Origin of the sequence: Streptomyces sp. DSM 41931, from assembly GCF_050271085.1 — a bacterium.
GTDB classification, from domain to species: Bacteria; Actinomycetota; Actinomycetes; order Streptomycetales; family Streptomycetaceae; genus Streptomyces; species Streptomyces albogriseolus.
Map to the genome: position 1 here is coordinate 386,908 of NZ_CP189902.1, position 110,780 is coordinate 497,687.

The window sequence follows — 110,780 nt, forward strand, 5'->3', positions numbered from 1 at the left end:
CGTTCGGGGCGCAGGAGGTCGCCCTCTACACCGTGCGCGACGGGCGGATGTACCTGCTGTGGGAGGACGGGTATCCGCAGCACTTCCTCGACCCGTTCGAGGGGGTGCCGCTGGAGGCGGACCTGCCCGGGGTGCACGCGCTGACCACGCGCCTGCCGCTGTTCTTCGAGTCGCCGGAGGAACTGGCCGGCGCGTACCCGAGGCTGGCGCTGGACCCCATGACGTCCTGGGCGTTCCTGCCGCTGATCGCCTCCGGCCACCCGGTCGGCTCCTGCATCCTCGGCTGGAACACCCCGCACCGCTTCACCGCGGAGGAGCGCAGCGCGCTGACCGCGCTGGCCGGGCTGACGGCGCAGGCGATGGAGCGGGCGCGGCTCTACGACGCCGAGTCGGCCGTGGCGCGCGGGCTGCAGGAAGGGCTGCTGCCGCACCGGCTGCCCACCGTCGACCGGTTGCGCGTCACCGCCCGCTATCTGCCCGGCACCAAGGGCATGGACATCGGCGGCGACTGGTACGACGTCATCCGGACGGGGCGCGGGGTGGCGCTGGTCATCGGGGACGTGGAGGGGCACAGCGTGGGCGCCGCGGCCGTCATGGGACAGCTGCGCAGCGCGGTGCACTCCTTCGCCGCGAGCGGGCGGCCGCCGCAGGAGGTCGTCACGCACACCAACCAGCTGCTCGCCGAGCTGGAGACGGACATCTTCGCCACCTGCTGCTACATCGAGCTGGACCCGGCGACCGGACACGCCCGGGCCGTGCGCGCGGGCCACCCGCCGCCGCTGCTGCGGCACCCCGACGGGAGCGCGGAGATCCTGGAGCTGCCGGGCGGCGTGCTGCTGGGGGTGCAGCCGGACGCCGACTACCCGGTCGCCGAGTTCACCCTGGAGCCCGGCAGCGTCCTGGCGCTCTACACGGACGGGCTGGTCGAGGTGCCCGGCAGCGACATCGCGACCGGCATCGAGACGGTCCTCTCGTGTCTGGCCGTCAGCCGGACCGACTCCATGGAGGAGCTGGCCGACCGGATTCTCGGCGCGGCCCGCCGCGCGGAGGACCGGCCGGACGACGTGGCGCTGCTGCTCACGGCGTACGACCCGGCCGGGGCCGGCTGACGCCCGCGAGGCGGGCGGGCGCGCTCAGGCGCAGTACCGGACCAGCCATTCGTCGGGGTTGTAGGCGAAGCGGGCCGGGTCCGGTGCGGCGGCCGGCTTCTCCTCGACCAGGTCTTCCACCCGGACGGGCTCCGGCAGGCTCCCGAAACGGGCGTGGCGGGCCTGGGCGGCCACGTCGTCGTCCTCATGTGCGCGTACGGCGTCCCGGCTCACGGCGCTTCCCCTCTCCGGCGGCCGGCGCTCTCCCCTCGGACGGCGCCGCGGCCTCGTGCGATCAAGTGTCACACACGGACGGCGTGACGGACCGGGTCGTGCACGGACCGGGGTCCGGCGGGCGAAGGCGTCCGCCCCGGCACGCGCGAGGGCGGCAGGGCCCCGGAGGGTCCTGCCGCCCGTTGTGCGTGGGGTGGCCGTCAGGCGTTGCGCCGCACGCTCCGCAGCACGAAGAAGCCGAAGATCACCAGCACTCCGCCGATGAGGGCCGGCCACAGCTGGGCGCCGGTCTCGGCGAGGCTGCCGCTGCCGCCCTGGGCCTGGGTGCTGTCCTCGAGCTCGGGGAGGCTGCCGGGCACCTGGGCGGCCTGCGCCGCCTGGCCGCCGTCGTCGTTGCCGCCGTCGCCCGCGTCCGCGCCGCCCTTGGCGTCGTCCTGACCGCCGGCGTCGGCCGGCTCGGAGACCTTCACGTCCGGCTGGGCCGTGGCCTTGTCGTCCGCGGGCTTCTCGGTCGCCGCGGGCGGCTCCTGGCCACCGTCCTGGCCTCCCTGGTCACCGCCCTGGTCACCGCCCTGGTCGCCGTCGTCCTGGCCGCCGTCGTTGCCCTGGCCCGGGTCGTCGGGCGTGGCGGTGGGCTGCTCGGCGCCGTTGTCGCCGCCGTTGCCGTTGTCGCCGCCGTTGTCGCCGCCGGCGTTGCCGTCGTCACCGCCGCCGTCGCCGTTGTCGCCACCGCCGTTGTCACCGCCGCCGGCGCCGGCGCCGCAGGTGCGGCCCTCGTTGATGCACGCGACCATCTCGTTCATCAGGTCTTCCTCGAAGACGTTGATGAAGTCGCCGTGGTCGGTGATCGGCTTGTGCAGCTGCTCGGGGAAGGAGTCCACCGCGAACAGCGGGACCGTCTTGCCGCCGTCCTCCAGGCTCGGCGCGTCGACGTCGTACACGATGCGCTGGACGAGCTGCGGGATCGGCTGGAAGCCTGCCGGGCAGTTGCCCTCGGCGTCCGTGAACGCCATGTGCGTACGGTGGTTGGCGCTGTCGATGTTGCGGCCGTCCCAGCAGCTCTGGAAGGCGAACGAGCGGACCACGTCACTGCCCTCGGGGCACAGCGGGTACTTGTCCTTCAGCTGCCGGTCCTCGAACCCGGTGCAGCTCCAGGAGGCGTTGGCGTTGGCCGGGCCGTTGACGAAGGACTTGGCGTCGCCTGTGATGATGCGCAGCAGCCGGGGCATGGCCGTGACCTTGCCCTTCGGGTTGCCGACGAAGGTCAGCGTGACGTCCTTCGGGGTGACGATCTCACCGGCGTTGCCCTCGATGCCGCCGCCCGGGGACTGGGCGTCGCGCTCCTCGGTGCCGTTCTGCAGGCGCAGCACCGGCCAGTAGTAGGAGGACTTGTCGCGCTGGTCCTCGCAGCTGGTCTCCGCCCGCGTCAGCTCGTCGTCGCTGACGAACGCGTTGGTGGCCTGGTTGCCGATGTAGTCGTGGAAGTGGTGGGCGCCGTTGCTCACGCCGGGCGCGGCGATGACGTTGTCCGAGTTGAACACGCCGTTCGCGTTGACGCCGCACTCGCTGGTGAAGGTGCCGGTGGAGGCGTTCCCGGACGGCTCGGGGGTGTTGACGTTGGGCTGGACGCTCTCGATGGAGACGTAGTCGCCCGCGACCGGTCCGTTGCCGGCCTGGCCGCCGTTGCCGCCGCCCTGGTCCTGGCCGCCCTGGTCCTGGCCGCTCTGCTGATCGCCGCCCTGCTGATCGCCACCCTGCTGGTCGCCGCCCTGCTGGTCGCCGTTCTGCTGATCGCCGCCCGGCTGGTCGCCGTTCTGCTGGTCCTGGCCGTCGCCCGCCTGCTCGCCGCCCTCCTCGGGGGCGGGGGCGTTGCCGGAGTCGCGTACCGCGCAGGCGGCGAGGTCGTCGAGGCCCTGCGGCCGTTCGGCGCCGGCCTTCTCCACGGCGGCACCGATACGGGCCAGCACGGCGGCACGCTTGTCCTTCAGGGGACCGGCGATGGCGTTCTCGGCGAAGCCGGGGTCCTGGCGGATCGCGTCGGCCGACTCGCCGAGCCGCTTGTAGGCCTCGGCGATCTGGGCGTCCAGATTGGCGAGTTCCCTGTCCACCTCCGCGCGGGCCTGGTCGGGCACTTCGGTCAGCTGGGTGGCCACGTCGGGGCAGTCGATGGTGGCGGCGCCCGACAGCACCTGCGCGTCCGTCGTCCCGCCGTCCGTGGCAGAAGCGTAGACATTGGCCGCCATCATGCCGCCGCCGCCCAGGATCAAGGCGAAAGCGGCGAGCGTCGCGCGCTGTTTGGGGCGTCTGCGTGTGTTGCGTGCCAAGGCAGTACTCCTACGCTTCTGTCGCGGGGGACGGGCATTCGATTCCCACGCCCCATACGCAGGCGGACCGCCTCGTGTTCATCCGGCTCGCATTTTTCTCGGGAAATCTCAGCGACCGCAGGCCACTTGAGACGCACGGCCCCCGCCGGACGGGGTGCGTCCGGCGGGGGCCGGAAGGGTCAGGGCGCGATCGGCTCCCTGGTCAGGTGACGTTCACGTCGCTGCACAGGAAGTACGTCTGGTCCGAGTGCGAGGCCTGCCAGATCGTGTAGACGACGTGATGGCCGCTGAGGCCGGACGTGCGCACCGGGATCGCGTAGTTGCTGCCCGGGGCGTAGGAGCCGGTGCGGGTCAGCAACTGGAGGTCGTCCCAGCGCAGCCGCTGGGTCTTGGGGTCGAAGCCCTGCTTGGTGACGTAGACGAGGAAGTAGTCCGCGCCATGGCGGGCCTGGTCGTACAGGTTGACGGTGAAGCTGCTCCCGACGTTCGTGGTCTTCCAGGCGCCGGGCGTGTCCATGGAACGGTAGCGGCCGTTCTCGGTGTTGCCGCCGCTGCAGAGCGTGCCGTCGGGGACGACCGCCCGGAAGTTGCCGCCCGAGCCGTCACGGTAGAGGCCGTTCCAGTTCCACATGGCGTTGGTGTTGTCCTGCCAGGCCTGCCAGCACATCGGGTCCTGCTGGGCCATCGCCGGGTTCTGGAAGTCGCTCCCCCACCGCTGCCAGCAGCCGTAGTTGCGGGACGCGGGGTCCACCACCGAGCCGTGGGCGTGGGCCGTGCCGCTCCAGGGGACCAGACAGAGCAGCGCGGCGACGACCGTGCTCAGGACGAGCGCGAGCCGGGACCGGCTCCGCATCGGATCACGCGACAATAGAGCATGCGCATGCCAACTCATGGTTTCCTCTTCCGCCGTGGGGGTCGTGGAGTGCGGGCGCGGGCAACTCACGCCCGCACCCGATGGGAGCGCTCCCAGGGCAATGTGCGCGCGGACGACGGAAGGGGCAACCCTTCGTTCTCGCCACTTCCGTCACCCGGTGGCGTGTTCGACACTTTCGACGACGGCACACGCGGGGCTCCCGTCAGAGCCGGTCGAGGTCCCCCGTCGTACGGCCGAGGCAGACGACCGAGTCGTCCATCGGCACGCCCGCGATCTCCTCGAAGCCCATCCGGTCGTAGAAGGCGCGGGCGGGCTTGTTGGCGACCGTCATCACCAGGTGCACGGCCGGGACCCCGCGTTCCGCCAGGGCCGCGAGCAGGGTGCGCATCAGCCGGCGCCCGTGGCCCCGCCCCTGCCACTCGGGCAGCAGGTCGATGTGGAGATGGGCGGGCCAGGCGGCCAGTTCCGGGACGACCATCCGCTCGGGGTGGTGCAGCAGCCAGGCGATCGTCTCGTCCGGGGTGGCCGGCGGACCGGACGGCGCGGGATGGCGCCCGGCGACCAGCGGGAGCCACTCGGCGCGGAAGCGCTCGGCGAACCGGGCGGTGTCGGCGGCGCCCACGACATAGCCGACCGCGCTCCCCCGCCCGTCGTCCAGCACGAAGGCCAGCTCCGGCTCCAGATGGGCATAGGGGGCGGCGAAGGCGGCGGTGAAGACGGAGGGGTCGGCGTAGTGGGGGCGGCTGTCCTGGCCGTTGTGCGCGGTGCGGACGCAGATCTCGTCGAGGGCCTCGCGGTCCTCGGGGCGGTACGGACGGACGGCTGGAGACTCGGTCATGACCGGCATCCTGCACCGTATGGGAGCGCTCCCACAAGGGGGGTGCGACCGGCTTCGCGCCCGGCCGCGTCACCCGCGCACCCGTGCGTGACGTGGCGGACCGGGGGCACCCGGTGGCCATGAAGCTGCACATCCCGGGCCGGGACGACCGGTCGGCACATCAGAAAGCACCGGACGAGTCCGCATCCTCGCGGCGGGCCGGGCAGCCGGCTGAGGAGCCGGGCCCGAGCGACGCGGTGGAACATGCGGCGCCGGACAGTCCGGCCAAGCTGCCCAAGGGCGCGTGGAAGGCGGCACTGAAGGGCAGTGTGCGCGAGTTCAAGGACGACGAGCTCACCGACCGCGCCGCCGCCCTGACGTACTACGGGATGCTGGCGCTGTTCCCGGCGCTGCTGGCCCTGGTGTCGATCCTCGGCCTCACCGGCAGGTCGACCACGGACAAGGTGCTGGAGAACGTCCAGGAGCTCACCGCCCCCGGCGCGGCGCGGGACATCATCACGCAGGCGGTCCAGCAGCTGCAAGGCAACGCGGGCGTCGGGTCGCTGGTGGCGATCGTCGGTCTGCTGCTCGCCATCTGGTCGGCCTCCGGCTACGTGGCGGCGTTCATGCGCTCGGCGAACGCGGTGTACGACATGCCCGAGGGACGCCCGGTGTGGAAGGTGCTGCCGGTGCGGGTGGGCGTGACGGTGGCGCTGCTGCTGATGGCCGGGATCAGCGCGCTGATCGTGGTCTTCACCGGCGGGCTGGCCCGTCGGGCCGGTGATCTGCTGGGGCTGGGCGACACGGCCCTGACGGTCTGGTCGATCGCCAAGTGGCCGGTCTTGGTGCTGCTGGTGACGATCATGATCGCGCTGCTGTACTGGGCCGCCCCGAACGCCAAGGTGAAGGGGTTCCGCTGGATCACCCCGGGCAGCTTCCTGGCGCTGCTGATCTGGCTGGCCGCCTCCGCCGGATTCGCCCTCTACGTCGCCAACTTCGGCTCCTACAACAAGACGTACGGCACGATGGCCGGTGTCATCATCTTCCTGATCTGGCTGTGGATCACCAATCTGGCGATCTTGCTGGGGCTGGAGTTCGACGCGGAGATCGCCCGGCAGCGGGCCATCGCCGGCGGTCATCCGCCGGAGGAGGAGCCGTACACGCAGCCGCGTGACACCCGCGCCTGGGACGAGCAGGACCGGCAGAAGATGGACGGCGCCTGACCCCGTGGGGTCCGGCGGGGCCCGGCGGGCGTCAGCCCGCCAGCCCCGCCGCGATCGTGGCGCCCAGCTCCCAGCAGCGCTCCAGGGCGGCCTTGTCGGGCTCGCCCGTGACGGTCACCGCCTCGGCGGCGCGGCGCCAGCCGAGTCCGGTGGTGACCGACTCGATCCCGCGCACGGCGCCGGTGACGTCGTTGCCGCCGTGCACGTAGTAGCCGAAGGGGCGGCCCCTCGTCGTGTCCAGGCAGGGGTAGTAGACCTGGTCGAAGAAGTGCTTGAGGGCGCCCGACATGTAGCCGAGGTTGGCGGGGGTGCCGAGCAGAAAGCCGTCGGCGCCCAGGACGTCGGCGGCGGTCGCGGACAGCGCGGCGCGGCGCACCACCCGGACGCCCTCGATCTCGGGGGCGGTGGCGCCGGAGACGACGGCTTCGAACATCGCCTGGCAGTTGGGCGAGGGCGTGTGGTGGACGATCAGCAGGGTCGGCACATCCACGACCCTGCCGTGCCGGGCGCCGCGTCCGCAAGCCGGGCCCCGGCGAGGTGCCGTTGTGGCGGCGGGGCCCGAGTGGCACGATGCCCGGCATCGGCAACGGGAAGCGGGGTGCGGCGTGGGCGGCGAGGAACACGGGTCACCGGCGGCGGTGGTGTTCGACGCGCTGGGCAGCGACTACGAGAAGGCGTTCGCGTCCTCCGCGGCCCACCGGGCGTCGCTGGCCTGGCTGCTCGAACGGCTCTCCCCCGGCAGCACCGTGCTGGACGTGGGCAGCGGCACCGGACGGCCCACCGCCGCCACGCTGGCCGCCGCCGGCCACACGGTGCTGGGCGTCGACGTGTCCCCCGTGATGGTGGAGATCGCCTCCCGGCAGGTGCCCGAGGCGGAGTTCCGCTGCGTCGACATCTGGCAGCTCCCGCTCCCTGCGGGCTCGTACGACGCGGTCTGCGTGTACTTCTCGCTGCTGCAGATGACCCGGGCCGAGCAGAAGGAGCTGGTGCGCCGGCTGACGGCCGCGCTCAGGCCGGGCGGTCTGCTGGTGCTGGCCACGGTGCCGCTGGACGTGGAGGAGTTCGACGGGACGTTCATGGGGCAGCCGGTGCGGGTCACCAGCTTCGCGGCGCAGGACGTCATCGCCCTGGTGCGGGAGGCGGGGCTGACGGTGGAGTGGGAGGAGAGCACGATGTTCACCCCGAGCCACCCGGAGGCCCGCCCGGAGCCGCATCTGTTCCTGCACTGCCGGCGCGGGAGCGCCTGACGCCCGGACGCCCGGGCCGTCATGACACGGGCCGGGTCTCCCCCTGGGTGGCCTGGAGGTCGGCGAGGAGTTCGGCCTGGCCGGTGAGGACGCCGGACAGGATGGTGCGCGCGACCCGCAGCAGCTCCGCCACATGGGGGTCGGTCAGCGAGTAGTAGACGGTCGAGCCCTCCTTGCGGCCGACGACCAGATTCGCCCGGCGCAGCACCGCCAGCTGCTGGGAGAGGTGCGCGGGCTCGATGCCCACGTGCGGGAGCATCTCCCCCACCGAGTGCTCGCGTTCGCTGAGCAGCTCCAGCACCCGGATCCGGGCGGGATGGCCCAGCGTCTTGAAGAACTCGGCCTTCAGCTGGTACAGCGGCGTGGTCATCGTGCCGTCCCCTTTCCGGCGCGGCAGCAGTACGGCCCGTTCACCCGGTCCTCGGTTCCTCGCCTCGTCCGTGCGTAGCCATCGGCCTCGACGGTTTCCGACATTAGCAACTCGTCAGGTGCCCTCCCCGCCCCGGCCGTCATGGGCCGGTCCGCAGCGGGAGCGTGACCCAGACGCTCTTCCCCGGGCCGTCGGCGTCGCCGCGGACGACCGCGGTGCCGCCCAGGGCGTGGGTGAGCTCCAGGACCGTGGCCAGTCCGCCGGGGCCGGCCGCGTGCGGTCCGGTGAGGGCGGGGCGGTGGGGGTGGCGGTCGTGCACGGCGAGCACCAGGCAGTCGGGGCCGGCCGCGTAGAGCACCGTGGTCTGCGGCGACAGGGCGGCCGCGTGCCGGACGCTGTTGGCGACCAGTTCGCCGAGGATCAGCAGGGCCGGTCCGACCGCCGGGTGGTGCGCGTCGATCCCCCACTCCGCCAGGGCGCGCTCGGCGGTCTCGCGGGCGACGCGCACGGCGCCGGGCCCGGTGGGCACGGTGAGCACATGGCGGTGCGGCAGCGCGGCCGGCGCACTCGCGGGCCTCATGGCGCGTCACCGCTGGGGACGGGCGCCGCGGCCGGGGACCCGCCCGTGCGCAGCACCCCGTCGCGCTCCAGGTGGGCGCGGGCCGCCTCGATCGCTTCGGGGGTGGTTGCGTACTCCCGGCCCTCGTGGCGCAGCAGGTCGAGAACGCCGACGGAGTCGAGGGCGCGGCGGTGGCCGGGGCGGACGCCGGAGACCATGACGACGATGCCGCGCCGCCGCAGCTTGGTCACCGCGTCCTTGAGGACCAGCGCCCCGGTGGCGTCGACGACGCTGACGTGGGACATCCGCAGGATGACCACGCGGACCTCGGCCAGCTCGGTGAGTTCCAGCAGGAAGCGGTGGGCGGCGGCGAAGAACAGCGGGCCGTCGATGCGGTAGGCGACGATGTGCTGTGCGAGCAGCTCGTGCTCCTCGTCGGTGTGGTCGCCGCGGTCGAGCGGCAGCGGGGCGAGCCGGGCCTGCCGGGCGACCGCGCCCAGGGCGAGCACGCCGGCGACGACCAGGCCGATGATCACCGCCTGGACGAGGTCGAGGACGAGCGTGGCGACGGCGGTGAGGACGAGGATCACCGCGTCGGACCGGGTGGCACGGGTCATCGCCCGCAGCGAGCCGACCTCGACCATGCGCACCGCGGTCGCCAGCAGCACCCCGGCGAGGGCCGCCAGCGGGATCCGCGACACGAGCGGGGCGGCGGCGAAGACGATCACGGCGAGCACGGCGGCGTGGGTGAGGGCGGCCAGCCGCGAGGTGGCGCCGGTACGGACGTTGACGGCGGTGCGGGCGATCGCGCCGGTGGCGGGGACGCCGCCGAACAGCGGGGCGGCGATGTTGGCGAGGCCCTGCCCGAACAGCTCCCGGTCGGGGTCGTGCCGCTGTCCGACCGTCATGCCGTCGGCGACGGAGGCGGACAGCAGCGACTCCAGCGCGGCGAGCGCCGCGACCGCGAGGGCGGGGGCGAGCAGACCGCCCAGCGCGCCGGCGTCCAGGAACGACAGGGAGGGCGCGGGCAGCCCGGCCGGCAGGTCGCCGATGGGCCGTACGCCGTCGAGTCCCGCCGTCTCGACGACGACCGTGGCCGCGATCACCGCGAGGACGGAGAAGGGGACGGTCGGCTTCCAGCGCGCGCCGGCCAGCATCACGGCCGCGACGCCGGCGGCCAGCGCGGGGGCGGCCCAGTGCGGGTCGCGGGCGAAGTCCCGCGCCGCGTGCCACACGACCTCCAGGACGCGCTCGCCGTCCGGCTGGGCCACGCCGAGGGCGCCGGGTATCTGCTGGAGCCCGATCACGCAGGCGATGCCGAGGGTGAAGCCCTCCACGACGGGCGCGGGCACGTAGCGCATGCTGCCGCCGGCCCGCAGCAGGGCCAGGGCGACGAGGATGACCCCCGCCATCAGTCCGACGGTGAGGACGCCGCCGGGTCCGTGGTCGGCGACGATCGGCACCAGGACCACGGTCATCGCTCCGGTGGGACCGGAGACCTGGAGGTTGGAGCCGCCGAACACGGCCGCGAGGGCGCCGGCGATCACGGCGGTGGCCAGTCCGGCTTCCGCGCCGAGTCCGGAGGAGACGCCGAAGCCGAGGGCGAGCGGCAGCGCGACGACCGCGACGGTCAGTCCGGCCAGCAGGTCCCGGCGGGGATGGCGGCGGGCGGACGCGAGGTCGGCGCGGGTGGGGAGCAGCGAGGTGATCCGGGACCGGAACCCGGCGGGTGAAAGCGGTACGGACACGGCCCCTCTGCTTCGTTCACGACGACATGATGAGACCAGCATGTAGTGACTTGCGAAAATTTGCAATTCAGCAGATCACAAAGTCGGCGTCGGGGACGGGTGCGGTGAGCGTGGGGATCAGCCGGTCATCCGCCTGCGCCACGACGGCTCGACCTGGCGCCACTCGGCCTCCCAGAGGTCCAGGCGGCGCAGCCGCAGCCGGGCCCGGGCGATCCATCCGCAGAGCAGCACCATGCCCCCCGTGACGAAGAACACCGTGATGCCGGACATGACGATCTGGAAGTGCGCCTCGGCGCCCTCGGGCGGCGCGGACACGAGGCGGCCGTCCCCGTCGGTGTGGACGGTGACCTGGTCGCCCTTCTCGCTGTCCGCGGGGACCTCGGCGCGTCCGGTGTGGCGGCTGCCGTCGGAAGCGGTCCAGCGCACCTCGGCCCAGACGCCGCCGTCGCCGTTCTCGGACACGGGCGCGGGGGCCGCGTCGCGCGCGTTCTCGACCAGCACGGCCGGGACCGTGCTGGTGCGTGCGCGGCGGTCGTCGAGCGACGCGCCGACCGCGCCGGCCGCCGCCAGCCCCGCGAACCCCGAGAGGACCAGGGCGAGGACGGCCGTGGCGATCAGCAGCCAGGCCTCGGCGACGTCGCTGCGGCGGCACAGCGGATTGTCCCGCCATCGCCACCAGGGCACCGTGTGCCTCGCACCATGCGTCGTCGCCATGGGAGGTCACCTCCTCGCGCGGGTGCCGACCGCGCCACCACCTCCAGGGTGACCCGTTCTCCCCCGGCCCGCACGGGCGGAACGGCCCTTTTCGCGGACCGGTCCGGCCATTGCTTCCCGGGCCGGTGCGGCAGGGCGGGACGGCCGGGTCCCGCCGCCCCGCCCCGCGGTCAGACCGTCGGATGCACCGGGACGACCTCGTGCTGCGGGACGCCGAGGACGACCTTGAGCGCGCCCGTCTCGGCGGCGTTCGCGAACACGTCGTACGCCTCCTGCATCTGGTCCAGGGCGAAGGTGTGGGAGACCAGTCGGCGGGTGGGCAGCCGGCCGGCCGCGGCCATCCGCAGCAGGGTGGGCGTGGAGTGCGTGTCGACGAGGCCGGTGGTGATGGTGACGTTCTTGATCCACAGGTCCTCGAGGTGCAGCGTGGCGGGCGCGCCGTGCACGCCGACGTTGGCGACGTGCCCGCCGGGGCGCACCACCCGGGTGCACAGTTCGAAGGTCTCCGGCACGCCGACCGCCTCGATCACCACGTCCGCGCCGAGTTCCCCGGTGAGGTCCCCGACCAGCTGCTCGGGACTCTCGCTCGCGTCGGCCACCGCGTCGGCGCCGAACTCCTTCGCCGCCTGGAGCCGGGACGCCGCCAGGTCCACCGCGACCACGCGCTCGGGACCGAACAGCTTGGCCGTGGCGATCGCGGCCAGCCCGACCGGTCCGGCGCCGACCACGACGACGGTGTCCCCGGGCCGCACCCGTCCGTTGAGCACGCCCACCTCGTAGGCGGTCGGGAAGATGTCCGCCAGCAGCACCGCGTCCTCGTCGGCGAGGCCGCCGGGCAGCGGGTACACCGACAGGTCGGCGAAGGGCACCCGTACGTACTCGGCCTGGGTGCCGTCGATCAGGTGGCCGAGGATCCAGCCTCCGCCGCCCCGGCACTGCCCGTACATGCCCTCGCGGCAGAAACGGCAGCGCCCGCACGCGGTGATGCAGGAGACCAGGACCCGGTCGCCGGGCCGTACGGTGCGGACGTCGGCGCCCGTCTCGACCACCTCGCCGACCGCCTCGTGCCCGAGGACGGTCCCGGGGCGCACCTCGGGCACGTCGCCCTTGAGGATGTGCAGGTCCGTCCCGCAGATGGTGACGGCGTCGACGCGGACGATGACGTCGCCGGGCTCCCGGATCTCCGGGTCGGGGACCTCCTCCCAGGCGGACTCCCCGGGACCGTGGAAGACGTAACCCTTCATGCCGATCCTTACCCTTCTCGCTGAGCGGCGGGCCCCGGCGCCGGGCGCACGCACCCCGCCTGCGTCGGCGGAGCCGGGGTGTCCGGAACCGCCCTGCACTTCCAGTGTGTGCACGGTTCGCCCGTTCTGCCGACACGGGCGTCCTTCTGCCGAGGGCGGGGGTGGACACCGGCCTGGCCCACAGGGCTGCGGTCCTGGTGGCCGCGCCTCGCGGGGACCTCCGGCTCAGGCGACCGGGCGGGCGATGCCCGTGTGGAGCAGGTGGCGGGTGTGGCGGGCGGAGTCGGCCAGGCGCAGGGTGAGGCGGGTGGCGAGGTCGTACAGGCGGTGTACGGCGGCGAGGCGTTCCAGGCGGGGGGCGAGCGCGGACAGGGTGATGGCGAGGGCGACGCCCGCCCAGGCGACCGGGCCCAGCGGGACGCAGCCGAAGAAGTGGCTGACGCCGGGCGTCTGCACCAGCGCGGCCAGCACCGCGGCGGAGCCCAGCGCGGTCACCCACACCAGGGTGCTGTGGCGGCGTCCGGAAAGGGTCTGCACCAGTTGCGCGCCGACCACCCCGCACAGCGCCATGGTGGTGGAGCGGCGCTCGGTGCCGGGGGTGAACCGGCCGATCAGATACGCCGTGACCGCGCCCAGACAGGTGGTGACGCCGCGCCGCCGGATGGAGCGCAGCAGCGGCGTGCCGAGCACGTCGAGGCCCATCGGGCCGGTCGCGGCGTGCGCCGCCGTGGACGGGTCGGAGCTCGGCGTCACCGCCACGGCCATGGCCGGGAACATGTCGGTGAGCAGGTTGACCAGCAGCAGCTGGCGGGTGGACAGCGGCGAGGAGCCGGCGAGCAGGGTGCCGAGCACGCTGAAGCCGACCTCGCCCGCGTTGCCGCCGATGAGGATGCTCACCGCGTCGGCCACGCTGCGCCACAGCGCCCGGCCCTCGGCGAAGGCGTCCACCAGGACGGAGAGATCGCCGCCGGTGAGGACGATGTCGGCGGCGTTGCGGGCGGCGGCGGAGCCGCGGGCCTCGATGCCGACCCCCACGTCGGCGGCGCGGATGGCGGCGGCGTCGTTGGCCCCGTCGCCGGCCATCGCGACCACCCGGCCGGCCTGCTGCAAGGCCTCCACGACGTGCAGCTTCTGCTCGGGCGCCACGCGGGCGACGACCCCGGCGCCGTGCAGGGCGCGGACCCGTTCGGCGCGGCCCATGGCGACCAGGTCGTCCCCGGTGACCACCTGGGTCTCCTCGGGCCAGCCCAGTTGCAGGGCGATGGCGCGGGCGGTCTCCGGATGGTCGCCGGTGAGCATCACGGGCAGGATGCCGGACTTCCGCAAGGAGGTGAGGAGTTCCTGCGAGGTGTCGCGGGGCACGTCCGCCAGGGCGACGAACCCGACGAGTTCCAGTCCGGTGAGGCCGGCCTGCACCTCCGCCTCCGGGTCGGAGCCCTCGTACCGGCGGCGGGCGACGGCGAGGACGCGCAGTCCCTGCCCGGCAAGGGTGTGGGCGGTGCCGGACGCCTCCTCGGGCAGGTCCGCGCAGGCGGGCAGCACCGTCTCGGGGGCGCCCTTGACGACGAGATACGCGCCGTCCTCGCCGTCCCGGCCGACGGCCGCCGCGTAGCCGCGGCTGGCCTCGAAGGCCAGCTCGCCGTCCGGGGTCCACGCCTCGTCCGGCGGGGCCGCGTCCAGCACCGCCTCGTCGGTGGCGTGCGCGACCTTGCGGCCCTCGGCGGTCTCCTCCTGGGGGCAGGCGCGCGCGGCCATCCGTACGACCGGCACGGCCCGTGCGTCGTCAGGGGACAGGACGGCGCCGTCGGCGGTGGCGGCCCGCACCAGGCGGAGGCGGTTCTCGGTGAGGGTGCCGGTCTTGTCGAAGCACATGGTGTCGACCCGGCCGAGCGCCTCCAGGGTGCGCGGGGTGCGCACCAGCACGCCCCGGCGGGACAGACGGCGGGCGGCGGCCATCTGGGCGACGGTCGCGACCAGCGGCAGCCCCTCGGGCACGGCGGCGACGGCCACGGCGACCCCGCCGCTGACGGCGCGCCGCAGCGGGCTGCCCCGCAGCAGGGACAGGCCGGTCACCAGCGCGCCGCCGGTGAGCGTGACGGGCAGCGCCTTGCGGGTCAGCTCCTGCAGCCGGGCCTGCACACCGGCGGGCGGCGGGGTGCGGGAGGCGAGGGCGACGGCGCGGCCCGCCTCGGTGTGGTCGCCGGTGTCCACCACCAGCGCCTCGGCCCGACCGGCCACCACGGTGGTGCCCTCGAACACCATGCAGGTCCGCCGCGCCACCGGCGCGCCCGGCGTCGGACCGATGTCCTTGGCCACCGGCAGCGACTCGCCGGTGAGCGACGACTCGTCGACCTCCAGCCCCTCGGCGCTCAGCAGGCGGGCGTCCGCCGGTACGACGTCGCCGGCGATGAGGTCGATATGGTCGCCCGGCCGCAGCCGTGTCGCGTCGACGGTGACGGTGCGGCGGTGGGTGACGTGGCGTCGCGCGCGGGGCTGCTGCCGGGCGGCCAGCCGGGCGAGGGCCCGTTCGGCGCGCAGCCGCTGGAGGCCGCCCGCGACCGCGTTGAGGTCCATCGCGCCGACCACGAGCAGGGCGTCCACCAGTGAGCCGAGCAGCGCCGAGGCGACCGCGCCGGTGGCCAGGACCGGGGTGAGCGGGTCGTCCAGCTCGCGGCGGACCGCGCCGGCCGCCTCCCAGGTCCAGCGGGCGGGCGCGGCGGCGCCGGTCCCGGCCAGGCGCGCGGCCCGCTGCCGCACGCGGGCGCCGAGCAGGGCGAGCCCGACCGGTTCGGCCTCGGTGCCGGCGTGCCGCAGGAGGGTGCGCGCCTCGTGCGGTTCGAGGGCGTGCCAGGGCACGTGCAGCCGGGGTTCGGGCGGGGCGGCGCGGGCCACGCGGACGGCCTCGGTCCAGCCGGTGAGCAGGGCCCCGGCCGCGGCGACGTTCACCGGGGCGTGGCGGGTGAGCCGCTGCCACACACGGCCGCCGGGGGTGCCGCCGCGGGCCACCAGCAGCCCGGAGAGGGCGGCGCCCGCGCGGGCCAGGGTCTGCGAACGGCGGCCGACGCGCTGGGCCGCCGGGATGGCGGTGAGCAGCCGCCAGACGTCCGCGAGTCCGCCCGGGGCGAGGGCGTCGGCGCCCCACGGGACCGCCGAGCGGCCGTCGGTGAGGGCGATCGCCACGTCCCCCGCGGGCAGCCCGTCCGCGACGTCCCGGTCCCCGCCGGCGGGTACCCGGGCCACGCTGACGACGATGTGCCCGTCCTGCTGGAGGGCGCGGACGGCGTCGCCGAACGGCAGGTCGGCGGGGGCGACCTCGTCGGCGAGGCGGGTGATGTCCTTCAGCTCGGAGCCGCCGGTGACGACGACGTGCAGCCCGGCCCGGCGGGCCGCGTCGAGCACCGCCTCCGCCCACGGGTGCACGGGGTCGTGGTACGGCGCGGGCTCCTCGTCCTCGGCCGGGGGCAGGGCGCGCAGAGCGCCGGCGTGCAGCACCAGCGAGTCGGCGATCTCCAGCTGGCGCAGCCGGTCCCCGCCGCGCACCAGCACGCCGGTCCTGGCGAGTTCGGTGCCCAGCACGGAGTTGAAGGCGGCGGGACCGTAGCGCGCGGCTTTCGGCGAGCCCGCGAGGACGGCCTCGGCGGCCTCGCCGGTGTCGTGGGTGACGAGGAAGGTGGCGGCGGCCCCGGCCACGCTGCCGGTGCCGGCGTTGGCCGCGTACGCCTGCGCCGGGGTCACGCGCAGGGGCGGGCGGATGCCCGGTACGGGCGGGACGCTGGTGCGCCGCTCGTGGCACACGTCGTCGTGGATCGCCTCGAAGGCGGCGGCACGGGCCGTCGCCTCGGTGAGCTGCCCGGCGCGCAGCAGCCCGTCGAGCAGCAGCGACGCCGGGGACTGGGCGGCGCCGTGCGCGGCGGCGTTGGCGGCGGCGAGCAGCAGCTCCATGCGGCTGCCGCCGAACCGCTCGCGCAGCCGGGCGCGGAAGCGGGGGTTCTCCCGGAGCAGGGTGACGAGGGCGGTGACCGCCTTGGGGCTGCGCGGCAGGCGCAGCGACCGGCCCGCGAGGGCGCCGGCCGCACCGGCGGCGTCCAGCAGCAGCGCGGCGGCGGCGACCCGCACCTCGCGCGGGTCGCCGGGGTGCGTGGTGCCGGCCTCGGGCACGGGGCCGGCGTCCTCGGTGAGCCCGAGGCGCTCGGCGGCCTCGACGGCCCGCTCGGCGACGCGGTCGCCGGCCGCGTCGGTCACGGCCGTCACCACGAGCCGGGCCAGCCCCTCGTCCCAGTACGCGGCCACGACGTCGGGGTGCTCCAGCAGCTCGGCGGCGGCCCTGCGGGCGAGGGGGCCGACGGAGGCGTCGGGGTGGCGCAGTGCGAGGTGCACGCGGTGGCCGGCCCGCCAGTGGCGGTCGGTGCCGAGGGCGTTGCGGGCGACGTGCGTCAGCCGGCGCGTGGTGACGTGGACGGACGCCACGCCGCGGACGGTCCCGCGGGCCGCCCCTGCGGCGGCCCCCGCCACGGCCCCGGCGAGCGGGGCGACGTCGAGCAGTGCGAGCATGCCTGATCCCGTGCCCGGCTCAGCCGGAGCGCCGGGCGTGACCCGGCCGCCCGGAGGAGTCGTCGTGCCCGGCCGCCGCGGCGACCTTCCGCAACGCGGACGCGGTGCCTTCGTCGCCGACCTTGGCGGGCTGTACGCGCGGTGCGGGGTGGTGACGGCTGGGGGTGAGACGGTCGCCCGGGCCGGTGTCACGGGTCTCGTGGGCGCCGCCGGCGGAGTCGCCGCCCGCCGGGACCACGCCCTCGCGGGTCGCCGCGGCCCACGCCTCGTCCTCGGCGGCGGGGGCGGGGGCGGCCGGCGCGCCGTCGGCGGTCTCCCGTTCGTCCCGCGGTTTGGTCAGCCACGCGACCGCCGCGCCCGTGAGGGCGACGGGCCACTCCACGAGGCCGGTGACGCCGAGGACGCCCGCACCGGTGTAGACGGCGATGCGGCGGCCGCGCGGGGACACCGCGCCGAGGGTGTCGAGGGCGGCGCCCGCCGCCCGGCCGACCTGTTCGGCGCCCGGCAGCCGCCGCAGGTGCGAGACGGCGGCCCGCAGGGGCTGCGGAAGCTCCGACGCACGCGAGGTGTCCTGCTCCATGTCGACCTCCACCACCGGACACACGTGTCCGCTTCAAGGACCTTTCACCCCATCGTCGGCCGGGAGCGGCCCGCGCGCCGCCCGGGTACGCCCGAAGCGGTCGTCCGGCCGCGCGGTTCCCCGCGTCCCCGGGGGACTGCCGGACGCGGCGGCGTGTGCTGGGCGGGGGTCCATGGGCGGCCGCGGGGCGTCGGGGGCCGGCCGCGCAGTTCCCCGCGCCCCTGGAGGCCCGCCGGACGCTGCGGCGTGTGCCGGGCGGGCGTCCATCGGCGGCCGCAGGGCGTCGGGGGCCGGCCGCGCAGTTCCCCGCGCCCCCAACCGGGGGACTGCCGGACGCGGCGGCGTATGCCGGGCGGGGAGCCATCGGCGGCCGCAGCGCGTCGAGGGCTGGCCGCGCAGTTCCCCGCGCCCCCGAAAGCCCGCCGGACGCGGCGGCGTATGCCGGGCGGGGGGGGGGCCATCGGCGGCCGCGGGACGTCGGGGGCCGGCCGGGTGGGCCGGTGTGTGTTGTTGCTCCGGCGCCGGTCCCGGCCCGTGTCGGAACGGGCGCGCCGGGTACCAGGAACACGCACACCAGGTCTCGTGGAAGGAGTGGTCATGACGGAGGACGGCGAGGACACCGCGCGGACGCGGCGCCCGGGGACACCGGATCTCCGTCTGGCCTCCGATGTTCCCGGTGAGGCGCCGCCGCTCGACGTGCGGGCCGAGCCGCCGCTCGGTCCCGACGGCGAGGCGGACCTGCCCCGCGACCGCAACCAGGCCATCCTGGAGGCGGCCAAGCAGGTGGGCGCCGTGCTGAAGCGGGGCGGGCATCTCTTCGCGCTGGCGGGCAGCGTCGCCGTGCACGCCCACGGCGGCAGCGGCAATCTCCAGCACGACGTGGACTTCTGCGTCCGCCCGGAGGACGCGGGCCCGGTCGCCGCCACGCTGCGGGACGCCGGGCTGATCGTCTACAGCCCGCCCGAGGACTGGCTGATCAAGGCGACCTGCTTCGGGCAGGACGTCGACGTCATCTTCGAGCTGGCGCACCGGCCGGTCTCCGAGGAGATGCTGCGCCGCGCGCAGGAACTCCCCGTGGAGTCGGTCCGTATGCCGGTCCTCGCGCCGACCGACCTGCTCACCGGTCTGATCGCCGCGTTCTCCGAGCACCACTGCGACTTCGGCGCCGTCCTGCCCATCGCCCGCGCCCTGCGCGAGAAGGTCGACTGGGAGCAGGTGCGGCGCGACTGCGGCGACGCGCCCATGCCCGCCGCGTTCTTCTTCCTGCTGGAACGCCTGAACGTCATCTGACCCGCCCGTGGAAGGGAATCCCCATGAACACCCACGACGCCGGTCCGGCGGGCGGCGCCCCGCCCGCGGGTCCCGAGTACCGCGTCGCCCACTTCCAGGACCGTCTCGCCTCCGGCGAGCTGGGCGAGCTCGGCGTGCACGCCGAGGTCCGCGGCGGGGCCGTCCTGGTCACCGGGACCGTGCCGTCGGCCCGCTGCCGCGACGACGTCCTGGAGGTGGTGCGCGAGGAGCTCGGCGGGCTCGACGTGCACTGCGACGTCGTCGTGAGCGAGTCCTCGTCCCCCGACCACGCGGAGGAGCTGTCATGATCCGGGTCGCCGCCGTCGGGGACATCCACATGGGGCCCGACACCCGGGGCGTGCTGCGCCCCGCCTTCGACACCCTGCCCGACTGCGCGGATCTGCTGCTGCTGGCCGGCGACCTCACCCGGCACGGCACGACGGACGAGGCGCGGGTGGTCGCCGACGAGATCCGCGGCCTCGGGGTGCCGGTGGTGGCGGTGCTGGGCAACCACGACCACCACGACGACCGTCAGGACGAGGTGTCCGAGCTGCTGCGGGAGGCGGGCGCGCACGTCCTGGAGGGCGAGGCGACGGTCCTGTCCGTCGGGGACGCGCGGGTGGGGGTGGCCGGCACCAAGGGCTTCGGCGGCGGGTTCGTCGGGGCGAGCGCCGGGGAGTTCGGCGAGCCGGTGATGAAGGAGTTCGTCCGGGTCTCCCGCCGCTGTGCCGACGGTCTGCGCACCGCGCTGGAGCGGCTGGCGGAGGAGGACTGCGACGTGCGGATCGCGCTCACCCACTACTCCCCCGTGCCGGAGACCCTGGCAGGAGAGCCGCCGGAGATCTACCCGTTCCTGGGGAGCTATCTGCTGGCCGAGGCGATCGACACGGCCGGCGCCGACCTCGCCGTGCACGGGCACGCGCACGCCGGCAGCGAGCACGGCATGACCACCGGCGGCGTCAAGGTGCGCAACGTCGCCCAGCCGGTCATCGGACGGGCCTTCCACGTGTACCACCTGCCGCTGCGCGAGCGGGTGGGCGCGGACGCCCGGGCGTCCGCCGGCTGATCCGTCCCCGGTCCCTGAAGCGCCGCCGGTCCTACCGGCGGCGCTTTCGTGTGCGCCCTTCCCCGTACCGCCTGTGGTGTGAACGTCCCGCACGGCATACATCTGACGAGCATTTCGTCTGCCTAGCATGCGGATCTCCGTGTCCGCGGCCCCGCCTGCCCGCGGCTGCCGTCCACCCCGCCCCGTACGAGAGGACACCAGATGGCGCTGCCGGGCCGCACCGGACGACCTGCCTCCGCGCTCGCCCCCACCTCGCACGAGGCCGAACTGCGCACCGCCGCCCGCCTTGTGTCACGCCGTCGCTTCCTGACCGTCACCGCCGCGGCAGCCGCCCTCGCCTTCTCCACCGGCCTCCCGGCGCGCGGCGCGTTCGCCGCGCCCCGGCTCGACACGGCGCGCATCACCGAGGACCCGTTCACCCTCGGCGTCGCCTCCGGCGACCCGCTGCCGGACTCGGTGCTGATCTGGACCCGGCTCGCCCCGGCGCCGTTCACGCCGGACGGCGGTCTGGGGCAGCAGCGGGTGGAGGTGGCCTGGGAGGTCGCGCTCGACGCGTCCTTCGCCCTGGTGGTCCGCACCGGCACCGCCCTCGCCCACCCCGAGTACGCGCACAGCGTCCGCGTCGACGTACGGGGCCTCGCCCCGGCGACGACCTACCACTACCGCTTCCGCACCGGCGCCTGGATCAGCCCCCCGGGCCGTACCCGCACGGCGCCCGCCGCCGGCGACGACGTGACGCGGCTGCGGCTGGCCGCGGTCGCCTGCCAGGCGTACCACGACGGCTACTACACCGTGCACCGGCATCTGGCGCGGGAGGACGTCGACGTGGTGTTCCACCTCGGCGACTACCTCTACGAGTACGCCGTCGACTCCGCCGGCGGAGCCCGGGGTTACACGGACCGGGTACTGCCGTCCGTGTTCAACCGGGAGACGGCGACCCTCGCGGACTACCGGATGCGGTACGCGCTCTACAAGAGCGACCCGGACCTGCGGGCCGCGCACGCCGCGCATCCCTTCGTCGTCACCTGGGACGACCACGAGACGGAGAACAACTACGCGGCCGAGCACGACGAGAACGGCAGCGACCCCGCGCTGTTCCTGGCCCGCCGGGCCGCCGCCTACCGCGCCTACTGGGAGAACCAGCCGCTGCGCGCGGGACAGCTCCCCGACGGGCCCGACGCCCAGCTGTACCGCCGCCTGCACTGGGGCACCCTCGCCCAGTTCGACGTCCTCGACACCCGCCAGTACCGCTCCGACCAGGCCTACGACGACAACCCGCACGTGCCGGGACCGGAGTCGGACGACCCTGCGCGCACCCTCACCGGGGACGCCCAGGAGCGCTGGCTGCTCGACGGATGGGCGTCCTCCGCCGCGCTGTGGAACGTGATGCCCCAGCAGGTGTGCTTCTCTCAGCGCCGGCTGGACCTCAACGCCGAGGCCAAGCTGTCCATGGACTCCTGGGACGGCTACCGCGCGAGCCGCGGCCGGCTCGTCGCCGGGGCGAAGGCGGCCGGCGTCGACAACTGGCTGGTGCTCACCGGCGACGTCCACGTGGCCTACGCCTTCGACATCAAGGACGACTTCGACGACCCCGCCTCCGCCACCGTCGGCACGGAACTCACCTGCACCTCCGTCGCCAGCGGCCGCGACGGGACCGAGCGCCCGGCCAACTGGGACACCTACATGAAGGCCAACCCGCACCTGCGGTTCTACGACGGCCGGCGCGGCTACCTGCGGGTGGAGCTGAACCGGGAGAACGCCCGCGCCGACTTCCGGACCGTGTCCGCGGTGACCACGCCGGGCGCGGAGGTGTCCACGGCGGCCTCCTTCGTGACGGAGGCCGGCGCGCCCGGTCCGACGCCCGTGTGACGTCACCCGTCCGATCCCGCCCGCCTACTGCACACGGGGCCCGTCGCGGTATCGAACGTGCGAATTCCGGCGTGTCCTGACATTCCATCGGGTGGACCGGGCAAGGACACGGTCTCCGCGACAGCTACGTCGCCCAACGAACGGAGACGTACCGAATGGTCCTCAGACACGCCCGGACCGCGCGCCGCTCGGCGCTCGTGGCTCTCGGCGCCCTCGTTCTCGCCGGACTCCCCTGCGCCGCGGCGGCCGACGCCTCCCCCGCCGGGGGGCCCGCGCCCGGGGCGGCCCAGACCCTCGGCGCCGACCGGCCCTCCCCCCATCTGCTCAGCGCCCTCCAGCGCGACCTGAAGCTCGACGAGGAGCAGGCGTCCGCGCGCCTGGTCAACGAGGCCGAGGCGGGCACCCGCGCCGGCCGGCTGCGCATCGTGCTGGGCGAGCGGTACGCGGGCGCCTGGCTGCGGGGCGCGACCGCCGACGAGCTGACGGTGGCGACCACCGACGCCGAGGACGTGGCGGCCATCGAGGCCGAGGGCGCCACCGCGCAGGTGGTCGAGCGGCCCCTGGCGGCGCTGCAGACGGCGAAGGAGAAGCTGGACGCGGCGGCCGGCCGCGTCTCCACCCTCGACACGCCCGTCTGGTACGTCGACGTGGTGAGGAACCAGGTCGTGGTGCAGGCCGTCGACCAGGCCGCGGGCACCGCCTTCGTGGAGGCCGCGGGCGTGGCGGGCGAGGACGTCGGCATCCGTCTGGCGCCCGAACGGCCCCGGCTGCTGCAGGACATCACCGGCGGCGACGCGTACTACATCAACGACTCGGCCCGCTGCTCCGTCGGCTTCTCCGTCACCAAGGGCGCTCAGGGCGGCTTCGTGACGGCCGGCCACTGCGGCCGGGCGGGCGCGACCACCACCGGCTACGACCGCACCGCGCAGGGCACCTTCCAGGCATCCGAGTTCCCCGGGCGGGACATGGCGTGGGTGGCCGTCCAGAGCCAGTGGACGCCGACGCCCGACGTGAAGGCGGCGGACGGCCAGGAGGTCCAGGTCACCGGCTCGGCGCAGGCGCTCGTCGGGGCGTCGGTGTGCCGCTCCGGCTCCACCACGGGCTGGCACTGCGGAGTGATCGAGCAGCACAACGCGAGCGTCCGCTACCCGGAGGGCACGGTCAACGGGCTGACCCGGACGACGGTGTGCGCGGAACCGGGCGACTCCGGCGGTCCGTACGTGGCGGGCGCGCAGGCGCAGGGCGTCACCTCCGGCGGCTCCGGGAACTGCACCAGCGGCGGCACCACGTTCTACCAGCCGGTCAACCCGATCCTCTCCGAGCACGGGCTGACCCTGACCACGGCGGCCGCGCAGGCCGCGCCCCAGGAGCAGGCGGGCGGAGCCCAGGCGTGGACCGCCGGCCGGGTCTACGAGACGGGCGCCGTCGTCACCCGCGACGGGGTGACGTACCAGTGCCTGCAGACCCACCAGGCGCAGGGCGCGTGGGCGCCCGCCGGGACGCCGGCGCTCTGGCAGCGGCTGTGACCCGGTGACCGATGCGGCGCCGGCGGCAGCCCTCTCCGAGGCTGCCGCCGGCGCCGCATCGTTCCGTGTGAAGCCGCGCTACTCCTCCGCCAGCAGGGCGTAGGCCGTGGCCACGAAGGGATCGTGGCGGCGGAAGCGGCGGGTGCAGACGGCGGCCAGGGCGGTGCCGGTGTCGGGCCGGAAACCGAGGAAGGCCTGCTGGCCGGGGGTGGCCCCGGCGTGGAAGTAGAGGGGTCCGCCGTCCGTCGGGTGACGGAACCAGGCGACGGTGTGCACGTGCCGGTGCCCGGGTCCGCGGCGGAGCACGGGGGTGCGTACCGCGTGCAGCGCACCGGCCAGCGGGGGGCACCGGGCGGGGTCGAGATGGGCCTCGAGGAAGGTGAGCAGGTCGTGCGGGGTGGCCCGGACGGCGCCCGCCGCCTGGAAGCCGCCGGCGTCGAAGGGAGGCATGGCCGTGGCGCCGTCCTTGCCGTGCCCGGTGGCGTCGGCGCCGCCGGTGCCGGGCCGCAGGGCGGTGTCGCGGAGGGCGAGGGGTCGCAGCAGCCGGTCGGCCGTCAGGTCCGGCCACGGGGTTTCGGTGGCGGCGGCCAGGGCGTGACCGAGCACGGCGACACCGAAGTTGGAGTAACGCCAGCGGGTGCCGGGGCGGTGGCGGGGGTGATGGCGCAGGAAGGCGTCGATCACGCGCGCGTCGGGGTAGCGGGCGTAGGGGTTGGTGTGCCAGGCGGGCAGCGCACGGGCGCGGAAGCCGGCCGGGAGGCGCGGCAGCCCGGCGGTGTGGGTCATCAGGTGGACGAGCGTCGCCGGAGCCGGTCCGACGGGCCGGCCGCCGTCCAGCAGGGTGAGGGCCGGTTCGCCGCCGGAGAGCCGGCCGCTGTCCATCAGCTGGGCGAGCAGCAGTCCGGTGAACGTCTTGGTGGCCGAGCCGATCTCGTAGCGGAGGGTGTCGCGCGGGCGCCGTGAGGGCGCAGCGGTGCCGCCGGTGCGTACGGTGCGACGGCCGTGCCGGGACACGGCGAAGACGACGTCGGGCGCGTCGGCCGCGGCGACGGCGTCGCCCAGCCGTTCGTACAGGCGCTCGTCGGCGCGGGAGTCCGCCCGGTGTGCGGGGGTCTCGTCGTCGGCCGGGAGGCCGGGCCAGGGTGTGCGGTGCGTCGTCGTCATGAGGCGCGGGCCAGTGCGGTGAGGGCCCGGGAGGTGGCCAGGACGGAGGCGAAGGCGGCGACCAGCGTCGAGTGGTAGACGATGTCGAACACCGCTTCCTCGTCGCCCTCGGGCATCGTGCGGATCGCGGGCATGGCGCCGTCCGGCTGCTGGGCGGCGGCGAAGGCGCGCCAGGCGGGCTCGTCGAGGGTGGGGCGGGGCAGACAGGCGTCGACCACGAGGAGTTCGCCGAGCAGATCCCAGCGCCGCAGGTCCAGCCAGTCGTCGATCCACGCCGGAAGCCAGGTGGCGAGGTAGTCGGCGATGTCCGGGGGCAGCCCGTCGGGGTTCTCGCCCCAGTCGGTCAGATGGAACACGCAGTGTGTGATGTCGTAGGCGATGTGGCCCTCGACGGTCCACGGTTCGGGGGTGCGGGCCAGCCAGGTGGCACGCAGCGCCTCGGACTCGGAGGGCCGGGGGCTGAGCCCGAAGCGGCGCTGGAACGCGGAGATGGCCAGCCGGCGGTTGGGGCGCGTCTCGAAGGCCTGCCAGCTGTCGAGGCGGTGGTTGAGCACGACGGCCCGTTCCATCTCGGGCTGGCTGTAACCGAGTTCACGGAAGGGCAGATAGACCTCGAACGGAATGGGGGAGATCGGTTCGGTGCGCTGTCCGCGCACCAGCATGCGTCCGCCGTCCAGGGTGTCGCGCCAGGCGTGGTCGATCAGGCGGCGGGCCAGTTCCGCCTGGCGGGAGCCGGCGACTCCCTCGCGGAACAGCACGGAGCAGATGAGAGCGAGTTCACCGACGGGTTTGAAGCGCTCCAGAAACCCCACCTCCGGGTCCACGTCGGGCTCCAGCCGGAAGCCGTCGCGGTGGGCCCAGAGCCATTCCAGGGCTCCGGCTCCGACGGTGTGGATCAGGCGTGTGTCGGTCATGCCGGCGCTCCTTGTCGGCCGTGCCGCCCCTCCGGGCCGGCGGACGCGCCGGCCGGGTGCGCGGTGGTCAGTACGGCCGCGAAGGCGGCCAGCAGGGTCGAGTGGTAGTGGTGGGTGAAGTACCGCCCGGGGTCGCGGGCCTCGCCGTCCCCGGTCTCGCGGCCCTCTTCGCGGATCGCGCCCGTGGGGTCCTGAGCGGCCCTCAGGCGTTGCCAGGCGTCCGGCGGGACGACGTCGTCCAGCGGGTGGGGCAGGGTCGCGGCCACGGCCAGCAACTCGCCGGCCAGGTCCCACGACTGCGCGTCCAGACAGGTGTCCAGCCAGGGCGGCAGCCAGTCGGCCAGATAGCGGGCGAGGTCCGGCGGCAGCGGGTCGTCGGCGCGGCCCCAGTCGGTGAGGTGGAAGACCACATGGGTGAGGGCGTATCCGGCGGCGCGCTCGAAGGTCCAGGGTTCGGGCAGTCCGCCCAGCCAGGTGGTCCGCAGCAGGTGCCGCGCCCGTCCGGGCCGCCGGACGCCGCTGCGCTCCTCGGCCTTCAGCACGCCGAGCCGCCGGGTCGGGTCCTGTTCGGTGAACTGCCAGCCCCGGGAGCGGGCGACCACGGCGGCGCCCTCCTCGTAGGCGGGGTGGCGGAACCCGGCCGAGGCGAAGGCCGCGTACACCTCCAGCGGGTAGGTGGCGAACGGCTCCAGCCGTTGCAGCAGCGGGAACAGCTCGCCCTCACGGGTCTGCCGCCAGGCGAATTCCAGCAGCGCGACCGCCCGGGTGTGCAGAGGGTCGGCCGGGGTGGTACGGCGGGTCACCGTCGCGCAGACCTGGGCCAGTTCACCGAGCGGCTTCCAGGTGCCGTCCACCCGGCCGTCGGCGGCCAGCGCGTCCTCGCCGAGTGCGAAGCCGGCGCGGTGGGCGGACACCCAGGCGAGGGCATCCTCGGCGACCTGCCGGACGTCATCGGTGCCGGCGGCGGTCACACGAGTGCTCCGGTCCGCATCAGCCGTGCCGCCTGGACGTGCAGGGCGACGAGCGGGTCGTCACCGCTCATCAACTCCACGAAGTCCAGTCCGGACTCGAGGCCGAGGGTGTCCGGGACGCCGGGCAGCAGGGTCAGCCAGCGGCCGGCTCCGGCGGCCTGCCGCCAGTCCCGGCGGCGCACCGCCCGGACGAACCCACGGGCGACGTCGACGGGCCGGCGCCCGGCCGCGCGGCTCACCGCGCAGTCCCCGGCGGGCACCGCCAGCGGGGCCAGTACGGCGAGTTGATGGGTGAGCGACTGCCACTCCGCCTCGTCGAGCCAGGCGGTTCCGGGTTCGTCCGAAGGCCCGGACGCGAAGGAGGGGTCGATCCGGCGGAGGGCACGTGCCATGCCCCAGTGACTCCACCGGACGGTGGGCGCGGCGTCCTCGCGGGGCGGGTACGCCTCGACCGCCTTGCGGAACACCGCCACGTCCCCCGGGTCGGGCGGCGTGCGCAGCAGAAGGCAAGGCAGCATCGCGTCCGCGCCCAGGACGCGTACGGCGGCGAGCGTGAGCTCTCCCGCTCCCCCGTCGGTGGCGGCCGGGAGGACCACGCGGGTGTGGCCCCCGCCCCGAAGGGCGGAGACCACACCGGAAGCGAGGTCCTGCACCGCGCCCTTCAGGAGGGCGGAAGTGCCTGACTGCTCCATAGGACTGCTCCCGTCGATCCGTTCAGCCCTTCTTCGGGCGCGGGGTCGGCGGCGACAGCAGAACCCCTCCGGAACCGCCGGCCAGGGCCAGCGCGGCGCACTCGCGGCTGTCGCGGTACACACCGTCGGTCTCGGCCGGGTCGAGCGCCGCCTCGATGTCGGCGCTCTGGATTCCGGTGAGTTCCTCGATGACGTTCTGGTCGGGACGCATGACACCATCTCCCTGAGGTGTAGCGAGTACCTTCCCTTCCAGACTCACCCATATCGGACAAATCACGCCACTTTTACGGAACTTGTTTTCCCCTTTCCCCCTCTCGCCCCGGTGCCGCGGCACCGCGGGAGGAGGCCGCCCGGCCGGCGGCCGGGCGTAGCCCCGCAAGGAGGACCCCGCTGTGCGGACGCGTGGGGACGCGGTTCAGCGGGATCGTCAGATTCTGCTGCGGCACGGCGTACTCCATTCGGGCGAGACGCCCCGCGAGGGTCTCCAACACGCCGACGGTGAGGCCCTCTCCGGGGCAGCGGTGGCCCGTCGCCGGATCGCCGCCGCCCTGCGGGATCAGTTCGTCGCGCCCGACGGCCCGTTCGAGGAAGCGGCGCGGCCTGAACGTGTACGGGTCGCCCCACAGCGTCTCGTCGTGGTTCTGGCCGTACACGTCGAGCACCACCAGACCTCCTTCGGGCACCCAGGCGCCCCGCCAGAACAGGTCACGGGCCGCGAGACCGCCGAGGAACGGCACGAACGGGTAGAAGCGGCGCACCTCGTGCGCGAACGCCGTCCCGAACGCCACGTCCCCCCGCGCGAGCGGCGCCCGGTTCTCCGGCCGGCGGTGCAGGGCGTGCGTGGCGAAGGCGACGAACCAGGCGAGGGCGGTGGTCGGGCGCAGCACGTTGAGCAGTTCGACGGCGGCCGTCTTCTCGTCCAGCGGCTCCCCGCCCGCGTCCGTGTGCGCGCAGACCCGCTCCAGCACCGAGCCGGCGGGCGCGGCGACCTGTCCGGCACGGACGTCGCGGACCAGGCGCGCCAGCCGCTCCTCCTGGCGGCCGCGGGCGCGCCGGGCCCGCAGATGGCGCGGTCCCGCGGTGGCGAAGCCGTCCACCATCGCGGTCATGTCCCGCGCGGCCGCCCCCGCCCCGGCGTCGTCCAGGGGCACGCCCGCCCAGCGGTGGACGCCGCGGGTGAGCACGGTGGCCGCCTCGTCGAACAGCACGATCGACGCGCGGCGGCCCCACTCCGGTACGGCCTCGTCCCAGGCGTCGGAGACGTGCTCGGCGAGTCCCGCCACGGCGGCGGGCTCCAGCAGCGGCAGGAACAGCTCCTTGCGGGCCCGGTGGGCCGCGCCGTCGAGGGTGTGCACGGCCTCGTGGCCGAAGAGGGTGCCGAGGACCGGCTCGGGGATGGCGCGGTGCCGGTGCACGTTCCGTTCGTCGTAGAAAAAGCGGACCGCCTCGGGTCCGCGCAGGGCGAGGGCGGGGCGGCCCATGATCCGGGTGCGGACCACGGAGCCGGACGCCTCGCGCATCCGGTTGGGGAGCCAGGCGTACCCCTCGGCGAGGAGCGGCAGGGTGCGGTCGATCAGAGGGCGGCTGAGTACGTCCATGGCGAGCGGGTGCCCTCAGGCCCTGCCCGGACACCCCGCGCGGCCCCCGCCCCGCCGGTGCCGGTGGTGTCACGCTCCGTAGTTCACTCGATCGCACCAGGCGACCGTGCCGTCCGCCGCTGTGCGGGTGAGGGTGTGGGGCATGAGTAGCCCCATATCCCGGAAGTGGGAGCACGCCGTCGTGACCGGCGGCGCCGGATTCGTCGGCTCCCATCTGTGCAAGGCCCTGCTCGACGCGGGCGCCGCCGTGACCTGCGTGGACGATCTCAGCACCGGACGGCCCGAGAACGTCGCCCCGCTGCTCGACCGGCCGGGGTTCACCCTGGTGCAGGCCGACGTGGCCCAGGAGCTGCCGGTGCGCCGGCGGCCCGACCTGGTGCTGCACTTCGCCTCCCCCGCGTCCCCCGCGGACTACCTGCGGCTGCCGCTGCACACCATGGAGACGGGCAGCGCCGGCACCCGCAACGCCCTGACGCTCGCCCATGAGTCGGAGGCCCGGTTCGTGCTGGCGTCGACGTCGGAGGTGTACGGCGACCCGCAGCAGAACCCGCAGGACGAGCGGTACTGGGGCAACGTCAACCCGGTCGGCCCGCGCAGCGTGTACGACGAGGCCAAGCGGTTCGGCGAGGCCCTGACCACCGCGCACGCGGAGACGTACGGCACGGACACCTGCATCGTCCGGCTGTTCAACACGTACGGCCCCGGCATGCGCGGCCACGACGGCCGGGCGGTGCCCACCTTCGTGCGGCAGGCGCTGGCCGGTGAGCCGCTCACCGTGACCGGTGACGGCCGCCAGACCCGTTCGCTGTGCTACGTCGACGACACCGTCGCCGGCATCCTCGCCGCGGCCGCCCACGGCATGCGCGGCCCCGTCAACATCGGCAACCCCGCCGAGATCAGCATGCTCGGCCTGGCCCGCCTGGTGGTGGCCCTGGCGGGTTCCTCCTCCGAGGTGCGCTACATCGAGCGTCCCGTGGACGACCCGGCCGTGCGCTGCCCCGACATCACGCTGGCCCGCGACAAGCTCGGCTGGGAGCCGCGGGTGGGCGCCGAGGAGGGCCTGCGCCGCACGATCGACTGGTTCCGCGCCGAGGCGGCCCGCGGCTGAGCGGCCCGCCCCGCCGGCCCCTGGACCAGGCGGCCGATCCGGCCGCCGCCCCCACGCGAAAGGTCCGTCCGCCATGCGCATCCTCGGCATCAACGCCCTGTTCCACGACCCCGCGGCCGCCCTGGTGATCGACGGCCGTACCGTCGCCGCCGCTGAGGAGGAGCGGTTCTCCCGGCGCAAGCACGGCAAGCGACCGCTGCCCTTCTCCGCCTGGGAGCTGCCCGAGCAGGCCGCCGCCTGGTGCCTGAAACGGGCCGGGCTGCGCCCCCGGGACCTCGACGCGGTCGCCTACTCGTTCGACCCCGCGCTGGCCCGGCCCGCCGACGCGATGGGTCTGGACGACCCCTGGGACCATCTGCGTCTCACCTACGCGCGGGAGGCCCCGCACTTCCTGCGGACCGCGCTGCCCGGCCTGGACCCGGAGACCGTGCGCTTCGTCCCGCACCACATGGCGCACGCCGCGTCCGGCGCGTACGCCGCCCCCGACGCCGACGGCTGCTCCGTGCTGGTGCTGGACGGCCGCGGCGAGCGCGCCTCCCACCTGGCCGCGCGCCGCGTCGGCGGCCGGCTCCAGCCGCTGCGCGCGCAGGACCTCCCGCACTCGCTGGGCCTCGTCTACGAGGAACTGACCGAGCACCTCGGCTTCCTGCGCTCCTCCGACGAGTTCAAGGTGATGGCGCTCGCCTCCCACGGCACGCCGCGCATGCTGCCGGAGCTGCGCCGCTTCGTGTATCCGACCGGCGACGGCGGTTTCCACGCCGCGGGGGTGCCCTGGGCGCAGCTGTGCGCACCGCGCGGCCCGGACGAGCCGTGGACGCAGGACCACGCCGACGTCGCCGCGAGCGCGCAGGCCGTGCTGGAGGAGACGCTGCTCGACCTGGTGCGCTGGCTGCACGGCCGCACCCACGACGCGGTGCTCACCCTCGCCGGGGGCGTGGCGCTGAACTGCGTGGCCAACTCCCGCATCGCGCGGGAGGGTCCGTTCTCCCGGGTGTGGGTGCAGCCCGCGGCCGGCGACGCGGGGACCGCGCTCGGCGGCGCCCTGCTGCTGTCCGCCGGGGCCGGGGACGCACCGGAGCCGATGACGGGCGCCGACCTGGGCCGGGACTGGTCCGACGCGGAGCTGGGCGCGTGGCTGAAGACGGCCGCCGTGCCCTGCGAGAAGCCGGAGGACATCGCCGTCACCGTGGCCCGGACGCTGGCCGACAACGGCATCGTCGCCTGGTTCCAGGGGCGCAGCGAGTACGGCCCCCGGGCGCTCGGCCACCGTTCGCTGCTCGCCCATCCCGGGCACGCGGGGAATCTGGAGCGGCTCAACGACGTGAAGGGCCGCGAGCAGTTCCGGCCGGTCGCGCCGATGGTGCTCGCCGACCGGGCGGCGGAGATCTTCGACGGGCCGCTGCCCAGTCCGTACATGCTGTTCGTGCACGACGTGGCGCCCGCCTGGCGGGACCGCGTGCCCGCCGTGGTGCACGTCGACGGCACCGCCCGCATCCAGACGGTCGACCCGGCGCGCGAGCCGCTGCTGGCGCGGATGCTGCGCGAGTTCGAGCGGCTGACCGGGCTGCCCGTCGTCGTCAACACCAGCCTCAACACGGCGGGCCGCCCCATGGTGGACGACCCGCGCGACGCCCTGGAGTGCTTCGGCTCCTCCCCGGTGGACCTGCTGGCCATCGGCCCGTACGCGGTGCGGCGCGGCGCGCTCTTCCGCACCGGCGACACCGGCGACGCCGGCGAGGAGGTGTCCCGATGACCGGTCCTGCCGCTCCCGCCGGGGAGTACGCGGTGGTGGTGCCGACCCTGGGCCGCCCGTCGCTCGCGGCGTGCCTGCGGGCGCTGGCCGAGTCGGAGGGGCCGCGTCCGGCGCGGGTCGTGCTGGTGGACGACCGCCGGGACCCGGCCGTGCCGCTCACCGCGTCCGTGCCGCCCGCCCTGCGGTCCCGCACCGTCGTGGTGCGCGGCGGGGCGCGGGGCCCGGCCGCCGCCCGCAACGCCGGGTGGCGGGCCGCCGGGGACGCGCCGTGGATCGTCTTCCTCGACGACGACGTGGTGCCGGGACCCGCCTGGGCCGACGACCTCGCCCTCGACCTCGCCGGGGCGAGCGTGGCGACCGCCGGGATCAGCGCTCGCGTCGAGGTGCCGCTGCCCGTGGACCGGGCGCCCACCGACTGGGAGCGCAACGTCGCGGGCCTGGCCGGGGCGCGCTGGATCACCGCCGACATGGCGTACCGGCGCAAGGCGCTGGCGGCCGTCGGCGGCTTCGACGAACGGTTCCGCCGGGCCTTCCGGGAGGACGCGGACCTGGCGCTGCGGGTGCTCGACGCCGGCTGGACGCTCGCGGAGGGACGCCGTACGACCACGCATCCGGTGCGGCCCGCCGACCGGTGGGTCTCCGTGCGGCTCCAGGCGGGCAACGCGGACGACGTGCTGATGACGCGGCTGCACGGGCGGGACTGGTGGCGGCGGGCCGGCGCGCCCCGCGGCCGTCTCCCGCTGCACCTGGCGGTGACCTCGGCCGGGCTCGCGGCGGCGGTGTGCGCGCTGACCGGGCGCCCGCGCGCCGCGTCGGCGTGCGCCGCCGGGTGGCTCGCCGGGACCGCCGAGTTCGCCCTGGCCCGGATCCGGCCCGGTCCGCGCACCCGGGACGAGATCGTCACCATGGCCCTCACCAGCGCGCTCGTCCCGCCGGCCGCGGCCTGGCACTGGCTGCGCGGGCAGGTGCGGCACCGCGTCACGCCCGCCCACCGCCACCCGGCCGTTCCCCCGTCGCCCTCCGCCGCGGCGCCGGCCGGCGAACGGATGCCGACATGACACGCCGGCCCTCCCCGCCGCGGCCCGCGACGGGCCCCGGCGGGCGCCGCGCGCATGCTCCCGGCCGCAGCCGCGGCCGGAACCCGATCCGCGGACGGCGGTGTCGGCACCCCGGCCGCGACCGATCACGGAGGTGAGCCCATGACCGCGGACTTCGCCCCTGTCCCCCCGGGCGTGCTGTCGATCGCGCTCGTCTCGGAACACGCGAGTCCCCTCGCCGCGCTCGGCGGGGTGGACGCCGGAGGCCAGAACGTCCACGTCGCCGCCCTGGCCACGGCGCTCGCCGGCCGCGGACACCGGGTCACGGTCCACACCCGCCGCGACGCACCCGGTCTGCCGGACCGGGTGCGGCTGAGCGAGCGGGTGGAGGTCCACCACGTCACCGCCGGGCCCCCCGAGCCGGTGCCCAAGGACCGGCTGCTGCCGTACATGGACGCGTTCGCGCGCGTGCTCGTCCGGGAGTGGCGGGCCCGCACCCCGGACGTGGTGCACTCCCACTACTGGATGTCCGGGCTGGCCTCGCTGGGCGCGGCCCGGGAGGTGGGCCTGCCGCTGCTGCACACGTTCCACGCGCTGGGCACGGTGAAGCGGCGCCACCAAGGGGACGCCGACACCAGCCCGCCGGAGCGGATCGGCTGCGAGACCGAGGTGGGGCTCGGCTGCGACCGGGTCGTCGCCACCTGCCGTGACGAGGTCGCCGAGCTGGTCCGGATGGGCGTGCCCGCGGACCGGATCGGCGTCGTGCCCTGCGGTGTGGACACCGAGCGGTTCACGCCGGTGGGCCCGCGCTGGGCGCGCGGCCCGTACCGCCACCGGCTGGTGCAGCTGGGGCGGCTGGTGCCGCGCAAGGGGGCGGCCGTGTCGGTGGCCGCGCTGGCCCTGCTGCCCGGAACCGAGCTGCTCGTGGCGGGCGGGCCTCCCGCGGAGCGGCTGGACGACGACCCGGAGGTGCGCCGGCTGCGCGCGGTCGCGCGGGACGCCGGGGTCGCCGACCGGGTGCGGTTCCTGGGCGGGGTGGACGCCGAGCGCGTGCCGGCGCTGCTGCGCTCCGCCGACGTGGTGCTCTGCCCCGCCGACTACGAGCCGTTCGGCATCGTCCCGCTCGAGGCCATGGCCTGCGGCCGTCCCGTGGTGGCCAGCGCGGTCGGCGGCCAGCTCGACACGGTCGCCGACCCGGCCACCGGACGGCTGGTGCCGCCCGGCGACCCCGAGGCTCTGGCCGCCGCCGTGGCGAGCCTGCTCGCCGACCCGGCCGGCCGCGAGGCCTGCGGGGTGGCGGGCCGCCGCCGGGTGCTCGCCCGTTACGGGTGGGCGCGGGTCGCCGCCGCCACGGAGGCGGCCTACTGCGAGGTCCTCGACAGCGAGCCGGCCGTGACCAGGACCGGCTGAACCGCAGGCCCGACCGGGCCGCAGACGTCCGACGTTGGAAGGAGGTGCGGGTGCCGTCGCCGTCCCCCGAGGGCGGCGCGCCCGACACGCCATGACCGAACACCCCGCTCTCGACGCCGCCCGTCTGCACTGCCGGTCCCTCCAGGACGCCCTCGACGGGCTCGGCCGGCACGGTCTGCCGCGGATCGCGGACTGGGGCGGCCGGCTCGCCTCCGTCCTCACCGGCGGCGGCCGGCTGCTGGCCGCGGGCAACGGCGGCAGCGCCGCCCAGGCCCAGCACCTCACCGCCGAGCTGGTCGGCCGCTACCGCAGCGAGCGGCCCGCCTACTCGGCGCTCGCCCTGCACGCGGAGACCTCCAGCGTCACCGCCATCGGCAACGACTACGGCTTCGACCACGTCTACGCCCGTCAGGTGGCCGCGCACGGACGCCCCGGCGACGTGCTGATGCTGCTGTCCACGTCGGGACGCAGCGCCAACCTGATCGCCGCCGCGGTGGCGGCCCGGCGAGCCGGGCTCGGGGTGTGGGCGCTGACCGGTCCCGGCCCCAACCCGCTGATGGAGGCGGCCGACGAGAGCCTGTGCGTGGCGGCGGCCTCGACCGCGACCGTGCAGGAGATCCATCTGGTCGCCGTGCACCTGCTCTGCGAGTGTTTCGACGCCGCCGTGGCCGCGCCACCGGCGCGGACCGTGGCGGCCGTTCCCGGGAGGCTGACATGACCGGACCCGAACCGCTGGTGGTGGTGGGCGACGTCCTGCTCGACGAGGACATCGAAGGGGTCGCCACCCGGCTGGCCCCCGACGCGCCCGCCCCGGTCGTCGACGTCACCGGGGACCACAGGCACCCGGGCGGCGCGGGGCTGGCCGCCGCGCTCGCCGCGCGCGGCGGCCGGGACGTGGTCCTGGTGACCGCGCTCGGCGACGACCCCGCGAGCGAGGCCGTACGGCAGCAGCTCAGCGGGCGGGTACGGCTGCTGGAGCTGCCGCTGCACGGCACGCTGCCGGTGAAGACGCGCGTCCTGGCCGGCGGGCGGCCGCTGGTGCGCATCGACCGGGGCGGGGGGACGCCCGGCGAGCCGGACGAGGCGGTGCGGGAGGCGCTGGCGTGCGCGCACGCCGTCCTCGTCGCCGACTACGGCCGGCACACCGCCGGCGCGGTCCGCCCGCACCTGGAGGAGGCCGCCCGGCGCACCCCGCTGGTGTGGGACCCGCACCCCCGCGGCGAGGCGCCGGTGCCGGGGGCGCGGCTGGTCACCCCCAACGCGGGCGAGGCGATCGCGCTGTGCGCGGGCACGCCCGGCGTGTCGGGCGTGTCGCTGGGCGCCTTCGCCGAGCGCGGCACGGAACTCGCCGAGCGCTGGCGGGCGGCGGGCGTCGCCGTGACGCTCGGCGAGCGGGGTGTGCTGCTGACCCGGCCGGGCGGCGGCACGCCGATGCTGATCCCGGCGCCGTTCCACGCGGACGGCGACCCGTGCGGTGCGGGCGACTGCTTCGCGGCGACGACGGTCGCCGCGCTGGCGGACGGGCTGCTGCCGGAGGAGGCGCTGCAGCGGGCGGTCGCCGAGGCCGCCGCGTTCGTCGCGGCGGGCGGCGCGGGCAACCCGGACCTCTGGCACACGCCGGTCCCCCCGGTCCCGGCGCAGGACCCGGCCGCCGACGCGTTCGAACTGGCGCGGGAGGTACGGGCGCGGGGCGGGACCGTGGTGGCCACGGGCGGCTGCTTCGACCTGGTGCACGCCGGTCACGTGGGCCTGCTGGAGAGCGCGCGGCGGATCGGCGACTGTCTGATCGTGTGCCTGAACTCCGACGACTCCGTCACCCGCCGCAAGGGCCCCGGCCGCCCCCTCACCCCGGCCACGGACCGCGCGAAGGTGCTGGCCGCGCTGGGCAGTGTGGACGCGGTGGTGATCTTCGAGGAGGACACCCCGGAGAGGGTGCTGGAGCGCCTTCGGCCGGATGTGTGGGTGAAGGGCGGGGACTATTCCGTCCAGGATCTGCCCGAGGCGCGGGCGCTGCGGGAGTGGGGTGGGCAGGCGGTGGTCCTGCCGTACCTGGACGGCCACTCGACGACGCTGCTTGCGCGGCGGGCCGCGGACGCGGTTTCGGTGGCTCTGAGGCCGACGGAGGGATGAGCGCCCTGCAGGGGCGCGGGGATCCGTTCGCGCGGTTCTCCGCGCCCCTTCGGGGCGTTTTCCCGCCGTTTCTTCGCAGGGGGCGGGGTTACGCCGCCGTCTGCAGCGCCGGCTGCGGTGCCGGGGCCTTCGCCGGCAGGGCGACCGGGTTCACCGTCCGGCGGCGGTGCAGGACATGGCCCGACGCGATGGACGCGGCGATGACCGCGCCGCCCGTGATCAGGGCGCCGCGCGGGCCCGCCAGTTCCATGAGGAGGCCGAGGGCCGGGGGGCCGCCCAGGCCCCAGACCGTGCCGATCGAGCCCCACACGCCCAGAACGCGCCCGCGCAGGTGCGCGGGCGGGTCGGTCTGGAGGACCGCCGTGCCCGCGGTGTCGGAGACGGACTCGACCACGGCCATGGGGAGGACCAGGACCAGCAGCACCGCCAGGGAGGGCGACAGCCCGGCCGCGATCTGCAGCAGCGCCCCGGTCGCGGCGAGCGCGCCGACCAGGCGGACCGAGGGGCGGCGCAGGCGTGCGCCCAGGACCGCGCCGACGATGCCGCCGGCGGCGAGGACGGTGGACACCGTGCCGAAGGCTCCCGCCCCGCCCGCGAGCGGGCCGGTGACGAGGACGGCGAGGGTGAGGCCGTAGTTGCGGCCGAAGACCGCCGCGATGCCGGTCACCCCGGCGAGCGCGAGCAGCCGCGGGCGGCGGACGAAGAAGGCCAGGCCCTCGCGGACGCCCATGTCGGACGTGGAGCGCCGGGCCGCCCGCCCGGTGACCTGCCGGACCGCGCCCGCCGCCGGGCGCAGGAACGGGATGACCGCCGTCACGAAGAGGAAGGAGAAGCCGTTGGCGAAGTAGGCCGCCGCCGTGCCGAGGAAGCCGACCGTCACGCCGGCCAGGGCCGCGCCCGCGAGCCGCCCCGCGTTGAAGACCAGCGCGCCGACGCCGATGGCGGAGGGCAGGTCCTCGGCGGGGACGAGGTCGTTGCCGAGCAGGGCGCAGGCCGGGTTGTCGACGGTGGCGACCATGCCGGTGACGGCGGCCAGCACCATCAGGGTGGTCATGTCGAGCCGGTCCAGCGCCACCAGGGTGGCCGTGGTGAAGGCGATGACGGCCAGCAGGGCCTGGCTGACGGCGGCGGTCAGCCTGCGCGGCCAGCGGTCGACGGCCGCGCCGCCGAGCACGCTCATCAGCAGGGCCGGGGCCGCCTGGACGGACATGGACAGGCCGGTGGCCGCGGCGGACCCGGTGATCTGGAGGACCAGCAGGTTCTGCACGGTCAGCTGCATCCAGGTACCGGCGTTGGACACGAAGTTCGCGACGGACCACCAGCGCATGCCGCGGTGCCGGAGGGAACGCCAGGGCGACCGGGATCCGGCCTGGGCGGGGGAGGGTGTGGAAGACACGGTGCGCTACTCGGGGAGGAGCCCCACGGGGCTCGGCTGAGTGGGCGCGGGAAGGCGGACGCCGGCTGCGCTGCGCGGCGGTTCCCGGCGCCGGATCGGGCGCGCACCATCGTGGCAGAAGGGACCCCCGAGTCCTTTCCACCGCGTCAGCGCCCGGGAGGGACCCGGGGGTCAAGAAACCGCACCCGCGCGGCACTTGGCCACGCGAGTGCGGTTGCTCACAGAGAGGTTTGCGGGACGGATCCGCGGGCAGAGCCCCCGGCCCCGCTCCCGGTCAGTGGGACAGCTTGGCGCGGGCGCGTCCGGCCGCCGCGGCGGGTCCCGCGCCGGCCTTGAAGGCGCGCCGGGCGATGTGGGCCTCGCGGCGAAGGTCGTGGGCGGCGTGCCGGCCGCGCCACAGCACCGAGGGCCGGGACCCGGTGTCGTCCGCCGCGATCAGCAGCCCGCCGAGCAGGCCGAGGTTCTTGAGGAAGTGGATCCGGTGCTGGGACTTGTCGCCGGCGTCCTCCTCCTCCCAGAAGCGGTGCGCGGCGAGCGTGGTGGGCACGAGGGTGGCGGCGATCGCGAGGGCGGCCGGGCGGGACATCCGTCCGGTGGCCAGCAGCAGTCCGGCGGCGACCTGGACGGCGCCGTTCAGCCGCACGGAGTCCTCGGTGCGGTCCGGCAGTGCGCTGATGCGGCCGGTGACCGGCCGCACCACGGGCTCCGCCAGCCCGGCGACCCGGTGGGGGTTGCGGAGGGTGTCCAGTCCGCCCGCGATGAAGATCGACGCCAGCATCGGCCGGCCGAGGACGCGCAACAGGCTCATGTCCTTCTCCTGGAGTGTGGAGGGTACGGTGCGCCGGGTTCCCCGCCGGGCGGGGAGCATGCGGCGGGGGCAGGCGGCGGGGCCGTCACCAGAAGCGGGTGGTGAGGGCGGGCCGGCGGACCGCCTCGACGGCGTCGCGCAGGCACAGGGCGACGCCGATGGTGGCGCGCAGCACCGAGGGCCGTACGCTCTGCGCGGTCTCGGTGGCCAGGACCAGCAGGCAGCTCGCCGCCTGTTCGACCACGGAGACCGGGAGGGTGCAGTCGTCGGCGGCGGCCGCGCGGAACGCCTTCAGCGGGACACCCGCTCCGTCGACCGTCCGCCGGGCGGCCTGTTCCAGGTACGGGACGGCCTGTTCGCAGAGTGTGGCGGGCAGGGTGAGGGTGCGCTGGAACGATGAACTGGTCATATTCAGAGTGCTCCCACGGCGTGGCGCGCCCGCATCGGGCGGCGCGGGTTTTTCACCGTCCCGCGTGAGCGTCCGCCGGGTCCGTGCCGGGCTCGTACGCTGGGCGGACCGCACACCGCCGAGCGCACCGCGATGCCGAGGAGGCCGCCGATGCCCCTGTCGTCCCCCGCGTCCGGCGACGAGAGCCCCGGCGCCGTGGCGGCGCGGCTGACCGGACGGGCGGTGACCGGGCTGCGGCCGCTGTCCGGTTCGCTCGCCGAGGCCGCCCTGGACGACGGCCGCACGGTGATCGTGAAGCGCGCCGAGGACGCGGAGGCGGCGCGCGCCGAGGCGGCCGGACTGCGCTGGCTGGCGGAGGCGGACGCGACCCCGGTGCCGCGGGTGCACGGCCGGGAGGAGGCGTGGCTGGTGCTCGACCGGGTGCGGGAGGGGCGTCCGGGCCGGGAGGCGGCGCTGCGGTTCGGGCGTGAACTGGCCGGCCTGCACACGGCCGGCGCGCCCGCGTTCGGGGCGCCGCCGCCGGGCGGTCCTGTGGAGGCGTTCATCGGGCTCGCCCCGATGCGCAACGTCACCGGCGACGACTGGCCGACCTGGTACGCCGAGCACCGCGTACTGCCGTATCTGCGCCGTGCGGTCGACGCGGGCACGATGGACGCCGGCGAGGCGGCGGTGGTCGAGCGGGTCTGCGCGCGGCTGCCCGGGCTGGCGGGGCCCGCCGAGCCGCCCGCGCGGCTGCACGGCGACCTGTGGAACGGCAATGTGCTGTGGGGCGCGGACGGCAGGGTGCGGCTCATCGACCCGGCCGCGCACGGCGGGCACCGGGAGACCGACCTGGCCATGCTGGCGCTGTTCGGCTGCCCGCTGCTGGACGCCGTGCTGGAGGGCTACCAGGACGTGGCGCCGCTCGCCGCGGGGTGGCGGACACGCGTCGGCGTGCACCAGCTGTTCCCGCTGCTGGTGCACGCCGTGCTGTTCGGCCGGGGCTACGCCGGGCAGGCGCTCGCGGCCGCCCGTTCCGCCCTGTCGCTGTGATCCCCCGGCGGGGTCCTCAGCGGGTCACCACGTGCCGCTCGTCGGGCACGCAATGGGTCATGGTCAGCCCCGTCACGTCGCGCGGGGGGTTGTCGCCGAGGCTGGCGAGCCGCTTGCGGTCCTCCTCGGTGAGGGTCTGGCCCTCCAGCGGCTCCAGGTGGGCGACGTCCTCCGGCATGATGCCGAGGCCCTCGCCGACCCGGCGGCCCAGGTCGTTCTCGACCAGCAAAAAGTGCCACACCATGCGCTCCTGCACCGGCCGGTCGCACTGCGACAGCAGGTCGGTGAAGTTCTTCACCAGGTCGTCGCGCTCCCAGTCCTCCAGCAGCAGGTAGCGCTGGCCGGCCTGGAGGTAGTCGTTGGTGCGCTCGATCCGCTTGCGGGTGAGCCGGCCGCGGATCTCCGGGCCCTGCTCGTCGTGCGTCGGGTAGTGGCCCTCCCGCAGACCGCCCGTGATGGACGGCTCGTAGTTGACGTGGCTGTTGTCCCCGCCGTCCACGTGGTAGGCCATCTGGCCGTCGCGCTGGTTGGTGCGCACCTCCGCGTGCTTGGGCTGGTTGACCGGCAGCTGGAGGTAGTTGGGGCCGACCCGGTAGCGCTGGGTGTCGCTGTAGGAGAAGGTCCGGCCGACGAGCATCTTGTCGTCGGAGAAGTCCAGGCCGTCGACGAGGACGCCGGTGCCGAAGGAGATCTGCTCGTTCTCGGCGAAGTAGTTGTCCGGCATCCGGTTGAGCACCATCCTGCCCACCGGCTTCGGCGGGAAGTCCTGCTCAGGCCAGGTCTTGGTGTCGTCCAGCGGGTCGAAGTCCAGCTCCGGGTGCTCGTGGTCGTCCATCATCTGGACGAGCAGCTCCCACTCGGGGTGGTCGCCGCGCTCGACGGCCTCGTAGAGGTCCTTGGTGGCGTGGCCGAGACCCTGTGCCTGGACGTTGGCGGCGTCCTCCTCGGTCATGGAGCGCACGCCCTGCTTGGGCATCCAGTGGTACTTGACCAGCTTGGTGTTGCCCTCCGCGTCGACCCACTTGTACGTGTTCACGCCGAAGCCCTGCATGTGGCGGTAGTCCGCCGGGATGCCGCGCGGGCTGAACAGGTTGACGAGCATGTGCATCGACTCGGGCGTCTGCGACATGAAGTCGAAGATGCGGCGCGGCTGCTGCTCGAAGGTGACCGGGTCGGGCTTGAGGGCGTGGATGACGTCGGGGAACTTGATGGCGTCCCGGATGAAGAAGACGCCGAGGTTGTTGCCGACGAGGTCCCAGTTGCCGTCCTCGGTGTAGAACTTCACGGCGAAGCCGCGCGGGTCGCGGGCGGCCTCGGAGGAGTCCCGGCCGCCGATGACGGTGGAGAAGCGGACGGCGAGGTCGGTGCGCTTGCCCGCCTCCTGGAACAGCTTGGCGCGCGTGTAGCGGGAGATCGGCTCGTCGCCCCACGTGCCGTACGCCTCGAAGTAGCCGTACGCGGTGACGCCGCGGGCGTGCACGACGCGCTCGGGGATGCGCTCCCGGTCGAAGTGGCTGATCTTCTCCAGGAACTGGTAGTTCTCCAGCGTGGCCGGGCCGCGGGAGCCGACGGTGCGCTGGTTCTGGTTGTCGTAGACCGGGTGGCCCTGCCGGTTGGTGAGTACCTTGCGGTCGTCGCCGGTAGCGGGGCCCTGACTCGCGGTGTCCGTCATGATTCGCTGGGCTCCTTGCGCTGTCGCTTCTGGCCGGTGACGGACCGGGGCACGGCGGCTCCGGGCCGTCGGCCGGTTCCTGGGAGCGGCCCGGGTACCCGGAGCCGCGGCGTCATGCACGCGTACGCTGCCCCCGCTCACGGCGAAGGCCGGGCGCGCGGGCGTGTACGAGGCCCATGCTGCCCCCGATCGGGACGGGCGGCGACCGGAGCGCTGCGGAGCGTGACGGCCCTGGGGCGGCCGGCGGACCTACGGGCGGGCGAGGAAGCGGTCCAGGACCGCGGTGAGGCCCTCGGGCCGCTCGAGGGGCAGTTCGTGTCCGGCGTCCAGGACGCGGATCTCGGCGTCCTGGTATCCCGTGGCGAGGCGCAGCATCTGCCGGACGGGGAGCTGGACGTCGTGGTAGCCGTGCACCATCAGGGTCGGCACGCGGATCTCTCCGGCCCGGTCGAGGACGTCGAAGGCGCGCATCGCCGCGTACAGGGTCATGACCACCTCGCGGGGCGTGGACGCCGAGGCGCGGATGTACTTCTCGACCTCGTCGCGGGGGTGGCCCGGTCCGAACGCGCGCCGGATGTTGGCGGCGACGAACAGCTTGAACGGCACCAGCGTGGACGCGGCCATCAGCAGCCCGCGCGCCCGGCTGTACGTCATGCGGCCGATGGAGTTGACCAGGACCAGGCGTTCCACCCGTCCGGGGTGGGTGAGCGCGAGGGTCTGGGCGGTCATGCCGCCCATGGAGTGGCCGACGGGGATGAAGCGGTCGACGCCGAGGTGGTCCAGGAGGGCGACCACGTCCCGGGCGAGGGCGTCGATGGTGGGCGCGCCCGCGCCGGTGCTCTCGCCGTGGCCGCGCAGGTCGAGGCGGATCACCCGGCGGTGCGGGGAGAAGTGGGCCGTCTGGTGGTCCCAGCGGTGCCGGTCGGCGGTCCACCCGTGGATGAGGACCAGGGGCGTGGGGGCGGAGTCGCGGGGGCCTTCGTCGTCGTAGGCCAGTTCGGCGCCGTCGACCGTGAACCGCGCCATGGGGGCCTCGCCTTCGAAGTGCCTGCCGTTACCGGTCGGTAGGGTAGCGGCGGGCGGGCCCGTGCGACAGTGCGGGGCGGCGGAAGAACGCGTGCGGGCACGACAGAGGGCGGGGGTGCGACCGGTCCCCCGTTCCGGTCGTACCCCCGCCGTGGCTCGAAACTATGCAAGACGAGGCCGGTCTGTGTACCGCGCCGGTGCCCGCTGCACGGGTCCACGGCACTCACCTGTGCACAGGTGAGTCCGAATCGCCCGGTTCACTCCCCCGCGAAGAACGGCTGCTCCAGGTCGCCGACCGCCAGATGGGCCAGGGCGACCTCGTAGAGATCGGTCCCGGCGGCCAGGAGCTGCCGTTCCAGGACCGGTTCCGCGCTGCGGACGTGCTCGCGCACGGTCTGGGCGTGCACGCGGAGGGTCTGCGCCGCCCGCTCGGCGTTGGCCCCGGCGGCGATCCAGGTGCGCAGGGTGCGGCGCACGTTGCGCGGGTCGTCGTCGAGGCGGCCCAGCAGCTCCTGCGCCCAGGACGCGACGGCCGGTCCTGACAGCAGCTCGGTCAGGCACCGCGCGCTCGCCGCGGAGTCGGCGGCCCCCTGACCGTCCAGCAGGTTGATCTGGGTGTGCAGCGCCAGATGCACGACGGCCCGTACGGTCACGTCGTCGAAGTCGACGCCGAGCATGGACTCCACGCGGTCCATGCGGGCGCGCACGGTGTTGCGGTTGACGCCGAGGATCTTGGCGGTGGCGACGGCGGTGAACTCCAGGCCGAGCCGGGTGGTGGCGAGCAGTTCGGCGCGGGTGTGGTGGGGCAGCGCGTCGAGCGGGCGCAGCACCCGCGCCGCCCAGGTGCGCAGCGCCGCGGGGTCCATCAGCCGCTCGGGGTGGGTGCGCTCGGCGTACACCGCCGTCTTGTCCGGCCGGAAGCGGGCCACGGCCAGCGCGCTGACGGCCTGTCCGTAGGCGGTGGCGGTGCGTGCCAGGCTCTGCCAGACGCTCCCGCCGACGAAGGTGTCGGGGTGACGCTCCACCAGGGACCGCAGGTCGCCTGCGGTGGCCTCGCGCGGGCCGAGGACGATCACATGGCCGTCGACGGCCGGGCACCGCACCACCAGCGCCTCCTCCCGGGTGCGTTCGATGCACTCGGCCGCCAGCCGGTCGCGTACGGAGGGGTCGCACTCCAGGACGTAGACGCAGGCGGTCTCGGCGTCCAGCAGTCCCGGCCAGAGTCCGGCGGCGACCCGGCGCGCGGAGACGGTGTCCTCGACCATCAGCAGCTGGAGGATCGCCAGCCGCAGGTCGGCGGTGGCCCGCAGGAGCCGGACGCCGGCCGCCTGCGTCTCGTGGGCGGTGAGCAGCAGTTCGAGCACCTGTGCGGTGTGCGTGACGACGTCCGAGGCGTGCCGGTCGAAGGGCGTGCCGCGGGAGACCGCCAGCACGCAGGCGCCCGTGGGGTGCCTGATGCGCACCATGCGCAGATGGCGTCCGTCCCCGTCCCACGCGGCGGACGCGATCCGGCCGGAGGCGACGTCCGCGGCGAGCGCCTCGTCCAGGGGCAGCGGGGTCCCGGCGAGCAGCCCGCCCGCGCCGTCGCGGAGGGCCGCCTCCGCACGCACCGCGCCGGCCAGCCAGTCCACGACCCGGCGCACGTCACGCCCGGCCGGCCGCAGGTGTTCCAGCAGTTCACGCGCCCACCCCGGACGCTCCGCCGCCGCCCCGTGCGCCGTGTCCTTTCCGCCCGTCACCTCGGCCTTCCCCTCGTCTCCTCGCCCTGTGGCCCGGACGGGGGACGTTACCCCACGGGCCGGTGCGGCTCATCCCGGCGCGACGGGTCGGCATAAGCTCGGTGAATGGCCAAGTACTTCGACGTGCACCCCGACAACCCCCAGCCGCGCACCATCGGTCAGATCGCCGCCGCCGTCCGCGACGACGCGCTGATCGCGTACCCCACGGACTCCTGCTACGCGCTGGGCTGCCGTCTGGGCAGCCGCACCGGCATCGACCGGATCCGCACCATCCGCAAGCTGGACGACCGGCACCACTTCACCCTGATGTGCCGCGACTTCGCCCAGCTCGGCCAGTTCGTACGGATCGACAACGACGTCTTCCGCGCGGTGAAGGCGTCCACCCCGGGCCGCTACACGTTCATCCTGCCCGCGACCAAGGAGGTGCCGCGCATGCTGCAGCACCCCAAGAAGAAGACCGTCGGCGTGCGCATCCCCGACCATGTGGTCACCCAGGCGCTGCTGGAGGAGCTGGGCGAGCCGCTGCTGTCCAGCACCCTGCTGCTGCCCGGGGAGGACGAGCCGATGACCCAGGGCTGGGAGATCAAGGACCGGCTCGACCATGTCGTGGACGCGGTCCTGGACTCCGGGGACTGCGGCACCGAGCCGACGACGGTGATCGACTTCTCCGGCGGCGAGGCGGAGATCGTGCGGGTGGGCGCGGGCGACGTCTCGCGCTTCGAGTGACGGCGAGTGACGGGAGGACGGCGCGACATGACGGACGTGGAGCGGACCGAGGTGCGCGTCCCCACCGAGGACGGGGCGGCGGACGCGTACCTGGCGCGTCCGGCGGACGGCGCGCCCCGGCCGGCGGTGCTCTGCCTCACCGACGCCTTCGGGGTGCGCCCGACGGTGCGGGAGGCGGCCGATCGCGTGGCGCGGGCCGGGTTCACCGTGCTGGTGCCGAACCTCTTCCACCGGCGCGGACCGGCCCCGGTGGTCGAGCTGCCCGGCTTCATCGACGCCGAGGCACGCGGCGAGCTGTTCCGCCGGCTCCGTCCGGCGCTGCGGGAGTTGACGCCTGAGCGGGCGACGGCCGACGCGGGCGCGTACCTGCGGTGGCTCGCCGCGCTGCCGGAGGCGGCGGACGGGCCGGTGGCGCTGGCCGGCTACTGCATGGGCGCGGGTCTCGCGCTGCGGGCGGCCGGCGCCTTCCCGGACCGGGTGGCGGCGGTGGCCGGGTTCCACGGCGGCCGGCTGGCGACGGACGACCCCCACAGCCCGCACCTGGCGGCGCCGCGGATCACCGCCGAGGTGTATCTCGGACACGCCGACGGGGACCCCTCGTTGCCGCCGGAGCAGATCGAGCGGCTGGAGAAGGCCCTGACGGACGCGGGCGTCCGGCACCGCTGCGAGGTGTACCCGGGGGCGGTGCACGGCTTCACCCAGTCCGACACGGCGTCGTACGACGAGGCGGCCGACGAGCGCCACTGGGCGGCGCTGCTGGACCTGTTGGACCGCGCCTTCTGAGTCGGCACGTCAACTCGGCGTCTCCGCAGCCAGGTTCACGCGGCCCCGCCCACCGTCCGTACGGGCCACCGTTGTTACGGTGCACGCGTGTCCGAATCCTCACGCGACACCGCCGAGGGCGCCGGCTGGGGCGTCTCCGAACGCGGTGAGTACATGCGGCTGGTGCCGCGCCAGGCCGAGAAGATCTCCTGGCTGGACCCGAGGCATCTGTGGGCCGCCCGCAACGGCGTCCTGGCTTCCTGGCTCGGGGACCCCACCGGGGAGGTCAGATCGCGCTGGGCGGCCCGTCGGGCGGCGGCCGGGGCGCCCGCCGACCGCGTGATCCGGCGCGACGGCCCGGACCGCTTCTCGTTCCTGGTGATCGGCGACACCGGCGAGGGCGGCGAGCCCCAGTACGCGGTCGTGCCCGGCCTGTTGAAGGAAGGCCGGGACACCGCCTTCGCCGTGCTCGCCAGCGACGTCATCTACCCGGTGGGCGGCGCCGACGACTACGGGCCCAAGTTCTTCCGGCCGTACCAGGACTACCAGGCGCCGGTCTACGCGATACCCGGCAACCACGACTGGTACGAGGACCTGGCCGGCTTCATGCGGGTCTTCTGCGACGAGACCGGGCCGCTGCCGCCCGCCCCCGCGCCGCGCCCCCTCACCCGCGCCTGGCTGCGGTCCCTGCTGTGGCACCGGCCCCGCCCCGGCGACGGCGAACGTCTCGACGAGGCACGGAAGCTGCGCTCCTCCCCCGCGCAGCAGGCGGTGCAGCCGGGCCCGTACTGGGCCGTCGACGCCGGGCCGATACGCATCGTCGGCATCGACACCGGACTGCTCGGGACGCTCGACGCCGAGCAGGGCGCGTGGCTGCGCGAGGTGTCCCGCGACCCGCGCCCGAAGATCCTGGTGACCGGCTCGCCCCTGTACGTGGACGGCGAGCACCATCCGTGCCCGATCGAGGGCGGCGGCACCGTCGACGACATCGTCCGCGACCCGGCCCACCGGTACGTGGCCTCGATCGGCGGCGACATCCACAACTACCAGCGCTACCCGGTGCGTCTGGACGACGGCCGCACCCTGCAGTACGTGGTGGCGGGCGGCGGCGGGGCGTTCACGCACGCCACCCACACCATCCCCCGGGTGGACGTCGCCGGGGTCACCGAGGCGGACTTCCGCTGCTACCCGCTGCGCGGCGACTCCCTCGCCTTCTACAGCGGGCTGTACGGGCGGCGGACGCGGCTGCGCCGGTTCTTCTCGCTGACCGAGGCGGAGGCCGCGGCGGTGATCGCCGAGCGCCTGGGCATCGGGCCGACCCGCGCGCCGGGCGCGCCGGTCCGGGTGACCCGCCGGATGCGGCTGGTCGCGGGGCTGCTCGGCACCGGACGCCGGCCGGACCGGGGGAAGCGGTTCCGGCTGCCGGTGCGCAAGGCGTACCAGTCGCTGTTCTCGCCCGGTTCGGCCACGTACAGCCCGCCGTTCTTCAAGTCCTTCCTGCGGATCGACGTGACCCCCCAGGCGCTGCGGCTGCGCTGCTTCGCGGCGACCGGGCAGCGGGCGCAGGAGGTCGCCCCGCCGGTGGAGGACGAGGTGACCGTCCCGCTGACGTGAGGCGTGCCTACCAGCGGCCCGGTGCGGTGCCGGTGAGAGGCTGCGAGGGCCGGCCGTCGACGCCGACGGGGACGTCCCCGGCGAGCATCACGCGATGCATGATCCGCGGGTGGTCCAGGTGGGCTGTGTCGCCGGGCGCGAGGTGGATGGTGGCCCGGTTGTCCCAGAACGCCACGGTGCCCGGCTCCCAGCGCAGCCGCACGGTGTACTCGGGCCGGGTGGCCTGCTCCAGCAGCATCTCCAGGATCGCCCGGCTCTCCGGGCGGGACAGGCCGGTGATCTGCTCGACGTAGTAGCCGTTGACGAACAGGATCCGCTCCCCCGTCTCGGGATGGACGCGCACCAGCGGGTGCTCGGTGGCGGTCTGGTGGTCCAGCAGATGGCGCAGGTAGGCGTCGTCACCGGGCCGGGGCTGGTAGCCCACGCCCAGCCGGTGCTCGGCGCGCAGCCGGTCGGCGAACTCCCGTACCGGGGCGGACAGTCCCGAGTAGGCGGCGGCCAGGTTGGCCCAGGTGGTGTCGCCGCCGTAGGGCGGCACGGTCTCGGCGCGCAGGATGGTCGCGGCGGGCGGGTCGACGCGGGCGCCGTGGTCGCAGTGCCAGCCGCGCAGCAGGGTGTGGCGGCGCCGCCGCAGCCACTCGTCGTGGTCCATGCCGTAGCGGCCGCCCAGTTCCAGGCGGTCGGCGGTGGTCTCGATCTCGGGGAAGTCCGCCGGGGAGGCGGAGCCCCGGCGGGGCAGGACGACCGGTTCGCCGAACCGGCGGGCCAGCGCCACATGTCCGGCGTGGTCCAGGCGCTGGCCGCGGAAGAAGACCACCTTCCAGCGCAGCACCGCCGCCCTGATCGCGGCGACCGTCTCCTCGTCGAGGTCCGCGGCGAGGTCGACGCCCGTGATGTCGGCCCCGATGTGCCCGGCCGCGGGGCGCACCTCCGGCTTCCCCGTGTGCCCCCGGTCCGTCCCGACGCGGCTGTCCGTCGTCATGCGTCCCACTCCGTCGCTCGTACCCGCCGGCCCCGGACGGACCGGCTCCCGGAAAGAGCGTGGCAGGGGAAACGGCCCCTGGCGACAGGGCGCCGGGCCCGTCCGGTTGATCGACGCCCCCGCGGTGGCCGACGCTGGAGGGGACGACACCGCGACCGGAGGGCCCTCCCGTGACGAGCATCCCGCAGCACACCCTCGACGACGGCACCACGATCCCCGCCCTGGGCCTGGGCACCTGGCCGATGGACGACGCCGAGGCGGAGCGGGCGGTGACCTCGGCCCTCCACGCCGGGTACCGCCTGATCGACACGGCGGCCAACTACCGCAACGAGACCGGCGTGGGGCGGGCCGTGGCCGGGGCAGGCGTCCCGCGCGAGGAGATCGTCGTGACGACGAAGCTCCCCGGCCGCCACCACGGCTACGAGGAGACCCTCGCCTCCTTCGAGGAGTCCCGCGCCCGGCTCGGCCTCGAGTACGTCGACCTGTACCTGATCCACTGGCCGCTCCCCCGCGTCGACCGGTACGTCGACTCCTGGAAGGCCATGGTCAAGCTCCGGGAGGACGGTCTGGTCCGCTCGATCGGCGTCTCCAACTTCACGCCCGCGCACATCGAACGTCTTGAGAAGGAGACCGGGGTGCTGCCCTCGGTCAACCAGGTCGAGCTGCACCCGTTCTTCCCCCAGGAGGAGCTGCGCGCCTACCACGCGGACAAGGGCGTGCTCACCGAGAGCTGGAGTCCTCTGGGCCGCGGTTCGCGGCTGCTGGACGACCTCGCGGTGGCCGCCGTCGCCGACGCGCACGGCGTCACCCCGGCGCAGGCGGTGCTGCGCTGGCACGTCCAGCTCGGCGCGGTGCCGGTACCGAAGTCGTCGGATCCCCAGCGGCAGCGCGCCAACCTGGACGTGTTCGGGTTCGAGCTGGACGACGCCCAGATGCGGACCCTCTCGGACCGGGCGCACCGGCGGATCGGCGGTGACCCGGAGGTGCACGAGGAGTTCTGACCGGGTACCCGGGGGCCGCTCGTGCAGATCCACGACGCCCGCCGGATGCACTTCGACTTCCGGCTCCAGGTGGGCGACGTGCTGAGGTCGTGGTCGGTGCCGAAGGGCCCGTCCGCCGAACGGCTGAGCCCCCGCGAGTCCTGAGGGGCGGCGGGTCAGCGGCGCGGGAGGGCCTGTTCCGCCCAGATGGTCTTGCCGCCGTCCGCCTGCCGGCTCCCCCAGCGCTGGGTGAGCTGCGCGACCAGCAGCAGCCCCCGGCCGCCCTCGTCGAAGGCGTGCGCCCGGCGCAGATGGGGCGAGGTGGAACTGGCGTCGGTCACCTCGCAGATGAGGGTGCGGTCGCGGATCAGCCGCAGCCGGATCGGGGGCTCCCCGTAGCGGACGGCGTTGGTGACCAGCTCGCTGACCACCAGTTCGGTGACGAAGGAGATGTCGTCCAGGCCCCAGGCGGACAGCAGGTCGAGCGCCCACTTCCGGACGGCGGCGACCTCCTCGGGGTCGGGTGCCACGTCCCGCGCGGCGACCTGCCCGGCGCCCAGCGCGCGGGTGCGGGCGAGCAGCAGGGCGACGTCGTCGCCGGGCTCCTCGGGCAGCACGTGCTTCAGCACGACGTCGCACAGGGCGTCCAGCGACTCCCTGGGCACCGTCAGGGCGCGGCAGAGCTCCTCCGTGGCGTGGTCGATGTCGCGGCCGCGGCCGGCGACCAGCCCGTCGGTGTAGAAGGCGACGACGCAGCCCTCCGGCAGCTTCAGCTCGGTCGCCTCGAACGGCATGCCGCCGACGCCCAGCGGCGGTCCCGCGTTCAGCGGCACGAGCCGGCAGGTGCCGTCGGGCAGCAGCAGGGCGGGCGCGGGGTGCCCGGCGGCGGCCACCGTCAGCAGGCGGGAGACGGGGTCGTAGACGGCGTACAGGCAGGTGGCGCCGAGTTCCGGGATGTCGATGCGGTCGTCGGCGGTGAGATGGGTGACCAGGTCGTCGAGGTGGGTGAGCAGTTCCTCAGGCGGCAGGTCGACGTCCGCGAGGGTGCGCACGGCCGTGCAGAGCCGGCCCATGGTGGCCGTGGAGGGGATGCCGTGTCCGACGACGTCCCCCACGACCAGGGCGACGCGGGTGCCGGACAGCGGGATGACGTCGAACCAGTCGCCGCCGATGCCCGCGGCGGACGCGGTGGGCAGGTACCGGTGGGCGATCTCGACGGCGGCCTGCCCGGGCCGCACCTTGGGCAGCAGGCTGTTCTGGAGGGTCAGGGCGGTGGCGCGTTCCCGGGCGAAACGGCGGGCGTTGTCCACGCTCACGGCGGCCCGGCCGGCGATCTCCTCGGCCAGGACGGCGTCGTCCTCGGCGAACTTCTCGGGGCGGAGGTTGCGCAGGGCAATCGCGACGCCGAGCGTGGTGCCGCGGGCGAGCAGCGGCACGGCGAGCTCCGCGTGGATGCGGGAGGCCCGTGCCGCCGGCGTCCGGAGGGACTGCGGCTCGCGCTCGGCCATCCAGCGGTCGAAGCCGTCCTCGCCCGCCCGGGCGAGCACGGCTCTGCCCTCGCGCAGCGCCCTGGCGGGCGGCGAGTAGGGCGGGTAGGCGTCGGTGCGGCCGAGGGGGACGACCGTGGCGGGTGCGTCCGGTCCCGCGGAGGCGTGCGCCACGCGGCGCATCACGATGTCGGGGTCCTCCCGCGGCGGGGGCGCCTCCGCGTCGAGCACCCAGTCGAGCAGGTCGACCGCGGCGAAGTCGGCGAATTCCGGCACCAGCAGCGCCACGAGCTCCTCGGCGGTGCGGACGGCGTCCAGGGTGGTGCCGAGGGCGGTGGTGGCCTCGTCGATCAGGGCCAGCCGGCGCCGGGCCCGGTGCTGCTCGGAGCCGTCCAGGCCGGCCAGCGCGGTGCCGATCACCCGGCCGGCGGTGTCGCGCAGCGGCCACATCTCCACGTCCCACGCGTGCTGGTCCGGGTCGTCGGCGGCCTGGCCGTAGCTCTCGTCGCGCAGAGCGCGGCCGGTCTCGGCGACCGTGCGCATGGTCCGGTCGATGGAGCGGGTGCGCTCGCTGGGGCCCGCGGCGTCCAGCAAGGAACGGCCGAGCAGGGACTCCTCGGAGCCGCCCATGGCCTCGCAGGCGGCGGCGTTGAGCCGGACGAAGCGGTGCTCGGCGTCGAACACGGAGATGGGCAGGGACGACTGCTCGAAGGCCCGGCCGGCCGTCGACGCCTCCCGCGCGCCGGCGGGCGCGGCGGTGATCACGTACCCGGCGGTCTCGTTCCCGGGCCCGTCGAGGGGGCACACCGCGATCCGGAGCGTCAGCGCGTGGCCGTCGCGGTGACGCACCGTGACGGCTCCCTCGGGCAGGGGCGGACGGCCGGGCGGGGTCTCCCCGCTGCCCGGCTCCCCGGCGAGCAGGTCCCGCACGGGACGTCCCACGGCCTCGTCGGCGGCGAACCCGGTCAGCCGCCGGGCTCCCTCGCTCCACCCCGTCACGACGCCGCGGGCATCGACGGTCAGCGCGGCGGAGGCGTCGTCCATTGGTCCAGGATCGACCCGCGGCCGTCGCCTCTCAACCGCGGCGGGTGCCGGGACGGGGGCCGCCTCAGCCCCGGTGGGCGCGCAGGGCGGCGAGCGCCTTGTCCGCGTGGGCGTTCATGCGCAGCTCGCTGCGAACGACCTCCAGCACGGTCCGGTCCTGGCCGATGACGAAGGTGGCCCGCTTGGCCGGGGCCACGGAGATGCCCCGCCTGACGCCGAACATCTCGCGGATCGCGCCGTCGGCGTCGGACAGCAGCGGCATGCCGAGGGTGTGCCGTCCGGCGAACTCGGCCTGGCGTTCCACGGGGTCCGCGCTGACGCCGACCGGGCGGGCGCCCACCTCCGCGAACTCGGCGGCGAGGTCGCGGAAGCGGCAGGCCTGCGCGGTGCAGCCGGGGCTCAGGGCGGCGGGGTAGAAGAACAGCACCACCGGGCCGTCGGCGAGCAGTCCGGACAGCCGGCGGACGGTGCCGGTCTCGTCGGGCGCGGCGAAGTCCTCGACCGTGTCGCCCTTCTCGACGCGCGCGCTCATGCCGTGCCCTCCGCGCCCTTGGCGACGCCGCGCGCCCACAGCACGAGCGGCACCTGAAGCGGCAGCCGGCCGAAGGCGGCGGCGCGCTGCGGGGCGGGGCGGTGACGCCAGTCGACGGCCATCTTCACGTTGGCGGGGAACACCCCGACGAAGAACGCCGCCGCGGCCAGGGCGGCGGCCTTGCGGGTGCGGGGCAGCGCCACCCCGGCGGCCAGCGCCAGCTCGGCGGCGCCGCTGGCGTACGTCCAGGCGCGGGGCGAGCCGGGCAGGGAGCGCGGGACGATGTGGTCGAACTGGCGGGGCGCGGCGAAGTGCGCGGTGCCCGCGGCGGCCAGCAGGCCGGCGAGCAGCAGGGGTGAGCGTGCGGACCGTGACACGGTTCCTCCTCCGACGACTGCCGCGCACGTTACCGGACGGTAAGGCGGCAGCCGCACGGGAGGGCGGGGCTCAGTCCGCCGGGGACCCGGCGTCCGTCCCGGCCGCGTGGGCGAAGAAGTCGTCGACCATGCGGTGGAAGAGCGTGGCCAGCCGGCGCAGGTCCTCCTCGGACCAGTGGGCGAGGGCGGTCTGCATGCCGCGGACCCCGGCCTCGCGGATGCGGGCGATCGCCTCGCGGCCGGCGTCGGTGAGCTCGATGCGCTGGGCGCGGCGGTCGTCCGGGTCGGGGACGCGGACGACGTGGCCGGACCTCTCCAGATGCTGCACCGTGCGCGTGACGTGCGACGCCTCCACGCCGAGCCGCGCCGCCAGCTCCCCCGGCCGCATCGGCTCGGCGTCGGCCATCTTGCGCAGCAGCGCCGCCTCGGCCCGGTCCAGCGGTACGCCCGCCGCGGCCGTCAGCCGCTCGTGCTGCCGGGCGCGCGAGCTGAGGTAGGTGATGCGGTACAGCGCGCGCTCGATCTCGACCACCTCCGGGGAGGCGGAGACGTCGGAGGGCGGGGGCGTGGACATGAGCCCATTTTACCATCTCATTACGTAACTCAATCAACTGAGCTGCGGGGAACGGAGCGCTCCACTCAGCCCCGCCGGGCGCTCCGTTCGGGCGAAACAGCGAGGCCGGACGCGTGCGGCCGGGCGGCGGCGTCCACACCTCACCCGTGACCCTGCCGCTGATCCCGCCGATGCTCGCCACGCCCGGCCGGCTGCCGCCCCCGGCGGCGGACGCGCGCTGGGCGTACGAGACCAAGCAGGACGGACAGCGGGCGGTGCTCTACCTCCCGGGCGACGGGAGCATCGTGCTGCGCGCCCGGTCCGGCCAGGACATCACCGGCGCGTATCCCGAGCTGCGTCCGCTGGCGACCGCGCTCGGGTCCCGGCCGGCCGTGCTGGACGGGGAGATCCTCGCCCTCGACGCGCAGGGCCGGGCCAGCTTCCAGCTGCTCCAGTCGCGGATGGGCCTGGCCCACTCCCCCGCGCGGGCGGCCCGCCGGGCGGAGACGGTGCCGGTGCATCTCATCCTGTTCGACGTGATGCACCTGGACGGCCGCTCGCTGCTCCGCGAGCCGTACGTCCGCCGCCGCGAGGAGCTGCTGGACCTCGGGCTCGACGGGCCGTTCTGGTCCACCCCGGCCGCGATCGTCGGCCACGGCGCGGAGGCGCTGCGGGCCACCGTCGAGCACGGCCTGGAGGGGCTGGTCTGCAAGCGGCTTGACTCGGTGTACGAGCCGGGGGTCCGCTCCCGCGCCTGGATCAAGATCCGCAACATGCGCAGCGAGGACGTGCTGGTGGGCGGCTGGCTGCCGGGCAAGGGCCGGCTGACCGGACTGCCGGGCGCCGTCCTGGTCGGGCAGCGGGCGGGGGGCCGGCTGCGCTACGTCGGCGGCGTGGGCACCGGCTGGAGCGAGGCCGAACGCACCGAGCTGGCCGCGCTGCTGAAGGCCGCGGCGACCGACGTCTGCCCCTTCGACCCGCCGCCCGCCGTCCCGGACGCCCGCTGGGTGGTGCCCCGGCTGGTGGGCGAGGTGCGCTACAGCACCCGCACCCGGGAGGGCATGCTGCGCCAGCCGTCCTGGCTCCGCCTCCGGCCCGACCTGGCGCCCGAGGACGCGGCGGCCGACCTCCCCGACGACCTGGCGTGACCCGGGGGCGGCCCCGTCCCGCCCGGTCCGCGCGCCCCCGGTGACACGCACGCACCTCTGACACGCAACGCACGCACCTCTGACACGCCCGCCCTCTTGGCATGGGCACGTCCGACCGGGATGCTGTGAACTCCCCAGCCCCCCACAGCCGTTGGGCTGCGCCTGTCCCGAGGAGGACGCAGTGTCGCCGAGCAAGTCCCGTACGCACGCAAGGAGATGGCTGACCGGCCTGGCCGGCGCCGCCACCCTGGTCGTCGCCTCCCCCGCCACGGCCTTCGCCGCGCCCCCGCCCGCGCTCCCCGCGAACGCCGACGCCCTGGAGAGCACCTACCAGCCGGCCTACGACTACGACACGGACGGCTGCTACTCCTCCGCGGCGATCGGACCGGACGGCGCCGTCAACCCCGGACTGAAACCGACCGGCGCCCTCAACGGCGACTGCCGTGACGCCTCCGACCTGGACAACACCAACGGCTACGCGCGCGCCAAGTGCAACAACGGCTGGTGCGCGGTGGTCTACGCGCTCTACTTCGAGAAGGACCAGGCCCTCCCCGGTGTCAGCCTCGGCGGCCACCGCCACGACTGGGAGCACGTCGTGGTGTGGGTGCAGAACGACACCGTGCAGTACGTGGCGACGTCCAACCACGGCTCGTTCACGATCCACCCCCGCTCGTCCGTCCGCTTCGAGGGCACCCACCCGAAGGTCGTCTACCACAAGGACGGCATCAGCACCCACTGCTTCCGCCTGGCCGGCGCGGGCGACGAACCGCCCGAGAACCACAAGGGTTCCTGGCAGTACCCGCCGCTGGTCGGCTGGAACGGCTATCCGCCGGGGCTGCGCGAGAAGCTCGTCGCCCACGACTTCGGCAGCGCCCACTTCGGCCTGAAGGACGGCAGCTTCGCCGCGCACCTCGCCGAGGCCAAGCCGTCCGGCATCCCCTTCGACCCGAACGGATGACACGGATGGGCGAGTTGACGTCCGGGGCCGCGACGCCGTGTCCCCGGCGCCGGGAGGCGACGGGGGTCTATCGTGACGCCATGGCCGTCCCGGAACTGATCCGTATCGTCTCCCGCGACTCGCCCATGGCGCTCGCCCAGGTGGAGCGCGTCCGCGCGGAGTTGACCGCAGCCCACCCCGGGGTGCGCACCGAGGTCGTCCCGGTGCGCACGACCGGGGACAAGTGGCTGGGCGATCTGTCGCAGGTGGAGGGCAAGGGCGCGTTCACCAAGGAGGTGGACGCCGCGCTGCTGGCCGGTGAGGCGGACCTCGCGGTGCACTGCGTGAAGGACGTCCCCGCCGACCGGCCGCTCCCGGCGGGCACCGTGTTCGCCGCGTTCCTGGAGCGGGACGACGTCCGCGACGCGCTGGTCCACCCGGAGGGCCTCACCCTGGACGAGCTGCCGCCCGGCACCCGGGTCGGCACCTCGTCGGTGCGCCGGGTCGCGCAGCTCGCCGCCACCCACCCGCAGCTGCGCTGCGTGCCGCTGCGCGGGAACGCCAACCGGCGGCTGGCGAAGCTGGCGGAGGGCGAGGTGGACGCGCTGCTGCTGGCGGCCGCGGGTCTGGAGCGGATCGGCCGCAGCGACGTGATCAGCGAGGTGCTGTCCCCGGACGTGATGCTGCCGCCGGTCGGCGCGGGCGTCCTGGCCCTGCAGTGCCGGGAGGGCGACACCGGTCTGATCGAGGCGGCCGCCGTCCTCAACCACCCTGACACACACCGCGAGACGACCGCCGAGCGGATGCTGCTGCACGTCCTCCAGGGGCACTGCAACAGCCCGATCGCCGGGCTCGCCCGCGTGGACCGCAGCGGTGAACTGTCCTTGCGCGCCTGCGTGTTCACCCCGGACGGCAAGACCCGGCTGAACGCCCACGAATGGGCGGGACGGCTGGACCCGGCGACGCTCGGCACGTCGGTCGCCGTGGCGCTGCTGCGCCAGGGCGCCCGCGAGGTCATCGACGGCATCCCGCACTGAACCCCCCGGGACGGGCGGGTCAGGCGGTGCCCTCCTCCGCCTGCTCCTGAAGGAACAGGCTCACCTGCTGGGCGAGGCTTTCGCGGGCCGCCCCGGCGGTCGCCCCCGGCGGGGGTTCGAGCACGCCGACGCCGCCCGTCCACAGCCGGCGTCCGGCCCACTCCTCGTCGGCGCGCAGCTGCACCTGGACGTCGATCTGCGCCAGGGACGCCTCGGGCGCGGCCGCGTAGAGCACGGCGGTGGCGCGGCGCAGCGGATGGACGTCGAATCCCTCGATGAATTGCGAGTTGCGCCAGTCGATGAATGCGCTCTCGCCGTCGGGGCCGGTCCGCAGATCGATCTGACCGTCCTCGAGGTGAATGCACACAGGGCGCTCGCCCCGGTTCTCCACGGTCACCCGGACCCGGAAGTACGACAGCCCTTCGGCGGCGTCGTCCCGCCCGCGCGGCGGGTCGCCCGCTTCCAGACGATGGACGCGGACCCGCAGACCGGCATGCTCGTCGTACTCCTGCCAGTCCCCGACCACGTTCGGCTCGTCCACAGTGCACCTCTCGACCTCTGTCCGCTGCTTCCTATCTGTGGGCTCAGCGCACTGTCAAATGCACGGAATGCGCTGTGGTCAGGCAGTTCGCCCGATCTGATCGCCGATCAAGCGCTGCGCAGGAGGAATCGTCCGGCCGGGCCGCCGACGCGCCGCGGGGGCGTGCCGTACATCACGTCCGGCGCGGTGGCCGCCCCCGCACCGGCGACGCCGCGGCCCCTTCCCCGCCGGCGCGGTCCCGCACCCGCGTCCCGGCCTGCCGCCTTTCACCCCCCGAATTCTCTCGATTCCGCAGCGTGCGTATTTCCGGAATTCAACGGAACGCGGTCGCGACGTTTTTCCGGGAGCCGTTTTGAAATCGCTGCGCACCGGGAAAGGAATTCTCAGTGCTTCGGACAGGAGGCACGTCCGTGTTCTGTCCATCCGGCACCCGCTCAGGGAGGTGCGCGCGTGATGCGTACCGTCAGTCCCAGGAAGCCCCACTCCCATGACGACGCCCCCGAGACGACCCGTGACTTCGAGCGTCTGGCCGGTCTGCCCGACGGGCCGGAGCGCCGGAGGCTGCGCGACGAACTGGTCACGGCGTGGCTGCCGATGGCCGAGCGCATCGCCGTCCGGTTCCGGGGCCGCGGAGAGGCACTGGAGGACCTGTACCAGGTGGCGGCCCTGGGTCTGGTGAAGGCCGTCGACCACTACGACCCGGCGCGCGGCAACGCCTTCGAGGCGTACGCGGTCCCGACCGTCACCGGCGAGATCAAGCGCCACTTCCGCGACCACATGTGGAGCCTGCACGTGCCGCGCCGGGTGCAGGACCTGCGCAACCGGGTGCGCACCGCGGCGAAGGAGCTGTCGCAGACCACGCCCGGGCGGGCGCCCACGGTCGCCGAGATCGCCGCGCACGCCCGGCTGACGGAGGACGAGGTGCGCACCGGGTCGGAGGCCCTGGAGTGCTTCTCCGCGCTCTCGCTGGAGGCGGAGATGCCGGGCACCGACGGGTACGCCCTGGGCGACTCGATCGGCGGCCCGGACCCGGCGTACGACGCCGTCGTGGACCGGGTGGCGGTGCGGCCGTGTCTGGAGGCGCTGCCGGAGCGCGAGCGGCTCATCCTCTACCTGCGCTTCTTCAAGGGGATGACGCAGAGCGGCATCGCCGACCAGCTGGGCATCTCCCAGATGCACGTCTCCCGCCTGCTGAGCAGCTGCTTCGCGCAGGTGCGCGAGGAGCTGGCGTCGGCCGACGGCTGCTGACCGCCCAGGGCTCCGGTCAGGGCTCCGGGGGGACGTCAGGGAGGCGGGTGGGGCCGAGCCGGTCGAGGGTCTCCTCGAGGACCGTGCGGACCTCGGCGGGCAGCGCGCCCGTGCGGCCCCAGACGAGGATCATGTCCGCGATGCTGCGCAGCTTGATGTTGGTCCGCTGGGACACCTCCTTCAGGACCGTCCAGCCCTGGTCGGGCGAGACCCGCCCGAGTGCGACGATCATGCCGATGGCCTGGTCCACCACCGCGTGCGAGACGACCGCGTCCTTCAGCTGCTGGACTTCTTCCTCCAGCTGGAGGATCCGGTTCGCGCCCCCGTCCGTGGGCATGGTCACCTCCGGTTCCGGTGTGCCGCTGCCGCGGCGCCTTCGCCCCATGCTTGAGTGCCTTCACCCGGTGTCCGATTCCTCCATGGTCACCACTCAGGCCGCCCCCTGCCACCGGGATGGCCCACGGGTGGCCGGGGTCACCGTTTCGGGGTCGCCGCCGGGGTACTCGGCAGGCGCCCGGGCCGGTGCCCCACGGACACTGGTGTCATCCGGGGGCTGCCGGGCCGACGAAGATCAGGACACGACCGCCATGAACCACGACATGACCTCCTCCGCCGGCGCGACGGGCGTCGTCTCGACGCACGCCGTGTACGGGGCGCCCTGCTGGGTGAGTCTGACCAGTCGCGATCTGCAGACCACCGAGGAGTTCTACAGCGCCGTCCTGGGCTGGGAGTGGCGTCCGGTGCGGCTGGGCGACCGGTTCCGGGTGGCCCTGGCGAACGGCCGGCCGGTGGCGGGCATCGCCGCGGTCGCCGGGATGTGGCAGATGGCCGTGGCGTGGACGCCCTACTTCGCGGTGCGCAGCGCCGACGAGGCGGCCGCGCGGGTGCAGGAGCGCGGCGGGACCGCCGCGGTGGGCCCGATCTCGCTGCCGCCCGGGCGCGCGGCGCTGCTCGCGGACCGGGACGGGGCGACGTTCGGCGTGTGGGAGGGCGAGCTGTTCTCCGACTGGCCCACCTGGCGGCGGGCGCAGCTGGCGTTCGTCCGGCTGCACACCCGGGACGCCTTCGACGCGGCGATCTTCTACGGCGAGGTCTTCGACTGGGCGTCCGGCCGGCCCGGCGGCTGCGAGGTGCACTACGAGGGCGAGGAGGTGGTGCTGCGCAGCGACGGGGACGTGGTGGCGCGCATCACCTCGGGGGCGCTGGGGTCGGCGCCCGACCCGCGGATCCGTCCGCACTGGCAGGTCCACTTCACCGTGCCGGACGTGGAGGTGTGCGCCCGCGCCGCCGAGGAGCACGGCGGCAGTGTGCTGGTCCTGGACCCCGAGGAGGCGGTGCTGAGCGACAACGAGGGCGCCCGTTTCACGGTCACCTCGCGCCGCGAGCACTGACCCTCCCCGGGGCCGCCCGGTCAGCGTGCGGTGCGGGACGGGCGGGACAGCAGCACCAGGCTGCGGGCGTCCACGGTCAGCCGTGTGCCCGCCTTGCGTTCGGACTCGTCGGGGGTGCCGTCCGGGTCGGCGGTGTCGATCAGCGCCGTCCACCGTTCGCCGTAGGAGGCGTCCGGCAGCCGGAAGCCGACCGGTTCCCAGTGGCTGTTGAGCAGCAGCAGGAACGAGTCGTCGATGACGGGCCGGCCGCGCGGGTCCGGTTCGGCGATGGCGTCCCCGTTGAGGAACATCCCGACCGAGTGCGCGTCGGAGCGCAGCCAGTCGTCGTCGCTCATCTCCCGCGCGTCGGGCGCCAGCCACACCAGGTCCGGCAGCGGCTGGCCGGCGCGGCGTACGGTCTCCCCCCGGAAGAAGCGGCGCCGGCGCAGCACGGGGTGCTCCCTGCGCAGGGCGATCAGCCGGCGGGTGAAGCCGAGCAGGGCGCGCTGCTCGTCGCCGAGCCGCCAGTCGATCCAGCTGATCTCGTTGTCCTGGCAGTAGGCGTTGTTGTTGCCGCGCTGGGTGCGACCCAGCTCGTCGCCGTGGGAGAGCATCGGGATGCCCTGTGACAGCAGCAGCGTGGCCAGGAAGTTGCGCTGCTGGCGGGCGCGCAGTTCCCGCACGGCCGGGTCGCGGGTCGGGCCCTCCACGCCGCAGTTCCAGGACCGGTTGTCGTTCTCGCCGTCCTGGTTGTCCTCGCCGTTGGCCTCGTTGTGCTTGTCGTTGTACGAGACCAGGTCGCGCAGGGTGAAACCGTCGTGCGCGGTGACGAAGTTGACGCTGGCGCGCGGCCGGCGCCGGTGGCGGGCGTAGAGGTCCGCGGAGCCGGTCAGCCGGGAGGCGAACTCGCCGAGGGTGTGGTCCTCGCCGCGCCAGAAGTCCCGTACGGCGTCACGGTACTTGCCGTTCCACTCCGACCACAGGGGCGGGAAGTTGCCGACCTGGTAGCCGCCTTCGCCGACGTCCCAGGGTTCCGCGATGAGTTTGACGCGGCTGATCACCGGGTCCTGCTGGATCAGGTCGAAGAACGCCGACAGCCGGTCCACCTCGTGGAACTGCCGCGCCAGCGTGGCCGCGAGGTCGAAGCGGAACCCGTCGACATGCATCTCGGTGACCCAGTACCGCAGCGAGTCCATGATGAGCTGCAGCACGTAAGGATGGCGCATCAGCAGGCTGTTGCCGGTGCCGGTGGTGTCGTAGTAGTGCCGCCAGTCGCCGTCCACCAGGCGGTAGTACGAGGAGTTGTCGATGCCCCGGAAGGAGAGGGTGGGGCCCTTCTCGTTGCCCTCGGCGGTGTGGTTGTAGACGACGTCGAGGATCACCTCGAGCCCCGCCGCGTGCAGCGCCTTCACCATCTCCTTGAACTCCGTCACCTGCTGGCCGCGGGTGCCGCGGGCGGAGTAGGCGTTGTGCGGGGCGAAGAAGCCGATGGTGTTGTAGCCCCAGTAGTTGGCCAGGCCGCGGCCCTGGAGCACGCCGTCCTGGACGAACTGGTGCACCGGCATCAGCTCCACCGCGGTGACGCCGAGCGAGGTGAGGTGCTCGATCACCGAGGGGTGCGCCAGTCCGGCGTAGGTGCCGCGCAGTTCGGGCGGCACGTCGGGGTGGGTGCGGGTGAGCCCTTTGACGTGGGCCTCGTAGATCACGGTGTCGGAGTACGGGCGGCAGGGGCGGGTGTCGTCGCCCCAGTCGAAGGCGGGGTCGGTCACCACGCCGAGCATGGTGTGGCCCGCGCTGTCCGCCGGGTCGGGCCCGTGCGGGTTCCGCTCGCACAGCGAGGGGTGGTCGTCGATCTGGCCGTCGACCGCGGTGGCGTAGGGGTCGAGCAGCAGTTTCGCCGGGTTGCAGCGGTGGCCGGCGGCGGGGGCCCAGGGGCCGTGGACGCGGTAGCCGTAGCGCTGGCCGGGGCCGATGCCGGGGAGGTAGCCGTGCCACACGAAGCCGTCGACCTCGGTGAGCCGTACCGTGCGGTGGCGGCCGTCGTCGTCGGCGAGGACCAGGTCGACGCCTTCGGCGACCTCGCTGAACAGCGCGAAGTTGGTGCCCTCCCCGTCGTAGGAGGCGCCCAGCGGGTAGGGGCGCCCGCTCCAGGCGGGCGCCCCTTTCCGGTTGTGTCGCCGGGTCACCGGACCTCCTCCAGGAGGCCGCCGGGCGTTCGGATCCGGGCGGTGACCGTGGAGACGCTCACCTCGCGGGGCAGGTCCAGGCCCTCGCTCTCGCGCGGGTCCGGCGCGGTGGGGACGAGGGGCACGCGTTCGCCGGCGCGGGCGCGCTGCGAGAACCAGATGACCTTGCTGCCGGTCTCGGTGGCGCAGCAGCCCCATCCGTCGCTGCTGGCGGCGAGGTGCTCGAGGCAGCCGCGCAGCTCCTGGTCGGGGCGCAGGCCGCGGTCGTTGTCCGCGATGGCCGTGATGAGGTGCTGCCCGTTCCACCACATCTCGATGGAGGTGTTCTTGTCGGTGGCGTGCTCGTCGATGGCGCGGAGCAGCATCTCGGTGCCGCCGCAGACGGGCTCCATGAGGTTCTCCAGGTCCCAGAACCGGAGGTGAGCGGCCAGTATCCGGCTGACCTGTCCCACCCTCTCCGGGCTGACTTCCACGTCGAGGTGGTAGTAGCAGGGCACTGCGGTCTTCATCGTTGTGGCTCCTCACCGCGAAGCTCGCGCTCCTCCCGTCCGGCGGACGGGCCCCCGGACACGGAACGTGAGCGGGTGTCGCTTCTGAGTCACCTTCAGACTGAGGGGGTTGGTCCATTCGTGCAACACGAGCGCACGGGTGAGACGGGCGGGACCGCATCTGAGCGCATCGCAGCCGTCCGACCTGCGCGCTCGCGTCGAAGCAGTGGTTGAAACTCCAACAAGACGGTGGGTCACTGTCCGTGCACCATGAGTGAAGACCTCGATCGCCGTTACGGGTCCGTGCACCGGTGCGCACGGCTCCGCCCGACCGTCGGGACGACGCGCACCCATCGAGCCCCGGAAAGGTGAACGGCGCATGCTGCTACCCGCAAAAGCCGAAGTTGCCCGGCAGTTGCGTCGCTACCGGGCCTGGGAACGCGTGATGCTGGCCGCCCCCACCGACCACACGGTGCGGGCGACCTTCGAGGACTCCGGCTACACCCTCTGCGTGCTGATGGGGAAGCGCTGCGCGCGCGAGGCGGCCGACGCCGCCGAGCGGTACCTGCGCACCACGCCCGTCACCTATCTGCAGGAACAGAACGACCGGCCCCGTCCGGCCGCCACGGTCCGGCGCGGCCCGCCCGCCGTCGAGCGGCGCTCCCCGGCGGGAAGGCAATGACCTTCCCGCCTCCCTGTGGTTCCCCCGCCCGGGCGTCTGCCCGGGCCTCACGAGCGGCGGAGGTGCGCAGGCCCATGAAGACGACCCCGACCATCGGCCGGGTCCCGGTACGGGACGTCCGGCCGTGCGTCGACCGCGGCAGGCGGCCGGCGAAGGCCGTCGTCGGCGAGGCGTTCGAGGTGACGGCGACCGTGTTCCGTGAAGGGCACGACGCGGTGGCGGCCAACGTGGTGCTGAAGGACCCGGAGGGGCGTCCGGGTCCGTTCACGCCGATGCGGGAGCTGGCCCCCGGCACGGACCGCTGGGGCGCGGAGGTGGTCGCGGACGCGCCCGGCCACTGGACCTACCGCGTCGAGGCCTGGGGCGACCCCGTGACGACCTGGCGGCACGTCGCCACCGTCAAGGTCCCGGCGGGCATCGACACCGGGCTGGTCCTGGAGGAGGGCGCCGACCTCTTCGCGCGCGCCGCGGCCGGGGTGCCGCGCGACGCCGGACAGGATGTGATCCTCGAAGCGGCCGCGACCCTGCGCGACGACACCCTGCCCTGTGCCACCCGGCTGGCGGCGGCGCTGACGCCGGAGGTGGACGCGGTGCTGGCCCGCCACCCGCTGCGGGAGCTGGTCACCAGCAGCGAGCCGCTCCCCCTGCTGGTCGAGCGGGAGCGTGCCCTGTTCGGCTCGTGGTACGAGTTCTTCCCGCGTTCGGAGGGCACGCCCGAACAGCCGCACGGCACCTTCGACACCGCCGCGCGACGGCTGCCCGCGATCGCCGCGATGGGCTTCGACGTCGTCTACCTGCCCCCGATCCACCCCATCGGCACCACGTTCCGCAAGGGCCCGAACAACACCCTCGACGCCGGCCCCGACGACGTCGGCGTGCCGTGGGCGATCGGCTCCCCCGAGGGCGGCCACGACGCCGTGCACCCGCGACTGGGCACGCTGGAGGACTTCACCCGCTTCGTCGCCCGCGCCCGCGACCTGGGCATGGAGGTCGCCCTCGACTTCGCCCTGCAGTGCTCCCCGGACCACCCCTGGGTGCACAAGCACCCCGAGTGGTTCCACCACCGCCCCGACGGCTCCATCGCCTACGCGGAGAACCCGCCGAAGAAGTACCAGGACATCTACCCCATCGCCTTCGACGCCGACATGGACGGACTGGTCGCGGAGACCTGCCGGATCCTGCGGCACTGGATGGACGCCGGAGTGCGGATCTTCCGCGTGGACAACCCGCACACCAAGCCGGTCGTCTTCTGGGAACGGGTCATCGGGGAGATCAACCGCACCGACCCCGACGTCATCTTCCTGGCGGAGGCCTTCACCCGCCCGGCGATGATGCACACCCTCGCCCAGATCGGCTTCCAGCAGTCCTACACGTACTTCACCTGGCGCACCACCAAACAGGAACTGACGGAGTACCTCACCGAACTGTCGGGGGAGGCCGCCTCCTACATGCGGCCCAACTTCTTCGCCAACACCCCCGACATCCTGCACGCCTACCTCCAGCACGGCGGCCGGCCCGCCTTCGAGGTCCGCGCCGTCCTCGCCGCCACCCTCTCCCCCACGTGGGGCATCTACAGCGGCTACGAACTCTGCGAGAACACCCCGCTGCGCGAAGGCGGCGAGGAGTACCTCGACAGCGAGAAGTACCAGCTCAAACCCCGCGACTGGGAAGCCGCCGAGCGGGAGGGCCGCACCATCGCCCCGCTCCTCACCCGCCTCAACACCGTCCGGCGGGACCATCCCGCGCTGCACCGGCTGCGCAATCTCCGCTTCCACCGCACCGACAACGACGCCGTCCTGGCGTACAGCAAGCGCCGGGGCTCCGACGTCGTGCTCGTGGTCGTCAACCTCGACCCCCATCGCGTCCAGGAGGCCACGGTCTCGCTGGACATGCCGCACCTCGGCCTGGACTGGCACGAGACGGCGCCGGTGCGCGACGAGCTCACCGGCGAGACCTACCACTGGGGCAGCACCAACTACGTGCGGCTGGAGCCGGGGCGGGCTCCCGCGCATGTCCTGCACGTCCAGCGACCGCCCGCCGCACAGCGAAACGGAGGGCCAGGAACGCCATGACCGTGAACGAGCCAGTGCCGGACACGTTCGAGGACACACCGGTCAGGGACCGGGATCCCGACTGGTTCAAACGCGCCGTCTTCTACGAGGTCCTCGTCCGCTCCTTCCAGGACAGCAACGGAGACGGCATCGGTGATCTGAAGGGCCTGACCGCCAAGCTGGACTATCTGCAGTGGCTGGGCGTGGACTGCCTGTGGCTGCCGCCGTTCTTCAAGTCGCCCCTGCGCGACGGCGGTTACGACGTCGCCGACTACACCGCCGTGCTGCCCGAGTTCGGCGACCTCGCCGACTTCGTGGAGTTCGTCGACGCGGCGCACCAGCGCGGCATGCGCGTGATCATCGACTTCGTCATGAACCACACCAGCGACCAGCACCCGTGGTTCGAGGAGTCCCGCAAGGATCCGGACGGCCCCTACGGCGACTTCTACGTCTGGGCGGACGACGACACGGGCTACCCGGACGCGCGCATCATCTTCGTGGACACCGAGGCGTCCAACTGGACGTACGACCCGGTGCGGAAGCAGTACTACTTCCACCGCTTCTTCTCGCACCAGCCGGACCTCAACTACGAGAACCCGCGTGTGCAGGAGGAGGTCCTGGCGGCCCTGCGCTTCTGGCTCGACCTGGGCATCGACGGCTTCCGGCTGGACGCGGTCCCCTATCTGTACGCGGCCGAGGGGACGAACTGCGAGAACCTGCCGGCGACGCACGCGTTCCTGAAGCGGGTCCGCAAGGAAATCGACACCCAGTACCCCGACACCGTGCTCCTCGCCGAGGCCAACCAATGGCCCGAGGACGTCGTCGACTACTTCGGCGACTACGCCGCCGGCGGCGACGAATGCCACATGGCCTTCCACTTCCCGGTCATGCCCCGCATCTTCATGGCCGTCCGCCGCGAATCCCGCTACCCCGTCTCCGAAATCCTCGCCAAGACCCCCGCCATCCCCTCCGGCTGCCAATGGGGCATCTTCCTGCGCAACCACGACGAGCTGACCCTGGAAATGGTCACCGACGAGGAACGCGACTACATGTGGGCCGAATACGCCAAAGACCCCCGCATGCGCGCCAACATCGGCATCCGCCGCCGCCTCGCCCCCCTCCTCGACAACGACCGCAACCAGATCGAACTCTTCACCGCCCTCCTGCTCTCCCTCCCCGGGTCCCCGATCATCTACTACGGCGACGAGATCGGCATGGGCGACAACATCTGGCTCGGCGACCGCGACGCCGTCCGCACCCCCATGCAATGGACCCCCGACCGCAACGCCGGCTTCTCCTCCTCCGACCCCGGCCGCCTCTACCTCCCCACGATCATGGACCCGGTCTACGGCTACCAGGTCACCAACGTCGAAGCCTCCATGGCCTCACCCTCCTCCCTGCTCCACTGGACCCGGCGCATGATCGAGATCCGCAAGCAGAACCCGGCGTTCGGCCTCGGCTCCTACACCGAACTCCCCTCCTCCAACCCCGCCGTCCTCGCCTTCCTCCGCGAATACGAGGACGACCTCGTCCTCTGCGTCAACAACTTCTCCCGCTTCGCGCAGCCCACCGAGCTCGACCTGCGCGAGTTCGAGGGGCGGCACCCGGTGGAGCTGTTCGGCGGGGTGCGGTTCCCGGCCATCGGCGAACTGCCCTACCTGCTGACCCTCGGGGGCCACGGCTTCTACTGGTTCCGGCTCACCCGGGTCGCGTCCCGCATCGGCCGACGACTGTGAGCGTGTGCCGGCGAGAGGAGGCGTCACGATGACGAAGACCGCATTCCTGCGCCCGCGGAGCGCGCCCGCCGAGTCCATGGAGTCGCTCGCGGGGCTGCTGCGCGAGTGGCTGCCGTTGCAGCGCTGGTTCGCGGGCAAGGACCGTCCCGTCACCGATCTCGGCGTGCTGTCCACGACCGAGCTGTTCCCGGGCTGTCTGCACGTACTGGTGCACGCCGCGCACGGCGGGGTGCCCGCTCCCGGGGGCGCCACCCCCGCCGGCGACTGCTACCAGCTGCTGCTCGGGGTGCGCGAGCGGCCCTCGCCCCGCCTGGGCAAGGCCCTCATCGGCACCGTGCGGGACGGCCTGCTGGCCGGGCTGACGGTCCACGACGCCCTCCAGGATCCGCGCGCCGCCCAGCTCCTGCTGGAGCGGCTGCGCCGGCCGGGCACCGCGGGCCCGCTGCACTTCGAGGGCGACCCGGCCCAGGAGGTCCCCTCGGGCCTGGTGCCGCGGCTGCTGAACGCCGAGCAGTCCAACTCCTCGCTGGTGTACGGCGACGAGTACATCCTGAAGGTCTTCCGGCGCATCCAGCCCGGCGTCAACCCCGACCTGGAGGTGCCCGGGGCGCTGGCCCGGCAGGGCTGCCACCGGGTGCCCGCGCCGGTGGCCTGGATGCGCACCACGCACCCGTTCAAGGCGACGCTCGGCGTGCTCCAGCCCTATCTGCGCAACGCCGCCGACGGCTGGACGCTGGCCCTCGACGCGCTGGCCTCGGGCGACGACTTCACCGCGCAGGCGCACGCCCTCGGCCGCGCCACGGCAGACGTGCACCTGGCGCTGTCCTCCGCGTTCCCCGTCGGGGCGCCCGGCGAGAACGGGCGGACGGCGGCGGCCATGACCGAGCGGCTGACCGCCGCCGCGCACGCCGTGCCCGCGCTCCAGCCGTACGTGCCGGGGCTGCGGAGCGCCTTCGCCGCGCTCGCCACCTGCGACGCCGGGCCGCCCGCCCAGCGCATCCACGGCGACCTGCACCTCGGCCAGGTGCTGCGGGCGGGCCGCGAGTGGTTCGTGATCGACTTCGAGGGCGAGCCGTCCCGGCCGCTCTCCGAACGGCGCAGCGCCCACTCCCCCGTGCGGGACATCGCCGGGATGCTGCGCTCCTTCGACTATGCCGCCCGGCAGCGCCGCCCCTGGCGCCCGGAGTGGGCGCGGCGCTGCCGCGAGGCCTACTGCGCGGGCTACGCGGCCCGTGCCGGCTGGGACCCGCGCAAGAAGCACGGGCTGCTCCGCGCCTACGAGACGGACCGGGCCGTGTACGAGGTGCTGTACGAGGCCCGGCACCGACCCGACTGGCTGCCCGTACCCATGGCGGCGATCGAGCGCCTCGCCGTGAGAGGAGACTGAAGCCGTGGCCCTGCACGAAACGCCGCTGCCCGGATCGGACGGGTCCGCCCCGTCCGCCGCCACCGACGGGGCGGCCGCACCCGCCCTCGACCCGCACGACCAGGGCCGCCTGCTGGCGGGCGCCCACCACGATCCGCACGCCCTGCTGGGCGCCCACCCGGTGCCCGGCGGCATCGCCTTCCGGGCGCTGCGCCCCTTCGCCCGCGAGGTGAGCGTGGTCGTCGACGGCGCCCGCACCCCGCTGGTGTCGGAGGGCGACGGGCTGTTCTCCGCCGTGCTGCCGCTGGACGGGATCCCCGCGTACACGCTCGCGGTGGCATACGGGGACGACGAGCCGGTGGAGACGGACGACCCGTACCGGTTCCTGCCCGCGCTCGCCGACTTCGACCTGCACCTGATCCGCGAGGGCCGGCACGAGGAGCTGTGGACGGCGCTCGGCGCGCACCCCATGACCCATCAGGGCGTGGCCGGCACCCGCTTCACCGTGTGGGCGCCCAACGCGCTCGGGGTGCGGCTCGCCGCGGACTTCACGTACTGGGACGGGACGGCGTTCCCGATGCGGTCGCTGGGCTCGTCCGGGGTGTGGGAGCTGTTCCTGCCGGGCGTCGGCGAGGGCACCCGCTACAAGTTCGAGATCCACTCGCGCCACGGCCACCGGTTCCTCAAGGCGGACCCGATGGCCCGCCGCACCGAGGCGCCGCCGAACACCGCGTCGGTGGTCACCGCGTCGCACCACGAGTGGGGCGACGCGGAGTGGATGGCGCGGCGCGGGGACACGCCGGTGCACGAGGCGCCGTTCTCGGTGTACGAGGTGCACCTGCCGTCCTGGCGGCCGGGGCTCACCTACCGCGAGCTCGCCGAGGTGCTGCCCGCGTACGTCACGGACATGGGGTTCACCCACGTCGAGCTGATGCCCGTCGCCGAGCACCCGTACGGGCCGTCCTGGGGGTACCAGGTCACCGGCTTCTACGCGCCGACCGCGCGGCTCGGCACCCCGGACGACTTCAAGTACCTGGTCGACGCCCTGCACCGGGCCGGGATCGGCGTGATCATGGACTGGGTGCCCGCGCACTTCCCGCGCGACGACTGGGCGCTGGCCCGCTTCGACGGGGAGCCGCTGTACGAGCCCGGCGACTCGCGGCGCGCCGACCACCCCGACTGGGGGACGTTCACCTTCGACTACGCCCGCACCGAGGTGCGCAACTTCCTGGTCGCGAACGCCGTGTACTGGTGCCAGGAGTTCCACATCGACGGGCTGCGGGTCGACGCGGTCGCCTCCATGCTCTACCTCGACTACTCGCGTGAGGACGGCGGCTGGGAGCCGAACGCCTACGGCGGCCGGGAGGACCTGGCCGCGATGGCGTTCCTCCAGGAGATGAACGCGACCGTGTACCGGCGGTGCCCCGGCGTGGTGACCATCGCCGAGGAGTCCACGGCGTGGGGCGGGGTGACGCGGCCAACCGACACCGGCGGGCTCGGGTTCGGGCTGAAGTGGAACATGGGCTGGATGCACGACTCGCTGGAGTACGTCTCCCACGAGCCGGTGCACCGCAAGTACCACCACCACGAGATGACCTTCGCGATGGTGTACGCCTACAGCGAGAACTACGTGCTGCCGATCTCGCACGACGAGGTGGTGCACGGCAAGCAGGCGCTGGTGTCGAAGATGCCCGGCGACTGGTGGCAGCGGCGCGCCAACGTCCGTGCCTATCTCGGCTTCATGTGGGCCCACCCGGGCAAGCAACTCCTGTTCATGGGGCAGGAGTTCGCCCAGGGTGCGGAGTGGTCCGAGAAGGCGGGTCCTGAGTGGTGGCTGCTGGACGAGGGTTACCACTCGGCGGGTGATCACCGCGGGGTGCAGGACCTGGTGCGCGATCTCAACGCGCACTACCGGCGGCTTCCGTCGCTGTGGCAGCGCGACACCGACCCGTCCGGCTTCCGCTGGGCCGCGGTGGACGCGGCCGACGACAACGTCTTCGCGTTCCTGCGGTACGACGCGGAGGGCCGGCCGCTGCTCGCGGTGTCGAACTTCTCCCCCGTGGTCCGGCACGACTACCGGCTCGCCGTCGGCGACGACGTGGTGGCCTGGGAGGAGATCCTCAACACCGACGCCGCCCGCTACGGCGGCAGCGACGTGGGGAACCCGGACCCGGTCAAGCCCGAGGACGGGCACGTCCGGCTCACCCTCCCTCCGCTGGCGACCGTCTGGCTGGCGCCCACGCCGCTGTGAGGCCGCGCGCCGTCGCCCGGCGGGCCCCGGCCGCGACACCAGGTGTTCCGCGCCCCGCGCGGGGCATGCGGGTCGTACGGCCGAGGACCGCTCGGCGTCGACGCGGCAGGCAGAAGGGCGAGCATCAGGTGCGCACCGTGGGTGTGGAGGAGGAGCTCCTCCTGGTCGATCCGGAGACGGGTGAACCGCGGGCGATGTCCGCGGCGGTGCTCGCCCGGGCCGAGCGGGAGGACGCCGGGCAGGACGTCTTCGAGAAGGAACTGCACGAGCAGATGGTGGAGTTCGCCACCCATCCGCAGTCGTCCATGGAGCGCCTGCACGCGGAGATATCCCGCTGCCGCAAGGAGGCCGCGGGTCACGCCGAGGAGATCGGCTGCACGGTCGCCGCGCTGGCCACGTCGCCGCTGCCGGTCAGCCCGGCGGTCGGCGTCAACGAGCGGTACCGGTGGATGGAGCGGCAGTACGGCATCGCCACCCGTGAGCAGCTCGTCCTGGGCTGTCACGTGCATGTGTCGGTGGAGTCCGACGAGGAGGGCGTCGCCGTTCTCGACCGGCTGCGGCCGTGGCTGGCGGTGCTGACCGCGCTGAGCGCGAACTCGCCGTTCTGGCAGGGCAAGGACTCGGGGTACGCCAGCTACCGCAGCCGGGTGTGGCAGCGCTGGCCGTCGGCGGGGCCGACCGAGCTGTTCGAGTCGCCGGAGCGGTACCACCGGCGGGTCGCGGACATGGTGGCGACCGGCGTGATCCTCGACGAGGGGATGATCTACTTCGACGCCCGGCTGTCCGAGCGGTACCCGACGGTGGAGGTACGGGTTTCGGACGTCGCGCTGCAGGCGGAGACCGCGGCGCTGGTGGCCACGCTGACGCGGGCGCTGGTGGAGACGGCGGCGAGGGAGTGGCGGGACGGCCGGGAGCCGGTCGACCCGGGGGTCTCCCTGCTGCGGCTGTCCGCCTGGCAGGCGGCCCGCTCCGGCCTCACCGGCGAGCTGCTGCACCCGGAGACGATGCGGAGGATGCCCGCCGAGGCGGTCGTCCGCGCCCTCCTCGACCACGTCGCGGACGCCCTCGTCGACCACGGCGACCTCGACCGCGCCCGCGAGGGCTGCGCACGCCTGCTCCGCGACGGCAACGGCGCGATGATCCAGCGCGCCCTCCTGGAACGCACGGAAAGCCTCCGGGACGTGGTCACGGAGTGCGTCCGCCATACGCAGGAATAGGCGACGACGGTAGGCTGCCGACACCTTCCACGCCCGCGCAGGGCCCGGATGCCGGAGGTCAGCATGGCCGACCAGCCGCTTCAGGCGCACTTCGTCGCCGATCCGATAGTGCTGCCGGACGGCCGGCGGATACGCGTCAGCGCCTACCCCGACGGCAGCATCCGCCTCCGCGTCGGCGGCCTGCCCTATGTCCTCACCGAGGCGTACCTCAGCGGCGACCCGGACAAGGACGAGGCGATCGTGAAGCTCTCCCCCGGCAAGCAGGGCAGCGCCGCGGCGTACAACTACGCCGAGGAGCTGGCGAAGCGGAACCGCGGCTAGGCACAGGGCCGCACGCGCCCCCGCCGCCGGCCTGGGAGGCCGGTGGCCGGGGTGGCGGGGGTCGTCAGAGGAGCAGGATGATCGCGTAGACCAGGAAGAAGGCCGCGACGAGGGCCACCACGACGAGGATCGCGGTCAGGGGGCCCTTGCCCCAGCCCTTGGCGGGGTTGTGGGACAGCTCGTACGGGCCTGCCTCGGGCATGCTGCTCTCCGCGGGCGGGGTTTCGCCCGGGGGGACGCCGCCACCCGCCTCCAGGCCGGTGGTGCGGTCCGGATCGGGATCGGGATTGACGTAGGTCATGGGGACCGGGTCCCCCGAAAGCGGCAGGATCATCAGTGCGGACACACTTGACGTGATCCCGGCCCAGGGCCCGGCCCGCTGGACTACATTCATGCACCGCCACCCCCCGTCACCGTGAGGAGCAGTGCATGCGCGACCTCGCTCTCGCTCCGCCGTCCGCCTCTCCCCTGACCGGCGGCCTCGCCGACAGCCTGTTCGCGAGGGCGGCCGAGAGTCCGACCATGCCGGTGCTGGCCCGCCGCACCGGTCCGGCCTCCGCCACCTGGGAGGAGGTCAGCGCCGTGGAGTTCCGCGACGAGGTGGTCGATCTGGCCAAGGGCCTCATCGCGTCCGGCATCTCACCGGGCACCCGCGTCGCGATCATGGCGCGCACCCGCTACGAGTGGACCGTCCTGTGCCACGCCCTGTGGACGGTGGGCGCCGAGGTCGTGCCGATCTATCCCACCTCCTCGCGGGAACAGGTCGAGTGGATCCTGCGCGACTCCGGCTGTGTGGCCGTGCTGGTCGAGGACGAGCAGAGCGTGATGACCGTGGGCTCGGTGTGCGCGAAGCTGCCCCGGCTACGGCATGTGTGGCAGCTCGACGCGGGCGCGCTCGACCAGCTGGTCGCGCGGGGCGAGGCCATCCCGGCGGCCACCGTCGACTCGATGCGGCGGATCGTGCTGCCCGACGCCACGGCCGTGGTGGCGTACACCTCCGGCACCTCGGGGCACGCCATGGGCTGCGCCCTCAGCCACCGCGGGCTGGCGTTCATCTGCGACACGCTGCTGGCGGGCTGGGGCCATGTCGCGGCGCCGCCCGGGGAGCAGGGGTCCGTGCTGGCGTTCCTGCCGTTCTCCCACGTGTACGGGCTGATGATCCAGAGCCTGTGCATCCGCGGCGGCCTCCTGATGGGGCACGAGCCGGATCTGGGCGCGGACGCGCTCTCGACGTCCCTGCGCTCGTTCCGGCCCACCTATCTGTACGCGGTCCCGTCCCTGCTGGAGAAGATCTACAAGAACTTCCTGCGCGCCTCGCAGCTGTCGGGGCGCGGGGCGCTGTTCGAGCGGGCCGCCGACACCGCGCGGCACTTCGCGGCGGCGACGGAGCGGCAGCGGCTCGGACGCGGCTCCGGTCCGGGTTTCGACCTGCGGATGCAGCACGCCCTGTACGAGCGGACCGTGTACCGCAAGCTACGGGCGACCCTCGGCGGCCGGGTGCTGCGGGCCACCTCCGGCGGCTCGCCGCTCTCCCGCGACCTGTCCCTCTTCTACGAGGGCATCGGCATCTTCGTGCACGACGGCTACGGCCTGACCGAGACCAGCGGCGGCGTGACCATGCAGCCGTACGGCCGGGAGAAGTCGGGCACGGTCGGGCAGCCGCTGCCGGGCACCGCGGTCAAGGTGGCCGAGGACGGGGAGATCCTGGTGCGCGGGCCGTCGGTGTTCCAGGGGTATCTCGGCGACCCGGCGGCCACCCGGGCCGCCCTGCGGGACGGCTGGCTGGCCACCGGCGACCTGGGCCGGCTGGACGGCGAGGGCTACCTCACGATCACCGGCCGCAAGAAGGACATCATCATCACCAGCAGCGGCAAGAGCGTGGCCCCGGCCGCCCTGGAGCAGCGGCTGCGGATGCACCCCCTCGTCCACCAGGCCGTGGTGGTGGGCGACAACCGGCCGTGCGTGGGCGCCCTGATCACGCTGGACCCGGACTTCCTGGCGGACTGGCGGGCGGCGCTGTCGCTGCAGGGCGACGCCCCGGCGCGCGAGGCACGGGAGGAGAACGCGCTGCGGGAGGAGATCGGGCGGGCGGTCGCCGCGGCCAACAGCAGCGTGTCCCGCTCGGAGTCGATCCGTGTGTTCCGTGTGCTGCCGGAGCCGTTCGACGTGTCCAACGGCCTGCTGACGCCGTCGATGAAGCTGCGGCGGGACGAGATCGTGCGCCGTTACGCGCTGGAGATCGACGCCATGTACCAGTCCCGTACGCGCCCGGCGCGCACCCCGGTGCCGGCCGACGCGTCGGTGTGGGACGAGGACGACGTGTTCCGCTGATCATCGCGCGACGCGGTGCGGGGTTTGTCACCCCGCACCGTCGGGCAGGCGGGCGCGTAGGCTCCGCCCGCACGGGAACCCACAGATCGGGGAACGCAACACCAGCGACGACCGCCCCGGCAGTGACCGGGGCCTGGAAGGCGACATGGCACCCGAGTCGCGTAGGGACAGGACACTGGCCGGCGAGGAGATCACGAACCGCATCGCCAGCTTCCCGGGGGAGCTGCACGATGTGACGGACGCACGTCTGGTCGCGGAGGAATTCCTCTTCGACCTGGCCCGTGCGTCGGCGCCGTCGGCGCCGGAGCACTGGGACGACATACTCCTGGTGGTCACGGAACTGGCCGCGAACGCGGTGCAGTACGCCCCCGGACCGTTCGAGCTGCGGCTGCGCCGCACGTTCGACGGGGTGCATGTCGTGATGCACGACACCAGCACCACCGAGCCGGCCCCGCGCCCGTTCCATCCGCACAGCGGCGGGGGCGGCATCGGGTGGCATCTGATCCACACGCTCTGCGACCAGGTGAGCGTCGTGACCCACGAGCGCGGGAAGGACATCCACGTCTTCCTGCCGTGGTGAGCGCCTCGGCGGCGGGCCGCCGGGGCGCGTGTCTCAGCCGGCGGGCCGCTCCTCACGGGGCAGCTCGCCGTAGTAGAGGCCGACGGTGGTGAGATAGACGAGGTCCATGGTCTCGCTGTCGGTGCGGAAGCGCGGCGCGGCCTTCAGCTCGGCCCGGGTGCAGGACACCGTCAGCTTCCGCTCCGCGGTGTCGACGGAGGTGATCACCCCGACGGGGACCAGGAGGCTGCGGCCGAACACCCACACGCCGGTGTCCACGACGAGGTGCGGCATGCCGTGGTGGCCGGCCTGACGGTCGACGTGGCCGGCGGTTCCGTCGCGCGCGACGACGGTGTAACCCGTGAGGTCCGCCCCGCGGGCGTGGTCCAGGCCCGGCGCGTACGACCAGATGCTGTCGGTGGGCACTGCTTCCGGCCTCCCCGAAGAACGACTGCTCCTCATGAACTGCTCCCCCTTCATAGGAGCGGGGCCGGACTCCGCCCCCCTCCACCCGAGCAGATACCCCTCCGGCGGGCACACATTCGAACGGCGCCCGCCGAAAGCGGCCGGCCTGGCGGGGCGGACGTGAAATCCGCTCAGGTACCCCGCCTCGGCGGGAACATGCACACCGGGAACCGTGATTCTCGACGGGCCCCGACGGCCGGCGTCCTGCTTTGTCGCATGCCCGCCAGGTGGGTTAGTCTGCGGCGTATTTCTCTCCGCGCGACTCCGCTGATCTGCGGAAATGCGCTCTGAATGGGGCCGGAACGAGGGTGCGCATGACCAGCAGAAGCACCGAGGGGACCGACACGGTGCCGGGGGACAAGGAGCTGAGGCAGCTCCTCGCGGGACTGACGGCCGTACGGGACGGGGACTTCGGTACCCGGCTGCCCGCTGACGCCGACGGACTCATGGGGGACATCGCCAAGGTCTTCAACGGCATGGTGGACCAGCTGTCGCTGTTCACCTCCGAGGTCACCCGTGTCGCCCGTGAGGTGGGCACGGAGGGGACGCTCGGCGGTCAGGCGCAGGTGCCGGGGGTCTCGGGCACCTGGGCGGACCTCACCGACTCGGTGAACGCCATGGCGGGCAACCTCACGGCGCAGGTCCGCAACGTCGCCCAGGTGACGACGGCGGTGGCGAAGGGCGACCTGTCGCAGAAGATCACCGTGGACGCCCGCGGCGAGATCCTCGAACTCAAGAACACCATCAACACGATGGTCGACCAGCTCTCCGCCTTCGCCGACGAGGTCACCCGCGTCGCCCGCGAGGTCGGCACCGAGGGACGCCTCGGCGGGCAGGCGGACGTGCAGGGGGTCAAGGGCACCTGGCGCGATCTGACCGACTCGGTGAACTTCATGGCGGGCAACCTCACCGGCCAGGTGCGCAACATCGCGCTGGTGGCGACGGCGGTGGCGAAGGGCGACCTGTCGCAGAAGATCACCGTCGACGCCCGCGGCGAGATCCTCGAACTCAAGAACACCATCAACACGATGGTCGACCAGCTCTCCGCCTTCGCCGACGAGGTCACCCGCGTCGCCCGCGAGGTCGGCACCGAAGGGCGCCTCGGCGGACAGGCCCAGGTGCGGGGGGTGTCGGGCACCTGGAAGGACCTCACCGACAACGTCAACGTGATGGCGTCCAACCTGACCGGCCAGGTGCGCTCCATCGCCCAGGTCGCCTCCGCGGTGGGCCGGGGCGACCTGTCGCAGCGGATCCGCGTCGAGGCGGCCGGCGAGGTCGCGGCGCTCGCCGACGTCATCAACACGATGGTGGACACGCTGTCCGCGTTCGCCGACGAGGTCACCCGTGTCGCCCGCGAGGTCGGCACCGAGGGGCGCCTCGGCGGACAGGCGCACGTGCCGGGTGTCGCGGGCACCTGGAAGGACCTCACCGACAACGTCAACTCCATGGCGAACAACCTCACCGGCCAGGTGCGCAACATCGCGCTGGTGACGACCGCGGTGGCCCGGGGCGACCTGTCGAAGAAGATCGACGTCGACGCGCGCGGCGAGATCCTGGAGCTGAAGACGACCATCAACACGATGGTCGACCAGCTCTCCGCCTTCGCCCAGGAGGTCACCCGCGTGGCCCGCGAGGTCGGCACCGAGGGACGCCTCGGCGGGCAGGCGGAGGTCGAGGGCGTCTCCGGCACCTGGAAGCGGCTCACCGAGAACGTCAACGAGCTGGCCGGGAACCTCACCCGGCAGGTCCGCGCGATCGCCGAGGTGACCAGCGCGGTCGCCGAGGGCGACCTGACCCGCTCGGTGAACGTGGAGGCGTCCGGCGAGGTCGCCGAACTCAAGGACAACATCAACGCGATGGTGGAGTCCCTGCGCGAGACCACCCGGGCCAACCAGGAACAGGACTGGCTCAAGACCAACCTGGCCCGGGTGTCCGGGCTGATGCAGGGTCACCGCGACCTGCCCGTGGTCGCCGAGCTGATCATGGACGAGCTGGTGCCGCTGGTGTCGGCCCAGTACGGCGCCTTCTACCTCGCGGAGGACGGTGAGGACGGCCCCGAGCTGCGCCTCGTCGGCTCCTACGGCTACCCGGACGACAGCGGGCGGCCGACGCGCATCGCCTTCGGCAAGACGCTCGTCGGGCAGGCCGCGCGCAGCCGGCGCACCATCATGGTGGACGCGCTGCCGCCGGACTACGTGACCATCTCCTCCGGGCTCGGCCAGGTGGTGCCGACCGCCCTGGTGCTGCTGCCGATCGTGGTCGAGGGCCAGGTGCTCGGCGTGATCGAGCTGGCCTCGGTGACCCCGTTCACCCAGATCCACCAGGACTTCCTGGCGCAGCTGATGGAGACCATCGGCGTCAACGTCAACACCATCGTGGCGAACGCCCGCACCGACGAGCTGCTGGTGGAGTCGCAGCGGCTCACCGCCGAACTTCAGGAGCGGTCCGCGGAGTTGCAGACCCAGCAGGAGGAACTGCAGCGCTCCAACGCCGAACTGGAGGACAAGGCGGCGCTGCTGGCCGCGCAGAACCGGGACATCGAGGCGAAGAACCTGCAGATCGAGCAGGCCCGGCAGGAACTCGAGGCGCGGGCGCAGCAGCTGTCGCTCGCCTCGAAGTACAAGTCGGAGTTCCTGGCGAACATGAGCCACGAGCTGCGCACCCCGCTCAACAGCCTGCTGATCCTGGCCCAGTTGCTCGCGCAGAACCCCTCGCGCAACCTCTCCCCCAAGCAGGTGGAGTACGCGCAGATCATCCACTCGGCGGGCTCGGACCTGCTGCAGCTGATCAACGACATCCTCGACCTGTCGAAGGTCGAGGCGGGGAAGATGGACGTCAGCCCCGAGCGGGTGGAGCTGCGCCGCCTCGTCGAGTACGTCGAGGCCACGTTCCGGCCGATGACCATGCAGAAGAGCCTGGACTTCACGGTGGCGACCGCGCCGGGCGCGCCCGCGGACCTGCTCACCGACGACTCGCGGCTGCGTCAGGTGCTGCGCAACCTGCTGTCCAACGCGGTGAAGTTCACCGAGCGCGGCCAGGTGGAGCTGCGGATCGAGCCGGCCCCGGACGACGAGGTGCCCCAGCAGGTGCTGCGGGGCGGTCCCGTGGTCGCCTTCCGGGTGCGGGACACCGGCGTGGGCATCCCGGAGCAGCACCTGGAGTCGATCTTCGGCGCCTTCCAGCAGGCCGACGGCACCACCAGCCGCAAGTACGGCGGCACGGGCCTGGGCCTGTCCATCACGCGGGAGATCGCGCACCTGCTGGGCGGCGCGGTCACCGTGGACAGCGTCGCGGGCCAGGGCTCCACGTTCACGCTGTTCCTGCCGGTGGCCCGGCCCGACTTCGAGCAGCAGCTGCGGCCCGCGCCGGCCGTGGAGGGCGAGCCGGCCGGGGAGGAGCTGCCCGAGGCCGCGTCCGGCCGGACGCCCGCGATCGAGGCGGCCCCCTCCCAGCAGGGCCGGCGCCCGCGCCGGCTGCTGGTGGTGGAGGAGCGGCCCCGGGGGCTGCTCACCCTGGTCGCGGAGAGCGTGGTCCAGGACGTCGCGCACACGGGCGGCGGCTCCCGTCCGGCGGTCGACATCATCACCGCCGTCGGCGCCCAGGAGGCGGCCGGTGCGCTGGCCGCCGACCCCTGCCACTGCGTGGTGCTGGAGCTGGGCATGGCGGAGGCGGAGGTGACCCGCTTCCTGGAGGCGCTGCGCGGCGACTCCGCCCTGGCGAGCGTGCCCGTCCTGGTGCACAGCGGGCACCGCGCCGACGCCGGGGTGGAGGCGAGCCTGCGCGAACGCGGCTCGGGCACGGCGCTGGAGTTCCTGTCCAGCCTGGACGAGCTGCGGGAGCGGATCGCGCTGCACCTGTCGGCGGAGGAGCCCGGTGACGTGCTGTCGCTGGTGCGCCCGGACGAGGCGCAGCGGACCGCGCCGGAGGCCGTGGTGGACGGCTCGTTCGCGGGCCGGACCGTGCTGGTCGTCGACGACGACGCGCGCAACCTCTTCGCGCTCAGCGGCATCCTGGAGCTGCACGGCTTCCGGGTGCTGCACGCCGAGGACGGCCGCAAGGGCATCGAGAGACTGGTGGACAACCCGGACGTGGCGCTGGTCCTGATGGACGTGATGATGCCCGAGCTGGACGGGTACGCCGCCACGGCCGAGATCCGGTCGATGCCGCAGTACGCGGACCTGCCGATCATCGCGGTGACCGCGAAGGCGATGCCCGGGGACCGGGAGAAGAGCCTCGCGTCGGGCGCCAGCGACTACGTCACCAAGCCGGTCGACAGCCGTGAGCTGATCGCCTGCGTGCGCCGCTGGCTGCCGGCATGAGCGTCCAGGACCACGTGGGCGAGCCGGCGCCCGAGGAGATGGAGCTGCGGCGCACCCCGGCGGGTCCGGCCGGGGTGCCCGCCGACTCCCCCGTGGGCCGGCTGGCCGCGACGGTGGACCGGCTGAGCCGTGAGGTGCGGGCCGCGCAGGCGGAGGCCGAGGGGCGGGCGCTGATCGAGCTCGCCAAGGGCATCCTCGTGGAGCGTCTCGGGTGCGGTCCGGCGCAGGCGGCGCGGCAGCTCGCCGAGCTGACCGAGCAGGCCGGGTCGACCCAGCTGGAGTTCGCCGTCGAGGTGATCAACCAGGCCGCCCGGGACCGGATGTCCGAGGTGACGCACGCCTTCCTGGCCGCCACCCGGGCGGCCGGTGAGGCGGACCCGGCGGCCGTGCGGCTGCGGGCGGCGGAGAGCGGGGCGCTCGCCGCCGACGACACCCAGGCGGTGGCCGAGTCGCTGCTGGAGCAGGCGCTGCGTCCGCTGGGCGCGGTGGCCGTGGCGATCTGGGCGGCGGGGGCCGACGGGTCGCTGACCCTGGCCGGCAGTGCGGGCTTCTCCCCCGCCGAGGCGGCGCGCTGGTGCTACGTGCCGCCGGACGTGGCGACGGTCGCACGGTGCGGTCTGGCCGAGCGTGAGGGGCTGTGGATCGAGTCGCTGTCGGAGCGGGGGCTGCCGAGCGTGGGCCGGCACCACCACCCCGACGGCGGGCGGGCCGCCGTGCCCGCCGGCACCGGCGGGCGTGTGTACGGCGTGCTGGAGATCGTCTGGCCGGCGCCGCTGCCCCCGCAGCCGCCGCAGATCGTGCGTCAGGTGGAGGCGCTGGCCGAGCTGTGCGCGCACACCCTGGAGACGTACACGGCGCCCGACGGGCCCGCCCGTCCGCAGCGGGTGCTGCCGGACGCGGCCGAGCTGATGGACCTGGCCGACGGGCTGTACGACCCGGCCCTGGTGCTGGTGCCGCACCTGGACGAGTCGGGGAACCTGCTCGACTTCCGCATCCAGCACGTCAACAGCCGCTTCCTGGACCCGGCGGGCCGGCCGCGCGGCATGGTCGGCGGGGCCCTGCTGCTGGAGGCGTACCCGATGGCCGCCGGGGAGAGCGAACTGTTCCAGCGGATCGAGCGGGTGTACGCCACGGGTGAGCCGTTCCGCGCCCGGCGCATGCATCTGACCGCGCTGGTCGACCAGGTGCCGCTGTCGGCCGTCGCGGACATCAGCGTCAGCCGGCACGGCGCGGGGATCCTGTTCATCTGGCGGATCGAGGACGAGACGGCCCGGCTGGCCAGCCTCCTTCAGCACGCGCAGCGGCTCGGCCGGATCGGCGGGTTCGAGGAGAACCTGCTGACCGGGGAGATCACCTGGAACGACCAGCTGTTCGACCTGTACGGGCGTCCGGAGACCAGTCCGCCGGTGCCGCTGGAGGACCTTCCGGCGCACGCGCACCCGGACGACGCGGTCGCCATCGGCCGTTTCCTGCGCACGCTGCTGCACCAACGGCGCCCGGCCTCGGCCGCGTTCCGGCTCCAGCGGCCGGACGGCGTGACCCGGCACATCCGGGTGGTCGCCGAGCCGGTGCTGGACACCGACGGGCGGCTGCTCACCGTACGGGGCGCCTACCAGGACATCTCGGCGCAGCACTGGACCGAGGTGGCGCTGGCGGCGACCAGGGACCAGCTCGCGCACACCGAGCAGCAGGCGAGCGAGCGGGACCGGCTGGCGCTGCAGCTCCAGCGCGCGATCATGCCGCCGACGCAGGCGCCGCTGCAGATGCCCGATCTGGACGTGGCCGTGCGCTACCGGCCCGCCGAGGCGGAGCAGCTGGTGGGCGGCGACTGGTACGACGCGGTGGTGCTGCCGTCCCGTCTGGTGCTGCTGTGCGTGGGCGACGTCGCCGGTCACGGCATCGAGGCGGCGACCAGCATGGTCGTGCTGCGCAACGCGCTGCGCGGGCTCGCCGTCACCGGCGCGGGTCCTGGGCAGCTGCTGTCGTGGCTGAACATGGTGACGCACCATCTGACCGGCGGGGTCACGGCCACGGCGGTCTGCGGCCTGTACGACCCGGCCACCCGTGTCCTGCGGTGGGCGCGGGCGGGTCATCTGCCGCCGGTGCTGGTGCGCGGCTCCGAGGCGGCCCCGCTGCCGGCGGTGAGCGGTCTGCTGCTGGGCGCCGTCCCCGAGGCGCGTTACGAGGAGGGCGAGGTGCAGCTCGCCGCGGAGGACAACCTGCTGATGTACACGGACGGGCTGATCGAGCGCCGGGACCGCTCGGTGGAGGAGTCGCTGACGCATCTCCTCACCACCGCGGCCACGGTGCCGGGCACGCTCGACCAGCGGCTCGACCGGCTGCTCACGTACAGCAGGTCGGACACCGACGACGACACCTGCATCGTGGGGATCAGGGTGGGGTAGGTCACCCGGGCGGCCGATCGGGCGGATGCAGGAATGAGCGGGCGATTCGGGGGTACGCGCGGCTGCGCGACGAAGAGCTTGATCACCTTGTTGGAGGTACTCGTGCCCATTGCCCAGGACCCGTTGTCCGTCGAGGTGACACTTCCTCGTGAGGATGTGGCCCTCGTCACCGTCGAGGGCTACTTGGACGTCGACACGGCGACCGAGTTCCAGCACCACCTGGCGAACCAGCTGCACCACGGGCGCCGGCACTTCCTGCTGGATCTGTCGGAGGTCCCGTTCATGGACTCCTCCGGTATGAACATCATCCTGCGCGTCTACCAGGAGGCGCGGGAGCTGCCGGGGAGCGTGCACATCATCTCCCCCACCCCCGCGGTGCGCCGGATCCTCGATCTGACGGGCGTCAGCATCACCGTGCCGGTGTCGGACAGCGTCGACGAGGCGCTGGAGCGCGTCGACCGGCTCCAGGCGGCCCCGGCCGAGCCCGAGGCCTGAGCGGGACCGCCCCGCCCGGTCCCGGCACGGGTCCGGGCGCTTGTGACGACGAGGAAGAGAGCAGACAGGTGCAGGAGCACGAAGCGGACACGACCCAGGCGAGCCCCGCCCGGGAGGTCGGGGACTTCCTGCGGCGGCGACGGGAGCAGGTCGCCCAGCGATGGGCCGACGAGCCCCTGTTCCGCACGGTGTTCACCGTCTCGCGCGACGAGGCGGTGGACGCGGGCCGGGTGATCGTGGACGCGCTGGCCCAGGTGGCAGACGCGCAGCGGATCGAGGACCCGGACGCCGCGGGATTCACCGGGGTCCGCGAGCAGCTCGCCCGGATGGGGGCGGCCCGCTCCCGCGCGGGGCTGTCCACCACCCAGGTCTCCAGCGAGCTGGCCGCGCTGCTGCCGCCGGTGGAGAACCTGCTGGTGGCCGATCTGGCACAGGAGGACCCCGAGCGGCGGCGGGAGTGCGCGACCGCGCTGAGCGTGCTGATGGGCACGCTGCGGCTGGTCACCATGCAGACCGCGCTCAGCGAGAACCAGGCCCTGATAGACCGGCAGCGGCTGCAGCTGCTGGAGGTGGCGACACCGGTGATCAAGCTCTGGGACGGGATCGTGGCGGTCCCGCTGATCGGGACGCTGGACAGCGCCCGCAGCCAGGTGGTGATGGAGACGCTGCTGAATGCGGTCGTCGACCAGCACGCCCGGTTCGCGATCCTCGACATCACCGGCGTGCCGACGGTCGACTCGCTGGTCGCGCAGCACCTGATGAAGACGGTCGCCGCCGCCCGGCTGATGGGCGCGGAGTGCGTCGTCTCCGGCATCCGCCCGGCGATCGCGCAGACCATCGTCCACCTCGGCCTCGACCTCGGCACGGTCAAGACCCGCGCGAGCCTCGCCGACGCGCTCGGGTACTGCCTCCACGAGCTGGGGGCGAACATCGTGAACGCCCCGGCCGAGGGTGCGGTCCGGCGGTGAGCGAACACTACGCCCGCCCGGTCGCGGGCCATGTGCCGGTGCTGCGGCTGGGGGACGTGCTGCTGGTCACCCTCCAGGGCGACCTGCACGACGGCATGGCGTCCCAGCTCCAGCAGGACCTGGCCGAGACGATCGCCGCCAGCCGGGTCACGGGGGTGGTCATCGACATCTCCGGAGTGGAGATCGTCGACTCCTTCCTGGGCCGGGTGCTGGCCGAGACCGCGGCGCAGACCGAGCTGCTGGCCGCGCGGACCGTGGTGGCGGGCATGCGGCCGGCGGTCGCCATCACGCTGGTGGAGCTGGGCCTGACGTTCCCGGAGCTGCGTACGGCTCTGAACACCGAGGCGGCGCTGGCGCTGCTGGCGCAGCCCGTCGTGGCGAACCGGCCCGACGGCGAGGGGAGACCGTGATGGACACCGCCGCGGACGTCGAGGCGCGGCTGCCCATCCGGTCGGACATGGACCTCGCGTGGGTGCGTCAGCACGTGCGGCAGGCCGCGACCCGGGTCGGCTTCGGTCTGGTGGACCAGACGAAGCTGGTGACGGCCGCCAGCGAGCTGGCCCGCAACACGCTGGTGCACGGCGGGGGCGGCGTGCTGGAGACGTCGCGGGTCACCGCCGCCGACGGCACGGCCGGGCTGCGGCTGACCTTCTCCGACGAGGGCCCCGGGATCCCGGATCTCGAGCGGGCCCTCAGTGACGGCTACACCTCGGGCGACGGACTGGGCATGGGGCTGGGCGGGTCGAGGCGCCTGGTGCACGACTTCGAGGTGGACAGCACCCCGGGGGCGGGCACCACCGTGCGGGTGACCTCCTGGGTGTCCCGGCCGGTCCGGCCGCGCGGGGGCGCGTGATGCCGCGCGTCCGGCACGTGCCGGTGCACGACGCGACCCGGGTGCGCGACGTCAGGGTGGCGGCGGAGGAGGCCGCGGCCCGCGCCGGGCTGGACGAGCAGCGCCGGGCGGCGTGCGCGCTGGTGGCCACGGAACTGGCGACCAACCTGCTCACACACGCGACGGCGGGCGAGGTGGTGGTCGACGTCGTCGATCCCGCCGTGCTGCCCGAGGGGCGGCCGGGACGGGCCGTGCAGATCACGGCCCTCGACCACGGGCCGGGCATCGCCGACGTGGCCGGCGCGTTCGAGGACGGCTTCACCACCGGCGGCTCGCTCGGCGCGGGTCTGGGGACGTGCCGGCGGATCGCCGACGCGTTCGGCCTGCACAGCGTGGTGGGCCGGGGCACGGTCGCGGTGGCCCGGATCGGGCCCGCCACGGCCGGACCGGTCCCCGCGGAGGGGGAGCCGGTGCGGTCGCTCGGCGTGCACGCGGGCGGTGTCAACGTGCCGTTCGCGGGCGCGGAGCTGTCCGGGGACGCCTGGTCGTGGGTGCGCTCGGGCGACCGGGTGACGCTGATGCTGGCGGACGGTCTCGGCCATGGCGCCGAGGCCGCCCGCGCCTCCGACGCCGCCGTCGAGGAGCTGCGCCACTGCGCCCGGCTGCCGCCCGCCGAGCTGCTCCAGCGGCTGCACACCGCGCTGTCCGGGACCCGCGGCGCGGCGGTCGCCGCGGTGCAGCTCGACACCTGGACCGGGCGGCTGCGCTTCGCGGGCATCGGCAACGTGACCGCGCGGCTGCGGGACGGCGGGCGCTGGCGGACGCTGCTGTCCCGGCCCGGGATCGTCGGCGCGCACCGGCCCCGCACGGTGCGCGAGGACGAGGCGGACTGGACCCGTGAGAGCCTGCTGATCCTGCACACGGACGGGCTGCCGTCCCGCTGGACGCCGCCCGCGGACACCGGCGTGCCCCCGGCCGACCCGGCCGTGACGGCCGCCGTGGCGGTCCGCGACGCGGGCAGCGCGGCGCGTCCGGTACGGGACGACACCGCCGTGGCCGTGCTCGCCAACGTCCCGGAGGCTTCTTCATGACGCGTGCCTGGCGCATCGCGACCGTCACCGACGCGGCCCGCGCCCGGATCGCCGTGGCGCGGCTTGCCGCCGCGTGCGGGGTGCCCACCGTGGCCCGGACCCGGCTGGCCACCGCCCTGAGCGGGCAGCTGCGGCAGTGCCTCACCAAGGGCGGCACATGGCTGCTCACCGTGGAGAGCACCGGCGGCGCGGACGGCGGCCCGGGCGAGCTGCACGTGGTGGTCGTCCCGGCCCCGGACGGCGCCGCCGGGGAGCGCGCCCCGTGGACGACGGGCGTGCCCTGCCCCGAGCCGGGACGGCTGTCCGAGCCGTGCCCGGTGCCGGAGGAGGCGGCCGCGCTGTCCGAGGGGCTGCTCGGAGCCGACGAGGACACCTCGGTGGTGCTGGAGGAGCTGACCGAGCAGGAGCGGCTGGTCGCCTTCCACCGGGAGGAGCTGCACCAGACCAACCAGGGCGTCCTGGCGCTGCACGCCGAGCTGGACGCGGCGGGCAGGGCGCAGCGGGAGGCGTTCGCCGCGGAGCGCCGGGCCCGCACGGAGGCGGAGAACGCGCGGCGGCGGCTGACGTTCCTCGCGGACGCCAGCGCCGTGCTGACCGCGTCGCTGAACCACGACGAAATTCTGCGCCGGCTGCCGGAGCTGCTGGTGCCGCGGTACGCCGACGGCGTCGACGTCTGGCTGTTCGACCACGAGGACGGGCGGTCACTGCCCTCCGCCCACCCGGGCGCGGCGGTGCAGGCGGCCCGCACCGGGCGTCCGCAGTACGCCGCCGACCACCCCGGGAACCTGCCGGGCGTGGAGGACCGGCCGCCGTCGGCGCTGGCTCCGGACCGGCCGCTGCTGTGCGTGCCGCTGCTGACGCCGCGCCGGGCGCCGGTGGGCGTGCTGACGCTGTCGCCGCAGGGCGAGCGGTGGGACCCCGACGACGCGGTGATGCTGATCGAGCTCGCCCGGCGGGCCGGGATCGCCCTGGACAACGCCCGCCGCTTCGAGCACAACCGGGACATCGCGGAGACGCTGCAGCGCGCGCTGCTGACGGAGCTGCCGTCGGCCCCGGGCGTGGGTCTTGCGGCGCGCTATCTGCCGGCCACGCACGGGCTGAACATCGGCGGCGACTGGTACGACGCGTTCCGGCAGCGGGACGGCAGCCTGGTCACCGTCATCGGCGACGTGACCGGGCACGGGCTGCACGCGGCGGTGATGATGAGCCAGCTGCGCACCGCGCTGCGCGCCTACGCCGTGGACGGCGACAGCCCCGGGCGGCTGCTGACCCGGCTGCACGGCTATCTGCGCCAGCTCCAGCCGGACCTGTTCGCGACGGCCGTCATCGCCCGCTTCCACCCGGACGACCGCACCCTCACCTGGGCCGCGGCGGGCCACCCGCCGCCGGTGCTGCGGCTGCCGGACGGCGAGGTGCGCACGCTGGACGCCAAGCCGGGCGCGATGCTGGGCATCCCGCTGAGCCAGGACATCCCCGACCACACCGAGCGGCTGGCGCCCGGCTCGACGCTGGCCCTGTACACCGACGGGCTGGTGGAGCGGCGCTCCCGGGGCATCGACCCGGGCATCGAGCGCCTCGGCGCGGCCCTCGCCTCGTTCGAACGCGCGGAGCTGGACACGGATCTGGAGGACGCGGCGGACCGTGTCCTGCAGCCCCTGCTCAGCGACTCCGAGCGCGACGACGACGTGTGCCTGCTGCTCTGTCACCTGCGCGGCTGAGACCCCGGGCACGGCCCGGTGCGGGCGCCGGTGCGGGCCCCCCGCCCCGGCGCTCCCGGTGCGGTCCGGGGCCGGGGCGGGCATCGTGGACCTGAAGAGGGGCACGCGTCAGGCATCGACGTTCGAGGCGGACCGCCTGAAGCCGCACGAAGGGATGGACACCGTGACACGACCCAGGATCCTCGTGGTGGGCGCCGGTTTCGCCGGCGTGGAGTGCGTGCGACGGCTGGAGCGCAGGCTCACTCCGGGCGAGGCGGAGCTGACGCTGGTGACGCCGATGTCCTACCAGCTGTATCTGCCGCTGCTCCCCCAGGTCGCCTCCGGGGTGCTGACCCCCCAGTCGATCGCGATCTCCCTGCGGACCAGCGCGAAGTACCGGACCCGGATCATCCCGGGCGGCGCGATCGGCGTGGACCTCCGGGCCAAGGTGTGCGTCATCCGGACCATCGCCGGGGAGATCGTCGACGAGCCGTACGACTACATCGTGCTGGCGCCCGGCAGCGTCACCCGCACCTTCGACATCCCGGGCCTCACCGACCACGCCTTCGGGCTGAAGTCGCTGGCCGAGGCCGCCTACCTGCGCGACCACGTGATCTCCCAGCTGGACCTTGCGGACGCCTGCACGGACCCGGCGGCGCGCGCCTCGCGGCTGCAGTTCGTGGTGGTCGGCGGCGGTTACGCGGGCACCGAGACCGCGGCCTGCCTGCAGCGGCTGACGCACGCCGCCGTCAAGCGCTACCCGCGGCTGGACCCGGGCCTGATCAAGTGGCATCTGATCGACATCGCGCCCAAGCTGATGCCCGAACTGGGCGAGAAGCTGGGCCGCAGCGCGCAGGAGATCCTCACCCGGCGCGGCATCGAGATCTCGCTGGGCGTGTCCATCGCCAAGGCGGGCGCCGAGGAGGTCACCTTCACCGACGGCCGGGTGGTGCCCACCCGCACGCTGATCTGGACCGCCGGGGTGGTGGCCAGCCCGCTGATCGGCACGCTCGACGCGGAGACCGTACGGGGCCGGCTCGCGGTGAACGCGGACATGCGGCTTCCGGGGCACGACGGGGTGTTCGCGCTCGGCGACTCGGCCGCGGTGCCGGACCTGGCCAAGGGCGACGGGGCGGTGTGCCCGCCGACCGCGCAGCACGCGCTGCGGCAGGGCCGGCACGTGGCGGAGAACGTCATCGCCGCCCTGCGGGGCCGGCCGACCCGGCCGTACATGCACCATGACCTGGGGCTCGTGGTGGACCTCGGCGGCACCGACGCGGTGTCCAAGCCGCTCGGCTACGAGCTGCACGGCCTGCCCGCCCAGGCGGTGGCCCGCGGCTACCACTGGTCCGCGCTGCGCACGGGTGTCGCCAAGACCCGCGTGATGACCAACTGGCTGCTGAACGCGGTGGCCGGCGACGACTTCGTGCGCACCGGTTTCCAGGCGCACCGGCCGGGCAACCTGCGCGACTTCGAGTACCTGGACGCCTACCTGACACCGGAGCAGGTGCGGGCGCACGTCGAGGAAGCGGGCCGGGCGGCTCGGTGACCCGGCGCACGGAGGCCGGGGCGGCGGACGGAGCGGTGACGACGGGGGAGCGTGCGCGGGCGTGAAGGCGGCGGGACGCCGGTCGGGCACATGGCTGCGCGACCACCTGGCGGCGTCCGATCCCGGGCTGCTGCGGCTGACCGCCGGGCTGCGCACGGTGGGGGCCATCGCACTGACGCTGGCCGTGCTCGCCCCGACCGGCGCGGAGATCACCCATCTGGTGGCGGGCGCGATGACGTCGATGGCCGCCACCTTCGCCATCCGGGAGCGGCGGCGCGGGGCGCAGGCGGTCACGCTGGCGCTCGGGCTGCCGGTGGCGCTGGTGTCGGTGTCGCTGGGCGCGCTGCTGAGCGAACGGGTGGTGGTGGGCGACGTCTTCGCCGTCGCCCTGGTCTTCTGCGCGGTGTACGGCCGCCGGTTCGGGGACCGCGGGATGACGCTGGGCCTGATCGGCTTCCAGATGTACTTCGTGTCCCTGTTCGTGGGTGCGACGCCCGGTCAGCTCCCGGCGCTGTGGGCGGTCATGACGGTCGGCTTCGCGTGCAGCGCCCTGGTGCGGTTCGCCGTCGTGCCGGTGACGCCGGCCGGGCTGCTTGCGCGGCTGCGGCAGGCGTTCCGGGTGCGGCTGGCGCGGCTGGTGTCCGCGCAGATCGCGCTGCTGGACGCGGGGCCCGACGAGGCCGACAAGGCGCTGGAGGAGGTGCGCGAGGGCACCGCCCGGCTGCACGAGACGGCGCTGATGATCCAGAGCCGGCTGGAGGAGGGCACGCCCGACGAGCCGACCGCGCGCCTGGTGCAGCGGCGCGTCGCCGACGCGGAGATCGCCGCCGAGCGGCTCGGATTGCTGCTGCTGTCCGCCCGCAGCGCGGAGCGGGCGGACACCCTGACCCTGCATCTGCCGGGCGCCCCCGCCCCTGAGGTGGGCCGGCTGCCCGGCCCGGAGGAGGCGACCGCGCTGCTCCGCCGCGATCTGCGGGCGCTGCGCGCGCTGGTGCTGCGGACCGGGAGGGCCGGCGCGGGCGTGGCCCAGGTGCGGAACCGGCTGCTCGGCTACCGGGACGAGGAGAACCTCCCGGCCGGCTCCGCGCCGGTGCGGGACGTGTTCCGGGGCATCGGCGAGGCGGCCCGCGCGGTGATGGGGCTGCGGATCGCCCTGGACGGCCCGCAGGACGAGTCGGACGACAGTCCGGCGACGGCCAGGTCGCGGGAGGAGCTGGACGCCGAGGACGCCGCCATCGACGCCGAGGAGGCGGAGGAGGCCGAGGAGGCGAAGGGGCTGCAGCGGCCCACCACGCGGGCCGCCGTGCAGGTGTCCGTCGGCTCGGCGCTGGCCATCGCCGGCGGTGAGCTGCTGTCCACGGACCGCTGGTACTGGGCGGTGCTGACCTGCTGGATCGTCTTCATCAACACCGCGTCCACCGGGGAGATCCTGGTCAAGGGCTACCGGCGGCTGCTGGGCACGGTGTTCGGCGTGGTGGCCGGGATCCTGCTGGCCGGGCTGGTCGGCGGGAACACCGTGCTGGCGTTCGCGCTGGTGCTGGCGCTGATCTTCGCCATGTTCTACACGGCGCCCCTCTCGTACACGCTGATGTCGTTCTTCGTCACCGCGATGCTGGGGCTGCTGTACACGCTGCTGCACACCTACAGCTGGGAGGTGCTGGTGCTGCGGGTGGAGGAGACGGCGCTGGGCGCGGTGTGCGGGGTGGTGGCGGCGGCGCTGGTGCTGCCGGTGCGGACGGACCGGCGCACCAACGAGCTGCTGGTGACGGTGCTGGAGCGGCTGTCGGACGTCACGGACGCGGCCGTGGCGCAGCTCAGCGGCGGGCCCGCGGACGAGCTGCTGGACAAGGCGCGGGAGCTGGACCAGGCGCTGGGCGACCTGCGCTCGGCCACCAAGCCGCTGACGCACCCGGTCACCCCGCTGCGGGCCCGGCGCACCACCGCCCGGTACGTGGTGGCGCTGCTGGAGACCTGCGCGTACCACGCGCGCTCGCTGGCCGCGACGGCGCAACTGCTGCCGACCCACCCGTCCATCGCCGCGGACCCCCGGCTACGGGGCGCGGCGGGCCGCACGGTCCGCAACATCCGCACGATCGCCGCCCGCGTCTCCGACGACGAGGTCACGGCCCCCGTGGAGACGGGCCCGAGCATCGCGTCCCTCCTGGCCGACGACGACGCGTCCCGCTACGGCCGCATCACCGGCCGGGTCCTGCGCCACCTGGAACGCCTGGACGAGGCGGTGGTGGGCCTGGCCCGCCCGCTGGACGTGCCGGTCAGGGCACCGGAGCACTGAGGTCATGACGCCGGGGCCGCGGATCAGCGGATCCGCGGCCCCGGCGGTGAGGGGGAGGGGGTGGCTCAGAAGTCGGTGGGGAGTCCGCTGGCCTCGGCGATGCCTCGCAGCTCCTCGTTCTGGCGGTGGCGGTCGCGGATGATGCCGGCGATCTCGCCCAGCCGGGACGGGTCCGCGGCGGTCTCCGCGTCGGTGACCACCCGCACCGGCCCGGTGTCGTCGTCGACGTCGAGTTCGACCACCTCGTTGTCCAGGCGGCCGGTGACCGCCGTGGCGATGACCAGGGCGGCCTCGTCGCGGACCTCCTGGGGCAGTTCCTCGTCCCCGCCGTCCAGCGCCAGGTCCAGGCCCGACAGGCGGTGCTCGTCGATGGCCTCGAGGACCGGCTCCACCAGACGGAGCAGAAGCCGGTAGTCCTCCGTGTCCATCCGCACCCGCAGCAGGTCGAGATACACGTCCACGGGGCGGTTCTCCGGGGTGAACTCGGATTCGCTCATGGGCCTCGGGTTCCCTTCCTGCGTCGGGTCACACGGCGGCCGGTGCGGCCGCCGCGGCGGTGTCGCTCCCGTCCTCCGGCCCCAGCCAGGCGCGTGCCGTGGCGAGCGCCCTGCCCACGTCCCGGGTTCCGGTCGACACGCACAGCGTGTAGGCCAGGTCGGCGATCCGCGACCCGGAAGCGGTGGCCGGGGCCGCCGTCAGGGTCTCGTACTCCTCGACGAGGCGGCGCAGCACGGTGGGGTGGGGCTTCAGCATGGGACTCGCTTTCCTGGGCGGACGGTGCGGGGGTCGAGAGGGGTCAGGCGGTGGGCCGGCCGCCGCCGCGGGCGGAGCGCTGTCCCAGCACGTCGGCGCGCACACGGGCGCAGCTGCGGCTGATCAGGCGGGAGACGTGCATCTGGGAGATGCCCAGCCGGTCGGCGATCCGGCTCTGGGTCATGTCCTCGAAGAAGCGCATGTAGAGGATGGCGCGCTCCCGCTCCGGCAGGCGCCGCAGCCCCTCCTTGGCCGACTCGCGGTCGACCACCACGTCGTAGGAGGAGTCGGCGGCGCCGAGGGTGTCGGCGAGGCTGTAGCCGTCGTCGTCGGTGGAGAGTTCGGCGTCCAGGGACAGGGTGCTGAAGCTCTCCAGCGCCTCCATGCCGGCGGACACCTCCTCCTCGGTCAGCCCGGTGTGGGCGGCGATGTCCGCCACGGACGGCTCGGGGCTGCCGGGGTTCTGGGTGAGCTCGCGGCGGGCGACCCGCACCTTGTTGCGCAGCTCCTGGATCCGGCGGGGCACGCGCAGCGCCCACATGCGGTCCCGGAAGTGGCGCTTGACCTCGCCGGTGATGGTGGGGACGGCGTAGCTCTCGAAGGCCCCGCGGCTCGGGTCGAACCGGTCGATGGCCTTGACCAGGCCGAGGGCCGCGACCTGGCGCAGGTCCTCGATGGACTCGCCGCGGTCGCGGAAGCGGCCGGCGATCCGGTGCGCCATGGGCAGCCAGGCGGTGACGAGCTCGTCCCGGACCGCGTCCCGCTCGGGTCCGTCCTCGAGGGACGCCAGCCGGGTGAAGAGCGTCGTGGTGTCGGGGGCGTCGTCGTGCCGCCGGCGGGCCGCGGCGGCGGTCGTCCCGGAGGAGGAGCCGGGACGGGGTGCGGACGTGTCAATGAGCATGCGGTTCAGCTCCCGAACGGTGGTTTCAGGGATCTACCGCGGGGTGGTCGTCGTGGGGACGCACGGAGGGGTCCCGGTGCGGTCGTACCACTCCCGCCGGCGCGCCTCCGGTCCGAAGCACGAACCTCCGATTGCCCCCGGACCGGTAGAACAAACTCCACTTCTTCGCGGAAATTGCCGGGGGCCCGGGAGGGCGCCCGAAGCGGCCTCACACCAGGGAGACCAGGGCGGTGATCCGCTTGCCGCCGGAGGGCAGATCGGACACCCGGACGTCGCGGGCCAGCCGGCACACGATGGGCCAGCCGTGGCCACCGGGGCGGCGCCGGCCCTCCTGGTCGACGGGCGGCACGGCGACGGGCAGGGCGTCGCTGCGGTCGCTGACGGACAGCCGGACCCCGGGGCCGTCGACGTCGACCTCGAAGCCGGTGACTCCCCCGCCGTGCAGGATCGCGTTGGTGGTGAGTTCCGATGCGACGAGCAGGGCGTCGGCCAGCGCCTCGGTGTCGCAGGGGGTGCGGGTGGCCAGGCAGCGTTCGGCCACCGCCCGCAGCACGGCCTCGCGCACCTCGGCGGGCCGGGACGGGCACGGCTGCCCGGCGGGCCGGTCGCCGGGCGGCCGGACAACGGGTTCGGTGAGGTGCTCCTCGCTCATGGGACGGCTCCCTGGATCGTGACAGCGGTAGGCGTTCTTTGCCTCGGATCTCCCTTTTCGGCTCACCTGTCACGGTTCAGGCAAACCTCCCGGACGTTTCCCGCCTGCCCGTCATCCCGCGGCCCACCGCGGGTACCCGGGACGCATGACCGATGTGGTGGACTCGGACGAACTGCTGCGGCGCATCCAGCGGGCGCGGGCCTGCGCGGCACAGGAGGAGCGGGCCTGGCGGGCCCGGGGCGAGCGGCTGGACCGGGAGGATCCGGGGGACGCCGGCGCGGTGCGGGACGCGGAGATCCGCACGGTGGCCTACGGGGTGGTGCTGCGGGTGCTGGACGAGATCCTGACGCCGGGCAAGCACGCCACGCCCGGCTGACGCGCCCGCCCGCGGCGCGGCGGATTGGCGCCGCGGGAGCGGGGAACCCGGCGCCGCATGACTGCCGATCACCACCGGGCACCGGTTCTGGAAGCGCTGGAGGAGTACCACCGCAGCGGACGGCTGGGGTTCACGCCCCCGGGCCACAAGCAGGCGCGGGGAGCCGATCCCGCGGTGCGCGAGATCCTCGGGGACGCCGTCTTCCTGGGCGACGTGCTGGCGACGGGCGGCCTGGACGACCGGCTCACCCGGGGCCGGGTGCTGCAGTCGGCGCAGGAGCTGATGGCCGACGCGGTGCACGCGGAGCACACCTTCTTCAGCACGTGCGGCAGCTCCCTGTCGGTCAAGGCGGCCATGCTGTCGGTCGCCGGGCCGCACGAGAAGCTGCTGATCGGCCGGGACGCCCACAAGTCGGTGGTGTCGGGGCTGATCCTGTCCGGCATCGTGCCGGTCTGGGTGGAGCCGCGGTGGGACGCCGAACGGCATGTCGCGCATCCCCCGTCGGCCGCGGAGTTCGAGGCGGCCTTCGAGGCCCATCCGGACGCGCGCGGCGCCCTGGTGACCAGTCCGACGCCGTACGGCGCTACGGCGGCGCTGCGGGACATCGCCGAGGTGTGCCACCGGCGCGGGCGCCCGCTGATCGTGGACGAGGCGTGGGGCGCGCATCTGCCCTTCCATCCGGGGCTGCCGTCGTGGGCGATGGACGCGGGCGCGGACATCTGCGTGACCAGCATCCACAAGATGGGCAGCGGTCTGGAGCAGGGCTCGGTGTTCCATCTGCGCGGAGACCTGGTGCCGCCGGCCCTGCTGGGCACGCGCGCCGACCTGCTGGGCACCACCAGCCCCTCGGTGCTGATCTACGCCGGTCTGGACGGCTGGCGGCGGCAGATGGCGCTGCGCGGCGAGGAGCTGATGGGGTCGGCCCTGGCGCTGGCGGCCGAGGTGCGGGCGGCCGTCGAGGAGATCGACGGGATGCACGTGGACGGCCGGGACGACTACTGCGGGCCGGGTCTCGCCGACGACTTCGACCCGCTGCCGTGCGTGATCGACATCCAGGACCTGGGCATCACGGGCTACCGGGCGGCGGACTGGCTGCGCGAGCACCGGGCGGTCGACGCCCATCTGGTCGACCATCGCCGCATCGGCGCACAGATCACGCACGGCGACGACCGGGAGACCACCGGGGAACTGCTGTCGGCGCTGCGCGAACTGAGCCGGGCGGCGCCCGGGCTGCGCGGGGGCCCGCGGGTCGCGGTGCCGGAGCCGGGCGAGCTGCGGATGGAGCAGGCGGTGCTGCCGCGGGACGCGTTCTTCGGCCCGGCCGAGGACGTGCCGGTGGAGAAGGCCGCCGGGCGGGTCGCGGCGGAGATGATCACGCCGTATCCGCCGGGGATCCCGGCGGTGCTGCCGGGCGAGCGGCTGACCGAGCCGGTGCTGCGCTACCTGCGGACCGGTCTCGAGGCGGGGATGTATCTGCCGGACCCGACGGACCCGGGCCTGGAGACCGTCCGGGTCGTCGCGTAGGACGGGCGGAGCCTCCCGGTCACAGGACGCACAGCCCCCCGATTACGCGAACCCCTGGGGAATGGTTTATCGTTCACTCATACGTGGTGACGGAGTCGACCAGACTCCTCCGGACACCACCGCTCACGGCCCTGGCTGGCTTCCCCCGTCCAGCCAGGGCTTTTTCATGCCCGCACACGGGCCGGCGCCGCAGTTTCCGGACCCGTTCCCTCCGTCGAGGTGCCCCGAACGGCGGCAGCGGCTGAAATGAGTAGGGAGGGAAAGCACCCGGACCATCCCGGCGAGGAGCCCCGTCCCATGACCAAAGCGATCAAACTCCTGCACGCCCTCCCCCACCACCAGCGCGAGCGCCTGATGACGCTGGCCCATGAGGTGTACTTCCCGGAGGACACCCGCATCTTCGAGTCCGGAGGGCACGCCGACCGCTTCTGGGTCATACGCTCCGGCGCCGTCTCGCTGGACCAGCGGCTGAACGAGGTGCAGCGGATCACCGTCGCCGGGCTCGGCACGGGCGACCTGCTGGGCTGGTCCTGGCTGTTCCCTCCGTACGAGTGGGACTTCGGCGCGGTGGCGTTCAGCCCGGTCCGCGCCTACGAGTTCGACGCGGCGACCGTGCTGCGGGTGTGCGAGGCGGACACCGCCCTCGGGCTGTCGCTGGTCCGCTGTGTCGCCGAGGTGCTCGCGCACCGGCTGGAGATGACCCGCGGCCAGCTGATGGAGCAGTACGCGATGCGACGCGGCGGGGTGCTGTAGCGGGCGGTCAGATCCGGTAGCGGCGCAGCGCCGGCATGGCGGCGGCCAGGGCCAGCATCACCACGACGACCAGGATCCCGCCGCCCGCGACGGCCGTGCGGGGGCCGAGGACGGACCCGGCGGCGCCGTGCAGGACGTCCGCGAGGCGGGGCCCTCCGGCCACGACGACGGTGAAGACGCCCTGCATGCGGCCGCGCATCTCGTCGGTGGCGGCGGACAGCAGGATCGCCCCGCGGAATACCATGGACACCATGTCGGCGACCCCGGCGAGGGCGAGGAACGCGACCGCGGGCCACAGGCTGTCGCTGAGCCCGAACCCGGCGACGGCCAGCCCCCACACCACCACCGAGCCGATCGCCATCCAGCCGTGCCGCCGCGCCCGGGAGAACGTGCCGGAGAACAGGCCGCCCAGCACCGCGCCGAGCGGGATCGCGGCGAACAGCAGGCCCAGCGCGAAGCCCTCCCCGTAGGGGGCGTAGGTCTCGGAGGCGAGCTGCGGGAACAGGGCGCGGGGCATGCCGAGGACCATGGCGACGATGTCGGCGAGGAACGACAGCAGCAGCACCGCGTGCCCCGAGATGTAGCGGAAGCCCTCCAGGACGCCGCGCAGCCCGGCGCTCCCGGCCTTGACGGGGGTGAGCGGCGGGAGGGCGGGCAGCCGGTACACCGCCCAGACGGTGACGCACAGCGCGAGGGCGTCGATCAGGTACAACTCGGCCAGCCCGATCACGGGGATGAGGGCGCCGGCGAGCAGCGGCCCGGCGATCTGGCCGGTCTGCATGACGGTGGAGCCCAGCGCGTTGGCGGCGGGCAGTTCGTCCGCGGGCACCAGACGGGCGACGGAGGCGCTGCGGGCGGGCGCGTTCAGTCCCCAGAAGGCCTGCTGCAGGGCGAGCAGCAGCATCAGCGTCCACACGGACCCCGGTCCGGCGACGGCCTGGACCCAGAACAGCAGCGAGGTGACCGCGATGCCGGTGTTGGTGAGCAGCAGCAGCTTGCGGCGGTCCATGCTGTCGGCGATCGCCCCGCCCCACAGGGCGAACACGATCAGCGGCAGCAGTCCGGCGAGGCTCGCGGCGCCGACCCAGGCGGAGGAGCCGGTGATGTCGTAGATCTGCTTGGGCACCGCGACGGCGGTGAGCTGGCTGCCGACCGCCGTGACCACGGTGGAGGCCCACAGCCTGCGGTAGGCGGGGCGGCGCAGCGGGCGGGTGTCCATGGCCCAGCGGCGTCGGCCGCGCGGTCCGCCCTTCCTCTGCTCCCCGTCGGATGTGCGGGGCCCGGTACTGCTCTCGCTGGTGTCCACGACCGTCCTGGTTGGTGCTTACATCCACGTGGCCGGGACTCACTATGGCAGGCGCCGGGGGCGGCGCGTCCTCAGGCTCCCGCGATGAGCGTCACACCGAGGACGATCATCGTGGCGGCCACCAGGGCGTCCAGCACCCGCCAGGCGGCGGGGCGGGCCAGGAAACGGCCGAGGAGCCGCGCGCCGAAGCCGAGCGCGGCGAACCAGCAAAGGCTGGCCAGCACGGCCCCGGCGCCGAAGGTCCAGCGCGCCGGGCCGTGGTCGGCGGCGACCGAGCCGACGAGGAACACCGTGTCCAGGTAGACGTGCGGGTTGAGCCAGGTCAGGGCGAGGCAGGTGAGCACGGCCCGGCGCCGCGACCCGGCCGCCGCGCCGCCCTCCGCCTCGAGGCCCGTGCCGGCCGGGCGGACCACCCTGCGCGCGGCCAGGGCGCCGTAGCCGAGCAGGAAGACGCCGCCGATCCAGCCCACCACCGTCAGCGCCGCGGGCCACGCCACCACGACCGCGCCGACGCCTCCGACGCCCAGGGCGATGAGGACGGCGTCGGACAGGGCGCAGATGCCGACCACGGCGAGCACGGCGTCCCTGCGGATCCCCTGGCGCAGCACGAAGGCGTTCTGCGCGCCGATGGCGACGATGAGGGACAGTCCGGTGCCGAAACCGGCGAAGGCGGGGGCGAAAGCGCTGGTCATGAGGAGGACGCTAGGCCGGGCAGCCTCGTTCAGTACAGCTAAAGGTTCTTACGTACCCTTAGCCGGTGTGATGGAGGACCTTCCGCTGGACCAGGTACGGACGCTGCTCGCGGTGGTCGACGAGGGGACGTTCGACGCGGCCGCCGCCGCGCTGCACGTGACGCCCTCGGCGGTGAGCCAGCGGGTCAAGGCGCTGGAGCAGCGCACCGGGAGGGTGCTGCTGCTGCGCACCCGCCCGGTGCGGCCCACCGAGTCCGGCGAGGTGCTGGTGCGGCTGGCCCGGCAGGTGGCCCGGCTGGAGCGGGACGCGTACGCGGAGCTGGGGCTGAGCGGCGCCGGGGAGCCGACGCGGGTGTCGATCGCGGTCAACGCGGACTCGCTCGCCACCTGGTTCCTGGACGCCCTGGTCCGGCTCCCGGCCCGGTCCCGGCTCTGCTTCGAGCTGCGCCGGGAGGACGAGTCGCACACGGCGGCGCTGCTGCGCGAGGGGACCGTGATGGCCGCGGTGACCTCCTCCCCCGACCCGGTGCCGGGCTGCTCGGTACGGCGCCTGGGGAGGATGCGCTACCTGCCGGTGGCGCACCCGGAGTTCGCCGCGGAGCTGCTGGCGGAGCCGCTGGAGGAGTCGGTGGCGACGGCGCCGGTGGTGGTCTTCGACCGGCGGGACGACTTCCAGGACGGGTTCGTGCGCCGGCTCACCGGGGGCCGCACGGGGGCGAGCACCCTGCGTCACTTCGTGCCGACGTCGGAAGGGTTCGCCGAGGCGGTGGCGGCGGGACTGGGCTGGGGCATGGTGCCGGAGGCGCAGGCGGTGCCGCTGCTGCGGGCGGGCCGGGTCACGGTGTTCGCCCCGGACCGGGCGGTCGACGCGCCCCTGTACTGGCAGCAGTGGAAGCTGGACTCCCCCGCCCTCGCGGCGGTCGCCGACGCGGTCACGGTGACGGCGGCCCGGGCTCTGCACCCCTGACCCCGAGGCAGGCCAGCTCCCGCTCCGCGCTCGACAGCAGCATGTCGAGCACCGTGGGACAGGCGCTCTCGACCATGCGGGCGGCGAGCAGCGGCGCGGTCTCGGCGATGCGCGGATGGGTGGCGGCGGGCAGCCGGGCGTAGGTCGAGCGCCACATGTCCTCGTCGGCCCGCCGCGCCGCGTCGGGCAGCGCCAGGGAGGCGGCGTCGAGGGCGGCGAACGCCAGCGTGGTGTCGATGAAGGCCTGGTAGACGCGGACGGCGCCGGCGGGCGGGAAGCCGGCGGTGCGCAGCACGTCCAGCACCGCCTCGTCGGCGGCCAGTTCGTTGGCCCGGCCGGAGACCCGGCTCGCGGTGAGGACCGCCGCCTGCGGGTGGGAGACGTAGGCGGCGTGGATGCGCAGACCCAGGGTCCGCAGGTCGTGACGCCACCGCCCGGTGCGGTGCCAGCCCTCCAGCGCCTGACCGATCAGCGCGTCGCCGATGGCGAGGGTCAGGTCGTCCATGCCGCGGAAGTACCGGTAGAGCGTGCTCGGGTCGCAGTCGAGGGCGAGTCCGAGGCGGCGGGCGGTGAGGCCCGCGCTGCCGTGCTCCCGCAGCAGCCGCAGCGCGGCCTCCACGATCAGCCGCTCCGACAGCACGACCCCGCTCCTGGTCGGCCTGCGGCGCCGCCGCCGCTCCTCGGGCACCACACGCTTGGCCATGTCCCCGCTCCTCCCGCCCCTGCCGCCCTTATGCCAACGCCATTGACCTTACGTCCCGGCGCGGCGTTTCATCACGTCAGGGGCCCCGCAGAACATTCCGGATCCAGGCGGATCCATGAGGAGGAAAGGGAGTGCTCCGTCATGCGCGTACTGCTGGTGGGAGCGGGCGGTGTGGGGACCGCCGTCACGCGGATCGCGGCCCGGCGGCCGTTCTTCGAGCTGATGGTGGTGGCCGACTACGACCCGGCCCGGGCGGAGGCGGCCGTGGCGGCGCTCGGCGCGGACGGTGACCGGTTCCGCGCCGAGCGGGTCGACGCCGGCGACGAGGCGCAGGTGGCGGCCCTGCTGGAGCGGCACGGCTGCGACGTGCTGCTGAACGCCACCGACCCCCGTTTCGTGATGCCGCTGTTCCGCGCGGCGCGGGCGGGCGGCGCCGCCTATCTCGACATGGCGATGTCGCTGTCCCGCCCGCACGGCGAACGGCCGTACGAGGAGTGCGGGGTGAAGCTGGGCGACGAGCAGTTCGCGCAGGCCGCCGCGTGGGAGGAGGCCGGGCTGCTGGCGCTGGTGGGCATGGGCGTGGAGCCGGGTCTGTCGGACGTGTTCGCCCGCTACGCGGCCGACGAACTGTTCGACGAGATCGAGGAGATCGGCGTCCGCGACGGCGCGGACCTCACGGTGGACGGCTACGACTTCGCGCCGTCGTTCAACATCTGGACCACCATCGAGGAGTGCCTCAACCCGCCCGTGGTCTACGAGAAGGACCGCGGCTGGTTCACCACCGAACCCTTCAGCGAGCCCGAGGTGTTCGACTTCCCCGAGGGCATCGGCCCGGTGGAGTGCGTGAACGTGGAGCACGAGGAGGTGCTGCTGGTGCCCCGCTGGGTGGACGCCCGCCGGGTCACCTTCAAGTACGGCCTGGGCCGTGAGTTCACCGACACCCTCCGCACGCTGCACCTGCTGGGCCTGGACCGCACCGAGCCGGTGACCGTGCCCGGCCCCGACGGGCCCGTGAAGGTGTCCCCGCGAGACGTCGTCGCGGCCTGCCTGCCCGACCCGGCGACCCTCGGCGACCGGATGCGGGGCAAGACCTGCGCGGGCACCTGGGTGCGCGGCACCAAGGACGGGGCGCCGCGCGAGGTGTACCTGTACCACGTGGTCGACAACCAGTGGTCGATGAGCGAGTACGGCTGCCAGGCGGTGGTGTGGCAGACGGCCGTCAACCCGGTGGTCGCCCTGGAGTTGCTGGCGACCGGCGCCTGGTCCGGGGCGGGCGTGCTCGGCCCCGAGGCGTTCCCGGCCGGCCCCTTCCTGGACCTCCTCACCGCGTACGGATCGCCGTGGGGGCTGCGCGAGCAGTGACCGTTTCCCCGCGGATCGCGCTGTTTCACCCTGACTTGACAGGTCACCCGAAAGGAAGCAAGGCATCCGAAAGGGTGCACACCGACTTCGGACGCAGGTGACTTTCGATGGACAACTGGCGGCACAGCGCGGCCTGCCGGACCGAGGACCCCGAGCTGTTCTTCCCGATCGGCACCTCCGGGCCCGCCCTGTTGCAGACCGAGCAGGCCAAGGCGGTCTGCCGGCGCTGCCCCGTGCAGGAGCAGTGCCTGGAGTGGGCCCTGGAGACCGGGCAGTCCATCGGTGTGTGGGGCGGCACGAGCGAGACGGAACGCCGGGCGCTCAAGCGGCGCATCGCGGCCCGCCGTTCGTCGGGCAGGGCCTGACGGACGCGGCGGGCGGTCAGCGGGTGGCACGGCGCAGTGGCCCCCAGGGATTCTCCTGGCGGGCCACTTCCGTGTGCGCCTCCTCGATCACCGCGTCGGCGAGCCGGCAGATCGGGCGTACATCGGTGACCAGCGGCTCGTTGTCCGGGCCGCGCCCCGCCTCGCGCCCCTTGAGCACCCAGGGCCGGATGCCGGCGCCCTTCTCGCGCGGCAGGTGTTCGTAGTCGTACAGCCGGCGTGCCACCCACAGGGCAGGCGACCGGTCCTGCCACCACTCCTCCACGTCGAGCGGGTTGGCGGACAGGCCGGGCATGGCCACGCCGGTGAGGTCGTCGATGCTGGACACGGCGTGCAGGTCGATCGCCGGTCCCCTGGACCAGCGGACGTACAGTCCCCGCTCGCGCTCCACCAGCGCGGTGAGTTCGGCGAGCGTGCCGACGACCGGCAGGTCGTCCGTGGCCTCCATCCGTCACCTCCGGCATCACGGTCGTCCCAGGCGGAGGGAGTACCCGCTCCCCCGGGGACGATTCAGCGGTCCCGCTCGTCGTGCCCGGTCCCGTGCGCCGCAGTAGGCTCGCAGCGACCGAGGCGGAAGGGGTCCCCATGAGCGTGCGCGTGCGCCGTGTGTACGAACCGCCCGAGCCGGACGACGGGGTGCGGGTCCTCGTCGACCGGCTGTGGCCGCGCGGCCTGGCGAAGGACGCGGCCCGGGTCGACGAGTGGCCGAAGGGGCTGACCCCCTCCACGGAGCTGCGCCGCTGGTACCACGCCGACGAGGGCTCCTTCGAGGAGTTCCGCGAGCGCTACGAGGCGGAGCTGGCCGACCCGGAGGCGGCGGAACCGCTGGAGCGGGTGCGGGAGCTGGCCGGGAAGGGCCCGGTGACCCTGCTGACCGCCACCAGGCAGCCGGACCGCAGTCACGCGGAGGTGCTGGCCCGGCTGCTCTCGGAGTGAGGGGACGTACCGGCCGGCGCTACGCCGTCTGCGCGGCCGCCGCCCGGCCCGCCGCGCGGCCCGAGAAGAGGCAGCCGCCGAGGAAGGTGCCCTCCAGCGCGTTGTAGCCGTGGACGCCTCCGCCGCCGAAGCCCGCGACCTCGCCGGCCGCGTACAGCCCGTCGACCGGGCTGCCGTCGGCGCCCAGGGCGCGGGAGTCCAGGTCGGTCTGGATGCCGCCGAGCGTCTTGCGGGTGAGGATGTGCAGCTTGACGCCGATCAGCGGGCCCGCCGCCGGGTCGAGGATGCGGTGCGGGGTGGCGACCCGTCCGAGCCGGTCGCCGATGTAGCGGCGGGCGTTGCGGATGCCCTGCACCTGGGCGTCCTTGCTGTAGCTGTTGGCGAGCTGCCGGTCGCGCGCCTCGATCTGGCGCCGGAGGAGGGCCGCGTCGAGCAGCGGCTCGTCGGTGAGGGCGTTCATCCTCTCGACGAGTTCCTCGACGGTGGCGGCGGTGACGAAGTCCGCGCCCTTGCGCAGGAAGGCGTCGACCGGGCCGGGCGCGCCCTTGCCGAGGACGCGTTCCCGCAGGAACCCGGCGCGGTCCTTGGCGGTGATGTCCGGGTTCTGCTCGGAGCCGGAGAGCGCGAACTCCTTCTCGACGATCTTCTGGGTGAGGACGAACCAGGAGTGGTCGTACGGGGCGATGTCCTCGGTGGTGCGCAGGTGCCTGAGCGTGCCGAGGGTGTCGTAGCCGGGCAGGCAGGGCTCGGGCAGCCGGCGGCCCAGCGCGTCGAACCACAGGGAGGAGGGGCCGGGCAGGATGCGGATGCCGTGGCCGGGCCAGATCGGGTCCCAGTTCCGGATGCCTTCGGTGTAGTGCCACATGCGGTCGCGGTTGACCAGCCGCACCCCCGCACGGGCGCTGATGTCGAGCATCCGCCCGTCGACGTAGGCGGGGACGCCGGTGACCATCTCGCGCGGCGGGGTGCCCAGCCGCTCGGGCCAGTACTTCCGGACGATGTCGTGGTCGGCGCCGATGCCGCCGCTGGTGACGATCACGGCCTGGGCGGTCAGCTCGAACTCGCCGATCGCCTCGCGGCTGGAGGCGACGCCGCGCGGCGCGTCGTCCTCGGCCAGCACGGTGCCGCGCACCCCGCGCGCGGCCCCGTTCTCCAGGACCAGTTCGTCGACGCGGTGGCGGTGGTGGAAGGTGAGCAGTCCGTCGCGCTCGGCCTCCCTGGCGTACCGCGTGAAGGGGGCGACGACGCCGGTGCCGGTGCCCCAGGCGATGTGGAAGCGGGGCACGGAGTTGCCGTGGCCGCCGGCCCGCAGGTCGCCGCGCTCGGCCCAGCCGACGGTGGGCAGGAAGGTGATGCCGTGGCCGTCCAGCCAGGACCGCTTCTCCCCCGCCGCCCACTCGACGTAGGCGCGCGCCCAGCGCACCGCCCAGGAGTCCTCGTCGTCGGTCCGGTCGAAGGCGGCGCTGCCCTGCCAGTCGCTCCAGGCCAGCTCGAAGGAGTCCTTGACGCCGAGGCGGCGCTGCTCGGGCGACCCCACGAGGAACAGCCCGCCGAAGGACCAGTAGGCCTGGCCGCCGAGGTTGGCGGCGTTCTCCTGGTCGACCAGGGCGACCCTGCGCCCCTTGCTGGTCAGTTCATGGGCCGCGACGAGGCCCGCGAGGCCCGCTCCGACGACGATGACGTCGGCATCCATGGCGACCGTCCCTTCCTTCTGGCGTCCGGTGGCTGTCATCCGGGGACTTCATCCGGTGAGCAGCGCGGTGAGCAGTTGTCCCAGCCAGGCCCGGGCGCGCTCGGCGTCCCGGTCCAGCAGCAGTTGGGTGGTGACGCCGTCGTAGGCGGCGACCACGGCATGCGCCGCGCCCTCGGCGTCGCCGAGCACGGCGGGCAGGGCGGTGTGGCCGCGGGCCCGCTCCAGCCGGTCGGCGACGGCCCTCCGCAGCCGGGCCCGGTGGTCCAGCAGCGTGTGCGCCACACGGGGGTCGCGGGCGGCGTGCACCAGGAAGTCGGTCTTCACCAGCAGCCAGTCGCGGTCCAGCAGCAGCACCTCGGCGACCCGGTCCACGGCGGCGGCCACGTCGAGGTCGGGCCCGTCGGAGGCGAGGGCGCCGGCGACCTGCTCCGCGATCAGGTCGGCGCGCTGGGCGTAGAGCGCGAAGAACAGCTCGTCCAGGCCGGCGAAGTTGGAGTAGAAGGCGCCGCGGGTGTAGCCGGCGGCCTCGCAGATCTCCTCGATGGAGACGTGCCCGAACCCCTTGGCGGCGAAGACGGTGAAGGCGGCGTCCAGCAGGTTGGCGCGGGTGCGCAGCCGGCGCGCGGTGACGCGCCCGGTGCCGGTGTCCGCCATGCCCGCCCCTTCCGTCGCTCCGCCGCCTGCGTCACGCGGTCGATACAGGAACGTATCCGATGCACCGGTGTATCGCCCAGCCCTGGGAGCGGGGTGATCGCCGGACAGAGACCGATCTAGAACGTATTTTCGATTAGGGGTACGCTGGTCCCCATGAGCACGCACCACCTCCCGGCGCTCCAGGGCTCGCTCTTCGACCAGGACGACGAGCTGCGGCTCGGCCCGCTCGACGGCGTGCGCCGCACCGAACTCGGCCGGGGCGCCTGGATCGACCTGCTCCCCGGCTGGCTGCACGGGTCCGACGCGCTCTTCGACCACCTGGCCGCCGAGGTCCCCTGGCGGGCCGAGCGGCGCCAGATGTACGACCAGGTCGTCTCCGTGCCCCGGCTGCTGGCGTACTACGGCGTCGGCGCCCCGCTCCCCCACCCGGTCCTCACCGAGGCCCGCGACGCGCTGAGCGACCACTACGCGCAGGAGCTGGGCGAGCCGTTCGCCACGGCCGGGCTCTGCTACTACCGCGACGGCCGGGACAGCGTCGCCTGGCACGGCGACCGGATCGGCCGGGGCGCCCGCGAGGACACCATGGTCGCCATCCTGTCCGTGGGCGCGCCCCGAGACCTGCTGCTGCGGCCCATGGGCGGCGGCGGGACCGTGCGCCGGCCGCTGGGCCACGGCGACCTGGTCGTGATGGGCGGCTCCTGCCAGCGGACCTGGGAGCACTGCGTACCGAAGAGCACCAAGGCCGCCGGGCCGCGCGTCTCGGTCCAGTTCCGCCCGCGCGGGGTGAACTGACCCCGCCGGAACCGTGGCGGATGCGGGGTCCGGCCGCCGGGGGCGGACGGCGCCGTTCGTGATCTGCTTTCCTGTGCTCGTTCGACCGGTACGGGCACGACACGCGAGGCGGTCATGAAGGCAACGGTGCGGCAGGTGGCGGACGGCACCTATCTGGTGCACGGCACGAGCACGAACTGGGTGATCCTCACCGAGGGGGACGCCGTCACGCTGGTCGACACCGGCTACCCCGGCGACCGCGAGGGGCTGCTCGGCTCGCTCGCGGAGGTGGGCGCCGCACCGGAGGCGGTGACGGCCGTGCTGATCACCCACGCGCACAGCGACCACCTGGGCTCCGCCGAGTTCCTGAGCGCGGTCCACGGCACCCCCGTGCACACCCACAAGGAGGAAGTGCCGCACGCCCGGCGGGACTTCCTGCACCAGGTGACCGTGGCACGGGTGCTGCGCAACGGCTGGCGTCCCGGCGTGCTGCCGTGGGCCGCGCACGCCCTGCGCGCCGGCGGCACGGCGAACGTGGCGGTCACCTCGCCCGAGCCGTTCCCGGGCTCCGGCGACGGCGAGCCGCTCGATCTGCCGGGCCGGCCCGTGCCCGTGCACACGCCCGGCCACACCGCCGGGCACTGCGCCTTCCACCTGCCGCACGTCGGGGCGGTGGTGTCCGGCGACGCCCTGGTCACCGGACACCCCGTCTCCCGTGTGGGGGGCCCGCAGATGCTGACCGACATGTTCCACCGCGAGCGCGCCGCCGCCGTACGGTCGCTGGACGTGCTGGCCGGGCTGGACGGAGATCTGCTGCTGCCCGGGCACGGCCCGGTGCACCGGGGGCCGGTGCGGGACGCCGCCCTGCTCGCCCGGGAACGCGCGCAATAGGCTGAGGTGACGATCACTTCACGGACGATCACCTTCGAGACGAGGACACCGCCGCCATGGCACTGCAGATCAACGCCACCAACCCGGAGCATCCCGCGCTCCTGTTGGAACTGCCGTGGCACCTGCCGCTGGAGGAGTGGCCCGAGAAGTACCTGGTGCCGCTGCCGCGCGGCATCTCCCGGCACGTGGTGCGCTACGCCCACGCCGGCGACGAGGTGATCGCGGTGAAGGAACTCGCCCAGCGTCCCGCGCTGCGCGAGTACGAGCTGCTGCGCGACCTGGACCGGCTCGGCATCCCCGCGGTGGACCCGCTCGCCGTGGTGACCGGCCGCACCGACCCGCACGGGGAGCCGCTGGAGAGCGTGCTGATCACCCGGCACCTCGGCGGCTCGATGCCGTACCGGTCGATGTTCGAGACGACGATGCGGCCGGCCACCATGCACCGGCTGATGGACGCGCTCGCCGTGCTGCTGGTGCGGCTGCACCTGGCCGGCTTCGCCTGGGGCGACTGCTCGCTCTCCAACACGCTGTTCCGGCGCGACGCGGGCGCCTTCGCCGCCTATCTGGTGGACGCGGAGACCGGCGACCTGCACCCCGAACTGACGCGCGGCCAGCGGGAGTACGACCTGGACCTGGCGCGGGTCAACATCAGCGGCGAGCTGCTCGACCTGGAGGCGTCCGGCGCGCTGCACCCCTCCGTGGACCCGATCGACTTCGGCACCGAGATCTGCGCCCGCTACCAGGAGCTGTGGAAGGAGCTGACCCGCACCTCGGTGTACCCGGCCGGCAAGCACCACTACATCGAGCGCCGCATCCGGCGGCTCAACGAACTCGGCTTCGACGTGGCCGAGATGCAGATCGAGCACGCCCCCAACGGCGACACGGTGACCTTCGTGCCGAAGGTCGTGGACGCCGGCCACCACCAGCGCCAGCTGCTGCGGCTCACCGGTCTGGACACCGAGGAGAACCAGGCCAGGCGGCTGCTGAACGACCTGGAGAGCTGGATGGCCACCCAGGACGACTACGCCCCGGGCGACCCCCTCGGCGCCCGTCCCGAGGTGCTCGCCCACCGCTGGGTGCGCGAGGTGTTCCGGCCCACCGTGCGGTCCGTGCCGCCCGAGCTGCGCGGGCAGATGGACCCCGCGCAGATCTACCACGAGCTGCTGGAGCACCGCTGGTACCTGTCCGAGCGGGCCCAGCACGACATCGGCCTGGACACCGCCGTCGAGGACTACATCCGCAAGGTGCTGCCGAAGCGGCGGGAGCCGCTGCGGGCCCTGGAGGAGTAGCCGGGCCCGCCCGGGGTCAGGCGGGCGGGACGACCGCCACCGGGCAGTCCGCGTGGTGCAGCACGCCGTGCGCCACCGAGCCGATGCGGGCGCCCACGGCCGAGCGGCGGGCGCGGCGGCCGACGACCATCAGCTGGGCCGTGCCCGACACCGACAGCAGCACCTGCCCGGCGCTGCCCATCTCCACGTGCTCCACGACGTGCACGTCCGGGTAGCGCTCCCGCCACGGAGCGAGCGCGGCGGCCAGGTTCTTCCGCTCGAACGGCTCGAGACCGCCGGCCTCGTCGAGGAGCTGGAGCGAGGAGGGGCTGTAGGCGAACACCGGCGGCAGCGTCCAGGCGCGCACCGCCCGCACGGTCGCGCCGCGCCGGGCCGCGGTCTCGAAGGCGAAGCCGAGCGCGGCGGCGCTGTCCTCCGGGTCGCCCTCCTGGCCGACCACGACCTCGTGCCCGGCCACCTCGTCGGAGGCCTTGTCGCCGGCCCGGACGAACACCACCGGGCGTTCGGCGTCCACGATGACCTGCTGGCCGACCGAGCCCACCAGGAAGCCCATGAGCCGCCCGTGCCCGCGCGAGCCCAGCACCAGCATCTCGGCGCCGGCCGCGGCGGCGGTCAGGGTCTCCACGGCGTCGCCCTCCCGCACGTCCGTGGTGACGTCCAGGCCGCCGTGGCGTTCCCGGACGGCGCGGACCGCCTCCTCGGCGGCCTCCCGCACCCACTGCTCCTGGGCGGCCCTGTCCCCGACGTCCAGCGCGTCGTGCGCCTGGAACCGCCAGGCGTGCACCACCCTGAGCGGCAGGTCCCGGCGGACCGCCTCCCTGGCCGCCCAGGCCAGCGCGGCGAGACTCTCCTCGCTGCCGTCGGTCCCTGCCGTGATGGGGCGCGTCATGCCGTTCCTCCCGGTGTCGTGTTCCTGCGCGGACCAGTCTTCCCTACCGGGCCGGCGCCCCCGCACCGCGGTCACCTGGTACGAAGCGCCGCGCGCCCGCCTTCCCGCGCGGTCCCCGCGCACGCCCGCGCGCCCGGCGGCGACCGCGCATACGATGGGCGCGGGCCGGTGCGGAGGCCGCGACGGGATCTGGGCCCGCCGCGCCGGGGAACCGACCACGCTGTGGGGGACGCATGGCACAGCCCGCCGACGCCGCCCGGACCGTCATCATGACCGTGGACGACGACCCGGGTGTCTCCCGCGCCGTGGCGCGGGACCTCCGGCGGCGCTACGGGGCGTCGTACCGGATCGTGCGCGCCGAGTCCGGCGAGTCCGCACTGGAGGCGCTGCGCGAGCTGAAGCTGCGCGGCGACCTGGTGGCGGTGATCCTCGCCGACTACCGGATGCCCCGGATGAACGGCATCGAGTTCCTGGAGCGCGCCATGGACGTGCATCCGGGGGCCCGCCGGGTGCTGCTCACCGCGTACGCGGACACCGGCGCGGCCATCGACGCGATCAACGTCGTCGACCTCGACCACTACCTCCTCAAGCCGTGGGACCCGCCGGAGGAGAAGCTGTACCCGGTGGTGGACGACCTGCTGGAGGCGTGGAAGCGCAGCGACCACCGGCCGGTGCCCAGCACCAAGGTGGTCGGGCACCGCTGGTCGGCGCGCTCCTCCGACGTGCGGGAGTTCCTGGCCCGCAACCAGGTGCCCTACCGCTGGTACTCCTCCGACGAGCCCGAGGGGCGGCGGCTGCTGGCGGCGGCGGAGGAGGACGGGATGCGGCTGCCGCTGGTGATCACCCCGGACGGGACGCCGCTGGTGGAGCCGGAGCCCGCCGACCTCGCCGCGCACGTGGGTCTCGCCACCACGCCGGCGGCCGACTTCTACGACCTGGTGGTGATCGGCGGCGGTCCGGCGGGGCTGGGCGCGGCCGTGTACGGGGCGTCGGAGGGGCTGCGCACGGTGCTGGTGGAGCGGTCGGCGACCGGCGGGCAGGCGGGTCAGAGCTCGCGGATCGAGAACTACCTGGGCTTCCCCGACGGGGTGTCGGGGGCGCAGCTCACCGACCGGGCGCGGCGGCAGGCCACCCGGTTCGGCGCGGAGATCCTCACCGCCCGGGAGGTGACCGGCCTGGAGGTGGGCGGCGCGGCCCGGGTGGTGCGGTTCTCCGACGGGTCGCGGATCGCCGCGCACAGCGTGATCCTGGCGACCGGGGTGTCCTACCGGCGGCTCGCGGCGCCGGGCTGCGAGGAACTGGGCGGCTGCGGCGTCTACTACGGCTCCGCGCTGACCGAGGCGCCCGCCTGCCAGGACCAGGACGTGTACATCGTGGGCGGCGCCAACTCGGCCGGGCAGGCGGCCATGTACCTGTCCCGGTTCGCCAAGTCGGTGACGCTGCTGGTGCGCGGCCCGGACCTGTCGGCGTCGATGTCGTACTACCTGATCGAGCAGATCGGCCGGGTGCCGAACATCGCGGTGCGGTGCGGCACGGTCGTCGAGGAGGCGCACGGCGACGGCCATCTGGAGCGGCTGACGCTGCGCGGGACGGGCGGCGGGCAGACCGACGTGGTGGACGCGCAGTGGCTGTTCGTGTTCATCGGGGCCGCCCCGCTGACCGACTGGCTGGACGGCACCGTGCTGCGCGACGAGCGCGGCTTCATCCTGGCCGGGCCCGACCTGACCGCCGACGGGCGCCCGCCGGCCGGCTGGGAGCTGGACCGGCCGCCGTACCACCTGGAGACCAACGTCCCCGGCGTGTTCGTCGCGGGCGACGCGCGCGCGGAGTCCGCCAAGCGGGTCGCCTCCGCCGTCGGAGAGGGAGCCATGGCCGTGATGCTCGTCCACCGTTACCTGGAGCAGTCGTGAGCGCGCGGCGGACGGAGTGCGTGCCGGACGAGATCGGCTCCCTGTTCCTGTTCGAGAAGCTCACCCCGGAGCAGCTCAGGCGGCTGTGCGAGGCCGGCCGGGTGGAGCGGTACGAGCCCGGCACGGTCTACACCGAGGGCGAGCCGGCCACCTGCTTCTACGTGATGGTGGACGGCACGGTCGTGCTGTCCCGGCGGGTCGGCGGGGACGACGTGGAGGTCGCCCGCACCTCGCAGCGGGGGGTGTACGCGGGGGCGATGCAGGCGTACCTCGGCGACCGGGTGCCGCAGGTCTACAACAACTCGCTGCGGGTGACGGAGCCGACGCGGTTCTTCGTGCTGCCCGCGGACACGTTCGCGGACATCATGCAGGACTGGTTCCCGATGGCGGTGCATCTGCTGGAGGGGTTGTTCTTCGGGGCGAAGAGCGCGCAGCAGGCGATCGGCCAGCGGGAGCGGCTGCTCGCTCTGGGCTCGCTGTCCGCGGGGCTCACCCATGAGCTCAACAACCCGGCCGCGGCGGCCGTGCGGGCGACGGCGTCGCTGCGCGAGC

At 74.1% G+C, this 110,780-nt stretch carries 101 protein-coding genes and 1 pseudogene (2 of these 102 only partly in view); 56 read left to right on the top strand and 46 right to left on the bottom strand.

Annotated elements, in window-relative coordinates; genetic code table 11:
* Positions 1-1,109 carry the final stretch of a SpoIIE family protein phosphatase gene (locus ACP7TJ_RS01860; protein ID WP_427761858.1) on the top strand. 1,468 nt of this gene lie to the left of the window's left edge, so 1,109 of the gene's 2,577 nt are visible here — the last part of the coding sequence; its start codon lies beyond the left edge, outside the window; its stop codon occupies positions 1,107-1,109.
* Positions 1,110-1,133: 24 nt separating this feature from the next.
* Here the strand turns inward: ACP7TJ_RS01860 and ACP7TJ_RS01865 are convergent, their stop codons facing one another.
* From ACP7TJ_RS01865 to ACP7TJ_RS01880, 4 genes are all read right to left on the bottom strand, one after another.
* Entirely contained in the window at positions 1,134-1,322 is a 189-nt protein-coding gene (locus tag ACP7TJ_RS01865) for a hypothetical protein (RefSeq protein ID WP_093769850.1), read from the bottom strand.
* A gap of 200 nt (positions 1,323-1,522) precedes the next feature.
* Positions 1,523-3,565, bottom strand: a complete 2,043-nt coding sequence (locus tag ACP7TJ_RS01870; protein WP_427767257.1) for a DUF1996 domain-containing protein — start codon at positions 3,563-3,565, stop codon at positions 1,523-1,525.
* A 283-nt stretch (positions 3,566-3,848) separates the two neighbouring features.
* Complete coding sequence (locus ACP7TJ_RS01875) at positions 3,849-4,538, bottom strand: lytic polysaccharide monooxygenase auxiliary activity family 9 protein (RefSeq protein WP_176710980.1); 690 nt, start codon at positions 4,536-4,538, stop codon at positions 3,849-3,851.
* A 184-nt stretch (positions 4,539-4,722) separates the two neighbouring features.
* Complete coding sequence (locus ACP7TJ_RS01880; RefSeq protein WP_401407862.1) at positions 4,723-5,358, bottom strand: GNAT family N-acetyltransferase; 636 nt, start codon at positions 5,356-5,358, stop codon at positions 4,723-4,725.
* 119 nt (positions 5,359-5,477) lie between these two features.
* On the opposite strand from ACP7TJ_RS01880, the gene ACP7TJ_RS01885 reads away from it, so the two are divergent.
* A complete protein-coding gene (locus ACP7TJ_RS01885; RefSeq protein ID WP_167744298.1) occupies positions 5,478-6,560 on the top strand; it encodes a YihY/virulence factor BrkB family protein in 1,083 nt (360 codons plus the stop codon).
* A gap of 31 nt (positions 6,561-6,591) precedes the next feature.
* On the opposite strand, the gene ACP7TJ_RS01890 is transcribed toward ACP7TJ_RS01885, so the two are convergent.
* The gene (locus tag ACP7TJ_RS01890) at positions 6,592-7,044 is read right to left on the bottom strand and encodes a flavodoxin family protein (RefSeq protein WP_093769854.1); all 453 of its coding nucleotides are present in this window, start codon (positions 7,042-7,044) and stop codon (positions 6,592-6,594) included.
* A 121-nt stretch (positions 7,045-7,165) separates the two neighbouring features.
* Here ACP7TJ_RS01890 and ACP7TJ_RS01895 point away from each other — a divergent pair, with 121 nt between their 5' ends.
* Positions 7,166-7,807: a class I SAM-dependent methyltransferase gene (locus tag ACP7TJ_RS01895; RefSeq protein ID WP_266394739.1), complete on the top strand. Its 642-nt coding sequence runs from the start codon at positions 7,166-7,168 to the stop codon at positions 7,805-7,807.
* Between the two features lie 19 nt (positions 7,808-7,826).
* On the opposite strand, the gene ACP7TJ_RS01900 is transcribed toward ACP7TJ_RS01895, so the two are convergent.
* The 7 genes from ACP7TJ_RS01900 to ACP7TJ_RS01930 all read right to left on the bottom strand — a co-directional run bounded on the left by ACP7TJ_RS01900 (position 7,827) and on the right by ACP7TJ_RS01930 (position 17,573).
* Entirely contained in the window at positions 7,827-8,177 is a 351-nt protein-coding gene (locus ACP7TJ_RS01900) for an ArsR/SmtB family transcription factor (protein ID WP_093769856.1), read from the bottom strand.
* A gap of 139 nt (positions 8,178-8,316) precedes the next feature.
* Positions 8,317-8,757, bottom strand: a complete 441-nt coding sequence (locus ACP7TJ_RS01905) for an ATP-binding protein (protein ID WP_167744300.1) — start codon at positions 8,755-8,757, stop codon at positions 8,317-8,319.
* Positions 8,754-10,484, bottom strand: a complete 1,731-nt coding sequence (locus ACP7TJ_RS01910; protein WP_189911581.1) for a SulP family inorganic anion transporter — start codon at positions 10,482-10,484, stop codon at positions 8,754-8,756. Before ACP7TJ_RS01910 ends, ACP7TJ_RS01905 begins: the two co-directional genes overlap by 4 nt.
* Positions 10,485-10,601: 117 nt before the next feature.
* The gene (locus tag ACP7TJ_RS01915; protein WP_167744302.1) at positions 10,602-11,198 is read right to left on the bottom strand and encodes an Rv1733c family protein; all 597 of its coding nucleotides are present in this window, start codon (positions 11,196-11,198) and stop codon (positions 10,602-10,604) included.
* 170 nt (positions 11,199-11,368) lie between these two features.
* Positions 11,369-12,442: a zinc-dependent alcohol dehydrogenase family protein gene (locus ACP7TJ_RS01920; RefSeq protein WP_093769860.1), complete on the bottom strand. Its 1,074-nt coding sequence runs from the start codon at positions 12,440-12,442 to the stop codon at positions 11,369-11,371.
* Positions 12,443-12,667: 225 nt separating this feature from the next.
* Positions 12,668-16,993, bottom strand: a complete 4,326-nt coding sequence (locus tag ACP7TJ_RS01925) for a cation-translocating P-type ATPase (protein WP_093769861.1) — start codon at positions 16,991-16,993, stop codon at positions 12,668-12,670.
* Between the two features lie 19 nt (positions 16,994-17,012).
* A complete protein-coding gene (locus tag ACP7TJ_RS01930; protein WP_427761863.1) occupies positions 17,013-17,573 on the bottom strand; it encodes a hypothetical protein in 561 nt (186 codons plus the stop codon).
* A gap of 597 nt (positions 17,574-18,170) precedes the next feature.
* On the opposite strand from ACP7TJ_RS01930, the gene ACP7TJ_RS01935 reads away from it, so the two are divergent.
* From ACP7TJ_RS01935 to ACP7TJ_RS01955, 5 genes are all read left to right on the top strand, one after another.
* Positions 18,171-18,863: a nucleotidyltransferase family protein gene (locus ACP7TJ_RS01935; RefSeq protein ID WP_093769863.1), complete on the top strand. Its 693-nt coding sequence runs from the start codon at positions 18,171-18,173 to the stop codon at positions 18,861-18,863.
* 23 nt (positions 18,864-18,886) lie between these two features.
* Entirely contained in the window at positions 18,887-19,171 is a 285-nt protein-coding gene (locus tag ACP7TJ_RS01940) for a BON domain-containing protein (RefSeq protein ID WP_093769864.1), read from the top strand.
* Positions 19,168-19,929, top strand: a complete 762-nt coding sequence (locus ACP7TJ_RS01945) for a metallophosphoesterase family protein (protein ID WP_167744305.1) — start codon at positions 19,168-19,170, stop codon at positions 19,927-19,929. The genes ACP7TJ_RS01940 and ACP7TJ_RS01945 overlap by 4 nt, the downstream gene beginning before the upstream one ends.
* Positions 19,930-20,130: 201 nt before the next feature.
* Positions 20,131-21,798 (top strand): alkaline phosphatase D family protein, encoded by a 1,668-nt coding sequence (locus tag ACP7TJ_RS01950; protein WP_167744306.1) that lies wholly within the window; start codon positions 20,131-20,133, stop codon positions 21,796-21,798.
* 155 nt (positions 21,799-21,953) lie between these two features.
* Positions 21,954-23,324 (top strand): trypsin-like serine protease, encoded by a 1,371-nt coding sequence (locus ACP7TJ_RS01955; protein WP_093769867.1) that lies wholly within the window; start codon positions 21,954-21,956, stop codon positions 23,322-23,324.
* A gap of 78 nt (positions 23,325-23,402) precedes the next feature.
* On the opposite strand, the gene ACP7TJ_RS01960 is transcribed toward ACP7TJ_RS01955, so the two are convergent.
* The 6 genes from ACP7TJ_RS01960 to ACP7TJ_RS01985 form a co-directional block, all read right to left on the bottom strand.
* Positions 23,403-24,488 carry a serine hydrolase domain-containing protein gene (locus ACP7TJ_RS01960; RefSeq protein WP_370162553.1) on the bottom strand — a complete coding sequence of 362 codons (1,086 nt, stop codon included), beginning with the start codon at positions 24,486-24,488 and terminating at the stop codon, positions 23,403-23,405.
* Complete coding sequence (locus ACP7TJ_RS01965; RefSeq protein ID WP_266394758.1) at positions 24,485-25,402, bottom strand: DUF6895 family protein; 918 nt, start codon at positions 25,400-25,402, stop codon at positions 24,485-24,487. The genes ACP7TJ_RS01960 and ACP7TJ_RS01965 overlap by 4 nt, the downstream gene beginning before the upstream one ends.
* The gene (locus ACP7TJ_RS01970) at positions 25,399-26,373 is read right to left on the bottom strand and encodes a DUF6895 family protein (RefSeq protein WP_189911588.1); all 975 of its coding nucleotides are present in this window, start codon (positions 26,371-26,373) and stop codon (positions 25,399-25,401) included. The genes ACP7TJ_RS01965 and ACP7TJ_RS01970 overlap by 4 nt, the downstream gene beginning before the upstream one ends.
* Positions 26,370-27,065: a hypothetical protein gene (locus tag ACP7TJ_RS01975; protein WP_189911589.1), complete on the bottom strand. Its 696-nt coding sequence runs from the start codon at positions 27,063-27,065 to the stop codon at positions 26,370-26,372. The genes ACP7TJ_RS01970 and ACP7TJ_RS01975 overlap by 4 nt, the downstream gene beginning before the upstream one ends.
* Before the next feature lie 22 nt (positions 27,066-27,087).
* On the bottom strand, positions 27,088-27,276 hold the full coding sequence (locus tag ACP7TJ_RS01980; RefSeq protein WP_093769872.1) for a hypothetical protein: 189 nt from the start codon (positions 27,274-27,276) through the stop codon (positions 27,088-27,090).
* 73 nt (positions 27,277-27,349) lie between these two features.
* On the bottom strand, positions 27,350-28,663 hold the full coding sequence (locus tag ACP7TJ_RS01985) for a cytochrome P450 (protein ID WP_427761865.1): 1,314 nt from the start codon (positions 28,661-28,663) through the stop codon (positions 27,350-27,352).
* 142 nt (positions 28,664-28,805) lie between these two features.
* Here ACP7TJ_RS01985 and ACP7TJ_RS01990 point away from each other — a divergent pair, with 142 nt between their 5' ends.
* The 6 genes from ACP7TJ_RS01990 (at position 28,806) to rfaE2 (ending at position 36,101) form a co-directional block, all read left to right on the top strand.
* On the top strand, positions 28,806-29,771 hold the full coding sequence (locus tag ACP7TJ_RS01990) for an NAD-dependent epimerase/dehydratase family protein (protein ID WP_093769873.1): 966 nt from the start codon (positions 28,806-28,808) through the stop codon (positions 29,769-29,771).
* Positions 29,772-29,844: 73 nt separating this feature from the next.
* Positions 29,845-31,524 (top strand): carbamoyltransferase family protein, encoded by a 1,680-nt coding sequence (locus ACP7TJ_RS01995; RefSeq protein WP_376725226.1) that lies wholly within the window; start codon positions 29,845-29,847, stop codon positions 31,522-31,524.
* Positions 31,521-32,582, top strand: coding sequence for a glycosyltransferase family 2 protein (locus ACP7TJ_RS02000; protein ID WP_367549685.1), 1,062 nt, complete (start codon positions 31,521-31,523; stop codon positions 32,580-32,582). Before ACP7TJ_RS01995 ends, ACP7TJ_RS02000 begins: the two co-directional genes overlap by 4 nt.
* 141 nt (positions 32,583-32,723) lie before the next feature.
* A complete protein-coding gene (locus ACP7TJ_RS02005) occupies positions 32,724-33,971 on the top strand; it encodes a glycosyltransferase (RefSeq protein ID WP_093769876.1) in 1,248 nt (415 codons plus the stop codon).
* Positions 33,972-34,062: 91 nt separating this feature from the next.
* On the top strand, positions 34,063-34,689 hold the full coding sequence (locus tag ACP7TJ_RS02010; protein WP_189911593.1) for a D-sedoheptulose-7-phosphate isomerase: 627 nt from the start codon (positions 34,063-34,065) through the stop codon (positions 34,687-34,689).
* A complete protein-coding gene (rfaE2, locus tag ACP7TJ_RS02015) occupies positions 34,686-36,101 on the top strand; it encodes a D-glycero-beta-D-manno-heptose 1-phosphate adenylyltransferase (RefSeq protein ID WP_189911594.1) in 1,416 nt (471 codons plus the stop codon). The genes ACP7TJ_RS02010 and rfaE2 overlap by 4 nt, the downstream gene beginning before the upstream one ends.
* A gap of 88 nt (positions 36,102-36,189) precedes the next feature.
* On the opposite strand, the gene ACP7TJ_RS02020 is transcribed toward rfaE2, so the two are convergent.
* The 3 genes from ACP7TJ_RS02020 to ACP7TJ_RS02030 all read right to left on the bottom strand — a co-directional run bounded on the left by ACP7TJ_RS02020 (position 36,190) and on the right by ACP7TJ_RS02030 (position 38,714).
* Positions 36,190-37,428 (bottom strand): MFS transporter, encoded by a 1,239-nt coding sequence (locus tag ACP7TJ_RS02020; RefSeq protein ID WP_318296032.1) that lies wholly within the window; start codon positions 37,426-37,428, stop codon positions 36,190-36,192.
* A 343-nt stretch (positions 37,429-37,771) separates the two neighbouring features.
* On the bottom strand, positions 37,772-38,305 hold the full coding sequence (locus tag ACP7TJ_RS02025; protein WP_093769880.1) for a DoxX family protein: 534 nt from the start codon (positions 38,303-38,305) through the stop codon (positions 37,772-37,774).
* An 85-nt stretch (positions 38,306-38,390) separates the two neighbouring features.
* Complete coding sequence (locus tag ACP7TJ_RS02030; protein ID WP_093769881.1) at positions 38,391-38,714, bottom strand: hypothetical protein; 324 nt, start codon at positions 38,712-38,714, stop codon at positions 38,391-38,393.
* Positions 38,715-38,864: 150 nt separating this feature from the next.
* On the opposite strand from ACP7TJ_RS02030, the gene ACP7TJ_RS02035 reads away from it, so the two are divergent.
* Positions 38,865-39,746: a fructosamine kinase family protein gene (locus ACP7TJ_RS02035; protein WP_427761869.1), complete on the top strand. Its 882-nt coding sequence runs from the start codon at positions 38,865-38,867 to the stop codon at positions 39,744-39,746.
* A gap of 16 nt (positions 39,747-39,762) precedes the next feature.
* On the opposite strand, the gene ACP7TJ_RS02040 is transcribed toward ACP7TJ_RS02035, so the two are convergent.
* The 3 genes from ACP7TJ_RS02040 to ACP7TJ_RS02050 form a co-directional block, all read right to left on the bottom strand.
* Entirely contained in the window at positions 39,763-41,418 is a 1,656-nt protein-coding gene (locus tag ACP7TJ_RS02040; RefSeq protein ID WP_189911598.1) for a catalase, read from the bottom strand.
* Between the two features lie 249 nt (positions 41,419-41,667).
* Entirely contained in the window at positions 41,668-42,444 is a 777-nt protein-coding gene (locus ACP7TJ_RS02045; RefSeq protein WP_093769884.1) for an alpha/beta fold hydrolase, read from the bottom strand.
* Positions 42,445-42,701: 257 nt separating this feature from the next.
* Positions 42,702-44,183 (bottom strand): PucR family transcriptional regulator, encoded by a 1,482-nt coding sequence (locus ACP7TJ_RS02050; protein WP_093769885.1) that lies wholly within the window; start codon positions 44,181-44,183, stop codon positions 42,702-42,704.
* 105 nt (positions 44,184-44,288) lie between these two features.
* Here ACP7TJ_RS02050 and ACP7TJ_RS02055 point away from each other — a divergent pair, with 105 nt between their 5' ends.
* The 3 genes from ACP7TJ_RS02055 (at position 44,289) to ACP7TJ_RS02065 (ending at position 47,285) form a co-directional block, all read left to right on the top strand.
* Complete coding sequence (locus ACP7TJ_RS02055) at positions 44,289-44,909, top strand: L-threonylcarbamoyladenylate synthase (protein WP_167744317.1); 621 nt, start codon at positions 44,289-44,291, stop codon at positions 44,907-44,909.
* A 27-nt stretch (positions 44,910-44,936) separates the two neighbouring features.
* Positions 44,937-45,692, top strand: coding sequence for a dienelactone hydrolase family protein (locus tag ACP7TJ_RS02060; RefSeq protein ID WP_093769886.1), 756 nt, complete (start codon positions 44,937-44,939; stop codon positions 45,690-45,692).
* Between the two features lie 87 nt (positions 45,693-45,779).
* Positions 45,780-47,285 (top strand): metallophosphoesterase family protein, encoded by a 1,506-nt coding sequence (locus ACP7TJ_RS02065; RefSeq protein ID WP_370162571.1) that lies wholly within the window; start codon positions 45,780-45,782, stop codon positions 47,283-47,285.
* A 7-nt stretch (positions 47,286-47,292) separates the two neighbouring features.
* Here ACP7TJ_RS02065 and ACP7TJ_RS02070 read toward each other — a convergent pair whose 3' ends face one another.
* On the bottom strand, positions 47,293-48,267 hold the full coding sequence (locus ACP7TJ_RS02070; protein ID WP_367549691.1) for a TauD/TfdA dioxygenase family protein: 975 nt from the start codon (positions 48,265-48,267) through the stop codon (positions 47,293-47,295).
* Between the two features lie 170 nt (positions 48,268-48,437).
* Here ACP7TJ_RS02070 and ACP7TJ_RS02075 point away from each other — a divergent pair, with 170 nt between their 5' ends.
* Together ACP7TJ_RS02075 and ACP7TJ_RS02080 are read left to right on the top strand one after the other, a co-directional pair.
* Entirely contained in the window at positions 48,438-49,268 is an 831-nt protein-coding gene (locus ACP7TJ_RS02075; protein WP_266544192.1) for an aldo/keto reductase, read from the top strand.
* Positions 49,269-49,286: 18 nt separating this feature from the next.
* A pseudogene (locus ACP7TJ_RS02080) lies at positions 49,287-49,388 on the top strand (DNA polymerase ligase N-terminal domain-containing protein); the annotation flags it as partial.
* A gap of 35 nt (positions 49,389-49,423) precedes the next feature.
* Here the strand turns inward: ACP7TJ_RS02080 and ACP7TJ_RS02085 are convergent.
* The 4 genes from ACP7TJ_RS02085 to ACP7TJ_RS02100 all read right to left on the bottom strand — a co-directional run bounded on the left by ACP7TJ_RS02085 (position 49,424) and on the right by ACP7TJ_RS02100 (position 53,261).
* On the bottom strand, positions 49,424-51,778 hold the full coding sequence (locus ACP7TJ_RS02085) for a SpoIIE family protein phosphatase (RefSeq protein WP_401628115.1): 2,355 nt from the start codon (positions 51,776-51,778) through the stop codon (positions 49,424-49,426).
* Positions 51,779-51,842: 64 nt separating this feature from the next.
* Positions 51,843-52,310 (bottom strand): peroxiredoxin, encoded by a 468-nt coding sequence (locus ACP7TJ_RS02090; protein ID WP_093769891.1) that lies wholly within the window; start codon positions 52,308-52,310, stop codon positions 51,843-51,845.
* Positions 52,307-52,687, bottom strand: a complete 381-nt coding sequence (locus ACP7TJ_RS02095) for a hypothetical protein (RefSeq protein WP_167744322.1) — start codon at positions 52,685-52,687, stop codon at positions 52,307-52,309. Before ACP7TJ_RS02095 ends, ACP7TJ_RS02090 begins: the two co-directional genes overlap by 4 nt.
* Before the next feature lie 70 nt (positions 52,688-52,757).
* Positions 52,758-53,261, bottom strand: a complete 504-nt coding sequence (locus ACP7TJ_RS02100) for a MarR family winged helix-turn-helix transcriptional regulator (RefSeq protein WP_427761875.1) — start codon at positions 53,259-53,261, stop codon at positions 52,758-52,760.
* Positions 53,262-53,407: 146 nt separating this feature from the next.
* On the opposite strand from ACP7TJ_RS02100, the gene ACP7TJ_RS02105 reads away from it, so the two are divergent.
* The 3 genes from ACP7TJ_RS02105 (at position 53,408) to hemC (ending at position 56,362) form a co-directional block, all read left to right on the top strand.
* On the top strand, positions 53,408-54,388 hold the full coding sequence (locus tag ACP7TJ_RS02105; RefSeq protein WP_093769945.1) for an ATP-dependent DNA ligase: 981 nt from the start codon (positions 53,408-53,410) through the stop codon (positions 54,386-54,388).
* Between the two features lie 181 nt (positions 54,389-54,569).
* Positions 54,570-55,346: an NPP1 family protein gene (locus ACP7TJ_RS02110; protein WP_427761876.1), complete on the top strand. Its 777-nt coding sequence runs from the start codon at positions 54,570-54,572 to the stop codon at positions 55,344-55,346.
* A gap of 80 nt (positions 55,347-55,426) precedes the next feature.
* Positions 55,427-56,362 (top strand): hydroxymethylbilane synthase, encoded by a 936-nt coding sequence (hemC, locus tag ACP7TJ_RS02115; RefSeq protein WP_167744326.1) that lies wholly within the window; start codon positions 55,427-55,429, stop codon positions 56,360-56,362.
* A 19-nt stretch (positions 56,363-56,381) separates the two neighbouring features.
* Here hemC and ACP7TJ_RS02120 read toward each other — a convergent pair whose 3' ends face one another.
* Complete coding sequence (locus tag ACP7TJ_RS02120) at positions 56,382-56,903, bottom strand: hypothetical protein (protein ID WP_427761878.1); 522 nt, start codon at positions 56,901-56,903, stop codon at positions 56,382-56,384.
* Positions 56,904-57,356: 453 nt separating this feature from the next.
* On the opposite strand from ACP7TJ_RS02120, the gene ACP7TJ_RS02125 reads away from it, so the two are divergent.
* Positions 57,357-58,151, top strand: a complete 795-nt coding sequence (locus ACP7TJ_RS02125) for an RNA polymerase sigma factor SigF (protein ID WP_093769897.1) — start codon at positions 57,357-57,359, stop codon at positions 58,149-58,151.
* A 16-nt stretch (positions 58,152-58,167) separates the two neighbouring features.
* On the opposite strand, the gene ACP7TJ_RS02130 is transcribed toward ACP7TJ_RS02125, so the two are convergent.
* Entirely contained in the window at positions 58,168-58,494 is a 327-nt protein-coding gene (locus tag ACP7TJ_RS02130) for an ANTAR domain-containing protein (protein WP_093769898.1), read from the bottom strand.
* A 244-nt stretch (positions 58,495-58,738) separates the two neighbouring features.
* Between ACP7TJ_RS02130 and ACP7TJ_RS02135 the strand changes: the two genes are divergently transcribed.
* Positions 58,739-59,542 carry a VOC family protein gene (locus ACP7TJ_RS02135; protein ID WP_093769899.1) on the top strand — a complete coding sequence of 268 codons (804 nt, stop codon included), beginning with the start codon at positions 58,739-58,741 and terminating at the stop codon, positions 59,540-59,542.
* A 20-nt stretch (positions 59,543-59,562) separates the two neighbouring features.
* Here the strand turns inward: ACP7TJ_RS02135 and glgX are convergent, their stop codons facing one another.
* Positions 59,563-61,707 (bottom strand): glycogen debranching protein GlgX, encoded by a 2,145-nt coding sequence (gene glgX / locus ACP7TJ_RS02140; RefSeq protein ID WP_387585016.1) that lies wholly within the window; start codon positions 61,705-61,707, stop codon positions 59,563-59,565.
* Entirely contained in the window at positions 61,704-62,216 is a 513-nt protein-coding gene (locus ACP7TJ_RS02145) for a pep a2 (RefSeq protein WP_093769901.1), read from the bottom strand. Before ACP7TJ_RS02145 ends, glgX begins: the two co-directional genes overlap by 4 nt.
* Positions 62,217-62,574: 358 nt before the next feature.
* On the opposite strand from ACP7TJ_RS02145, the gene ACP7TJ_RS02150 reads away from it, so the two are divergent.
* The 7 genes from ACP7TJ_RS02150 to ACP7TJ_RS02180 all read left to right on the top strand — a co-directional run bounded on the left by ACP7TJ_RS02150 (position 62,575) and on the right by ACP7TJ_RS02180 (position 71,819).
* Positions 62,575-62,877 (top strand): DUF5133 domain-containing protein, encoded by a 303-nt coding sequence (locus ACP7TJ_RS02150; protein WP_167744329.1) that lies wholly within the window; start codon positions 62,575-62,577, stop codon positions 62,875-62,877.
* 74 nt (positions 62,878-62,951) lie between these two features.
* On the top strand, positions 62,952-64,949 hold the full coding sequence (locus tag ACP7TJ_RS02155) for an alpha-1,4-glucan--maltose-1-phosphate maltosyltransferase (RefSeq protein ID WP_427761882.1): 1,998 nt from the start codon (positions 62,952-62,954) through the stop codon (positions 64,947-64,949).
* Positions 64,946-66,664: a maltose alpha-D-glucosyltransferase gene (gene treS, locus ACP7TJ_RS02160; protein WP_266544211.1), complete on the top strand. Its 1,719-nt coding sequence runs from the start codon at positions 64,946-64,948 to the stop codon at positions 66,662-66,664. Before ACP7TJ_RS02155 ends, treS begins: the two co-directional genes overlap by 4 nt.
* A gap of 28 nt (positions 66,665-66,692) precedes the next feature.
* Positions 66,693-68,051 carry a maltokinase N-terminal cap-like domain-containing protein gene (locus tag ACP7TJ_RS02165; protein WP_093768488.1) on the top strand — a complete coding sequence of 453 codons (1,359 nt, stop codon included), beginning with the start codon at positions 66,693-66,695 and terminating at the stop codon, positions 68,049-68,051.
* 4 nt (positions 68,052-68,055) lie between these two features.
* Positions 68,056-70,281 (top strand): 1,4-alpha-glucan branching enzyme, encoded by a 2,226-nt coding sequence (glgB, locus tag ACP7TJ_RS02170; RefSeq protein WP_427761884.1) that lies wholly within the window; start codon positions 68,056-68,058, stop codon positions 70,279-70,281.
* A 128-nt stretch (positions 70,282-70,409) separates the two neighbouring features.
* Complete coding sequence (locus ACP7TJ_RS02175; protein WP_380799066.1) at positions 70,410-71,498, top strand: glutamate--cysteine ligase 2; 1,089 nt, start codon at positions 70,410-70,412, stop codon at positions 71,496-71,498.
* Between the two features lie 63 nt (positions 71,499-71,561).
* Entirely contained in the window at positions 71,562-71,819 is a 258-nt protein-coding gene (locus ACP7TJ_RS02180) for a hypothetical protein (protein ID WP_367496427.1), read from the top strand.
* Between the two features lie 64 nt (positions 71,820-71,883).
* Here the strand turns inward: ACP7TJ_RS02180 and ACP7TJ_RS02185 are convergent, their stop codons facing one another.
* The gene (locus ACP7TJ_RS02185; RefSeq protein WP_093768484.1) at positions 71,884-72,120 is read right to left on the bottom strand and encodes a DUF6480 family protein; all 237 of its coding nucleotides are present in this window, start codon (positions 72,118-72,120) and stop codon (positions 71,884-71,886) included.
* Positions 72,121-72,248: 128 nt separating this feature from the next.
* Here ACP7TJ_RS02185 and ACP7TJ_RS02190 point away from each other — a divergent pair, with 128 nt between their 5' ends.
* A complete protein-coding gene (locus tag ACP7TJ_RS02190) occupies positions 72,249-74,150 on the top strand; it encodes an AMP-dependent synthetase/ligase (protein WP_093768483.1) in 1,902 nt (633 codons plus the stop codon).
* Between the two features lie 145 nt (positions 74,151-74,295).
* Positions 74,296-74,730: an ATP-binding protein gene (locus ACP7TJ_RS02195; protein WP_093768482.1), complete on the top strand. Its 435-nt coding sequence runs from the start codon at positions 74,296-74,298 to the stop codon at positions 74,728-74,730.
* Between the two features lie 33 nt (positions 74,731-74,763).
* Here ACP7TJ_RS02195 and ACP7TJ_RS02200 read toward each other — a convergent pair whose 3' ends face one another.
* Complete coding sequence (locus tag ACP7TJ_RS02200; protein ID WP_093768481.1) at positions 74,764-75,135, bottom strand: hypothetical protein; 372 nt, start codon at positions 75,133-75,135, stop codon at positions 74,764-74,766.
* Between the two features lie 353 nt (positions 75,136-75,488).
* On the opposite strand from ACP7TJ_RS02200, the gene ACP7TJ_RS02205 reads away from it, so the two are divergent.
* From ACP7TJ_RS02205 to ACP7TJ_RS02250, 10 genes are all read left to right on the top strand, one after another.
* Positions 75,489-79,493, top strand: a complete 4,005-nt coding sequence (locus ACP7TJ_RS02205) for a HAMP domain-containing protein (RefSeq protein ID WP_427761885.1) — start codon at positions 75,489-75,491, stop codon at positions 79,491-79,493.
* A complete protein-coding gene (locus ACP7TJ_RS02210; protein WP_427761886.1) occupies positions 79,490-81,898 on the top strand; it encodes a SpoIIE family protein phosphatase in 2,409 nt (802 codons plus the stop codon). The genes ACP7TJ_RS02205 and ACP7TJ_RS02210 overlap by 4 nt, the downstream gene beginning before the upstream one ends.
* A gap of 102 nt (positions 81,899-82,000) precedes the next feature.
* Entirely contained in the window at positions 82,001-82,393 is a 393-nt protein-coding gene (locus tag ACP7TJ_RS02215; protein WP_093768498.1) for an STAS domain-containing protein, read from the top strand.
* Positions 82,394-82,461: 68 nt separating this feature from the next.
* Positions 82,462-83,361 (top strand): STAS domain-containing protein, encoded by a 900-nt coding sequence (locus ACP7TJ_RS02220; RefSeq protein ID WP_189910505.1) that lies wholly within the window; start codon positions 82,462-82,464, stop codon positions 83,359-83,361.
* Positions 83,358-83,771: an STAS domain-containing protein gene (locus ACP7TJ_RS02225; RefSeq protein WP_093768477.1), complete on the top strand. Its 414-nt coding sequence runs from the start codon at positions 83,358-83,360 to the stop codon at positions 83,769-83,771. Before ACP7TJ_RS02220 ends, ACP7TJ_RS02225 begins: the two co-directional genes overlap by 4 nt.
* Entirely contained in the window at positions 83,771-84,214 is a 444-nt protein-coding gene (locus ACP7TJ_RS02230; protein WP_093768476.1) for an anti-sigma regulatory factor, read from the top strand. Before ACP7TJ_RS02225 ends, ACP7TJ_RS02230 begins: the two co-directional genes overlap by 1 nt.
* Positions 84,214-85,284, top strand: a complete 1,071-nt coding sequence (locus tag ACP7TJ_RS02235; RefSeq protein WP_427761887.1) for a SpoIIE family protein phosphatase — start codon at positions 84,214-84,216, stop codon at positions 85,282-85,284. Before ACP7TJ_RS02230 ends, ACP7TJ_RS02235 begins: the two co-directional genes overlap by 1 nt.
* On the top strand, positions 85,281-87,002 hold the full coding sequence (locus ACP7TJ_RS02240; RefSeq protein WP_427761889.1) for a PP2C family protein-serine/threonine phosphatase: 1,722 nt from the start codon (positions 85,281-85,283) through the stop codon (positions 87,000-87,002). The genes ACP7TJ_RS02235 and ACP7TJ_RS02240 overlap by 4 nt, the downstream gene beginning before the upstream one ends.
* Positions 87,003-87,156: 154 nt before the next feature.
* A complete protein-coding gene (locus tag ACP7TJ_RS02245; RefSeq protein WP_266404049.1) occupies positions 87,157-88,530 on the top strand; it encodes an NAD(P)/FAD-dependent oxidoreductase in 1,374 nt (457 codons plus the stop codon).
* A gap of 61 nt (positions 88,531-88,591) precedes the next feature.
* Positions 88,592-90,823 carry an FUSC family protein gene (locus ACP7TJ_RS02250; protein WP_093768473.1) on the top strand — a complete coding sequence of 744 codons (2,232 nt, stop codon included), beginning with the start codon at positions 88,592-88,594 and terminating at the stop codon, positions 90,821-90,823.
* Between the two features lie 65 nt (positions 90,824-90,888).
* On the opposite strand, the gene ACP7TJ_RS02255 is transcribed toward ACP7TJ_RS02250, so the two are convergent.
* The 4 genes from ACP7TJ_RS02255 to ACP7TJ_RS02270 all read right to left on the bottom strand — a co-directional run bounded on the left by ACP7TJ_RS02255 (position 90,889) and on the right by ACP7TJ_RS02270 (position 93,129).
* Entirely contained in the window at positions 90,889-91,320 is a 432-nt protein-coding gene (locus ACP7TJ_RS02255; protein WP_019526741.1) for a hypothetical protein, read from the bottom strand.
* Positions 91,321-91,348: 28 nt separating this feature from the next.
* Complete coding sequence (locus ACP7TJ_RS02260; protein WP_093768472.1) at positions 91,349-91,576, bottom strand: DUF5133 domain-containing protein; 228 nt, start codon at positions 91,574-91,576, stop codon at positions 91,349-91,351.
* 43 nt (positions 91,577-91,619) lie between these two features.
* Complete coding sequence (locus tag ACP7TJ_RS02265; protein ID WP_189910503.1) at positions 91,620-92,477, bottom strand: SigB/SigF/SigG family RNA polymerase sigma factor; 858 nt, start codon at positions 92,475-92,477, stop codon at positions 91,620-91,622.
* Positions 92,478-92,685: 208 nt separating this feature from the next.
* Positions 92,686-93,129: an ATP-binding protein gene (locus ACP7TJ_RS02270; protein WP_093768470.1), complete on the bottom strand. Its 444-nt coding sequence runs from the start codon at positions 93,127-93,129 to the stop codon at positions 92,686-92,688.
* A 145-nt stretch (positions 93,130-93,274) separates the two neighbouring features.
* On the opposite strand from ACP7TJ_RS02270, the gene ACP7TJ_RS02275 reads away from it, so the two are divergent.
* From ACP7TJ_RS02275 to ACP7TJ_RS02285, 3 genes are all read left to right on the top strand, one after another.
* On the top strand, positions 93,275-93,505 hold the full coding sequence (locus ACP7TJ_RS02275) for a hypothetical protein (RefSeq protein ID WP_189910502.1): 231 nt from the start codon (positions 93,275-93,277) through the stop codon (positions 93,503-93,505).
* A gap of 57 nt (positions 93,506-93,562) precedes the next feature.
* Complete coding sequence (locus ACP7TJ_RS02280; RefSeq protein WP_093768468.1) at positions 93,563-95,029, top strand: aminotransferase class I/II-fold pyridoxal phosphate-dependent enzyme; 1,467 nt, start codon at positions 93,563-93,565, stop codon at positions 95,027-95,029.
* 297 nt (positions 95,030-95,326) lie between these two features.
* Entirely contained in the window at positions 95,327-95,782 is a 456-nt protein-coding gene (locus ACP7TJ_RS02285) for a cyclic nucleotide-binding domain-containing protein (protein ID WP_093768467.1), read from the top strand.
* 7 nt (positions 95,783-95,789) lie between these two features.
* Here ACP7TJ_RS02285 and ACP7TJ_RS02290 read toward each other — a convergent pair whose 3' ends face one another.
* Both ACP7TJ_RS02290 and ACP7TJ_RS02295 read right to left on the bottom strand, forming a co-directional pair.
* Positions 95,790-97,088, bottom strand: a complete 1,299-nt coding sequence (locus ACP7TJ_RS02290) for an MFS transporter (RefSeq protein WP_427761892.1) — start codon at positions 97,086-97,088, stop codon at positions 95,790-95,792.
* Positions 97,089-97,159: 71 nt separating this feature from the next.
* Positions 97,160-97,780, bottom strand: a complete 621-nt coding sequence (locus ACP7TJ_RS02295) for a LysE/ArgO family amino acid transporter (RefSeq protein WP_228917297.1) — start codon at positions 97,778-97,780, stop codon at positions 97,160-97,162.
* Positions 97,781-97,850: 70 nt separating this feature from the next.
* On the opposite strand from ACP7TJ_RS02295, the gene ACP7TJ_RS02300 reads away from it, so the two are divergent.
* Positions 97,851-98,747, top strand: a complete 897-nt coding sequence (locus tag ACP7TJ_RS02300) for a LysR family transcriptional regulator ArgP (RefSeq protein WP_189910499.1) — start codon at positions 97,851-97,853, stop codon at positions 98,745-98,747.
* Here the strand turns inward: ACP7TJ_RS02300 and ACP7TJ_RS02305 are convergent.
* The gene (locus ACP7TJ_RS02305) at positions 98,713-99,450 is read right to left on the bottom strand and encodes a TetR/AcrR family transcriptional regulator (RefSeq protein ID WP_425938057.1); all 738 of its coding nucleotides are present in this window, start codon (positions 99,448-99,450) and stop codon (positions 98,713-98,715) included. The genes ACP7TJ_RS02300 and ACP7TJ_RS02305 overlap by 35 nt on opposite strands.
* A 141-nt stretch (positions 99,451-99,591) precedes the next feature.
* Here ACP7TJ_RS02305 and ACP7TJ_RS02310 point away from each other — a divergent pair, with 141 nt between their 5' ends.
* Both ACP7TJ_RS02310 and ACP7TJ_RS02315 read left to right on the top strand, forming a co-directional pair.
* The gene (locus ACP7TJ_RS02310; protein ID WP_367491459.1) at positions 99,592-100,812 is read left to right on the top strand and encodes a saccharopine dehydrogenase family protein; all 1,221 of its coding nucleotides are present in this window, start codon (positions 99,592-99,594) and stop codon (positions 100,810-100,812) included.
* Between the two features lie 107 nt (positions 100,813-100,919).
* Positions 100,920-101,177, top strand: coding sequence for a WhiB family transcriptional regulator (locus tag ACP7TJ_RS02315; RefSeq protein WP_093768461.1), 258 nt, complete (start codon positions 100,920-100,922; stop codon positions 101,175-101,177).
* 16 nt (positions 101,178-101,193) lie between these two features.
* Here the strand turns inward: ACP7TJ_RS02315 and ACP7TJ_RS02320 are convergent, their stop codons facing one another.
* Positions 101,194-101,643: a DUF6098 family protein gene (locus tag ACP7TJ_RS02320; RefSeq protein ID WP_093768460.1), complete on the bottom strand. Its 450-nt coding sequence runs from the start codon at positions 101,641-101,643 to the stop codon at positions 101,194-101,196.
* A gap of 137 nt (positions 101,644-101,780) precedes the next feature.
* Between ACP7TJ_RS02320 and ACP7TJ_RS02325 the strand changes: the two genes are divergently transcribed.
* The gene (locus tag ACP7TJ_RS02325; RefSeq protein WP_427761896.1) at positions 101,781-102,131 is read left to right on the top strand and encodes a DUF488 domain-containing protein; all 351 of its coding nucleotides are present in this window, start codon (positions 101,781-101,783) and stop codon (positions 102,129-102,131) included.
* Between the two features lie 19 nt (positions 102,132-102,150).
* Here the strand turns inward: ACP7TJ_RS02325 and ACP7TJ_RS02330 are convergent, their stop codons facing one another.
* Together ACP7TJ_RS02330 and ACP7TJ_RS02335 are read right to left on the bottom strand one after the other, a co-directional pair.
* Positions 102,151-103,824: an FAD-binding dehydrogenase gene (locus tag ACP7TJ_RS02330; RefSeq protein ID WP_193459442.1), complete on the bottom strand. Its 1,674-nt coding sequence runs from the start codon at positions 103,822-103,824 to the stop codon at positions 102,151-102,153.
* Positions 103,825-103,872: 48 nt separating this feature from the next.
* The gene (locus tag ACP7TJ_RS02335) at positions 103,873-104,478 is read right to left on the bottom strand and encodes a TetR/AcrR family transcriptional regulator (RefSeq protein WP_093768457.1); all 606 of its coding nucleotides are present in this window, start codon (positions 104,476-104,478) and stop codon (positions 103,873-103,875) included.
* Between the two features lie 153 nt (positions 104,479-104,631).
* On the opposite strand from ACP7TJ_RS02335, the gene ACP7TJ_RS02340 reads away from it, so the two are divergent.
* The 3 genes from ACP7TJ_RS02340 to ACP7TJ_RS02350 all read left to right on the top strand — a co-directional run bounded on the left by ACP7TJ_RS02340 (position 104,632) and on the right by ACP7TJ_RS02350 (position 107,429).
* A complete protein-coding gene (locus ACP7TJ_RS02340) occupies positions 104,632-105,270 on the top strand; it encodes an alpha-ketoglutarate-dependent dioxygenase AlkB (protein WP_167742710.1) in 639 nt (212 codons plus the stop codon).
* A 114-nt stretch (positions 105,271-105,384) separates the two neighbouring features.
* Positions 105,385-106,140 carry an MBL fold metallo-hydrolase gene (locus ACP7TJ_RS02345; protein ID WP_427761898.1) on the top strand — a complete coding sequence of 252 codons (756 nt, stop codon included), beginning with the start codon at positions 105,385-105,387 and terminating at the stop codon, positions 106,138-106,140.
* Between the two features lie 56 nt (positions 106,141-106,196).
* Entirely contained in the window at positions 106,197-107,429 is a 1,233-nt protein-coding gene (locus tag ACP7TJ_RS02350; protein WP_367449517.1) for a DUF4032 domain-containing protein, read from the top strand.
* 16 nt (positions 107,430-107,445) lie between these two features.
* Here ACP7TJ_RS02350 and ACP7TJ_RS02355 read toward each other — a convergent pair whose 3' ends face one another.
* Positions 107,446-108,318 (bottom strand): universal stress protein, encoded by an 873-nt coding sequence (locus ACP7TJ_RS02355; protein WP_167742707.1) that lies wholly within the window; start codon positions 108,316-108,318, stop codon positions 107,446-107,448.
* Between the two features lie 233 nt (positions 108,319-108,551).
* On the opposite strand from ACP7TJ_RS02355, the gene ACP7TJ_RS02360 reads away from it, so the two are divergent.
* Together ACP7TJ_RS02360 and ACP7TJ_RS02365 are read left to right on the top strand one after the other, a co-directional pair.
* On the top strand, positions 108,552-110,228 hold the full coding sequence (locus ACP7TJ_RS02360; RefSeq protein ID WP_093768452.1) for an FAD-dependent oxidoreductase: 1,677 nt from the start codon (positions 108,552-108,554) through the stop codon (positions 110,226-110,228).
* Positions 110,225-110,780: the beginning of an ATP-binding protein gene (locus ACP7TJ_RS02365; protein ID WP_093768451.1), read on the top strand. The gene runs 902 nt beyond the window's last position; the window shows 556 of its 1,458 coding nt (coding positions 1-556); the start codon lies at positions 110,225-110,227; its stop codon lies beyond the right edge, outside the window. Before ACP7TJ_RS02360 ends, ACP7TJ_RS02365 begins: the two co-directional genes overlap by 4 nt.

Excerpts from the sequence above, each read along its gene's own strand:
- ACP7TJ_RS01870 (WP_427767257.1), bottom strand. The coding sequence starts at position 3,565 with ATGGCGGCCAATGTCTACGCTTCTGCCACGGACGGCGGGACGACGGAC.
- ACP7TJ_RS01875 (WP_176710980.1), bottom strand. The coding sequence starts at position 4,538 with ATGAGTTGGCATGCGCATGCTCTATTGTCGCGTGATCCGATGCGGAGC.
- ACP7TJ_RS01880 (WP_401407862.1), bottom strand. The coding sequence starts at position 5,358 with ATGACCGAGTCTCCAGCCGTCCGTCCGTACCGCCCCGAGGACCGCGAG.
- ACP7TJ_RS01885 (WP_167744298.1), top strand. The coding sequence starts at position 5,478 with ATGAAGCTGCACATCCCGGGCCGGGACGACCGGTCGGCACATCAGAAA.
- ACP7TJ_RS01900 (WP_093769856.1), bottom strand. The coding sequence starts at position 8,177 with ATGACCACGCCGCTGTACCAGCTGAAGGCCGAGTTCTTCAAGACGCTG.
- ACP7TJ_RS01905 (WP_167744300.1), bottom strand. The coding sequence starts at position 8,757 with ATGAGGCCCGCGAGTGCGCCGGCCGCGCTGCCGCACCGCCATGTGCTC.
- ACP7TJ_RS01915 (WP_167744302.1), bottom strand. The coding sequence starts at position 11,198 with ATGGCGACGACGCATGGTGCGAGGCACACGGTGCCCTGGTGGCGATGG.
- ACP7TJ_RS01920 (WP_093769860.1), bottom strand. The coding sequence starts at position 12,442 with ATGAAGGGTTACGTCTTCCACGGTCCCGGGGAGTCCGCCTGGGAGGAG.
- ACP7TJ_RS01925 (WP_093769861.1), bottom strand. The coding sequence starts at position 16,993 with ATGCTCGCACTGCTCGACGTCGCCCCGCTCGCCGGGGCCGTGGCGGGG.
- ACP7TJ_RS01930 (WP_427761863.1), bottom strand. The coding sequence starts at position 17,573 with ATGGAGCAGGACACCTCGCGTGCGTCGGAGCTTCCGCAGCCCCTGCGG.
- ACP7TJ_RS01935 (WP_093769863.1), top strand. The coding sequence starts at position 18,171 with ATGACGGAGGACGGCGAGGACACCGCGCGGACGCGGCGCCCGGGGACA.
- ACP7TJ_RS01940 (WP_093769864.1), top strand. The coding sequence starts at position 18,887 with ATGAACACCCACGACGCCGGTCCGGCGGGCGGCGCCCCGCCCGCGGGT.
- ACP7TJ_RS01945 (WP_167744305.1), top strand. The coding sequence starts at position 19,168 with ATGATCCGGGTCGCCGCCGTCGGGGACATCCACATGGGGCCCGACACC.
- ACP7TJ_RS01950 (WP_167744306.1), top strand. The coding sequence starts at position 20,131 with ATGGCGCTGCCGGGCCGCACCGGACGACCTGCCTCCGCGCTCGCCCCC.
- ACP7TJ_RS01955 (WP_093769867.1), top strand. The coding sequence starts at position 21,954 with ATGGTCCTCAGACACGCCCGGACCGCGCGCCGCTCGGCGCTCGTGGCT.
- ACP7TJ_RS01960 (WP_370162553.1), bottom strand. The coding sequence starts at position 24,488 with ATGACGACGACGCACCGCACACCCTGGCCCGGCCTCCCGGCCGACGAC.
- ACP7TJ_RS01965 (WP_266394758.1), bottom strand. The coding sequence starts at position 25,402 with ATGACCGACACACGCCTGATCCACACCGTCGGAGCCGGAGCCCTGGAA.
- ACP7TJ_RS01975 (WP_189911589.1), bottom strand. The coding sequence starts at position 27,065 with ATGGAGCAGTCAGGCACTTCCGCCCTCCTGAAGGGCGCGGTGCAGGAC.
- ACP7TJ_RS01980 (WP_093769872.1), bottom strand. The coding sequence starts at position 27,276 with ATGCGTCCCGACCAGAACGTCATCGAGGAACTCACCGGAATCCAGAGC.
- ACP7TJ_RS01985 (WP_427761865.1), bottom strand. The coding sequence starts at position 28,663 with ATGGACGTACTCAGCCGCCCTCTGATCGACCGCACCCTGCCGCTCCTC.
- ACP7TJ_RS01990 (WP_093769873.1), top strand. The coding sequence starts at position 28,806 with ATGAGTAGCCCCATATCCCGGAAGTGGGAGCACGCCGTCGTGACCGGC.
- ACP7TJ_RS01995 (WP_376725226.1), top strand. The coding sequence starts at position 29,845 with ATGCGCATCCTCGGCATCAACGCCCTGTTCCACGACCCCGCGGCCGCC.
- ACP7TJ_RS02000 (WP_367549685.1), top strand. The coding sequence starts at position 31,521 with ATGACCGGTCCTGCCGCTCCCGCCGGGGAGTACGCGGTGGTGGTGCCG.
- ACP7TJ_RS02005 (WP_093769876.1), top strand. The coding sequence starts at position 32,724 with ATGACCGCGGACTTCGCCCCTGTCCCCCCGGGCGTGCTGTCGATCGCG.
- ACP7TJ_RS02010 (WP_189911593.1), top strand. The coding sequence starts at position 34,063 with ATGACCGAACACCCCGCTCTCGACGCCGCCCGTCTGCACTGCCGGTCC.
- rfaE2 (WP_189911594.1), top strand. The coding sequence starts at position 34,686 with ATGACCGGACCCGAACCGCTGGTGGTGGTGGGCGACGTCCTGCTCGAC.
- ACP7TJ_RS02020 (WP_318296032.1), bottom strand. The coding sequence starts at position 37,428 with ATGCGCTGGTGGTCCGTCGCGAACTTCGTGTCCAACGCCGGTACCTGG.
- ACP7TJ_RS02025 (WP_093769880.1), bottom strand. The coding sequence starts at position 38,305 with ATGAGCCTGTTGCGCGTCCTCGGCCGGCCGATGCTGGCGTCGATCTTC.
- ACP7TJ_RS02030 (WP_093769881.1), bottom strand. The coding sequence starts at position 38,714 with ATGACCAGTTCATCGTTCCAGCGCACCCTCACCCTGCCCGCCACACTC.
- ACP7TJ_RS02035 (WP_427761869.1), top strand. The coding sequence starts at position 38,865 with ATGCCCCTGTCGTCCCCCGCGTCCGGCGACGAGAGCCCCGGCGCCGTG.
- ACP7TJ_RS02040 (WP_189911598.1), bottom strand. The coding sequence starts at position 41,418 with ATGACGGACACCGCGAGTCAGGGCCCCGCTACCGGCGACGACCGCAAG.
- ACP7TJ_RS02045 (WP_093769884.1), bottom strand. The coding sequence starts at position 42,444 with ATGGCGCGGTTCACGGTCGACGGCGCCGAACTGGCCTACGACGACGAA.
- ACP7TJ_RS02055 (WP_167744317.1), top strand. The coding sequence starts at position 44,289 with ATGGCCAAGTACTTCGACGTGCACCCCGACAACCCCCAGCCGCGCACC.
- ACP7TJ_RS02060 (WP_093769886.1), top strand. The coding sequence starts at position 44,937 with ATGACGGACGTGGAGCGGACCGAGGTGCGCGTCCCCACCGAGGACGGG.
- ACP7TJ_RS02070 (WP_367549691.1), bottom strand. The coding sequence starts at position 48,267 with ATGACGACGGACAGCCGCGTCGGGACGGACCGGGGGCACACGGGGAAG.
- ACP7TJ_RS02085 (WP_401628115.1), bottom strand. The coding sequence starts at position 51,778 with ATGGACGACGCCTCCGCCGCGCTGACCGTCGATGCCCGCGGCGTCGTG.
- ACP7TJ_RS02090 (WP_093769891.1), bottom strand. The coding sequence starts at position 52,310 with ATGAGCGCGCGCGTCGAGAAGGGCGACACGGTCGAGGACTTCGCCGCG.
- ACP7TJ_RS02100 (WP_427761875.1), bottom strand. The coding sequence starts at position 53,261 with ATGTCCACGCCCCCGCCCTCCGACGTCTCCGCCTCCCCGGAGGTGGTC.
- hemC (WP_167744326.1), top strand. The coding sequence starts at position 55,427 with ATGGCCGTCCCGGAACTGATCCGTATCGTCTCCCGCGACTCGCCCATG.
- ACP7TJ_RS02125 (WP_093769897.1), top strand. The coding sequence starts at position 57,357 with ATGCGTACCGTCAGTCCCAGGAAGCCCCACTCCCATGACGACGCCCCC.
- ACP7TJ_RS02135 (WP_093769899.1), top strand. The coding sequence starts at position 58,739 with ATGAACCACGACATGACCTCCTCCGCCGGCGCGACGGGCGTCGTCTCG.
- ACP7TJ_RS02145 (WP_093769901.1), bottom strand. The coding sequence starts at position 62,216 with ATGAAGACCGCAGTGCCCTGCTACTACCACCTCGACGTGGAAGTCAGC.
- ACP7TJ_RS02150 (WP_167744329.1), top strand. The coding sequence starts at position 62,575 with ATGCTGCTACCCGCAAAAGCCGAAGTTGCCCGGCAGTTGCGTCGCTAC.
- ACP7TJ_RS02155 (WP_427761882.1), top strand. The coding sequence starts at position 62,952 with ATGAAGACGACCCCGACCATCGGCCGGGTCCCGGTACGGGACGTCCGG.
- treS (WP_266544211.1), top strand. The coding sequence starts at position 64,946 with ATGACCGTGAACGAGCCAGTGCCGGACACGTTCGAGGACACACCGGTC.
- ACP7TJ_RS02165 (WP_093768488.1), top strand. The coding sequence starts at position 66,693 with ATGACGAAGACCGCATTCCTGCGCCCGCGGAGCGCGCCCGCCGAGTCC.
- ACP7TJ_RS02180 (WP_367496427.1), top strand. The coding sequence starts at position 71,562 with ATGGCCGACCAGCCGCTTCAGGCGCACTTCGTCGCCGATCCGATAGTG.
- ACP7TJ_RS02185 (WP_093768484.1), bottom strand. The coding sequence starts at position 72,120 with ATGACCTACGTCAATCCCGATCCCGATCCGGACCGCACCACCGGCCTG.
- ACP7TJ_RS02190 (WP_093768483.1), top strand. The coding sequence starts at position 72,249 with ATGCGCGACCTCGCTCTCGCTCCGCCGTCCGCCTCTCCCCTGACCGGC.
- ACP7TJ_RS02195 (WP_093768482.1), top strand. The coding sequence starts at position 74,296 with ATGGCACCCGAGTCGCGTAGGGACAGGACACTGGCCGGCGAGGAGATC.
- ACP7TJ_RS02205 (WP_427761885.1), top strand. The coding sequence starts at position 75,489 with ATGACCAGCAGAAGCACCGAGGGGACCGACACGGTGCCGGGGGACAAG.
- ACP7TJ_RS02210 (WP_427761886.1), top strand. The coding sequence starts at position 79,490 with ATGAGCGTCCAGGACCACGTGGGCGAGCCGGCGCCCGAGGAGATGGAG.
- ACP7TJ_RS02230 (WP_093768476.1), top strand. The coding sequence starts at position 83,771 with ATGGACACCGCCGCGGACGTCGAGGCGCGGCTGCCCATCCGGTCGGAC.
- ACP7TJ_RS02235 (WP_427761887.1), top strand. The coding sequence starts at position 84,214 with ATGCCGCGCGTCCGGCACGTGCCGGTGCACGACGCGACCCGGGTGCGC.
- ACP7TJ_RS02240 (WP_427761889.1), top strand. The coding sequence starts at position 85,281 with ATGACGCGTGCCTGGCGCATCGCGACCGTCACCGACGCGGCCCGCGCC.
- ACP7TJ_RS02245 (WP_266404049.1), top strand. The coding sequence starts at position 87,157 with ATGGACACCGTGACACGACCCAGGATCCTCGTGGTGGGCGCCGGTTTC.
- ACP7TJ_RS02255 (WP_019526741.1), bottom strand. The coding sequence starts at position 91,320 with ATGAGCGAATCCGAGTTCACCCCGGAGAACCGCCCCGTGGACGTGTAT.
- ACP7TJ_RS02260 (WP_093768472.1), bottom strand. The coding sequence starts at position 91,576 with ATGCTGAAGCCCCACCCCACCGTGCTGCGCCGCCTCGTCGAGGAGTAC.
- ACP7TJ_RS02265 (WP_189910503.1), bottom strand. The coding sequence starts at position 92,477 with ATGCTCATTGACACGTCCGCACCCCGTCCCGGCTCCTCCTCCGGGACG.
- ACP7TJ_RS02270 (WP_093768470.1), bottom strand. The coding sequence starts at position 93,129 with ATGAGCGAGGAGCACCTCACCGAACCCGTTGTCCGGCCGCCCGGCGAC.
- ACP7TJ_RS02275 (WP_189910502.1), top strand. The coding sequence starts at position 93,275 with ATGACCGATGTGGTGGACTCGGACGAACTGCTGCGGCGCATCCAGCGG.
- ACP7TJ_RS02280 (WP_093768468.1), top strand. The coding sequence starts at position 93,563 with ATGACTGCCGATCACCACCGGGCACCGGTTCTGGAAGCGCTGGAGGAG.
- ACP7TJ_RS02285 (WP_093768467.1), top strand. The coding sequence starts at position 95,327 with ATGACCAAAGCGATCAAACTCCTGCACGCCCTCCCCCACCACCAGCGC.
- ACP7TJ_RS02295 (WP_228917297.1), bottom strand. The coding sequence starts at position 97,780 with ATGACCAGCGCTTTCGCCCCCGCCTTCGCCGGTTTCGGCACCGGACTG.
- ACP7TJ_RS02300 (WP_189910499.1), top strand. The coding sequence starts at position 97,851 with ATGGAGGACCTTCCGCTGGACCAGGTACGGACGCTGCTCGCGGTGGTC.
- ACP7TJ_RS02305 (WP_425938057.1), bottom strand. The coding sequence starts at position 99,450 with ATGGCCAAGCGTGTGGTGCCCGAGGAGCGGCGGCGGCGCCGCAGGCCG.
- ACP7TJ_RS02310 (WP_367491459.1), top strand. The coding sequence starts at position 99,592 with ATGCGCGTACTGCTGGTGGGAGCGGGCGGTGTGGGGACCGCCGTCACG.
- ACP7TJ_RS02315 (WP_093768461.1), top strand. The coding sequence starts at position 100,920 with ATGGACAACTGGCGGCACAGCGCGGCCTGCCGGACCGAGGACCCCGAG.
- ACP7TJ_RS02320 (WP_093768460.1), bottom strand. The coding sequence starts at position 101,643 with ATGGAGGCCACGGACGACCTGCCGGTCGTCGGCACGCTCGCCGAACTC.
- ACP7TJ_RS02325 (WP_427761896.1), top strand. The coding sequence starts at position 101,781 with ATGAGCGTGCGCGTGCGCCGTGTGTACGAACCGCCCGAGCCGGACGAC.
- ACP7TJ_RS02330 (WP_193459442.1), bottom strand. The coding sequence starts at position 103,824 with ATGGATGCCGACGTCATCGTCGTCGGAGCGGGCCTCGCGGGCCTCGTC.
- ACP7TJ_RS02335 (WP_093768457.1), bottom strand. The coding sequence starts at position 104,478 with ATGGCGGACACCGGCACCGGGCGCGTCACCGCGCGCCGGCTGCGCACC.
- ACP7TJ_RS02340 (WP_167742710.1), top strand. The coding sequence starts at position 104,632 with ATGAGCACGCACCACCTCCCGGCGCTCCAGGGCTCGCTCTTCGACCAG.
- ACP7TJ_RS02345 (WP_427761898.1), top strand. The coding sequence starts at position 105,385 with ATGAAGGCAACGGTGCGGCAGGTGGCGGACGGCACCTATCTGGTGCAC.
- ACP7TJ_RS02350 (WP_367449517.1), top strand. The coding sequence starts at position 106,197 with ATGGCACTGCAGATCAACGCCACCAACCCGGAGCATCCCGCGCTCCTG.
- ACP7TJ_RS02355 (WP_167742707.1), bottom strand. The coding sequence starts at position 108,318 with ATGACGCGCCCCATCACGGCAGGGACCGACGGCAGCGAGGAGAGTCTC.
- ACP7TJ_RS02360 (WP_093768452.1), top strand. The coding sequence starts at position 108,552 with ATGGCACAGCCCGCCGACGCCGCCCGGACCGTCATCATGACCGTGGAC.